A 115,343-nucleotide genomic window follows, 5' to 3' on the forward strand; every position below is an offset into this window, starting at 1 on the left:
AAGCCGCACCGCTCGCCGCAGGCGCAGGTGCGGCCCAGGGCGCGAACGCGCCGGCCGTCACGGCCGCCGGCGCGCGCGCCACGGCAACGCCGCAGCTGCTGGCGCAGGCTGCTGCGGCGTTGCAAGAGCTGGCCGCGGCGCTGCCGCACGCGGCCGAAACGGCGCTCCCCGCACGCGGGGGAGCGCCCGGGGGCGCGGCCGGCATGGCCGCCGCGCCTGATGCTGCTGCGCGCGCAGCGCAGCAGCCGGTATCGCCGCAGCCGCCGGCAGCGGCTGCGGAGCAACAGGCGGCGCCCGCACCGGCGCCGCAAGCTGCGGCGGCGACGAATACCGCCGCCGCGCAGCCCGATCAGGCTTCGCCATGGATCGGGCGCATGTTGAAGCTGCTCGGCGTCGAGCATGAGCAGCTCGCGTGGAAACAGATCGACGGCTCCGCATCGGAACCGTCGATTCAGCCGCAGCCGCAGGCGATGTCCCATACGCCTGCCGCCGCGGCGGCGCGCGAGTCCGCCGCTGAGCCGTTCAAGGCGGACGTGCAGACGCAAACGCCTCTTCCGAACATCAATGCTATGCCCACCGCCACAAGCGGCGCCGCCATTCATGATTCGCTGAAGAGCGTGCTGCTGCAACTGGCGCAAGCGGAGGATGCGCCCCCGGCGTTAAGGGAAACGGCACAGCAAATCGTCCAACAGATTACCGGCCAGCAGTTGCTGATGACAGGCGACCGAGCCGCTCATTTTGCGCATGTCAGCTTGTTCATCCCGTTTCAGGACGCCGATGGCGGGCAAACGGCAACCGTACATATTCAAGCGCGCACAAGCAAGCGCGGCGAACTGGACGCGAATAACTGCCGACTCTGGTTCGATTTGGACATGCATACGCTAGGCAGAACGATCGCCGACGTGCATGTCGTCGACAAAATCGTCAGCCTGAAACTGCATAACGACAACCCGTGGCTCGGACCATTGGTGGAAGAGCATCGGTTGGAAATGGCCCAATCGCTTGAAGGCGCCGGTTACCAGCTGCTCTCGCTCGCAACGGCTCCAATTCCGCACACTCCGCATGCGGAAGAGGCGCAAGCTGCCGATCCGCCGTTCGTCCTGCAGTCCAAGGCGGCCGCATACAGTCCGCCTTCTTATAAAGGGGTGGATGTCCGCGTATGAACCGGCTCAACCGAACGGGCGAAGAGAAAACGAACTACCGGCGAAAAGCAGTCGCGCTGAAGTACGAACCGGAGAAGGGCGAAGCCCCGACGGTCGTGGCCAAAGGGAGAGGGCTTGTCGCCCAAGCGATTCTGGACAAAGCGAAGGAGAGCGGCGTGCCGATCCAGGAAGACGCTTCGCTCGTCGAAGTACTCTCCAAAATCGATCTCGATCAACAAATTCCGCCTGAATTATACCAGCTCGTTGCGGAGATTCTCACCTTCATTTACCGATCGGACCGGCGGGCGAGAGGGATGACGGCGGATGAATAAAAAGGAACTGGGACTTGCCGCGGAAAGATTGGCGGAACAATACTTAACGGAAAAAGGATATCGCATCGTTCGCCGCAATTGGCGCTGCCGCAGCGGCGAGATCGATTTGATCGTTCTGGACGGAAACGCGCTAGTTTTCGTCGAGGTGCGAAGCCGCAGCGGCGTTACGCGCTTCGGAACAGCCGCGGAATCCGTCACCGAACGCAAGCAGAGGCAGGTTCGCGCAACGGCCGAAGTGTATTTGTACCGGGAGCGGCAAACGGAACGAACCGTTCGCTTCGACGTCGTCACCGTATTGTTTCAGCCAGGCGGTTCCGTTAAAGAAATCGTCCATTGGCCGAACGCGTTTTAACTGCAATACAACTGATAAATTTCCGTCGTCCGCATGTCGCCTCTAATTCGAAATGGCGAATCCAATAACCTCTAAGCGCGAAAAACTGCTATAATGTGGGGGAAACGGAGTTGATTTTATGGCCAAAAAAAGAAAACAGGAAGCGGCCGTCAAGCCGCAGGCGGCGGATAAACCGGCCACCCTTAAAGATCTTTTGAGCAGCGAGGTGCTGCATAAGCTGAAGCAGCAGTCGGAAGAACTAAAAGCCGAGCAGCGGATGCAAAAGGAGGCTGAACTGAAAAAAGAGGAGGAAGCGCGCAAAGCCGAGCAGAAACGCCGGGAGAACGATTTTTCCTATTTGCTTGAACATAGCGACACGGACTGGAAGAAATATAAATGACGGAGAGAAGAAGCTGCCAGCCAGGCGGCTTTTTGAATTTCCGGCGCATGCCGAGTTAGGACGTTCTCGAACAGAACGCTTTGTAAGCTGGTTGAAGGATTGTCATGGGGGAAGGATACGATCGTTTTTCCTTTCTTCTGTCGAAATCCCCTTCATTCAGGGAGCCGGTTCGGCCAATGGATTCGGATCCGTTAGCGCTTATGTCTCCTGCAGTCGCCGTCCCTTTTACTACACTAGAGGTCGTAGATACAGATGCTTTATAAGGCATCGCGAGAGGTGTCCCGTCTGAGCGAGCGGGATTCCGACAAAAGGAGAAAGACAAGAGAAGCCGGTATCTCAGAAAACGGAGATTTGACTTTGCGCTCTCCGATCTAGACCCGACAATTATTGTGAAAACAGGACAAGGATACGATTGTTTTCCTTTCTTCTGTCGGAATCCCCTTCATTCAGGGAGCCGGTTCGGCCAATGGATTCGGATCCGTTACCGCTAATATCTCCCGCAGTCGCCGTCCCTTTTACTGCACTAGAGGTCTTCGATACAGATGCCATAGCCATATAAGGCATCGCGAGAGGTGTCCCGCCTGAACGAACGGGATTCCGACAAAAGGCGAAAAAAGAAGAGAAGCCGGAACCCCGAAACGGCACTAGCGTTGCACCGAATGTTTTACTGCGTTTCAAGCCGATGATTGCGATAGGGATGAACAAGGTTAACGGATTTTGGAGGCCTTATTTGATCCAATAACGCAATTTTGGCGGAGTTAGCGGATTTTGAGGGCTCTATTTTTGTCGAAACTTCACAAAACCAAGGATTCTCAGTTGATCGCGACATGTTAACGGTTCGAAAATCCGTTAATTCCAAATATTCGACTGGAATTCAAAAAATAAGACCTCGGAAATCCGTTATATTTCCATGGTACCGCATCCCAGCTAGAGGATTTAATGCAACGCTAGTGCCGAAACGGAGATTTGACAGTGTTCTCTTCTATAGGAGTCCCGATGTGCCTCGCCTGAACGAGCGGGATTCCGACAAAAGGCGAAAAGGAAAGAAGCCGGAACCCCCGAACGTACTCCGGTCGCAATTTTTACCTGCCGCCCGAATCCTATCCGAGCAAGCCCTCCGTGCCCTCGTTCGTGGCGACGCGATCGAGTTGGCGGTATTGAATCGCTTCGGCAATATGGGCGATATCGATGCGTTCGGATTGCTCCAAATCTGCGATCGTGCGGGCAAGCTTCAAAATTCGGTCGTGAGCGCGCATGCTGAGCCCCAGCGTATTGTATGTTTGCTTCAGCATATCGTTGGCATCCCGATGGATCGATACAAATTTGCGCAACAATGCTCCGCTCAATTCGCTGTTCCAATCAATCGGCAAACTGCGGTAACGATCGCGCTGAATTTCATGCGCTTCCAGCACCTTCCGCCGCATTTCCGCGGAGGAGAGCGGGGCTGCTTCGCTTTCAGGCGCTCGTTCGCGCGACACCTCGACTTGCAAATCGATCCGGTCCAGCAGCGGTCCGGAAATGCGGGACCGGTATGCGGCGATTTTGGCGGAACTGCAGGTGCATCGCCGTTCGGGCGTCTCCGCCCCCAGAAATCCGCACTGACACGGATTCATCGACGCCGCCAGCATGAAATGAGCCGGAAACCGAAACACCGCGCGGGCGCGCCCGATCGTCACTTCCCGGTCTTCGATCGGCTGGCGGAGCACTTCAAGCACGTTGCGCGTAAATTCCGGCAGCTCGTCCAAAAATAAAATCCCCTTATGCGCCAGGCTCACTTCGCCGGGCTTCGGAATCGAGCCGCCGCCGATCAAGCCGCCCGCCGAGACGGTGTGATGCGGCGAGCGGAACGGGCGCTGGCGGAGGAGACCTTCGAACGGTCCGGCCAGTTTGCCGGACACGCTGTAAATTTTCGTGACTTCCATCGCTTCTTCGTTGCCGAGCGGAGGCAAAATCGTCGGCAGACGGCGCATCAGCATTGTCTTTCCCGTTCCCGGCGCCCCGATCAGCAGCACGTTATGCAGACCCGCAGCTGCGATCGTGAGCGCTCTTTTCGCTTGGCATTGTCCGATCACATCCTCATAATCCACCGCATACTCTTGCCCGGTGTCGGACGAATGGGCGGCCGGCGCGGCAAATCGCAACCGCTCCAGCCCCCGGTCCGGTTCGCCGCGCTCCGCCGCATCGCTCAATTCGCGCAAATGCCGAAGCGCGAATACGTTCATCCCTTGGATCATGGAAGCTTCGGCGGCGTTCGCGTGCGGCAGCAGCACATTCGTGTATCCGTTCTGTTTCGCATGATCGACCATTGCGAGCACGCCGGACACGGGGCGTACTTCGCCGCTGAGCGCCAATTCGCCGATAACGAGCAGGCGTTTCGCTTCCCGCAGCGCAAGTTGGCCGCTGGTCGTCAAAATGGCGATGGCAATCGCCAAATCGAAAGCCGAACCTTCCTTGCGCAAATCGGCGGGGGCCAAGTTGACGGTAATTCGGGCAAGCGGAAAAGTAAAGCCGCAATTTTTGACCGCCGCGCGCACCCGTTCCATCGATTCCCGGATCGCCAAATCTCCCAGGCCGATAATGGACGTTTGCGGCAAGCCGTTGCTGATGTCGACCTCTACTTGCACGATGCGCCCTTCGACACCCAGTACGCATGCGCTGATCAGTTTCCCGTACATAAGAAAAAGCACCTCTCTCTCGAAAATAAATAGCCGCCATGGCGGAACGTTTCGAGGATAAAGGTGCTTCCTTATATCCTGTTTTTGAACTTTTTGTTACATTTTCGAACCGATCAATGTATAAATTCACGTTGTCGGCGGCCCGGGTTTGACACCATTTTATTCGGAAAAACAAGCGCTGTCAACATTGTTCAAACCATAAAAACCCAAATGATCGCAAAAACAGATGATAATAATATCAAAAAAATTTGTATTGGGACTTTAAAATGTGAGGAAAGCGTTTTTACAATGTGATACAATTATGTGGGCTTGTATTATCTGCCAAATTGAACGACGGTTTATGATTTGCATATTTTGATAGGAGGATTCCACAATGAATATCCATGAGTATCAAGGAAAAGAAGTCCTGAAACAGTATGGAGTCGCCGTTCCGGAAGGGAAGGTCGCATTTACCGTTGACGAAGCGGTGGAAGCGGCGAAACAGCTCGGCACGCCTGTCGTCGTCGTTAAAGCGCAAATCCATGCGGGGGGACGCGGTAAGGCCGGCGGCGTAAAAGTCGCGAAAGGCTTGGACGAAGTACGGACGTATGCGGAGCAAATTCTCGGCAAAGTATTGGTGACGCATCAGACCGGTCCGGAAGGCAAAGAAGTGAAACGGCTTCTGATCGAGCAAGGCTGCGACATTAAAAAAGAATATTATGTTGGCGTCGTGGTAGACCGCGGAACGGGCCGCGTCGTCATGATGGCTTCGGAAGAGGGCGGCACGGAAATCGAGGAAGTGGCCGCGCATTCCCCTGAGAAAATTTTCAAAGAAGTGATCGATCCGGCCGTCGGCTTGCAAATGTTCCAAGCGCGCAAGCTGGCATATGCGATTCGCATCCCGGACGAACTTGTCAATAAAGCAGTTCAGTTCATGATGGCTTTATATACGGCGTTTGTCGATAAAGACTGCTCCATCGCAGAGATCAATCCGCTTGTTGTGACGGGCGACGGCAATGTCATGGCGCTTGACGCGAAGTTGAACTTCGATTCCAACGCGTTGTACCGCCATAAAGACATTCAGGCGCTGCGCGACTTGGACGAAGAGGACGAGAAGGAAATCGAAGCTTCCAAGTTCGATTTGAGCTACATCGCCCTGGACGGAAATATCGGTTGTATGGTAAATGGCGCCGGTCTGGCGATGGCTACGATGGACATTATTAAATATTACGGCGGCGATCCGGCAAACTTCCTGGACGTAGGAGGCGGCGCGACGACGGAGAAAGTTACCGAGGCGTTCAAAATCATATTGTCCGACGAGAAGGTAAAAGGAATTTTCGTTAACATTTTCGGCGGCATTATGCGCTGCGACGTTATTGCGAACGGCGTTGTCGAAGCGGCGAAACAAGTCGGGCTCGACCGTCCGTTAGTCGTGCGTCTGGAAGGAACGAATGTCGAAATCGGCAAGAAAATTTTGTCGGAATCCGGCTTGAATATCGTTGCCGCCGATTCGATGGCGGACGGAGCGCAAAAAATCGTTGAGCTTGTAAAATAATCGGATTAGTCAAGTAAGTTCAACCTCGATCAGAAAAATTGAAGGATGTGTGAACCAATGAGTATTTTAATCGATAAAAATACGAAAGTGATCACCCAGAACATATTGGGCGCTACCGGTTTGTTCCACGCGAAGGGCGCGCTCGAATACGGAACGCAAATGGTCGGCGGCACGAAGCCGGGCAAAGGCGGAACGAATGTCGATATTACATTGGACAACGGCACGGTCGTTTCCTTGCCGATCTTCAACACGGTCGCCGAAGCGGTGAAGGAAACGGGCGCTACGGCAAGCGTTATTTACGTACCGCCGGCATTCGCGGCCGATGCGATTATGGAAGCCGTCGATGCGGAATTGGATTTGGTCATTTGTATCACCGAAGGCATTCCGGTATTGGATATGGTGAACGTGGCGCGCTACATGGAAGGCAAGAAAACTCGCCTTATCGGACCGAACTGCCCGGGCGTCATTACGCCGGGACAATGCAAAATCGGCATTATGCCGGGGTATATCCATACGCCGGGCCGCGTCGGCGTCGTATCCCGCAGCGGAACGTTGACGTACGAAGCGGTGCATCAGCTGACAACCCGCGGCATCGGCCAATCTTCGGCCGTCGGCATCGGCGGAGACCCGGTCAAAGGATCGGAGTTCATCGATATTTTGCAGTTGTTTAACGAGGATCCGGATACGGAAGCTGTCATTATGATCGGCGAAATCGGCGGAACCGCGGAAGAAGAAGCGGCGGAATGGATCCAAGCGAATATGAAAAAGCCGGTTGTAGGCTTTATCGGCGGGGTGACGGCGCCTCCGGGCAAACGAATGGGCCATGCGGGCGCGATCATTTCCGGCGGCAAAGGTACGGCGGCCGAGAAAATCGCGAAGCTGGAATCTTGCGGCATTAAAGTGGCTCCGACGCCTTCCGAAATGGGCTCTACACTCGTTAGCGTCCTGGAAGAACGCGGACTGCTTGACAAATGCATCACCGTTAAACAATAATCTTCTTAGAGGTTATTCAAAAAGCCTCTTTTATGAACATATATTATAATGAAGCGGGATTATCCCGTCTTCGTTTCCATAACGTTGCATCATCGTAAAGGTAAGCAACCTTTCATTTCCTCCGCCGGAGATGAAAGGTTGCTTTTTTTATCTTAAAATGTGAAATCCTTTTCAAGATGGACTTGCATTCTTAATAAGAGTAACGCAAAATAAGAGAGGAGTTTTTCAAATGGACGATCGTCTCGTATTATTCGGATTGCATGAAATGGAAGGGATCGGCTGGGATACGATAAAACATATCGTGAATCGGCCTCAAGGCATGCAGACGTTGTTTGGCGCGAGCCGGCAAGATTTGGAGCGCTTCAGCGTAAGAACGGACCGGGCGGACTTCATTGTGCGGCAATTGACGCCTTCCTGGATCGAATCGCGGATGGAGCAATACGATCGGAAGGGGATCGGATTTGTTACGATTTGGGACGAGGAGTACCCGCCATTGCTCAGAGAGACCCCGGCCCCGCCATGGGTGCTGTATTACAGAGGGGATATCGGCCTGTCGCGGCGGCAGCCGCTTATCGCGATGGTCGGCACGCGCGTTCCCACCGCCTACGGCAAAAATGTTGCGCTTTCTTTTGCTTCCGATCTGGCTAAGGCCGGAGTAGTCGTCGTTAGCGGCATGGCGCGCGGCATCGATACGCGCTGCCACGAGGGAGCGTTGAGCGCCCAAGGGAAAACGATAGCGGTGCTAGGTTCGGGCATCGACGTCGTTTATCCGCGCGAGAATCGTTCGCTGTATGAACAAATATGCCGGGACGGATTGGTTCTCTCCGAATATCCCATGCAAACGCAGGCGCGGCCAGGATTATTTCCCAGACGCAACCGGATCATCGCCGGGCTGACGCTTGGCACGGTCGTCGTCGAGGCGGATGAGGACAGCGGGTCGCTCATTACGGCCGGGTACGCCGTGAACATGAACCGCGACGTATTTGCCATACCGGGCCCGATCCGCTCGCCGAAGAGCCAAGGCACGCTTAATTTGCTCAAGAAAGGCGAAGCCAAACTTACGACTGTTATGGAGGATATACTCGAAGAGTACGAATCATGGTTCGGTTTGCTGCGGCATACATACAATATTAAATCTTCGGCATCTCAGCAACGGACGCCCGAAGAAGACGAAATTTACCGTCTGATCGCGGAGAAACCGGTCACGTTTAACGAATTGCTCGCCAAAAGCAAATGCGAATTTGGACATTTGCATTCAGTTCTGTTATCTTTAACAATAAAAAAACAGATTGAACAACTTCCAGGTTCTACGTATATAATCATTTAAAATACAGTTTAGGAACGAACGGAGAGGAGGATGAACCTATGGCGGATTCACTCGTCATTGTGGAATCACCCGCGAAAGCGAAAACGATCGGCAAATATTTAGGCAGCAAATATATCGTGAAAGCGTCAATGGGTCATGTCCGCGATTTGCCGAAAAGCCAGATCGGCGTAGAAGTCGAAAACGATTTTAATCCGAAATATATTACAATCCGCGGCAAGGGTTCGGTCTTGAAAGAATTGAAAGACGCGAGCAAAAAAGTAAAAAAGGTTTATCTCGCAGCCGACCCGGATCGCGAAGGAGAAGCGATCGCATGGCATTTGGCGCATGTGCTCGATTTGAACGAATCGGACAACTGCCGCGTCGTCTTTAACGAAATTACGAAGCAAGCGGTGAAGGACGCCTTCAAGTCGCCGCGCAAAATTAATATGGATCTTGTCAAAGCGCAGCAAGCCCGCCGCATTCTGGATCGTCTCGTCGGCTACAAGATCAGTCCGCTGCTCTGGAAAAAGGTGAAAAAGGGTTTATCGGCGGGACGGGTGCAATCGGTTGCCGTGAAGATCATACTTGACCGCGAACATGAGATCGACGCTTTCGTGCCGGAAGAATATTGGTCGATCACTGCGCTGCTCTCGATCGGCAAATCCGAATTCGAAGCCAAATTCCATACGCTCGACGGCGAGAAGAAGGAGCTGAAGAGCGAGTCCGACGTGCAGCAGGTGCTTGCCGCGATCGATAAACAAACCTTTACGGTCGGCGAGGTGAAAGAACGGGAACGGCAGCGCCATCCTTCGCCGCCGTTTATTACCAGCTCGCTGCAGCAGGAAGCGGCCCGCAAGTTGAATTTCCGCGCCGCTAAAACGATGTCGGTCGCGCAGCAATTGTATGAGGGCGTCGACCTGGGCAAGGAGGGCACCGTCGGTTTAATCACGTATATGCGTACCGATTCGACGCGGATCGCCGCGACGGCGCAAGAAGAAGCGAAACAATATATCGTCGATAAGTTCGGAGCGGAGTACGCGCCCGAAACGCCAAGGCAATACTCCAAGAAAGGCGCGAACGCGCAAGATGCGCATGAAGCGATACGTCCGACGTCCGTACTGCGCGTGCCGGATGAGATTAAAGAGTACATGAGCAGAGACCAGTACCGCTTGTATAAGCTCATTTGGGAACGGTTCGTCGCCAGTCAAATGGCTTCCGCTTTGCTTGATACGCTCACGGTGGATATTGCCGCCGGACGCGCCGGATTTCGCGCGGTCGGTTCGAAAGTCCGTTTCAAAGGGTTTATGACAGTCTATATCGAGGGCAACGACGACGGCACGACCGATGACGATAAGCTGCTCCCGCCGCTTGCGAAGGGCGATAAGGTCGCTTCCAAACAAATCGAACCGAAGCAGCATTTCACGCAGCCGCCGCCGCGCTATACGGAAGCGCGCCTCGTCCGAACGCTGGAGGAACTCGGGATCGGGCGTCCAAGCACCTATGCGCCGACGCTGGAGACGATTCAAAAGCGCGGGTACGTTGCGGTGGAAGACAAAAAATTCGTCCCGACCGAATTGGGGGAACTGGTCATTCAACAAATGGAGCAGTTTTTCCCGGAAATATTGGACGTCGAGTTTACGGCGCATATGGAAGAAGACTTGGATCACGTGGAAGAAGGCGAAGGCGATTGGGTCAAGGTGCTGAGCCAATTTTACGATTCGTTTGAGAAACGTCTCGAAGTGGCGGAAGAAGAAATGAAGGAAATTGAAATCGAGGATGAAGTATCGGACGAAATATGCGAGAAATGCGGCAGGCATTTTGTATATAAAATGGGGCGCTTCGGCAAATTTCTCGCTTGCTCTGGCTTCCCGGACTGCCGGAATACGAAGCCGATCGTCAAAGATACGGGAGTCACTTGCCCGACATGCCATACCGGTGTCGTCGTCGAACGGCGAAGCAAGAAAGGGCGGATTTTCTACGGCTGCTCCCGCTATCCGGAATGCGATTTCGTCTCGTGGGATAAGCCGGTGGCGAAACCGTGCCCGAACTGCGGCGGCTTAATGGTAGAGAAACGAAGCAAGCAAGGAACGAAGCATCAATGCACGCAATGCGGCCATTCCGAGGAGTTGGCGGAAGACCAGCAATAGAATGCTACCGAACCGGTTTTCCTGCGTACTACTATAGAAGCGGCTTATCGTCCGCAGCGCGGATGGCCAAAGCCGCGAAAGCAATCAAGCTTCGCTAAACTTTAAGGGGGGGGGGACTACGGTGACAGACAACATGAAAGTAACGGTAATCGGGGCGGGCCTCGCCGGCAGCGAAGCCGCTTGGCAAATCGCTTCCTACGGCGTCCCCGTCGTATTATATGAAATGCGTCCCGTCCGGCAAACGCCCGCTCATCATACGGATAAATTCGCCGAGCTCGTATGCAGCAACAGTTTGCGGGCCAACGGCTTGACGAATGCGGTCGGCGTGTTGAAAGAAGAGATGCGCATATTGAATTCGCTCATCTTGAACAGCGCCGACCGGAACGCCGTTCCGGCGGGGGGCGCGCTTGCCGTCGACCGGGACGGTTTTTCCGAGGATGTGACGCGGACGCTCAGGGAGCATCCGCTCATCGAAGTTCGCAACGAGGAACTGACGGAATTGCCGCAGGAAGGCGTCGTCGTCGTGGCGACGGGCCCGCTCACTTCGCCCGCCCTGTCGGAACGGATCAAGCAGCTGATGGGCGAGGAATATTTTTATTTTTACGATGCGGCGGCGCCGATCGTCGAGAAAGATTCGATCGATATGAACAAAGTGTATTTGGCCTCCCGTTACGACAAAGGGGAAGCGGCTTATTTAAACTGCCCGATGAACGAGGAAGAGTTCAACGCGTTTTATGAAGCGCTCATAACGGCGGAAACGGCGGCTCTGAAGGAATTTGAAAAAGAAATTTACTTCGAAGGATGCATGCCGATCGAAGTAATGATGCAGCGCGGGAAACAGACGGCTTTATTCGGTCCGATGAAACCGGTCGGCCTCGTCAACCCGCATACGGGAGAGCTTCCTTACGCGGTCGTGCAGCTGCGCCAAGATAACGCGGCGGGCACATTATACAATATGGTAGGCTTTCAGACCCATTTGAAATGGGGAGAGCAGAAGCGGGTATTCTCCATGATCCCGGGGCTTGAAAATGCGGAATTCGTTCGTTACGGCGTTATGCATCGCAACACCTTTATCAATTCGCCCAAACTGATGCGTCCGACGTACCAATTCCGCGGCCGCGACACGCTTTTCTTTGCCGGACAAATGACCGGAGTCGAAGGATACGTCGAATCGGCGGCGTCCGGTTTAATCGCAGGTTTGAACGCCGCCCGTCTCGCGAAAGGGCAAGCGTGCTTGACCCTGCCTCAAGAAACGGCGTTAGGCAGCATGGCCGAATATATTACGACGACGGATTTCCGGAATTTTCAACCGATGAATGCCAATTTCGGTTTGTTCCCGCCGCTTGGCGAGCGGATCCGCAACAAAAAGGAAAAAAACGAGAAAATAGCACATCGTGCGCTGGAAACGTTGCGTCATTTCGCGACGCGGCATGCATTAAACTATAACAGCGCCGTTTCGGTGGAACAAGGATGACGACCCGAGCGTGCGGATGGAAGAAGCAGCTTTTTTGCGGCTGTTTTTTTCATTTGCCGATTCGGGAATGATTGAGGATTGAGAACGTTATACGTTAGGGGGAGTTAGGATGGAAACGACGTTTCACGCAACGACGATATGCGCGGTGCGCCATAACGGCAAAGGAGCGATCGCGGGCGACGGCCAGGTGACGTTCGGCAATGCGATGGTGATGAAACAGCATGCCAAGAAAGTCCGCAGATTGTACCGCGGGCAAGTCGTGGCCGGTTTCGCGGGCTCCGTTGCGGATGCCATTACTTTATTCGAGAAATTCGAAGCGAAATTGGAAGAACATCACGGCAATTTGCAAAGAGCGGCTGTCGAATTGGCCAAAGATTGGCGTTCGGACCGGGTGCTGCGCAAGCTGGAGGCGATGATGATCGTTATGGATCAGACGGGAATGCTGCTCTTGTCCGGCAACGGCGAAGTGATCGAGCCCGACGACGGCGTCATCGCGATCGGTTCGGGCGGTCCTTACGCCCTATCCGCCGCCCGCGCTTTGAAACGGCATTCGGCCGGAATGGAAGCGAAGGAGATGGCGGAAGCTTCGCTGCAAATCGCGTCCGAAATATGCGTATATACGAACGGCAATATCATCGTCGAAGAAGTATAACGGAGGGATGAACATTGAGAAACCAGACGTTAACGCCTCGTCAAATTGTATCGGAATTGGATAAGTACATTATCGGGCAAAAGACGGCCAAAAAATCGGTGGCGGTCGCATTGCGCAACCGCTACCGCCGCAGTTTGCTGGATGAGTCGATGCGAGAGGAAATTGTGCCGAAGAACATCTTGATGATCGGACCGACCGGGGTAGGCAAAACGGAAATTGCACGCCGTTTGGCGAAGCTCGTCGGCGCCCCGTTCGTGAAAGTGGAAGCGACGAAATTTACGGAGGTCGGTTACGTCGGTCGCGATGTGGAATCGATGGTGCGCGACTTGATCGAAACGTCGATCCGTATGGTCAAGCTGGAAAGAACGGAAAAAGTGAAAGATAAAGCTGAGGAACTCGCCAACGAGCGGATCGTTCACATTTTGGTTCCTTCCGGGGCCAAAAACAAAAATCAACGCAACCCGTTCGAGATGCTGTTCGGCAACAATGCCAATGCGCAACAGCCTCAAGAAGAGCAGGAGAACGATCCGAGTGTGGCCGAACGCCGCCGCCAAGTCCGATTCAACTTGCTTGCGGGCAAACTGGAGGACGACGCGATCGAGATCGACGTCGAAGATACGGCGCCTACGATGTTCGATATGCTGGCCGGACAAGGCAACGACCAGATGGGCATGAACATGCAGGAAATGCTGGGCAGCTTGATGCCGAAACGGACCAAAAAACGCAAACTGGCGATCAGGGAAGCGAGAAAAGTGCTTACCCAGGAGGAAGCCAATAAATTGATCGATATGGACGATTGCATCCAAGAATCGATCCAACGGGCCGAGCAGTCCGGAATCATTTTTATCGACGAAATCGATAAAATCGCGAGCAATTCGCGGAGCGGCTCCGGTCCCGACGTATCGCGCGAAGGGGTCCAACGCGATATTTTGCCGATCGTGGAAGGTTCGACCATCATGACCAAATATGGGCCGGTCAAAACGGACTATATTTTGTTCATCGCCGCCGGAGCGTTTCATATCGCCAAGCCGTCGGATTTAATTCCCGAATTGCAGGGTCGTTTTCCGATCCGGGTGGAGCTGAACAGCTTGAGCATGGACGATTTCGTTTCGATCCTGACGGAACCGGAAAATGCGTTGACCAAACAATATGTCGAATTGCTCAAAACCGAAGATATCGAAATCGAATTCTCCGCGGAAGCGATTCGCGAAATCGCCAATATTGCCGCCACGGTCAATCAAAATACCGAAAATATCGGAGCGCGCAGACTGCATACGATTCTTGAAAAATTGTTGGAGGATCTATCGTTCGAAGCGCCTGAATTGACGTTGTCGCATATGGTGATCACTCCGGAATATGTAAGGGAGAAGCTGGGCAATATTGCGCAAAACCGCGATTTAAGCCAATATATTTTATAAAGTAATTATCGATGCAGGGAGGCAAAGCAAAATGACATTGCTTTCCAAAACGCGCAGTTTAAACAGGCTGCTTCAGCAGGCGGCGGGCAAAGCCGTCAATTTTCAGGAAATGGCGGATGTATTGCGCGATACGATCGGCGCGGACGTATTCGTCGTCAGCCGTAGAGGCAAAGTGCTTGGCTTCGCTTTGACGGATGCCGCGAATCGGGATATGCTGCCGCATTCCGAGCCGGATCGGCTATATTTTGGAGAAGAGCATAATCATTTGCTTCTGCATATCCGGGAAACGGCGTCCAATTCGGATGCGGAACGGCTTTACCATACCGCCGCCGCACAGATCGCGGAGGCGGTCGGCCGCCGGATCGCGGCCGTCGTGCCGATTATCGGCGGCGGAGAGCGGATCGGAACGCTCGTTTTGTCGCGCGGGGAGAAGCCGTTTGCCGACGACGATTTCATTTTGGCGGAATACGGCTCGACCATTGTCGCCATGGAAATTTTGCGGATGCGGGCCGAAGAAAAGGAAACGGAAATTCGCAGCAAAACGGCGGTTCTCGTCGCCGTCAACTCGCTTTCTTTCAGCGAGCTTGAGGCGGTGGAGCAAATTTTCGAAGAAATGGGCGGCAACGAAGGATTGCTGGTCGCATCGAAAATCGCCGACAAAGCGGGAATCACTCGCTCGGTCGTTGTCAACGCGTTGCGCAAGCTTGAAAGCGCCGGCGTCGTTGAGACGCGTTCGCTGGGGATGAAAGGAACGTACATCAAAATATTAAACGAGCAATTGCCGCAACGATTCAAAAAATAATGAAAGTGATTGAAAATAATGAAAAGCATTCGACAAGTCCTACCTTTTGTCAAAAGATAGGGCTTTTTGCTTATTGTGAAAATGTGCAAACTATTTAAATATTAGTTTAGGACTTAATTCGTGCAAGAAACCGATAATTCGGGATGTTTTTTTGTGATTATGTCGAATAAAGAAGGAATTACAGAACTATTGTTGAATTAACAAAGTATTAAATTACCTCATGGAAGGTGGGAGATTTGTGAAATTGCTAGACGGTGCGAGCTTTAACCGGCTGCTAGGCGCGATCGACGCCGCAACGCTTCGCCATCAAGTAACCGCCAACAATATCGCCAATGAAGATACGCCCTATTTTAAAAGGTCTGAAGTCGCGTTCGAAACGTTGCTGCAAAATCAATTGAACGGCCAAATGCCTAGCTTGGAAGGGCGAAGAACGGACCCGCGTCATATTCCGATAGGAACAGCGGCATCCGTACCGCAGGCGCAAATTCATACGGAGCAACTGACGAACATGAATAATAATATGAACAATGTCGATATTGATCGAGAAATGTCGTTGCTTGCGGAAAACCAGTTGCGGTACAATACGATGATCCAACAAGTGAATCATGAAATTCGAATGATGCGAACTGCAATCGAAGGGAGAAGATAAAGTTGAAAATTAGCAACAGTTTCCAAATAAGTTCTTCTGCATTATCGGCCCAAAGATTACGCATGGATGTCATCTCGTCCAACATCGCCAATGCGGAAACGACCCGAGCGCAACTCGTGAATGGTAAATTCGTACCGTACAGACGCAAGATGGTTGTTATGGAGCCTTACCAAAACAACTTCGACCAAATGCTGCAATCCAAAATCGGAGGAGCGGCGGGAGAGCCGAATGCCGGCAGAGGCGTTAAGATTACGAAAATTGAAGAAGACCGGAGTCAGTTCAGGCAAGTATACAACCCGACGCATCCGGATGCGGACGAGAACGGCTATGTGCTGATGCCGAACGTCGATATGTTGAAGGAAATGGTAGACATGATCATGGCGACACGTTCGTATGAGGCGAACGTTACGGCATTGAACGCGTCGAAAGGGATGATTATGAAAGCTTTGGAGATCGGCAGATAGTCTAAACTGTCTCATCTTAATACCGTTTGGAGGGGTACATAATGATACATAACGTGATGTTTAATTCGATCGGAAGCCAGCAGAAGACGGTTGGAGCGGCGCAAGCGGACCGAACTCCTGCGCAAGCGACGAAACAATTCGGCGAATATTTGAAAAACGCAATCGATCAAGTGGAAGCCCAGGAACAAACGGTTCATGCCATGAACGACAAATTTCTGCTTGGGGAAGTGAATGTCGACGAACTCTTGATTACGTCCGAACAAGCGTTGCTCAGCCTTCAGCTAACGTCGCAAATCCGGAATAAAGTGATCGAGGCCTACCAGGAAATCATGCGAATTCAGTTGTAATCGAACTACTTTATCTCAAAGATTTACATAGCAAAGTTCGGGTGGGGTGACACTGTTGAATGAAAAAATCGGCCAATTTCGGGAAAGGGCCACTCAATACTGGAATCACTTCGGTAAAACGCAAAAAATCGCACTTTTATCCATTTTAGGCATTGTCCTTATCGTTATCGTTTTACTTACATATCAATTTACAAAAACCGAATACGAAGTCGCCTTTCAAGACTTGAACGCAGTGGATGCGGCGGCGATTATGAGCCAGCTGGACGCGAACAACATCAGCTATAAGCTGGGGGCGGACGGCAAATCGATCTCCGTGCCGAGCGCGCAAGCCGCGAAAGTGCGGGTCGATATCGGTTCCCAAGGGATCATTCAAAACGGTTCCCTCGGATTCGGAGCCTTTAGTGAAAGCTCCACCTTCGGAACGACAGACCGCGAATTCGACGTGAAGTACAACAACGCGTTGAATGGCGAGATACAGCAGCTCTTGAATCGAATGCAAGGCGTCAGCGATTCGAAAGTCGTCGTGACGTTGCCGAAAGAAAGCGTATTTGCCGGCTTGGAAGAAAATGAAAAAGCATTGGCGTCGGTATCGCTCAAATTCAAGCCGGGCTACCGGCCGAATCAAGAAGCCGTCGATTCCTATTTCAATTTGGTGAAGACGGCGGTTCCAAAGCTGGCGCTCGAAGATATTACGATTACGAGCGAAGAAGGCGAATTGATCTCATCCGTGCAAGGCGGCATGAGAGGCACGTTGTCGAGCGCAATCGAAGAACAAATGAAACTTCGCAAAAAATTCGAAAACGACATCCGCAACAGCGTCAAGCAATTTCTGGGCCGCTGGGTATCCCCGGACAAAATTGACGTCTTGGTAGCGGCGAGCATTAATTTCGATAAAAAGAATTCGGAGGAACGATTAGTCGAACCGGTAAATACCGTCGATACGAAAGGGATTGAAATTAGCGTACAGCAAATTCAAAAATCATTTAACGGCACGAACGGGCAAGCCGGCGGAATTGCCGGAATGGGACAACAGGAAGTTCCCGGTTATCCCGGCGCCGACAATAGCGGGACGACGAACTCGGAGGAAAACTCCAGTACGATTAATTACGAAGTGAATCGGATTACGAATCAAATCGTGTCAAGTCCCTATACGGTCAAAGATTTATCGATCAATGTCGCATTCGAGCCGCCCGGCGGCAATCCCGCCAACCTGGATGAAAGCACAAAGCTGGCCATTGAGACGGTTCTCGTCAATTATGTACGCGCATCGCTTGCAGATTCCGGTGTTACATATACAGACGAGGAATTGGCCAAAAAAGTTTCGGTCGTCGCGCAAAATTTTGGCGGAGCTGCCGAAACGACGGGAACAGGCGGAATCGCAACCGGATGGTGGATCGGAGGAGGCGTTCTGGCGCTCGCATTATTGGCGGGAACAGCCGTCCTGATTAGCCGCCGGCGCAAGCGGCAGGAGATGGAAGAAGAGGAAATTCCGCTGCCCGCAAAAGTCGAGTTTCCTTCGATTGACCTTGAGAATACGACAAACGAAAGCCAAGTCCGCAAACAATTGGAGACGCTCGCAAAGAAAAAGCCGGACGAGTTCGTCAATTTGCTACGCACCTGGCTCGTTGAAGAAACGAGGTGAATCATATGGCCAAATTGCAGTCTCAACAACAAAGTTTGACCGGCAGACAAAAAGCGGCGATCTTATTAATTACGTTAGGTCCCGAAGTGTCCTCGCAAATTTTTAAACATTTGCGCGAAGACGAAATCGAGCAATTGACATTGGAAATTGCCAACGTTCGCAGAGTGGACAGCGCCGAAAAAGAAACGATATTATCCGAGTTTCATCAAATCTGCATGGCGCAGGAATATATATCGCAGGGCGGCATTACGTATGCCAAAGAAATTTTGGAGAAGGCGCTCGGCTCGCAAAAGGCGATGGAGGTCATCAATCGCTTGACGGCGACATTGCAGGTTCGTCCATTCGATTTTGCGCGCAAAGCCGATCCGGCGCAAATTTTGAACTTCTTGCAGAACGAAAATGCGCAAACCATCGCGCTCGTGTTGTCGTACTTGCAGTTCGAACAGGCGGCGGTCATCCTGTCGTCCTTGCCGCAGGACAAGCAGGCGGAAGTGGCGCGGCGCATCGCGATTATGGACAGCACTTCCCCGGAAGTGATCAGCCAGGTCGAGCGCGTGCTCGAGCAGAAGCTGTCTTCGACGGTGACGCAAGACTATACGAATGCCGGCGGCATTGAATCGATCGTTCAAATCTTGAACGGCGTTGACCGCGGTACGGAACGAACCATTCTGGATTCTCTCGAAATCCAGGATCCGGAGCTCGCCGAAGAAATCAAGAAACGGATGTTTGTATTCGAAGATATCGTCAATGTGGATAACCGTTCGATTCAACGCATTATTCGCGATATCGAAAATTCCGATCTGCAGCTCGCTTTGAAGGTGGCCAGCGAAGAAGTGCGCGACGTCATTTTCCGCAATATGTCGAAACGGATGGCCGAAACGTTCAAGGAAGAGATGGAATATATGGGACCCGTTCGATTGCGTGACGTGGAAGAAGCGCAAACGCGCATCGTAGCGACGATCCGCAGGTTGGAGGAAGCAGGTGAGGTCATCATCGCCCGCGGCGGAGGAGATGATATCATTGTCTAATTTGCTTAAATCTTTTCAATATATTTCGGTAGAAGATTTGAAACTATTAGAACGAGTTCATCAAACCGCATCCGCGGAGCCGGAAGAGCATTCGGACGGCCATGAAGAAGAAGGAATTTTGTCTGAAAATGACGAACATGAATTGACGCGGAGACAAATATTGGAGGAAGCGGCGAGCGTGGCGGACGAAAGGTTGCGGGAAGCGGCCGAAGAGGCGGAAAGCATCGTCGCGGCCGCGAAAGCCGAAGCCGAGGCATGGTGGGAGCAGCGCAGGCAGGAAGACGAACAATGGATGGAAATGCATAAGCTGGAAGGGTTCGAACAAGGGTATCAGGACGGATTGCGGCAAGCCGAAGCGGCCATGAAGGAAAAGGCCGAGCAAATGATCGCCGAAGCTGGATCGATTCTCGAACAGGCCTACCGCGCCAAGGAGCAAATCATTCAAGACGCGGAACCGTTTCTGGTCGATCTAAGCGCCGCGATCGCCGAGAAAATCGTCGACAAGCAGTTGTCGATCGAACCGGAATATGCGATCGAGCTGATCAAAAAAACTCTTTCCCGCAAAAGGGAACAAGGCGTGATCACGTTATGCGTTTCGCCCGCCCATTTTGCGTTTGTGCAAGCGGCGAGGGACGAACTAGCGCTTGCGATCGATTCGCAAGCGGAGCTGCAAATATTGCCGGATTCGTCGGTCAAAGACCGCGGCTGCGTGATTCGCTCCGCTTACGGCAGCATCGACGCAACGATCGATACGCAATTGACGGAAATCAAGAAAGAACTTTATCAAATCGCCTTGCATGATGAGGAGCGGATGTCCGGCCATGAAAATGCTTAAGGCGGATCGTTACATAGAACATTTGAAGCATCTGGATCCGATTCGCGTCAACGGAAAAGTGACGCAAGTCATCGGACTTACGGTCGAATCGGAAGGGCCGGATGCCAGCATAGGAGATTTATGCTATATCTATCCTACGAAATCTTCGGCCCCGCTTAAAGCGGAAGTCGTCGGATTTCGGGACAACAAAGTCATTCTTATGCCGCTTGGAGAGCTGCACTCGATCGGCCCGGGCTGCGATGTCGTCGGAACGGGCAAGCCGCTGTCGGTCCAAGTCGGTTCGGAACTCCTTGGCAAAGTGTTGGACGGCCTTGGGCAACCGCTCGACGGATCGTTCATTCCGAGCCGGATGACGCATTATTCGACGTTCAACGTTCCTTCGAACCCGTTGTTGCGGCCTCGGGTCGCCGAACCGCTCGGAACCGGCGTACGGGCGATCGACGGCCTGCTTACGATGGGGAAAGGACAAAGGGTAGGCATTTTCGCGGGATCCGGCGTCGGAAAAAGTACGCTTCTTGGCATGGTCGCTCGCAATACGTCGGCTGACGTCAATGTCATTGCGTTAATCGGAGAACGCGGAAGAGAAGTGCTCGATTTCATCGAAAGCGATCTTGGGCCTGAAGGACTAGAAAGATCGGTCGTCGTTGTGGCGACATCCGATCAGCCTGCGCTCATACGGATCAAAGGGGCGCTAATCGCAACGACGATCGCCGAATATTTTCGGGACCGCGGATTAAACGTCATGTTGATGATGGACTCGGTTACGCGCTATGCGATGGCGATGCGCGAAGTAGGACTTGCGATCGGCGAACCGCCGGCTACGAGAGGATATACGCCGTCCGTCTTCGCCAGTTTGCCGAAGCTGTTGGAGCGGGCCGGAACGGGACCGAAAGGCTCGATCACCGCGTTTTATACCGTGCTCGTCGACGGGGATGACATGAACGAGCCGATTGCCGACGCGGTGCGCGGCATATTGGACGGCCATATCGTACTGAACCGGGGCATTGCGAACAAAGGGCATTTTCCGGCGATCGACGTCATGGCGAGCGTAAGCCGCGTCATGAAAGACATCGTTTCCCGGGAACAAACCGAGGCTGCCGAGAATATAAAGCGGCTGATGGCCGTTTATAAAAGTTCGGAAGATTTGATCAATATCGGCGCTTATCAACGAGGTTCGAACGCCGAGATCGACCTGTCGCTCCAGTACATACAGGCAATATGGGATTTTACGAAACAGAGGATAGACGAGAAGACGACCTTGGAGGAAACGCAGGCGCGGCTTATCGCCGAGTTCCACAACATCGGGTAGCGCGCGCATCGGATCGCAGTTATTAAGGAGTTGATCCTATTTGATAAAGTTTCATTATCCTTTCCAAAAAATATTGGATTTGAAAGGAAACGAGAAGACGCAAGCGGAATGGATGTTGTCGGCGGCCGTAGGAGCGCTGGAGGCGGAAGAGCAAGGATTGCGCCGGTTGGAAGCGGAGAAAAGCCGGACGCTGGAGGCGGTGCAGCGGCTTTCCGCGGAAAGCTCGTCGGTTGTGAAGCTGCAGGAAATGCAGGAGTACTTAAGTCATTTGAACCTGTGCATCGAGAAAAAGATCAAGGAGGTTCAATCCGCTCGTACGAATGTATCCAAGAAGCAGCAGCATTTAACGGAAAAAATGTTGGACGAAAAGGTATGGCTCAAGGCGAAGGAAAGAGCGCAAGAGCAATTTCGCGGCCAAATGCTTCGCGTCGAGCAGCATGAACTGGATGAAATCGCAACCGTCCGCTTTTCATTGACGAACCGATGACGTATGCGGAAGAAGAAGCGTCGCCCCAGCGCTTTTGGAAGGAGGAATCAGATTGGCGGAGGCAGATGTAGAGAAAAGTTCCTTCGGCGGGTTTGAACGGTTTTTGTTTTTTATAACGCCGATTATATTTACGATCGTATTGCTTGTCGTACTATTGACCTTGTTTAATTACCCTTTGCGCCATAACCTGCTGGAGTTTGCCAGCAAAATACCGATCGTGAATCAATGGGTTCCCGCTCCGGCGCAAGAAGCAGATCCGAAAGGAACGGAAGAATCCGAGATGCAAACCGCGGCGACGGAAGCGACGGTAAGGGAATTGAAGCAGCTTTTGGCCGCCAAAAACGCAGAACTGGAACAGGCGATCGCGGCAACCGCGACCAAAGAATCGGAAGCAGCGGAATTGCAAACGAAAATAGACGCATTGGAAAAACAGTTCGACCAGAAGAAGCAAACGGACGAACAATACGTTGAGCAGATCAATGCTCTCGCAGGCATGTACGCGAAAATTTCGCCGAGCAAAGCTGCGCCGATATTGGAAAATTTGACGATGGACGAGCTGGTTCTCGTGCTGCATGCCATGCGGACGGACGATCGCGTGAGAGTGCTCGAGAAAATGAATCCGAAGGTGGCTGCGGATGCCTCCATTCGTTTGAAAGATGTCGAACCGGCGGAAAATATGGCGATTGCCGCGCTGCAATCCCGCATTTCCCGGCTCGAAGCGGAGGCGAAAAAGCCTAGCAATACGCTGGACAGCGATCAATTGAGCAAAACGTTTATGGCGATGACGCCGAAAAGCGCGGCGACGTTGGTGCTCGATACGGCGAAGATTAGCCAAGACAAAGCGCTTTCGATTTTGAAGTCGGTTGACGACGCGACCCGTTCCCGCATCTTGGGAGCGATGTCCGAAGGAGATTCCTCGGATGAAGCCGCTAAATTGTTGGCAAAGCTGCTCCCAGCCAAGTAAACGGGGAAGGCGGATGACACGAAAGGAGGTGAAAACGATGAATGTGATGATTTCTAACGTATTATCGGGCAGTTCCGCGAGCGCCGTGACAGGCAAAGGCGGAGCGTCTTCGCCTAGTCAAGCCGCGGATCCGTTCGGTCAAATGCTCGTGCATGTCCTCGGCGGCAACATCGCCTCCGGCGATCAAGCGAGCGCGGCGAATCCGTTGAACGGAGCGGTCGGCTCGTTATTCTCTCTGACGGGCGGAAACGGCGAAGAGGACATGCAATGGCTCATTGCGCTAATCCTCGGCATGCTGCAGCAAACCGACGGCAAAGTGGAGCAGGATAAGGAATTGCTTCAACAATTGCAGCAATGGTTGGCTCAGGCGAACGAAGTATTGGCGGCAATGCTCGCGGCAGGCGGCCAGAACATCGCGGAAGCAGAGACGAGCGGAGGGGCAATCGAGCTCGACTTGGCAAGCCATCCTGAAACGTTGCGCTTTGCCGTACAGGACGCTCTCGTGCAATTGGCGGCCATAGCGCAGTCCGGGCAGCATACGGCAAGGCAAACCGCGGCGGAATCGAACGCTCCGGCAGCCGCAACGCAAGCGCAGCCGCATCAAGCGATATTGACGGCGGCAAGCGGCGAACAAGCGGCGCAATTGATCAAATCGCTGCAAACGCTGTTGAAAGCAGCTGGGATCGATGGCGCGGATCACTCGGCGTTTGTACGCCATATGATGGCGGCGAACACGGCTGCTTCGGGCCAAACGGCTCAACCGCTGCAAATGAATATGAGCTCTGCGGCTCAGCAGTCGCAAATCGCGGCGAACCAGGCTGCAGGCGAAACGTTGCGCGCGGACGTCCAGACCGTTCGTCCTTCCGGCGAATCGGCGGATACGGGCGGAGAAACCGTAACGGCGGGCCAGTTGTCGCTCCGTACGGGCGATCATGTGCAAGTGAAAGCGCCGGAGGCGGTCAACGCGAACAATGTGCCGCAAGATATGACCCGGTTTATCGTCAAGCAGATGAGCTTCGCCAAACTGCACGGCATGTCCGAAGCGAAAATATCGCTGTATCCGGAGCATTTAGGACAGGTGGACGTGAAAGTTACGCTTCAGAACGGGCAGTTGGTCGCTTCGTTCGTAACGGAACGGGCGGCGGCAAGAGAGCTGCTTGAGAACCAGATGGTACAATTGCGAGCTGCGCTCCAGGCGCAAGGATTGCAAGTGGAGAAGTTGGAAGTAACGCATAACGAGAACTTGTCTTCCCAATTGTTCCAGGAACAACGGCAGCAACACCGCGAGCAGCAAGCTTCCGAACAGCAGAACAAGAAGCGCGGAGCGAACGTAGAAGAAATCGAGTCCGGCTTCCGATTCGATATGGATGAACAAGCGGAGGCGGACAGAATTGGAGACGAAAGCTCGTTTACGGCCAGCGCCTAGATTGCGAAGGAGGTGATCGCGTTTGGCAAGCGACATCATTTCAACGAAAAATGTTTGGCCGAATTACAGCCCTGAAAATGTGGCGGCGGCAAGCAAGAAAGAACATAAGCAAACGCTGGGGAAAGACGATTTTTTCAAAATTTTGATTACCCAGCTGCAAAATCAAGACCCGACGCAACCGCTGCAAGACCGGGAGTTTATCGCCCAAATGGCCCAGTTCACTTCGGTTGAGCAGCTCATGAATATTTCGAAACAACTCGGCGTGATGCAGCAGTCGCTTGGAGCGTCTTCGGGACTGATCGGCAAAGTGGTCAGTTGGACGGTGCCAGGCGATCCTCCGGAGACGAAAAGCGGCGTCGTCGAATCGATCGTCATTAAAGAAGGTGTGCAATACGCCCAAGTAGGCGAGGAGCAAATCGAGCTGGACAAGATCGAGAAAATCGAAAACGACACCGGGATGATCGATGACGGCGAGAATGGCAACGATTCGGATGTTTCCGAACCTGACAACGCCGATGAGGAAGACGCATCGGATGGAACCGGAGAGAATGCGCTATGACGGATCGCTTGACGATAGGACAGTTATATCCGGGGAAAGTTCCTCCGGCGGCGGTGCGGAACAAGGCGTTAGTGCCGGCGTATCCACCGAACGGTCCAAGCTTTCAGCGGCTGCTCGAGAATGAGCTTGTCCGGTTTAGCCAGCATGCGGAGATGAGACTCGCCCAGCGCGGAATCGAGCTTCAGCCCGATCATTTGACGAAAATCGGATCGGCAATCGACAAAGCCGCATCCAAAGGGGCGAAAGATTCGCTGATCATTATGAGCGACATGGCTTTTATCGTCAATGTGAAAAACCGGACGGTCGTGACGGCGATGGACAGCGCATCGATGCAGGACAATGTGTTTACGCAAATTGACAGCGCAATTGTAGTTTCATAAGGGCCGGACCGAAAAGGGAGCCCGGCGGTCGCGGATCGACGGATGCGATCGCAAACTGCAATCATTACGTTAAGGAGGAATCACCATGTTAAGATCAATGTATTCCGGCGTTTCAGGCATGCGCGGTTTCCAAACGAAGCTTGACGTCATCGGCAACAATATCGCCAACGTGAATACGGCGGGCTTCAAAGCGGGACGCGTCATGTTCAAAGACATTATGAGCCAAACGGTCGCCGGCGTCACGGCGCCGAATGACGGCCGCGGCGGGGTGAATCCGCAGCAAGTCGGTCTCGGCGTAGCGGTCGCGGCGATCGATACGATCCATTTAGGCGGCAGCGCGATGACGACGAACAGCCCGCTCGACTTGCGGATCGACGGCGACGGTTTCTTCATCGTCAAGATGGGCGAGGATCAGGGAGTGCCCTACTTGACCCGCGCCGGCAATTTTACGGTGGACGCGGATCGCAATCTGGTGAATGCGGATGGTTTGAACGTCTGCGATACCGGCGGTACGCCGATTGTCATTGACGGAGATGCGGTCAGCTTCTCGATCGGTCAGGACGGTTACATTATGTTGACAACGGCCGACGGCGAGATCGAACAAGGGCCGCAGATCGGAATTGCCAAGGTTGTTAACCCGGCCGGTCTGGAGAAAATCGGCGGCAATTTGTACCGGATGACGGCCAACGCGAACCCGGGCGGCGCGCTGGGTGAATTTTTCGGGGGCAACGATGCGGAGAACGGAACCGGCGCCATTATTACCGGGCAGCTTGAAATGTCGAACGTCGACCTGACGAACGAATTTACGGAAATGATCGTGGCGCAGCGCGGATTCCAGGCGAACTCCAGAATTATTACGACTTCGGACGAAGTGCTTCAAGAAGTTGTGAACTTGAAACGATAATGCCCCAAATGTTGGACGTTGATTGACGGAATATGAAATAGCAGGAAATGGCATCGATTTGTTGTACGTTTGTTTACAACAGCCGGTTCGTCCCGGAAGAGCTCCGTCTCTTCCGGGGGAATCGCGAAGGAGGATATCTATGATTTCCGTGACGCGTTTGAACGGTTCTCAAGTGTGGGTCAACGCTTTGTTAATCGAGAGCATCGAGGAAACGCCGGATACATACATAACGTTAGTTACAGGCAAAAAAATGATCGTGTTGGAAAAGGCCGACGAAGTGATTCGACTGATGAAGGAATACGTTAGCAGTGTCGGCGTGCTCGGCGCGACCATCAAGTTCCAATCGACGGAGGGGTCATCATGAAGAAGATGTTGCCATGGCTCATTACCATATTACTGGCCATCACCTTGATCATACTTGCGGCTTTTTTGTTATATAGGACGTTTATCGCCGACACCGATAAAACGCCGGTGCAAAACGCCGTAGAGCAAGTGGAGGCAAAGAAATTGTCGGCGAACGAAATCGTGGAAGTGACATCGCAAATTAGTGAAATTAAAACGAATTTGGGGGATCCGGATTATATCGTAATGATCAGCTTCGCGTTTCAACTGGACAAGAAAAAAACGAAGGAAAATTTCGACAAAATTAAGGACATCAATATTAAGCCGATTATTATTAAAACGTTGGCGGACATGAAGCCTGAGGAGTTGACAGGCGCAAACGGCAAAGACCAATTAAGCGCCAAGCTTGTCAATTTGATCAACAAGACGCTGCCGGACGGCAAGCTGGTTAAAATCGACGTGACGGACTTCATTATGTCGAGCATCTAGCCGGTGCGCCGCAAGCGATGACGCTAAGGGGGTGAAACGATTGGTTGATGTTTTATCACAGAATGAGATCGATGCTTTACTTGCAGCTCTTTCTTCCGGCGAAATGGATGCGGAAGAATTGAAAAAAGAAGAATCGCAGAAAAAAATCCGTTCTTACGATTTTAAAAGAGCCGTCCGTTTCTCCAAAGATCATATTCGCAGTTTAACGCGGATTCATGAAAACTTTGCCCGTTATTTGACGACCTATTTTTCTGCGCAGCTTCGAACGTTTGTGCAAATCAACGTCGTTCAGGTGGAGCAGCTGCCTTACGACGAGTTTATTCGGTCCATCCCGAAAATGACGATATTGAACATTTTTGAGGCGGAGCCGCTCGAAGGAAGAATGGTGCTCGAAGTTCATCCCAACGTCGCTTATGCCATGTTGGATCGCTTATTGGGAGGCATCGGCACGGCGCCGTCCAAAATTACCGCATTGACGGAAATCGAGACGATCGTCATGGAGCGAATTTTCAGCAGAGCGTTCGAAAGCTTGCAGGAAGCGTGGAAAACGGTGATCGATATTACTCCGCGTCTCGAGGCGCTGGAAACGAACCCGCAATTTATGCAAATCGTATCGCCGAACGAGACGATCGCGCTCATCTCGCTTAGCACCAAAATCGGCGATACGACGGGGATGATTAACCTTTGCATTCCGCATGTGGTCATCGAGCCGATTATGCCGCGTTTATCGGTGCATCATTGGTTCGTATCGCAAAAAAAATCGCGGGCGCCGGAAGAAGTGGAGACGCTGCGCTTGCGCGTCAACAAAGCCAAACTGCCGCTCGTTGCGGAGCTTGGAAACTCGCAAATTACGATTCAGGAATTTTTATCTTTATCGGTAGGGGATGTAATTACGTTAAATAAGAAAGTAGAAGAAGGATTGTCGGTGAAAGTTGGCGAAAAATTAAAGTTTATCGGCAGTCCGGGCGTCGTAAAAGATCGAATGGCAGTCCAGATTGACGAAATTGTCAATGAAGGAGTTGAAGAACATGACGAGTAAAGATTATTTGTCGCAAGAAGAAATAGACGCTCTGTTAAACCAGTCGGCCGCAGGCTCCGCGGAATCTGCGGAAACATCGATCGGCGACTATTTGACTCATATCGAGCAAGACGCATTGGGCGAAATCGGAAACATTACATTCGGCAGCGCGGCTACCGCCTTATCGACGCTATTAGGCAAGAAGGTGGATATTACGACACCGCAAGTGTCGATGATTTCCCGTGAAGATTTCGACAGCGAGTTTCCGCGTCCGCATGTAGCGGTGCATGTGACGTATGTGGATGGATTCGAAGGCATCAACTCGCTCGTGATCCGGACGAAGGACGCGCAGGTCATCGCCAACTTAATGCTGGGCGGGGACGGTGTCGTCACCGAAGAAGAGGAATTGACGGAAATACATATTAGCGCCGTGCAAGAAGCGATGAATCAGATGATGGGATCTTCGGCTACTTCAATGTCAACGATCTTTAATCGCTTGGTCAATATTTCTCCGCCGGGCATCGATATTTTGAATATTGAAAGCGGCCGGGGGCTTACGAAATTGCCGGAAGACGACATTATGGTGAAGGTATCGTTCCGGCTGACGATCGGCGACCTGATCGATTCGACGATTATGCAGCTGTTGCCCGTGCCGTTTGCCAAAGAGTTGGTGCGCACCTTGATGGGCGGCGTGGAAGAAAGCGAGCCGGCGCCGGTTCCGGTCGAGGCGCCGTCTGTGCCGCAGCAAACGCCTCAAGCGAACGTTCCGCAGGCGCCGGCGCAAACGTATGCGAACGCGGTCGATCCGACCTACGCCAGCGCATATCAAGCTCCGCCGCAACCGGCTTCGTACGGAGCCGCGGCCAATCGCAACGTCCAGCAGGTGAAATTCGGCAACCTCCAATCGGGGCCTTATACGCAGGCGGACGAGACGAATCTAAATTTATTATTAGACATCCCGCTCAAGGTCACTGTAGAATTAGGAAGGACCCAGAAGCAGATTAAGGAAATATTGGAACTGTCCCAAGGTTCCATTATCGAGCTGGACAAATTGGCCGGCGAACCAGTCGATATACTCGTGAACAACAAATTGATCGCGAAAGGCGAAGTTGTGGTTATCGATGAAAACTTTGGTGTTCGTGTTACGGATATCGTGAGCCAATGGGATCGAATTCAAAAACTACAATAGTTCTAGGGAGGATTTTTACAAATGTCAAACCGTATTTTAATCGTAGATGACGCAGCTTTCATGAGAATGATGATCCGTGACATTTTGACCAAGAACGGGTATGAAGTCGTGGCGGAAGCGCAGGACGGATCCCAAGCGATCGAGAAATTCAAGGAGCATAAGCCCGATCTCGTTACGATGGATATTACGATGCCGGAAATGGACGGTATTACCGCTCTGAAAGAAATTAAAAAGACGGACCCTTCGGCCAAAGTCATCATGTGTTCCGCGATGGGGCAGCAAGCGATGGTTATCGATGCGATCCAAGCCGGGGCGAAAGATTTTATCGTGAAACCGTTCCAGGCGGACCGCGTAATCGAAGCGATTAAGAAAACGCTAGGTTCATAGAAAATGATTTCCCTGCTTTCGGTCGAACCAGAAATTCCGGGCCGATCTTACGACCCGATGAGCGCGGTATTAAACGTCGTATGGGTCATCGTCGCCATGATTATCGTCATTGCCTTGATCGTCGTTGTCGCCAAATTTTTAGGGCAAAAAAATCGGACCTGGCTGAAAAATCGATCCATACGCACATTAGGCGCCATAGGACTTGCGCAGAATAAATCGCTGCAAGTGCTTGAAATCGGAAATACGATTTACGTGATCGGCGTCGGGGACGATGTCCGGCTTGTGGACAAAGTTTCGGATCCGGATGAGGTGGCGGCGATCGTCGCCGCGTTCGAGTCGGAACTGGCGAACCGTACCGAATTCGGACCGCTTATAAACGGCATCCGGAGCAAATTCCGCAAACGGGAAGCGAAGACGGAACAATACGATCAAGAACAGGAAATGTCCTCCGTTTCCTTTCACGAAGTGTTTCAAACGAAGCTCAATCGAATGCCGAACCGCAAACAAAAAGTAGAGGAACTGCTGCAGGACGAAAATAATGCAGATCGGTTGATGGATAAATGAAAAGAAAAGTCGTTATAGCGATCATTCTGTTACAACTCTTTGCTTTATTGACGGTAGTACAAGCGTATGCGGAGCCGATTCCGAACATTAATATTCAAATCGGAGAATCGGATGGGCAACCGGGAACGAGCGCGTTATCGCTATTGTTAATCATCACCGTGCTCAGCGTCGCTCCGGCGATTTTGCTCCTGATGACAAGCTTTACCAGAATCGTCATCGTACTCGGCTTCGTCCGAACGTCATTAGGAACGCAGCAGATGCCGCCCAATCAAGTATTGATCGGGCTTGCGCTGTTCATGACGCTGTTCGTCATGTCGCCTACCATTTCCGATGTGAATCAGGTTGCGCTCCAGCCGTACCTGAAAGGGGAAATCAATCAGACGGCGGCGCTCGAGAAGGCTTCCGTTCCGTTGAAGAAATTTATGATCTCGCATACGCGCGAGAAAGATTTGCTCTTATTCATGAAATATACGAAAACGGAGAAACCGCAAAGTTTCGAAGATTTGCCGATTACCGTACTGGTGCCGGCTTATGCGATCAGCGAATTGAAGACGGCGTTGCAAATGGGATTTATGATATTCGTGCCGTTTCTCGTCATTGACATGGTAGTCGCCAGCGTTCTCATGTCGATGGGGATGATGATGCTTCCGCCGGTCATGATTTCGCTTCCGTTCAAAATATTGTTGTTTATTTTGGTGGACGGTTGGTATCTTGTCGTGCAATCGCTATTGGCCAGCTTTAATACGTGAAGATGAAACGGTTAGGAGTGACTGCATATGACCACGGAATTTATCATCGGATTGGCAGGTCAGGCGGTCTACACCGTATTGAAAGTGTCCGCGCCATTGCTTATTATGGCGTTGGCCGTCGGTCTGACCGTGAGCATACTGCAAGCGACGACGCAAATCCAGGAACAAACGCTCGCGTTCGTTCCGAAAATTATCGCCGTATTTGTCGCTTTGCTTCTTTTCGGCCCGTGGATCTTAACGACCATGGTCGACTTTACATATAGCATCTTGAATAATTTACATCAATATATCGGATAGGCTGTGAGCAGATGGAAGTCATAATGCAAGCCTTCCCTGTCTTTTTGCTTATTTTTTGTCGAATCACATCGTTTTTTGTTGTCGCCCCTGTCTTTTCGACGCGAAACGTCCCGGCGCCGTTCAAAATCGGACTTTCTTTTTTCGTCGCGTTGATTATTTTCTTGACATACGGCATAACGAAAAGCGTACCGACCGATACCTTTTACATCGTTTCGATCTTGCGCGAGATTATTGTCGGCCTGTTAATGGGATTTACGGCCTACGTCTTTTTTTCCGCGATTCATACGGCAGGCGGATTCATCGATATGCAAATCGGGTTCGGGATTGCGAACGTCATCGACCCGGTTTCGGGTTTGAACTCGCCGATTATGGGCGGTTTTAAATATTTGGTGGCCACGCTGCTGTTCTTAACGATGAACGGCCATCATTATTTATTGAATGCGCTCATTCGCAGTTATGAAGTGGTGCCTTTGACGAATGAATTGTTTGGGCGGATTGCGGAAGGACGCATTTCGGAGTTTTTGGTGCTTACTTTCGCTCACGCTTTCGTGCTCGCGTTTCAACTCGCGGCTCCGCTTGTCGTCGCGTTGTTTCTGACGGACGTCGGACTCGGTTTTCTGGCGCGGACGGCGCCTCAATTCAATGTGTTCGTCATCGGGATCCCGTTGAAAATTATTGTCGGTTTGTTGATGCTGTTCTTTGTCATGTCCGGACTGGCGGTCATTTTCCAACAATTGTTCGCCCGCATGTTCGAATCGCTCGATCAATTGCTCTATTTAATGAACGCGATTTGAGTTTTGTTTTGAATTCCAGTTCAAAAAGGGGGGGCATTCGTGCAATTGCGCTATAGCCTTGACCTTCAGCTTTTTTCACAAGAGAAGACGGAAAAAGCGACGCCAAAAAAACGCAAGGAGGCGCGGCAAAAAGGTCAAGTTGCAAAAAGTGCGGAAATACCCGGTTCTGCCATTCTATTGGGAGCGTTTTTATGCTTGCTCATGTTCAGCGGTTTTTTTAAGGACCATCTGCTCCGGTTGTTTCGCGAACCGCTGGCGAACCGGTTGAATGAAACGATTACCGAGCAAAATGTGATGACGTTATTCGCCGATTTCACCTTGCAAATGCTCATTTTTCTTGCGCCTATTTTCGTCATGGCTATCGTCGTCGCGATCTTGGCCAATTATATGCAGATCGGCTTTTTGCTCACGGGCGAGCCGCTGAAAATGAAATTGAGCAAGCTTGATCCGATCAAAGGTTTCAAAAATATTTTCTCGATGCGCTCCGTCGTCGAATTTTTCAAGTCAATGCTGAAATTGGCGGTGATCGGGCTTCTCGTCTATACGTCGCTTTGGGGCGAACGGGAACATTTGCTCATGCTGTCCCATCTGTCGGTGGAGCAAATCTTTCAATTCGCGGCGAAATTAACATTGTCGCTCGGCTTGAAAATCGCGGCTTTGCTGCTGGTGCTCGCCTTTTTCGACTATATGTACCAGCGTTATTCGCATGAGAAGAGCTTGCGAATGTCCAAGCAGGACATTAAAGACGAGTTCAAGAAGATGGAGGGCGATCCGCTGATCAAAGGAAAGATTCGCGAACGCCAGCGCCGTATGGCGCTGCGGCGAATGATGCAGGATGTTCCGAAAGCGGATGTCATCATTACGAACCCGACTCACTTTGCCGTCGCTCTAAAGTACGATTCGGGCGAAATGGAAGCTCCGCAAATTATTGCGAAAGGCCAGGATTATGTGGCGCTGAAAATTAAAGAAATCGCCAAAGAGCATGGAATCGTGACGATGGAAAATAAACCTTTGGCCAGAGCGCTGTTCGAACGGACGGAAATCGGAGATTCCATTCCGGCGGATTTGTTCCAGGCGGTAGCCGAAGTTCTGGCCTATGTGTACAAGCTCAAAGGAAAATCGAAATAAAGCAGGGGATTGGAGGTGGCAAACTTGAAGGCTAAAGATTTAACCGTTCTTCTCGGAATCATCGGTATCGTTCTTATGATGGTTTTGCCGATCCCGACTTGGCTTTTGGATATTTTATTGATTATTAACATATCGCTTGCACTCATGGTTTTGCTAATCGCCATGAATACGAAAGAAGCGCTGCAGTTCTCCATTTTTCCGGCGCTGCTGCTGATTACGACATTATTTCGGCTGGCGCTTAACATTTCGACGACAAAGCTTATCTTGGGCCAGGCCAATGCGGGACATGTCGTAGCCACCTTCGGCGGTTGGGTAGCGCAGGGAGAACCGGCTGTCGGATTTATCGTCTTTCTCATTCTGGTCGTCGTACAGTTTATCGTCATTACGAAAGGTTCGGAACGCGTCGCCGAGGTTGCCGCCCGCTTTACGCTCGACGCGATGCCCGGGAAGCAGATGAGCATCGACGCCGATTTGAACGCAGGCCTGATCAACGAACAGCAAGCGCGGGAACGCCGGGCCAAAATCGAGAAGGAAGCCGACTTTTACGGTGCGATGGACGGGGCGAGCAAGTTCGTCAAGGGGGATGCGATCGCATCCATCATCATCTTGCTCATTAACTTGATCGGCGGTTTTATTATCGGGATTGCCATTCACGGAATGCAGTTCGGAGAAGCGCTCGGCACTTACTCCATCTTAACGATCGGCGACGGGCTGGTCAGCCAAATTCCTGCGCTGCTCATCTCGACGGCGGCCGGTCTCATCGTGACGAGAGCCGCTTCCGACGGCAATTTGGCCGACGATTTAAGCGGACAAGTATTTACATATCCGAAATTGATATATATTGTGGCAGGCACGATTACGGTACTAGGACTTTTTACCCCTATCGGCATCATGGCTACCTTGCCGTTTGCGGCGCTGCTGCTGTTTGCCGCGAGAAGAATGCAGAAGACGCTTGCCAAACGGCAAATCGAAGAGGAACAGCAAGAAGAAGAGCAGCAAATCGAAGAGGTGCGCAGTCCGGAAAGCGTCATAAGCTTGCTTCAGGTCGATCCGATCGAATTCGAATTCGGCTATGGGTTAATTCCGCTTGCCGATACGCAGCAGGGCGGGGATTTGCTTGACCGGATCATTATGATCCGGCGGCAATGCGCCCTGGAATTGGGACTTGTCGTACCTGTAATCCGAATTCGCGACAATATTCAACTTAAACCGAACGAATACGTCATCAAAATTAAAGGAAATACGGTAGCCCGCGGTGAATTATTACTTAATCACTATTTGGCTATGAGTCCCGGGTATGAGGACAATTCGATCAACGGCATCGAAACGACGGAACCCGCATTCGGCTTGCCCGCTTTGTGGATTGACGAAGCGACGAAGGAACGCGCGGAACTGGCGGGTTATACGGTCGTCGATCCGCCGTCCGTCGTTGCGACGCATTTGACGGAAATCATCAAGAAACATGCGCATGAATTGATCGGACGCCAGGAGACAAAGGCGCTGGTGGAGAACGTCAAGGAAACGTATCCCGCGCTCGTCGACGATCTCATTCCGTCCGTGCTGACGATCGGGGAAGTTCAGAAGGTGCTCGCCAAGCTGTTGCGCGAGAAAATTTCGATCCGCGACTTAGTGACCATTTTCGAAACGTTGGCGGACTACGGCACCTATTCGAAAGACCCGGACGTTCTGACCGAATATGTGCGGCAAGCGCTGTCGAGGCAAATTACGCAGCAATATACGTCGCAAGGAGAAACGTTGCGGGTCATTACCGTCGGACCTTCGCTGGAGAAAAAAATTGCGGAAAGCGTCCATACCTCCGATCAAGGAAGCTATTTGGCGCTCGATCCTTCGGCAACGCAGCAAATTTTCCAGAAGCTGACCGAACAAGTGCAGCGTCTCCTCCAATCCGGCCAGCAGCCGATCATTTTGACGTCGCCGACGATCCGGATGTATTTGCGGCAAGTGATCGAACGGACGATGCAGGATGTGCCTGTCATTTCGTACAGCGAGCTTGAGCCTAACGTAGAAATACAAAGTGTCGGGGTGGTGAACTTATGAGGGTCAAACGATATATCGTAGAGACGATGCCGACGGCGATGAAGCAAATTCGGGAAGAACTCGGGCATGACGCGGTCATTCTGAGCACGAAAGATATGTACATCGGCGGTTTTCTCGGCATGTTCCGCAAAAAAAGAATCGAAGTGATCGCAGCCGTGGACAAAACGGCAACCGCAGGCGGCGGCAAATCGTCCCTGCCCCGGCAGGCGGCACCCCCCGCGCCTGCGGCTCAGTTTGCGGCCGCCGTCGCGGCGCTGCAAAAAGAAGAAACGGCGGCCGCATCCCCTTCTTCGGCGGAAGCGCAGCCGCGGCCGCACCGGGTTGCGGCTGTTGCACAATTGACGGAAGAGCGGCATGCGCCAATTGAACTCCGGGAATCCAATCCGGAGATTTCGGCGTTGCCCGGCCCTTCGAACGGCTCGACGCGCGACGAGCTCCTGCTGCAAGAGATCAGGCAGATGAAGGAAACGCTGTCCCGTTTGACCCGGCAATCTTCGTTGGGATCGCAGCTGCCGGAGCCGCTGCAGCAACTCGAACGATTATTGGCAGAGCATGAAGTCGATCCGGAATTGACGGCGCAATGGATCGAGTCGCTTCACGAAGAAGCGGAGGAGCGGGGGTTGGACATCGACGAAGCGTTCGTCCGGGACGGCATAAGGCGCTACCTGAGTAATATCGTCGGTCCGGCGCTTACCGGCGGCATCGCGCCAGAAACGCGTATCGTGTATGTGGCGGGCCCGACCGGCGTCGGCAAAACGACGACCATCGCCAAGCTTGCGGCGGAGCAGCTGTTCCGAAACAACCGGAAAGTCGGCTTGATTACTTCGGATACGTACCGGATCGCCGCGGTGGAACAGCTGCGCACTTATGCGACGATTTTGAACATACCGCTCGAAGTTGTCAACTCGCCCAAAGATTTTATGCGGGCCATGGGCAATTTGGAAGCCTGCGATCTCATCCTGATGGATACGGCAGGCAGAAACTTCCGCAACGAAATGCTCGTTTCCGAACTGAACAGTTTGTTTAGGCCGTTGGACCATAGCGAGATGTATTTAGTCCTAAGCCTTACTTCGAAGTATCGGGACATGAAGACGATCGTAGACCATTTTACGAAGTTTAAGCTAGACAAGGTCATTTTTACGAAAATGGACGAAACGAAATGTTATGGGCCGATTTTGAATTTTGTTCATGATTACGACGTCAAGCTTTCCTATGTGACGAACGGCCAAAATGTGCCGGAAGATATCGAAATCCTTCAAGAAGAAGCGCTGATAAATCTCATCTTAGGAGAATAGGCCCATGTTTGATCAAGCACAAGCTTTAAGAAATCTTGTCCGCAACCGGGAAAGCCTGCGTCAAGGCGAGAGACGGACGAAAATCGTTACGATAACGAGCGGAAAAGGCGGGGTCGGCAAGTCGAATTTCACGTTGAACTTCGCTTTGTCGCTGCAATCGCTGGGCCAGAAGGCATTAGTATTCGATGCGGATATCGGAATGGCCAATATCGACGTATTAATGGGCGTGCAAGCAAGATATCATTTATACCATTTATTGAAACGGGAAAAGACGATTTGGGAAATTATACATACCGGACCGAAGGAATTGCAATTTATCGCGGGGGGATCCGGATTTCAGGATTTGCTGTCCCTGCCGGAAGAAGATTTGAATTATTTTACGGAACAAGTCGATCAGTTGACCGGCTCCGTCGATTACATATTGTTCGATACCGGAGCGGGCCTCAGCAAGGAAACGTTGAAATTTATCGTAGCGGCCGACGAAACGATCGTCGTGACGACGCCGGAGCCGACTTCGATAACCGACGCATACGCATTGATCAAAGTAGTGCACCGCATGCGCCCGGACGTCTCATTTCAACTTGTTGTCAATCGAGTGGCCGACGTATCCGAAGGCCGGCAAACGGCGGATAAAATCAAATTGGTGGCAGAGCAATTTCTCGAATTGGATATACCGACGCTCGGCTATATATCCGACGATTCGAACGTATCCAAGGCGGTGAAGAAGCAGGTGCCGTTTACGATCGCTTTTCCGAACAGCATCGCTTCCAAGGAAATTGCGCAAATGTCGACCAGATTTATAACAGGTCAACGTTATACCGAACCCGTCCCAGGCGGTGTCAAAGGTTTTTTCAACAAGATGTTACGACTTCAAAGGAAGTGATGCCGATATGCGTACCACAAAAGTATTGGTAGTAGACGACTCCGCTTTTATGCGTAAATATATATCCGATTTAATTAACGCAGACCCGGCTTTAACCGTTGTCGGAACTGCGAAAAACGGGGAGGACGGGGTCGAACAAGTCAAACGGATTCAGCCGGATGTCGTGACGATGGATATCGAGATGCCGGTCATGAACGGGCTGCAGGCGCTGGAGAAAATAATGAGCGAATGCCCCGTTCCCGTCATAATGCTGTCCAGCTTGACGGATCAAGGCACAAAAGAAACGATTATGGCTTTGGAATACGGAGCGTTCGACTTTATCAAAAAACCTTCCGGCTCGATCTCGTTCGACATCCATAAAGTCGGCGGATTGCTTAGGGAAAAGTTGAAAGCGGCGGCCGTTTCGAGAACGGTCCGAACGAAGCCCAAGGCGGGGCCGCCGCCCGGTTTGCCGCCGGTTCAAGCGCAGTCCGCTCCTATTACCGCAGCGAAACCGCGGGAGAAGATGAGACCGCGCGCGTTCGAACCGCAAGCGGAAGAAATCGCCCATGCCCCTTCCGCGCCGTTCGTTAGCCGCAACAAGTCGGCATTTCAAAGTTTGGTGGCGGTCGGAACGTCTACCGGAGGGCCGCGAGCATTGAAGGAATTGCTGTCCGCATTGCCGGAACACTTTCCGGCTCCGATCGTCATTGTGCAGCATATGCCTGCCAATTTCACCAAATCGCTCGCCGCCCGGCTCGACTCGTTGTGCAGAATTCGCGTGGTCGAAGCCGCAAACGGGCAGACGCTGGAAGCGGGTACGGCTTATATCGCGCCCGGCGGATTCCACATGACGGTTGCAAAGGATCGGAACGGCGCCTATCAAGCGCTTCTGAACCGTTCCGAGCTGCGCGGCGGCCATCGGCCTTCCGTCGACACGCTGTTCGAATCGTTGCTGCCATGGAAGGAACTGCGCCGCCACATCGTTCTATTGACAGGCATGGGCAGCGACGGGGCCAAATCGATGAAGGCGTTATACGATGACGGGGTCAAATCGACTTTCGCCGAGAGCGAGGAGACGTGCGTCGTCTATGGAATGCCGCGTTCGGCAATCGAGTTGAATTGCGTATCTTATACTTTGCCTTTGCAAGACATAGCTCCACAGTTGCTTCATGTTGTCAAATAGCGGAATGGATTTCATTGAGGAGGTGCTTGGATCATGGAAATGAATCAATATTTATCCATGTTTATTGACGAATCGACGGAACACTTGCAATCATTGAACGAAAATATGCTGCAATTGGAAAACAGCCCCGAGGACCTGGGCATCGTGCAAATTATTTTTCGCTCGGCCCACACGTTAAAAGGAATGTCTGCCACGATGGGCTTTGAAGATTTAGCGTCTTTGACCCATCAAATGGAGAACGTATTGGATTTGGTCCGCAACGGCCAATTGAAAATGAACAGCCATATTTTCGATACGTTATTTAAAAGTCTGGACGCATTGGAATCGATGGTACAGGATATTACGCAAGGCGGGGAAGGGAAGGCGGACGTCTCCCATATCGTTGCCCAATTACGCGCGATAGAAAGCGGTGATTTCGAAGATTCCGCGGCAAGCTCAAACTCCGGAAACCACAATGCCTCGCCGGAAGGCGTTCAATTGGACCAATACCAGTTCTCGGTGCTGGACCAGTCGATCGCGGCGGGGAACACCGTTTTTTACATCGAAGTGACCGTACGGGAAGATTGCGTGCTGAAAGGCGCGCGCGCCTATATGGTGTTCGACTGCTTGGAACGCAACGGGGAAGTCGTGAAATCGAATCCTTCCGTGCAAGATTTGGAGCAGGAAAAATTCGATCGAAGCTTCTCGGTATACTTTATCTCCCAAGTGGGGCAAGAGCAGTTGCAGCAATCGATTTCACAAATTTCCGAAATCGAGCAAGTACATATCGTCTCTGTCGATCATGAGACATTGAATCATTTGAACCGGCAGCAAGAGCAGAAGGCGGAACTCGCAAGCGCGAAACGGGAGGCGGCGGCGACCAGCGTCAAGGCTTCGGAAAGCGCGCCTGCCAGAACAGCGGGAACGGCTGCGGCGACGCGCACCATTCGCGTCGACATCGAACGCCTGGACGTCCTGATGAATTTATTCAGCGAATTGCTGATCGACCGCGTTCGCTTGGAGCAATTGGCAAGCGAAATCAAACGGACGGATTTGACGGAGACGGTCGAACATATGACCCGCGTCAGCGGCGATTTGCAAAATATTGTGCTGAAGCTGCGCATGGTACCGGTCGATACGGTATTTAACCGCTTTCCGCGCATGGTTCGCGATCTGGCCAAATCGCTGGACAAAAAAGTCGATCTGGTCATTACGGGAGCGGATACGGAACTCGACCGTACCGTTATCGAAGAGATCGGCGATCCGCTCGTTCATTTGCTGCGCAATTCGATCGATCATGGCGTCGAAGCGATCTCAGGCCGGCTGGCGGCCGGGAAGCCGGAAACGGGCACGATCCAATTGCGGGCGTTCCATAGCGGCAATCACGTCTTTATCGAAATCGAGGATGACGGTCAAGGCATTAACCGCGACAAAGTGTTGCAAACGGCGTTGAAAAACGGAGTCATCGGCGCCGACGAGGCGAAATCGATGACCGACGAGCAAGTATACAACCTGCTGTTCGCTTCCGGTTTCAGCACGGCCGATAAAGTGTCGGATATATCCGGCCGAGGCGTAGGACTTGACGTCGTGAAATCGAAGATCGCCTCGCTCGGAGGGAATGTGTCGGTCGAATCGACGCCGGGACAAGGCTCCAAATTTTCCGTCCAGCTTCCGCTTACGCTTTCGATTATTTCGGCCATGCTGGTCGGACTCGGATCCGAGAAATATGCGATACCGCTCTCGTCGATTGTCGAGACGATGGTGATCGATCATAAACAAATTCGCACCGTTCACGGCAATCAAATGATCGATTACCGTCAATCGATCATCCCGGTCATTTCGCTGGCTCAAGTATTCGACTGTCCGGACTCGGCCGTCGATAGCGAGGAAGAATCCGAGGTGATCGTCATTAGAAAAGGAGACCGATTGGCAGCGTTTATGGTGGACGAGTTTATCGGCCAAAGCGAAATTGTCATCAAAACGATGGGGAAATATTTAACGAATATATATGGCATTTCCGGCGCGACGATATTGGGCGACGGACAAGTAGCGCTCATCATCGACCCGAACGCGTTGGTGAAATAAATAGCACACAAAACTTTGAGGAGGGTTCATGGTATGGGAGAAGAAATGAAAGTGATCGTGTTCGCGTTAGGAAATGAAGAATATGGCATCGAAGTCGATCAAGTTCGCACGATCGAGCGAATGCTGCCGATTACCCGCGTACCGAAAACATACGCTTTTGTGAAAGGTGTCATTAATTTGCGCGGCGTCGTCGTGCCGATCATCGATTTGCGGGGACGGTTCGGACTGCCGGAGACGGAATATACGGAACATACCCGTATCGTGATCGTCGCGGTCGCGGATATGGAAGTCGGCTTTATCGTCGATGCCGCTAGCGACGTCATCGACTTGAACAGCGATCAAATCGAGTCTCCTCCGGAAGTCGTCGGCGGCATTAAAGCGAAATATTTGCGCGGTGTCGCCAAAATCGGCGAGGACCGGTTGCTCATTATGCTCAATTTGCCGGAAGTGCTGAACAAGAGCGAAATTATCCAACTGGAAAGTTTAGAGGAGTAGCGCGTGGGAATGTTCAAGCATATGGCGGAGCTTAACTTCGATGTGCTGAAGGAGGTCGGCAACATCGGGGCCGGTCATGCGGCTACCGCTTTGTCGCGCTTGCTGAATAAGCCGATCGACATGGCCGTTCCGTCCGTTCGACTTCTTTCGTTCGACGAGATTGCGGAACAGGTAGGAGGAGCGGAACAGGTTGTCATCGCCATATTTTTACGCGTCGAGGGCGAAGCGCCCGGAAACCTCTTTTTTATTATGAAGCCTAATGCCGCCAAAAAATTGCTTCGCAATTTGGCGGGCATCGAAGTGGAATCGGAACATTTTTATTCGGAGATGGAACAGTCGGCACTCTGTGAAATAGGCAATATTTTGGCGGGATCCTACTTGACCTCGTTAGCCGATTTTACCCGGTTGTCCATGTTCCCGACCGTACCTGCGCTTGCCATCGATATGGCGGGAGCGATTCTAAGCTACGGCTTGCTGCAATTCGGTCAGATGGGCGACGACGCCCTGCTGATCGATACGACGTTTCTGGAAGGGGAAGAGGAAGTCGAAGGCCAATTTTTTCTTATCCCGGATCCCGAGTCCTTCGCCAAAATATTCGGAGCATTGGGAGTGCCGTACGAATGATCGATGACCGGCTGTTAGTGAAGGTGGGAATGGCCGATCTCAACCTTGTGAAGGGTTCCGGCATCATTCGAACGACCGGGCTCGGTTCATGCGTCGGGCTCACGTTATACGATCCGGCAGCTTACATTGCCGGGATGGCGCATATTATGCTTCCGTCCTCCGATACGGCGCGCGAAGGGAAGATGAACGTCGCGAAGTATGCCGATACGGCCATCCCCGAATTGCTGCGCTTGATGGAGCAGGCCGGCGCGGTTCGTTCGCGGCTTGCGGCGAAAATGGCGGGCGGCGCGCAAATGTTCGCTTTTCAATCGATGAGCGAAACGATGCGCATCGGCCCGAGAAATGCGGAGACGTGCAAGAGCGTATTGCAGCAGCTTGCGATTCCGCTTCTGGCGGAGGATACCGGAGGCAATTACGGCAGGACGATCGAGATGGATTGCGAAACCGGAATATTACATATACGGAGTGTACAATTTGGCGAGAAGGAAATATGACTATGACAAAAACAATTCGATGGAATGCAGTTTTCGGGGCGGTCGGTTTCTTTATCACGTTTTTGATTTCCCTGAATAGCAATCTGTTTATGACCAGTTTCATTCGCGGCATTTATGCTTTTGTAATATGGTTTGCGCTTGCTTTTGTCGTACGTTTTGCTTTACAGCTTCTGGCGAGCGGAGGGAATGCGGAGAGCGCGGCAAAGCATGCCCTTGCCGCCGAAGACGACCGGAGGGGGGCGCAGTTGGATGTAGTCACGCCGGACGAGACGGAGGATTTGCATCGATTGCTGAAACAACAGCCGGACGAGCAAGCGGGAGAAGCCGAATTTACGCCGTTGCAACCGCCCAAGCTTGTGAAAAAAGCCGAAGAAAACCCCGAACAGATCGTTCGGGCAATCCGTCACCTGACAGAAGAATAAGGAGGGTGAAGCGATATGATCGAGCAAAAAAATCCGCACTTAACCAACTTCGATCTGTGGGAAAAGTGGAAACTGGACGGAGATATCGAAGCGAAGAGAAGGTTGATCGAGCAATATTTGCCCATCGTCGAATTTGTCACCAATCGATTAGCGATTGGGCTTCCCAAAAATGTGTCCAAAGACGATTTGGCAAGCAACGGGGTTATGGGATTGATCGATGCGATTGAGAAGTTCGATTATATGCGGGGTTTGCAATTTGAAACGTACGCTTCGTGGCGCGTGCGCGGCGCCATATTGGACGGGCTGCGGCAAGGCGATTGGGTGCCGCGCTCGGTGCGCGAAAAAGCGAAAAAAATTGAGGACGCTTATCAAAAACTGGAGCAGCAATATTTGCGTTCCGTAACGGATCAGGAAATGAGCGAATATTTGCAAATCTCGGAGAAAGAGTTCCAAACGATGCTGCAAGAAGTTGCGGTGATGAGCATTTGTTCCTTGGAAGATCCGATTCGCGAGGAAGAATCCGAAACCCGGCTGTCTTTATTAGTGGATGAGAAGGCGAAAAATCCGGAATATACGGTAAACGAGTTTTATTTGAAAGAATCGTTAGTGAAAGGGATCGAAAGACTGACGGAAAAAGAACGGACAGTAATCTCGCTATTTTATTACGATGATTTATCGCTCAGCGAAATTGCCGAAGTGATGTCGCTCTCGCCTTCGCGTATTTCCCAACTGCATTCCAAAGCGATATTACGATTGAGAGGCGCGCTCGAAAAAAGCAGGACGCAGCTTCTGCAAAACTAATAGTTTGGAAAGGAGGGGATGATATTATGACACAGCGGTTCGATCCGGAGCAATATTTGGACGTATCCATAACGGACGATAAGATGGAAGCGCATCTGTTTTTCAAAAAAATTGCGGAGGATTTCGAATGTTCGGCCGAGCAATTGAAATCTTTCTGTAAAAGTCATAATATCGTGTACGGCGTGAAATACGAGGAGTTGAATCGTATCGCCAGCAACCCGAAAGCATTTTTCGCAGGAAAAACGTTGATCGCGATGGGGAAACATCCAACGGACGGCAAGGACGGACGAATCCAGACGAACGTTAATTTCGACGACAGCGACAAGAGGCCGAAAGAACTGGCGGACGGTTCGGTCGATTATAAAGACGTTATCCAGTTGAACAACGCCCGCAAAGGGCAATTGATCGCGCAGCGAATTCCGCCCACCGACGGAATTCCGGGCATGACGGTTACCGGCGAAGAAGTTCCGGGCAAGAAAGGCAAAGACGTACGCTTCAAGGTCGGGAAAAATGTCGTCGTCGATCCGGAGCAGCGGGCGATGTATGCGGCGATCGACGGCCTTGTCACCCAAACCGATAAGGATAAAATCAACGTCTTTCCGGTATATGAAGTAAACGGCGACGTCGATTACAATACCGGCAATATCGATTTTGTCGGAACGGTTGTCGTGCGAGGCAATGTTCTGACCGGATTCCGCATTAAAGCGTCCGGCGACATCCGGGTGGTCGGCGGCGTCGAAGGCGCCGAGCTGGAAGCGGAAGGTTCGATCGAAATTACGAGCGGCATTATTGCGGGCAACAAAGGGTATGTTCGGGCCGGGCAAAATGTGAAGAGCTCTTTTATTCAGGACGGGAACGTATTCGCCGGAAACGATGTCATCGTATCGCAAAGCATTATGCATTCGAATATCCGCGCGGGCAAAAGCGTCGTCTGCACCGGCACGAAAGGGCTGATCGTCGGAGGCATGCTGCAAGCCGGCGAGCGCGTGACCGCGAGAACGATCGGCAATTCGATGTCGACCGCTACCGTCATCGAAGTCGGCGTGCTGCCCGATCTGCGCAACGAGCTGACGGAGCTTCGCAGCAAGCTGCGGGCGAGCGCGGATAATATGGACAAAACGGATAAAGCTCTGGCCATGCTGGATCAATTGGCGGCGGCGGGACAATTGTCGCCGGATCGGCTTGCGATGCGCATCAAGCTGAACGCGACGAAGAAACAGGCGCTGCAGGAGCAGGACGAAATGCGGGAGAGAATTCTAGAGCTCGAAAAGATGTTGGAAGAGACGCACACGGCGAAAGTGGAAGTAACCAAAACGATATACGGCGGAGCCAAAATCGTGATCGGCCGCTATACCCGTTTCATTAAAGATCCGACGGATCATGTATCCTTTCGTTTGAGCGAAGGGGAAGTCACGATGATTCCTTACGTATAATCGCATGTATTGCTAGGGCAAAAGATTACATGTTGCTGAGGTGATCGTAATGAGTTTGAAAGCGGTCGAAATGCAAATCGCCATACCGCGAACGAACGACGCCGGTATCATGCAGGCCCAGTCTCAACATAAGGCGGTGGCGGATCAAGCGCAACTGGCGGGCCAAGCCGAGAAAACGACGGAAGAGATGCGGCAAAAGAACGCGAAGGTCGATGAAACGGCCCATCTGCCGATACGCGACGGCGAACGCCGGCAGAACGCTTACTACCGCCGAACCAAACGCAAGCAGGAGGACGACGGCGGCGGGCAACAGGACGAACCCAAGCATCCGTACAAAGGACATCATATCGACTTGTCGTTGTAAACAACTGGATTTTAGCAGTTAGAACGCGGCGAACTGCTTTGGGAACGCGGCTATTCTTTAACAATATGGTAGGTGATCGAAGTGGGATTTCAGCCATGGATTTATCTTGTCATCCTCGGGGCGATTGCCATCGTATATGCGCTCATGCTGCCAAAGCCGCAATCGAAAACGGCGAATCACGAGGAAGTCGTCCAAGAAATCGAAGGGACGCTGGATCATTTTATGCAGGAAATCGCGGCCGAGAATGAACAGCTCGTCCAATTAGTCGGCCAAATGAAACAAGATTTCATCGTAAAGCAAACGATTTTGCAAGAGAAAAACGAGCGGTTGGAACAGCGATTGGAGCAGTTGGAGCTTCGCTGCAGCCAGTTGGAAGCGTTGAGGGAGCAAACGGCTTCCCAGCAAGCCGTTATGCAGGCGGAGGCGCTCCGGACCGCCGAGCCGCAGCCTGAAGCGACCGGAGAGGCGGAGAGCGTGTCTTCCGCCGATCAAGCGCAGGAAGCGGAAGAGCAATCGATTAAATCCCGATACGCGGAATTGTTTGCTTTGCATGAGCAAGGGAAATCGATTGATCATATATCGAAACGAACGGGAATGAACCGCGGGGAAATCGGGCTCATATTGCAGCTTGCCAAACAGGAGGAGCGCCGTGTTTAGAAATCGCACTTTTTTATTCGGACTCGGCACGGGGGTTATCGTCGCAGCCGTCGCTTTGCAGGTTATGCTGATCGGGAAGGCGCAGACGGATGCCGCGGTCCGGCCCGCGCTTACGAAAGAACAATTGGAGTTGGAAGCGTCAAAGCTCGGCTTGAAAGTGTATGCGGCGGAAGAAGTACTATATACCGAACAGGAACTGGAGCGGAAACTGCAAGAGAGGTCGCAGCTTGAGCCGCCAAAAGAGGGCGATGCGGGCGCGGTTCAGGATGCGAAGCCGCAAGTTTCCGACGCCGAAGGGCAAGCCCAATCCGACGGAGCGCAGCGCGCCGAAGCCGGGGATTTGAACGGAAACACCGCGGAGGCTGCGGACGGTACGCCGCCGAAAACGGTTAAACAGGAGATACCGAAGAAACCGGCCAAGGAAGCGAAAAACGTCAAAGTAACGATCAAGCCCGGCATGTCGCTGCGCATGGTAGCCGCCGCTTTGGAGAAGGCGGGAGTCGTGAAAGACGCGGATACGTTTATCGATTACGGCGTGCAAGCGGAAATCAATTCCATCATTCAGCCGGGAACGTATGAATTCGGGCCGAATACGGACATGGATGCAATTGCCGGCAAAATTACGAAAAAGAAATAAAACAGATCGCGAACGTTGCCATCAAAATCGGAAGCGGCCCGATGAGAGATACTCATCAATATGGTTGCATCCGATTTTTAATTATGGTATATTAACTGATGGTGTTAAAAACACACGCCGGTTAATTTTGCCAAGGGTGCTTTTCGGAAAACGGAAAGTTTTGGTCGAAAGATGAGATCGGCGGAGGATCAAGAAAACCAATAAGGAGGTGTGCAAGATATGGCAGTCATTTCCATGAAACAGCTATTGGAAGCTGGGGTGCACTTCGGTCATCAGACTCGTCGCTGGAACCCGAAAATGGATCGTTATATCTTCACAGAAAGAAACGGTATTTATATCATCGATTTGCAAAAAACGGTGAAAAAAGTTGAGGAAGCTTATAATTTCGTGAAATCGATCGCTGAAGAAGGCGGCACGATGCTGTTCGTCGGCACGAAGAAGCAAGCTCAAGATTCGGTGAAAGAAGAAGCCGAACGTTGCGGCATGTTCTACATCAACCAACGTTGGTTGGGCGGTACGCTGACGAATTTTCAAACGATTCAAAAACGGATCGACCGTTTGAAAGAACTCGAGAGATGGGAAGAAGACGGCACGTTTGAAGTTCTTCCGAAGAAAGAAGTTATCTTGCTTCGCAAAGAAAAAGCCCGTCTCGAAAAATTCCTCGGCGGAATCAAAAACATGAAAGGCTTGCCTAGCGCTCTGTTCGTTATCGACCCGCGCAAAGAGCGCATCGCCGTTGCGGAAGCGCGCAAACTCGGCATCCCGATCGTAGGTATCGTCGATACGAACTGCGATCCGGACGAAATCGATTATGTCATTCCGGGTAACGATGACGCGATTCGTGCGGTGAAATTGCTGACAGGCAAAATTGCCGATGCGGTAATCGAAGCCAATCAAGGCGAGCAAATGTCAGTTTAATTGAACGCAATTAAATGAAAAGGGTGGTTGGTAGGTGTGGAACCTCCCGCCGCCCTTTTTTTGAAACGAAAAACCAATTTCTGTGGAGGGAATATATTATGGCAGTTACTGCTAGCATGGTAAAAGAATTGCGCGAAAAAACAGGAGCGGGAATGTTGGATTGCAAAAAGGCGCTTGAGGAAGCGAACGGCGACTTGACGAAAGCGGCTGAAGTGCTGCGCGAAAAAGGTTTGGCCGCTGCGGCGAACAAAGCGGGCCGCATTGCGACGGAAGGCGTTGTAGAATCGTACATTCATGCAGGCGGACGGATCGGCGTGCTGGTCGAAATCAACTGCGAAACAGACTTTGTTGCGAAAACGGATCAATTTAAGGAATTCGCGCGCGATATCGCGATGCATATCGCTGCAACCAACCCTCGTTACGTGCGCCGCGAAGAAGTTCCGGCCGATGAAATCGAGAAGGAAAAAGAAATCTTGAAATCGCAAGCGCTGAATGAAGGCAAACCTGAGAAAATTGTCGAGAAAATGGTGGAAGGACGCATCGGCAAATTTTTCGAAGAGCATTGCTTAATGGAACAAGCCTTCGTTAAAGATCCGGACAAATCGATCGAAACGTTGCTGAAAGAGAAAATTAGCGCAATCGGAGAAAATATTTCGATCCGTCGTTTCGCTCGCTACGAGCTTGGCGAAGGTCTTGAGAAGAAGCAAGAAAACTTCGCGGAAGAAGTTATGGCGCAAGCGAATCTGTAAACTTTCATAAAGAAGGCTTATATTATATAATGGGATTGACGATAGAACGATAAAAGGCGGAACACTATGTGTTCCTTCTTTTTTAAGGTTTGGAACGGATTACGGATGGAATGAACATCGAAAGGTATACCGGCCAAAGAAACATCCGAAACTGGAGGGTAATCATTTGGAACAGCCTGTTTATAAACGAGTGGTGTTGAAAGTAAGCGGTGAATCGCTTTCCGGTCAAACCGGCTATGGAATCGAAGCGGACATGATCAATTCGATCGCCGAGCAGGTGAAGGAAGTTGTCGAACTTGGCGTCGAAGTCGCAATCGTATGCGGCGGCGGCAACATATGGAGAGGCATCTCCGGCAGCGCGAAAGGGATCGACCGTGCAACCGCCGACTACATGGGGATGCTCGCCACGGTGATGAACTCCTTGGCTCTTCAAGACGCGCTGGAGCAGATCGGCGTACCGACGCGGGTGCAGACTTCGATCGCGATGCAGCAAATTGCGGAACCGTACATACGGCGCCGCGCCATCCGTCATCTGGAGAAAGGGCGCGTCGTTATATTCGCGGCGGGAACGGGCAATCCGTTCTTCTCGACCGATACGACGGCCGCATTAAGAGCGGCGGAAATCGAGGCTGAAGTCATTCTGATGGCCAAAAATAAAGTCGACGGCGTATATTCCGCCGATCCGTTTAAAGACGCCAATGCGGAAAAATTCGAGCAATTAACGTATCTGGAAGTGCTCAACCGCAATTTGGGCGTTATGGATTCGACCGCATCGTCGCTATGTATGGATAACAATATTCCGCTAATCGTATTTGCAATTACGGAAAAAGGAAACATCAAACGTGTTGTGCTTGGCGATAAAATCGGAACGATGGTAAAAGGGAGTGTTGATTAGTGCCACAAGGAGTTAAGAAAAATGCCGAAGAACGTATGGAGAAAGCGATCGGAGCTTTAAAGCGCGATTTGGCGACATTGCGCGCCGGACGCGCGTCCGCAGCATTGCTCGACCGGATTCAGGCGGAATACTATGGAGCGATGACGCCGATCAATCAATTGGCGAACATTAATACGCCGGATTCCCGCACTTTGATTATTCAGCCATGGGATAAGTCGTCGCTGGCGGACATCGAGCGCGCAATTTTGAAATCCGATCTTGGCTTGACGCCGGCTAACGACGGAAGCCAGATCCGTCTTGCGATTCCTCCGCTTACGGAAGAACGGCGGATCGAGTTGGTCAAGTCTACGAAAAAATTCGGCGAAGAAGCGAAAGTGGCGATTCGGAACATTCGCCGCGACGCGAACGACGAGATCAAAAAAATGGAGAAAACGGACATTTCCGAAGACGAATCGCGCAGACATCAGGACGAGATTCAGAAAACGACGGATAAATTTATCGCTGAAGTCGATAAAATATTATCGGCGAAAGAAAAAGAAATTATGGAAGTATAACATTTTTCGCCCCTCCAAAACGGTGGGGTTTGTTGTCTTTTCATCACCGGGGTTGGGGGAAACGCGATGATCGAACGATTCCAAAAATGGATGCGAAACAAAGGAGTACCGACACTGTCTGACGATAACATTCCGCGGCATATCGCCGTCATTATGGACGGCAACGGACGGTGGGCCAACCGAAAAGGGCTGCCGCGCTTTGCGGGACACCATTCCGGAATGAAGGCGGTCAAACGGATTACGATCGCCGCGGACGCGATGGGCGTGAAATATTTGACAATGTATGCATTCTCGACCGAAAATTGGAAGAGACCGAAGGAAGAAGTGGATTTTCTGATGAAGCTGCCCCAGGAGTTTTTGGCGATCGAGCTGCAAGAATTGATCGACAAAAACGTTCAAGTCCGAATGATGGGGTATAAGGAAGATCTGCCCGAACATACGCTGCGCGCCATCGAGGAAGCGGAGAGTAAGACGAAGAACAATACCGGTCTTGTGCTCAACTTCGCGTTGAATTACGGAAGCCGCAGGGAGCTTGCCGAGACGGTGAAAGAAATCGCGAAGCGGATCGAATCCGGAGAACTATCGGCGGAACAGATTACGGAAGAGCAGATTGAGCGGCAGTTGCTGTCTTCGCATTTGCCCGATCCGGACTTGCTGATTCGCACGAGCGGCGAACTGCGGTTAAGCAATTTTATGTTATGGCAGCTTGCGTACAGCGAACTATGGTTTACGGACGTATATTGGCCGGAATTTACCGAAGCGCATCTGTATGAAGCGATTGCCGAATATCAACGAAGAACTAGGAGATACGGCGGACTATCATAGCTCGATAGGGGATGTCTATATTGAAACAACGGGTCATTACCGGATTCATTGCCGGTACTGGATTCATTCTATGCTGCATATTGGGCGAACCTTGGTATAACGGACTAATGATCTTATTATCCCTAGTCGGTTATTATGAATTTATTCGTATGAACGGCTTGAAGCCATGGAATATCACCTCATTGCTCGGCTTTCTCGGCGTGTTGTATTTCGTGTTTCCTTGGAGTAAATTTCCGCTGTCGGACATCAATCCTTCGATGTTCATCTGGCTGATGCTCTTTTTATTTTTGACGGCTACTGTTATTACGAAAAACAAGATCGATATCGATAAAGCGGCGAACATGCTGCTTGGCGTCCTTTATATCGGCATCGGTTTTCAATATATGATCGAAACCCGCTCGGCGCCCGACGGCAACGGTTTATTCTGGTCGCTGCTGCTGTTCGCGGCGATCTGGTCATCCGATGCGGGAGCTTATTTTACCGGCAGAAGGTTCGGCAAGACGAAATTATGGCCTGACATCAGCCCGAACAAAACGGTTGAAGGGGCGATCGGGGGCATAGTTGTCGCCGCGGCCGTTTCCGCTTTATTCGTTTTGTTCGCTCCGGAATTGTTGCCGATCGGTCGGGCGATATGGATCGGCCTCGCCGCCTCGGTCATCGGACAAATCGGCGATTTGATCCAGTCCGCATATAAGCGGGTGAGAGGCGTGAAAGATACCGGCTCCATTCTGCCGGGGCATGGCGGCATATTGGATCGCGTCGACAGTTGGCTGATCGTGTTTCCGTTTATCCATTTGTTGTCATTGTTGCCATACCAATAGTAGAGAAGGTGCGTTTATGAAGAAAATAACCGTTTTAGGCTCGACGGGATCGATCGGTACGCAAACGTTGGACGTCATTAAGCATCACCCGGAACAATTCCAAATCGAAGCTTTGGCAGCAGGCACGAATGCTGCTTTATTTATAGAACAAATACATACGTTCCGTCCGAAGAAGGTTTCTATTGCGACCAAAGAGCTCGCGGAACGATTGGCAACGCAAATACCCGACGGCATCGAAGTGTTATACGGGGAAGAAGGATTGAATGAAGTAGCGGCGAACACGGATGCGGATTTCGTCGTGTCGGCGCTGCTGGGCAGCCTCGGCTTATCGTCGACGCTTGCCGCGATTTCCGCCGGCAAAGATATCGGCCTGGCGAATAAGGAGTCGCTCGTTACGGCAGGCCATTTGGTAACCGAAGCCGTGAAGAAGCGCGGCGTGCGAATGCTGCCGATCGACAGCGAGCATTCGGCGATATTTCAATGCTTGAACGGCGAATCGCCGGAGGAGATCCGCAAAATTACGGTGACCGCTTCCGGAGGATCGTTCCGCGATCGGACCAGAGAGCAATTGAAGGGAGTTACCGTCGAAGAAGCGCTGAAACATCCGAACTGGTCGATGGGCGCCAAAATTACGATCGATTCGGCGACGATGATGAACAAAGGGTTTGAAGTCATCGAAGCGCATTGGTTTTTCGGGTTGCCTTACGAACGAATCGACGTTTTGCTTCATCCCGAAAGCGTGGTGCATTCTTTCGTCGAGTTTATCGACCGCAGTGTCATTGCGCAAATGGGGAATCCTGACATGCGAGTTCCGATTCAATACGCGCTCACCTACCCGCAGCGGCTGCAAACCCCGACCGAACCGCTCGATTTGGCGCAAATCGGAAAGCTTCATTTCAGTGAGATGGATTACGAACGCTTCCCATGTTTAAGAATGGCATATGAATGTGGTACAATAGGAGGCACGGCGCCAACCGTATTGAATGCGGCCAATGAAGTGGCTGTCGCCCGCTTTTTACGGGGAGAAATCGAATTTTTGCAAATTGAAAACGTGTTGGAGGCGGCTTTGGAATGGCACCGTGTGCTGCAAGCGCCCGATTTGGACGAGATCGCGGAAGCGGATCGCGCTGCGCGCGAATTCGCGGCCCGGTTTTGACCGCTTCGAATGCGATAACGATTCTCCGATGAAATTGCGGGAGAAGGATTCTTATGTTCGGCATCGGAGAATAATATGAAGTGTAGGAAACGATTGGACATGGCATCGTTTCGCTTCGAAAAGGCAGATAAAGGGGGTTTGCGTAACCTGTGGAAATGGTTCAAGTCATCTTTTTGACCATACTTGTGTTTTTTGTCATCGTTACGGTACATGAATGGGGACATTTTTATTTTGCGAAACGCGCCGGCATTCTTGTGCGGGAGTTTGCGATCGGCTTTGGTCCAAAGCTGTTTTCTTATACGAAGAATGAAACCCGTTATACGCTCAGATTGCTGCCGATCGGCGGTTATGTGCGAATGGCGGGCGAAGACCCGGAAATCGTGCAAATCCAGCCCGGACAAACGATTGCCGTGCGGCTGGCCGATGAAGCGGTAACGTATTTGTATCTCGATCAATTGGACAGCCGTAAAAATGTGATCCGCGGCGAAGTCGAAGAAATCGATATCGAAAACGAATTGTTCGTGAAGCTGAATGTGGACGGCGACGTCCACCGCTACGCGGTTCATCCGCAAGCGATGATGGTGACAAAAGGCCAGGAAACGCAAATTGCGCCGAAAAACCGCCAATTCGGAAGCAAAACCGTCGGACAAAGGGCAATGTCTATTTTCGCCGGGCCAATGATGAACTTTATTCTTGCTTTTGTGCTATTCGGCGTCTATATTCAAATGATGGGCATTCCCGTGGAAAACCCGACCTATGTGAAAGTCGGCGAGATTACAGCAGGCATGCCGGCTTCCAAAGTTGATTTGAAGCCCGGCGATATCATCGAAACGGTGAATGGGGTAAGCATTGGAGCCGATTCTGAGAAAATGATCGCGCTCATTCTGGATTCGGCCGACAAACCGATGAAATGGACCGTGCTTCGCGGCGATCGCCGATTCGAAATCGAGATTACGCCCGTTCGCGTCGAAGGCGCGGAAGGGGGCAAAGTCGGGATTGTGCCGGAATTGCCGACCCGCACCGCATCGATCGGCGAAACGCTGCGATATTCGGGCAAAGCGATGGTAAGCTCGACAAAAACGATTTTCGAAGGATTCCGCAAACTTATTTTCGGCGAATTCAAGCTTGACGATTTGGGAGGTCCGGTTCGCACCTTCGAAGTAACCGGCAAAATCGCGAAACAGGGCATTGAGAAATTAACGTTCTGGGCGGCGATATTAAGCTTGTATCTGGGGATATTCAATCTGTTGCCGATTCCGGCGCTCGACGGCAGCCGCCTCGTTTTTCTGGGCTTTGAAGCCGTGCGGGGGCGGCCGGTGGATCCGAACCGCGAAAGCATCGTGCATTTTATCGGCTTTGCCATGTTGATGCTGCTCATGCTGGCGGTGACATACAACGATATTTTGCGTTTGGTGAAAGGATAATCGGCATCGTTTGTCGAATTTACTCAAACAGGGGACTTTGGGAACAACCTCGTACCGAGGTTTATCGTTATGGGAGGCAGTTGGAATCGTATGTCAAAAGAGAAACAATTCGTTACAGAAATTACGCCGCAGCACGAAGATTTTTCGCGCTGGTACATCGATGTCATCAAAAAGGCGGATTTAATGGATTATTCGCCCGTGCGCGGATGCATCGTCTTCCGTCCGGACGGGTATGAAATTTGGGAACATATTCAAGGCGAGTTGGATAGACGTTTCAAAGAAACGGGCCATCGCAACGCCTATTTCCCGATTTTCATTCCGGAAAGCTTTTTCCAGAAGGAAAAAGAGCATGTGGAAGGTTTTAACCCGGAATTGCCGTGGGTAACGGAAGCGGGCGGCGAGAAATTGGAGGAACGCCTTGCGATTCGTCCGACATCGGAAACGATGATCGGTCATATGTACGCCAAATGGATTCAATCGTACCGCGATTTGCCGGTGCTCATCAATCAATGGGCCAATGTGGTGCGCTGGGAAAAACGGACGCTTCCGTTCCTGCGGACAAGCGAATTTCTATGGCAGGAAGGCCATACGGCGCATGAAACGGAAGAAGAAGCGCGCCAAGAAACGATGCAAATGTTGGAAATTTATCGCGATTTTGTGGAAAATTTCCTGGCGATCCCGGTCATTTCCGGCCAGAAGACGCCTTCCGAGAAATTCGCCGGCGCGATCGACACTTATTCGATCGAGGCGATGATGAAAGACGGGCGGGCCGTTCAAGCGGGCACTTCCCATTACATGGGCACGAACTTTGCGGTCGCGTTCGACATTCAATATTTAAGCCGGGACAATCATCTCGAGTACGTCCATACGACTTCCTGGGGCGTCAGCACGCGCCTCATCGGTTCGCTCATTATGGTGCACGGGGACGACCGCGGTCTTGCGCTCCCGCCGAAAGTGGCGCCGACGCAAGTGATCATGATTCCGATCGGGCCGCCGAAAGCGCGCGAGCAAGTGCTTGCCAGAACGGACGAGCTATATGCGGAATTGAAAGCTGCGGGAATTCGCGTTCGCGTGGACGACCGGGCGGACGTAAGCCCGGGATGGAAATTTAACGAATATGAAATGCGCGGCGTTCCGCTCCGTCTGGAGCTCGGGCCTCGCGATTTGGACAACGGCGTGGCGGTGCTCGTGTCCCGGATTTCCGGCGAGAAGCGCGTCGTGCCGCAACATAATCTGGTCGCGGAAGTGCAAAATATGCTGGACCAAATTCACGGGGAAATGTACGAGCGGGCCAAACAGTTCCGCGACGACAATTTCTCGTCCGTCGATTCGTTGGATGAGATGAAGACGCTGATGGAAAATAAGCGCGGATTCGTGCTCGCCGGCTGGTGCGGTTCGGCCGCCTGCGAAAAGCAAGTGAAAGAAGAGACGGGGGCGACGAGCCGCAACATTCCGTTCGAACCCGCCGAACGAAAGGCAAGTTGCCTCGTATGCGGCGATGCGGCGCAGCATACGGTTGTTTTTGCCCGTGCATATTAGAAGAGGCGGATAACGCAATTTTTCCGGAAAGCTTCTCACGAAGAAAACTCGATGACGAATCGATTGATTCTTTTGCGGAAGCTTTTCTTTTTTTCGCAGCATGCAGCATGTGGGGAAACGGGGGGAGATGTTATGAGCAATATCGGGGATAAAAGGAAGCGGTTCGAAATTTTGATGCAGCAAGCGCAAATTCCGGCGCAGATGATCGAGGCTTGTTTTACGGACGGGCACATCGAGCGCGTCGAATGCAGCGAAACGAACCGGGAATGGACGATATACATAAGCAAGGAGACGGTTGTTCCGGCGGAAGCGTATCGCGCCTTTTGCCTGCAAATTCAAGAGCGCCTTGCTCATATCGCGAAGATTAAGCTGATTTTCCAATATTCGGAGCATGTGCCGGTTGCCGACGTGGTTCAAACTTACTGGGGCTTGTTTATCGAATGGGTGCAGCGGGAAATCGCTTCGGTCAACGGATGGATGGCTCGCGCGAAGCTGGAAGTGGATGGACGAGCGGTCGTGGTTACGATGCTCGATTCCACAACGCTGGAGTTGGCCCGCAAAAAACAGATCGATACGGCGATCGTCCGTTTTTTCGAAACTTATTTTCAAACTTCGCTGCACGTCAAGCTGCAGGCAGGTCAGTTCGATCAAGAGGCTTACGAACAGTTCCAGCAGAAAATCGTCGAAGAAGAGCGCGAAGTGGTGCAGCAGATCGTGACGAGCATCGAAGCGGAGACCGAAACGATCTCGAGCGATGAGGAACTGACGCTGAAGATCGGGTACGACATTAAGGATCAGCCTGTTTCGCTGCAGGATATCCAAGAAGAAGAAAGCAAAATCACGGTACAAGGATCCGTATTCGGTTTGGATATGCGCGAATTGCGCAACGGCAGTCATTTATATATGTTTAATGTGACCGATTTTACCGATTCGATCCAGATGAAAATGTTCGTCAAAAACAAAGACGACATGAAAGCGCTCAGCCTGCTGTCGAACGGGAAATGGATCAAGGCGCGCGGCCGCGTGGAAATGGACCGGTTCAATCCGCAGCCGGAGCTTGTCATGATCCCTTCGGATTTGCATGAGATTAAAGCGCCCCCCGAACGGCAAGACAAGGCGGAGCAGAAACGGGTCGAATTCCATTTGCATACGACGATGAGCACGATGGACGCGGTAACTCCGATCGACGCTTATATTAAAACGGCGGCGAAATGGGGGCATAAAGCGATCGCGGTGACCGATCACGGCGGCGTGCAATGTTACCCGGAAGCGGATAAGGCGGCGAGAAAAAACGGCATCAAAATGATATACGGCGTCGAGGCCAATGTCGTCAATGACGGCGTGGCCGTCGTGATGAACCCGCAGCCGATCGAACTGAAAACGGCCACTTATGTCGTATTCGATATTGAGACGACCGGATTGTCCGTCGTCAACAATAAAATTATCGAGATCGCCGGCGTTAAAATGAGCGAAGGCAAGGAAATCGACCGGTTCGCGAAATTTGTCAATCCGCATGAACGGATTCCGTACAATATTCAGCAATTGACAAATATTACGGACGAGATGGTCAAGGACGCGCCGGAGCTCGAACCGGTCATGCGGGAATTCGTCGAATTTGTCGGCGATTCGGTGCTTGTCGCCCATAACGCGCGCTTCGATATCGGCTTTATTCAAGCGGCATGCAAGCAGATCGGATTGCCCGAGCTGACGAACCCGGTGCTCGATACGCTCGAACTGGCGCGACTGCTTCATCCCTCGATGAAAAACCACCGCTTGAATACGCTCGCGGACAAATATAAAGTTTCGCTCGAGAATCATCACCGCGCCATCGACGATTCGATCGCATTGGGCGGCGTGATGTTCGGCCTGCTGCAGGATGCGGCGCAAATGCGGAATATGACGATGCTTGACCGGCTGAACGATTATGTCGGCAGCGATCTATCCAATGCGAGACCGTTCCATTGCAACATTTACGCTTTGAATGCGACCGGGAAGAAAAATTTGTTCAAGTTGATTTCTATGTCTCATACCGAATATTTTAAACGGGTGCCATGCATTCCGAAAAGCAAACTCTCGGAAATGCGCGAAGGCTTGTTGATCGTCTCCGGCTGCGAAAAAGGGGAGATGTTCGAAACGGTTCTCAATAAATCGCCGGAAGAAGCCGAGCAAGTGGCGGAATTTTACGACGTGCTGGAAATACAGCCTTTATGCATGTATGCCCATTTGGCGGATAAAGGGCTTGTCGGCAGCATGGCCGATATCGAGAACGCTTTGAAGCGCATTTGCGACATCGGCGCCAAACAGAACAAACCGGTCATTGCGACGGGAAATGTGCATTATTTGCATCCGCGCGATAAATTGTTCCGGGATATTACGATACACGGCATTACCGGCTTTAGCCCGCTCAAGGACATTCGGAAACCGGACGCCCATTTTCGTACGACGGATGAGATGCTCCGCGAATTTTCGTTCCTCGGCGAGGATAAGGCATATGAGGTCGTCGTAACGAATACGAATGAACTGGCCGGACGCTTCGAAGAAATTGAAATGTTTCCGAAAAAACTGTTCACCCCGAATATCGAGGGGGCGGATGATGAAATCCGCAATACATGCTACGACACCGCGAGGCGGATTTACGGCGAGCCGTTGCCGGACGTGGTCGTACAGCGATTGGAGAAGGAGCTCGTTCCGATTATCAAATACGGTTTCTCGGCGAACTACCTCATTTCCGAACGGCTCGTCAAAAAATCGAATCAGGACGGATATTTGGTTGGCTCGCGGGGTTCGGTCGGGTCGTCCGTCGTCGCGACGTTTCTCGGCATTTCCGAGGTAAATCCGCTGCCGGCGCATTATCTCTGCAAAAATCCGGCCTGCAAGCATAGCGAATGGTTTCTCGACGGCAGCGTGCCGAGCGGATTCGACTTGCCGGACAAGCCTTGCCCGAAATGCGGCGAAATGTTGAAGGGCGAAGGCCAGGATATTCCGTTTGAGACGTTCCTCGGTTTTAAAGGCGACAAAGTTCCCGATATCGACTTGAACTTTTCCGGGGAATATCAGCCGCACGCGCATAATTATACGAAAGTGCTGTTCGGGGAGAAGAACGTATTTCGCGCCGGAACGATCGGCACCGTCGCCGAGAAGACGGCGTTCGGTTTTACGAAAAAATATGAAGAAGACCATCACAAGAAATGGCGCAACGCCGAGCTTGCCCGGCTCGCAAGCGGCTGTACGGGCGTGAAGCGCAGCACGGGCCAGCATCCCGGCGGCATCGTCGTCGTGCCGGACTATATCGAAGTGGAAGATATTACGCCGGTGCAATACCCGGCCGACGATACGAGCGCGGAATGGAAGACGACTCATTTCGATTATCACGCGTTCGACGCCAATTTGCTCAAGCTCGACATTCTCGGGCACGACGATCCGACGATGATGCGGATGCTGCAAGATTTGACGGGCGTAGATCCGACGACGATTCCGATGAACGATCCGAAAGTGATGAGCATGTTCAATTCGACGGAAGCGCTTGGAGTGACGCCGGAGCAGATCCGTTCTCCCGTCGCGACGTTCGGCGTGCCGGAGATGGGCACGAAGTTCGTGCGGCAAATGTTGGAGGAATCGCAGCCCTCTTCGTTCGCCGACTTGCTGCAAATATCCGGCTTGTCGCACGGAACGGGCGTATGGCTCGGCAACGCGCAAGAATTGATTAAGAACGGAACATGCAACATCAAGACCGTAATCGGCTGCCGCGACGATATTATGCTCTATTTGATCTATAAGGCGGGAATGGATGCCTCTCTTGCGTTTACCATTACGGAAAGCGTCCGGAAAGGGAAAGGACTGACGCCGGAATGGATCGAAGAGATGAAACGTTGCAAGGTGCCGCAATGGTATATCGATTCTTGCTTGAAAATCCAGTACATGTTCCCGAAGGCGCACGCGGCCGCTTATGTTATATCCGCCGTTCGGACCGCCTACTTCAAGCTTTATTATCCGATCGCTTATTATGCGACTTATTTTTCCGTACGGGCGGAAGATTTCGATATCGAGCTTTGCTGCCAAGGGTATGACGCGATTAACCGCAAAATCGATGAAATCGAGCAAAAAGGGTTTCAAGCGACGACGAAAGAAAAAAATATGATTTCCATTCTTGAAATGGCGCTCGAAATGACGGCGCGCGGTTTTTCGTTCAAAGGAATCGATCTGTACCGCTCGGATGCGACCCGGTTTGTCATCGACGGCGATTCGCTCATTCCGCCGTTCTCGGCGATTCAAGGGATCGGGGAGAACGCGGCGCGCAATATCGCCGCATCCCGCGAAGGCGGCGAATTCCTGTCGATCGAAGATTTCCAGGCGAAATCGAAAGCGAGCAAAACCATCGTGGAGACGCTGACGCAAATGGGCTGTTTCCGCGGTTTGCCGGAAAGCAATCAGCTCTCGTTGTTCTAATGCCTTCCTTGCCGTGCGAGCGAGAGCAACCCATTTTGCCGTGCAAGAACCTCTACTTGTCAAGAAAGCCAACCTATGGTATAATTTTTAACATTGATCGAGATAAAACGCTAGTGACGAAGAGTGGGGAAACCCACTCTTTACTCGTTGGTATACAGATAAAACTTTTAGGAGGGTAATCGCTTGAGCGCACCGAAGATTAAATCGGTAGTAGAAGAAATGGTTCAACCGTTTTTGGACGAAAACGGATTTGAGTTGGTTGATGTCGAATATGTAAAGGAAGGAAGCAGTTGGTTTTTGCGCGTATTTGTCGATAAGGAAGGCGGCATCGATATCGAAGACTGCGGCCGGATCAGCGAGTATTTAAGCGCAAAGCTGGATGAGCAGGATCCGATTCCCGACGCGTATTTCCTCGAGGTTTCTTCGCCTGGCGCGGAACGTCCGCTCAAAAAGGCGGAAGATGTTCGCAAGGCGGTCGGAAAAAACGTATTTGTCACTACATACGAGCCGATCGGCGGGGCCAAAGAATTCGAAGGAGAACTGCTTTCGTTTGACGGGGAGCAGCTTGTCGTCGATACCGGCAACGCGCCTGTCGCCATTCCGTATGCGAAAGTCGCCAGCGCCAGATTGGCTATTTTATTTTAACCATTAGCGGACCGAATGAAAGGGGGAGCCAATCCATCATGAGCATGGATTTCATTGAAGCATTGAATGAGATTGAAAAGGAGAAGGGAATCAGCAAAGATATTTTGCTCGAAGCGATTGAAGCGGCGCTGATCTCAAGTTACAAACGAAACTTTAATACGGCGCAAAACGTGCGCGTGGATATGAATCGCTATAACGGCGTCATCAAAGTATTCGCGCGCAAAACGGTCGTCGAAGAAGTTCTCGATCCGCGCCTGGAAATTTCCGTGGAAGCCGCGCGCGAGATCAACCCGAACTTCCAGTTGGACGACATCGCGGAGATCGAAGTCACGCCGCGCGATTTCGGGCGTATTGCGGCGCAAACGGCGAAACAGGTCGTCACGCAGCGGATACGCGAAGCGGAACGCGGACTGATCTACAACGCCTTCATCGAGAAAGAGGAAGATATCGTCACAGGCATCGTGCAGCGTCAGGATTTGCGCAACATATACGTCGATCTGGGCAAAATCGAGGCGCTGCTTCCGCTGAACGAATTAATGCCGAACGAAAAGTTCAAACAAGGCGACCGCATCAAAGCATATATTACAAAGGTGGAGAATACGACCAAAGGACCGCAAATTTTGCTGTCCCGAACTCATCCCGGATTGTTGAAGAGGTTATTCGAACTGGAAGTGCCTGAAATTTTCGACGGCGTCGTTGAAATTCGTTCGGTTGCCAGAGAGGCGGGATTCCGTTCGAAAATTGCGGTGTACTCCCGAAATCCCGAAGTGGATCCGGTCGGTTCCTGCGTCGGGCCGAAAGGGATGCGCGTTCAGACGATCGTGAACGAACTCAAGGGCGAGAAAATCGATATCGTTAGCTGGTCGGAATCGGTAGAAGAGTATGTCGCGAATGCGCTCAGCCCTTCCAAAGTGCTGGAGGTGCAAGTATTCGAACAGGACAAAATGGCGCGTGTTATCGTGCCGGATTACCAGCTCTCGCTCGCGATCGGCATTAAAGGGCAAAATGCGCGTCTCGCCGCCAAATTGACCGGCTGGAAAATCGACATCAAGAGCGAAACGCAAGCGGAGCAAGAGTACGGCAGACCGAAAACGCCGACGGAAGAAATGCCGCAAGATTCCGCTTCGTTCGAATAATCCGGGAAAGGCGGGGGAAGGCAATGAGACCGAGAAAGATACCGCTGCGCAAATGCGTTGCATGCCAGCAGATGATGGCGAAAAAGGAATTGATCCGGGTTGTCAAGACGCCGCAGGACGAAGTGCTGATCGATCTTACCGGGAAAAAGGCGGGCCGCGGCGCTTACTTGTGCGGCAAGCTGTCTTGCTTTAAACTGGCCCACAAAAACAGGGCGCTCGATCGCGCGCTTAAGCATCAGGTGCAACCGGAAATTTACACGCAGCTCGAGCAGGACTTTATCCGCGTGGAAGATGAATTTATCGCGGGCAAGGAGCGGGCGGAACAGGATACATGACCAAATTATTATCTTATCTAGGGCTTGCAATGCGGGCAGGCAAGCTGGTAACAGGGGATGAAATCGTTCATAAGGCGCTTCGTTCCGGCGATCTGCAGCTGGTGATCGTTGCGGGCGACGCTTCTGAAAATACGAAGAAGAAATTTCGTGACAAATGCCATACGTATCGGGTTCCGCTCTTGATCGGCCTGGATCGCTTCGCGATCGGCGCAAGCATCGGGAAAGCGGACCGGGTCGTTGTCGGCGTGTCGGATTCGGGTTTTGCCCGAATGATGCGCGAGCAATTGGCGATTATGTCGGAGGTGGAGTATATTGAGTAAACAAGACAACAAAGATAATAAAGATAAGTTGAGGGTTTATGAATACGCGAAATCGCTCAATATGAGCAGCAAAGAGATCATTACGATCCTGAAGCGGTTGAATATTCCGGTAAACAATCATATGAGCGTGATGGAGAACGATGCCGTAGCGAGGGTGGAGCAATTTTTCCGCGACATTAAGGCGAACGCGGCGGCCAAACGCGCGGCGCAAGAAAGCGGGGCTCAGACCGCCCAAGTATCCGCGGCGGCCAAACCGGGCGCGGCTTCTTCGAATGCGGCCGGTACGGCTGCGGCAGCGAAGCCGAATCATCAACCTCAGCAAGAGAAGCAAGCTTCGGCGAGAAAAGAAGGCGGAGCGGGCCAAGGACAAGGAAGATCGCAACAGCACAGCCGCGACGGACACCGGGAGCAACAACAAAATCGACAACGTGAAAAGCAGGTAGGTATGAATACACAACGGACACAGGAACAGCGGAAACAACAAGGAAATGCAGGACAAGGCCAAGGAAGACAACAAGGCCAAAACAACGGAAATCAGGGCAATAACCAACATGGCGGCAATCAGCGTCAAGGCAGACCGGCATTCCAGCAGCAGCAAAGCCGTCCCGAATCGGGCAGACCGCAGGGCGGACAGCAGCCGAACCGCAATCAACCGAAGGTTCAAGGGAACGATAGCCACGATTCGACACCGGCATTCAACAAATCGAAGAAGACGAAATCGAATCCAAGACGGTTTGACGATAATAAAGCAAGCAATTATAAAGGAAATCAGAACAACAAGGGCGGCCGCAACAAATTCGGCAAAGGCCAGCAGCAAGCGCAAGAAAAACGCGAAAAAATCGACAATACGCCGAAAAAGATTATCGTGCGCGGCGCGATGACGGTAGGCGAAACGGCGAAGCTGCTGCATAAGGACGCCTCGGAAGTGATCAAAAAACTCATGTTCCTCGGCGTCATGGCGACGATTAACCAGGAGCTTGATCTGGATACGATCCAACTGCTCGCTTCCGATTTCAATGTCGAAGTGGAATTGAAAATTCCGGTCGAGGAAGACCGGTTTGAAACGATTGAAGAAAACGACGACGAAGCGGATCTGATTGAACGTCCTCCGGTCGTCACGATTATGGGACATGTCGATCACGGGAAAACGACGCTGCTCGACGCCATCCGCTCTACGAACGTAAGCAGCAGCGAAGCCGGCGGCATTACGCAGCATATCGGCGCGTATCAGGTGGAAATTAACAAGAAGAAAATTACATTCCTCGATACGCCGGGCCACGAAGCGTTTACGACGATGCGCGCCCGCGGAGCGCAAGTTACCGATATTACGATTATCGTCGTTGCCGCAGACGACGGTGTGATGCCGCAAACGGTAGAGGCGATCAGCCATGCCAAAGCGGCGAACGTGCCGATTATCGTGGCGGTGAACAAAATCGACAAGCCGACTGCGAATCCGGACAAAGTGAAGCAGGAATTGACGGAATACGAACTGGTGCCGGAAGAGTGGGGCGGAGACACGATCTTTGTCAACGTATCCGCGAAGCAACGGATGGGACTGGAAAGCTTGCTCGAAATGATTCTGCTCGTAGCCGAAGTGAACGAATTCAAGGCTAACCCGAACAAGCGCGCGCGCGGTACCGTGATCGAAGCGGAGTTGGACAAAGGCCGCGGACCGGTGGCCCGCATTCTCGTTCAGCACGGTACGCTGAAAGTCGGCGACGCATTCGTGGCGGGCAACTGCTTCGGCCGCGTTCGGGCGATGGTGAATGATAAAGGCAGACGCCTGAAGGAAGCGGGACCGTCCACGCCGATTGAAATTACCGGATTGACGGAAGTTCCGCAAGCCGGCGATCCGTTCATGGCGTTCGAGGACGAGCGGAAAGCGCGGTCTATCGCGGAAAAACGCGCGATCACGCAGCGCCAGAGCGAATTGAACGTCAGTACGCGCGTCACGCTTGACGATTTGTTCAAGCATATTAAAGAAGGCGAGATTAAAGACTTGAACGTCATCATTAAAGGGGACGTGCAAGGTTCTGTCGAGGCGCTGAAAGGTTCGCTCGAGAAAATCGAAGTGGAAGGCGTCCGCGTGAAAATCATTCATAGCGGTGCGGGTGCGATTACCGAATCCGATGTCATTTTGGCTGCCGCTTCCAATGCGATCGTGATCGGCTTCAACGTCCGTCCGGAGCCGCAGGCGAAAATTACGGCCGAGCAGGAGAAGGTGGACGTGCGGCTGCATCGCGTCATCTATAACGTCATCGAAGAGATCGAACAGGCGATGAAAGGGATGCTCGATCCGGTTTATAGAGAGAGCGTTATCGGACATGCGGAAGTGCGGAATACGTTTAAAATTAGCAAAATCGGTACGATTGCGGGCTGCATGGTAACGTCCGGCAAAATTACCCGCAATGCGGAAGCTCGTTTGATCCGCGACGGCATCGTCATTTTTGAAGGGAAAATCGATTCGCTTAAACGTTTTAAAGATGACGCGAAAGAAGTGGCGCAAGGCTACGAATGCGGCATCACATTAGAACGGTTCAACGATGTGAAAGAAGGAGACATTGTTGAAGCCTTTGTCATGGAAACGGTAGAGCGGTAATAAAGAGGTGAATGACCATGGCTAAAATTCGGGTCGGACGGGTCGGCGAACAGCTCAAAAAGGAGCTTAGCGGACTGATTCAAACCGAATTGAAAGATCCCCGCGTCGGCTTCGTGACGGTGACGGGCGTTGAAGTAACGAATGATTTGTCGCAAGCGAAAGTATATTTAAGCGTGCTCGGAGACGAACAGCAAAAAGAGGATACGCTTAAGGCGTTAATGAAAGCAAACGGTTTTTTGCGGTCCGAACTGGGCAAACGAATCCGGCTTCGCCATACGCCGGAGCTCGTATTTAAGTTCGATACGTCGATCGAATACGGCAGCCGAATCGAGAAGCTGTTGGACGAAATTAAACATGAGGAATGAAACGCCGATGAACGATCCGATTAGCTTGGAGCATTATGAGCGGCAGTTAGAAGAAGCGCGTCAATATATCGCGGCCCGCGACGATTTTCTGGTGGTGTCCCACGTTCAACCGGACGGCGACGCCGCCAGTTCGACCGTAGCGGTCGGATGGCTGCTCGCGCAGCTCGGCAAAACGTTTTGCATGATTAACGAAGGTTCCGTTCCGCAAAGATTGAGTTATCTATGGTCGTACGACCGGATCGTCAATTATGCGGAACAGCCGCCCCAGCGTCAATTTCAAAACGTCATTTGCGTCGATTGCGCCGATTTCGCGCGCGTCGGCAAAGTCGGCCAGTTGTTTGCCGAAGGCGCGGATGTGCTTAATATCGATCACCACCCGACGAATGACAGCTACGGGTCGGTCAATCTCATTAAAGCCGATGCCGCGGCGACGGCGGAAATTTTGTTCGATTTGTTGAAGCGGTTCGAAATCGAGTGGAGCCTCGACATTGCGGAAGCCATTTACACCGGCTTATTAACGGATACGGGAGGGTTCCGCTACTCCAATACGACGCCAAAAGTGATGGCCGCGGCCTCCGAACTGCTGCAGTATGGGGTCAAAGGACATCAACTCGCCGATCATTTGCTCGAACAGTTGACGATGCCGCATGTTTTGCTGCTGACAAAGGCGTTGTCCCGCTTGTCGTTTGCCGCGAATAACAAAATCGGATGGATATACGTCACGCCGGAAGATATGCGGGAGACCGGCGCGGTGAACGACGATCTGGAAGGTCTCGTCAACTACCCGCGCAACATTGAAGGCGTCGAGGTCGGCATCTTGTTCAAGCAAATCGACAACGAGGCGGTTAAGGTCAGCATGCGTTCCGGACCTGGGGCCAACGTTGCGGAAATTGCGCATTCTCTTGGCGGAGGCGGTCATGTCAGAGCGGCCGGCTGCAAAGTATACGGCGCTTTGGACGATGTGATCAAACAAGTGATTGAGCGGGTGAAGCAAGCTTTATGAGTGAAACAGATTTTCAATCCCCAAATCATAGAATATTACAAAGCTTTCAGGCAGACGGGATATTGCCCGTATGGAAACCGGCCGGTTGGACTTCTCACGATGTCGTCGCCAAAGCGCGGCGCCTGCTGCGCATGAAGCGGATTGGGCATACCGGCACGTTGGATCCTATGGTTACGGGAGTGCTCCCGCTATGTCTCGGCAGAGCGACGCGATTAGTGGAATATTTGCAGGAACTGCCGAAGGAATATGAGGCGGTAATGCGTTTAGGCATCGCAACGGATACGGAAGATATGTCGGGGCAAACGATCGAACGGCAGGAGCGCGTCGATGTCACGGAAGAGCAGGTCCGGGCGGCGCTCGCCCTGTTTGTCGGGACGAACGAGCAAGTGCCTCCGATGTACTCCGCCGTCAAAGTCGACGGCAAACGGCTTTACGAATTGGCGAGAGAAGGACGGGAAGTGGAGCGCAACCCGCGGAAAGTGACAATACATGCGTTGGAACTGCTGCGTTGCGAGTTGAACGGTCCGGAGCCGGAAATCCATTTCCGCGTCGTCTGTTCCAAAGGGACTTATATCCGTACATTATGCGTCGATATCGGGAAAGCGCTCGGCCTGCCGGCAACGATGGCTTCGCTAGTTCGAACGATGTCCGCTCATATTCGATCCGAGTCATGTTTGACGTTGGAACAGATCGAATCCGCCGTAGAGGCGGGGAAACTGCACGAATTGTTGATTCCGATGGACCGCGCCGTCCGCCATTTGCCGGCGCATACGGTCGCCGCCGAGAAGGCCGAGCAAGCGTTGCAAGGTCAAAAGTTATCCGTAAGGGCGGTATCGCCAGCGGTGGAAGCGCCTGGCCTCATCCGTTTATATTCGCCCGACGGGCAATTTTTCGGCATTTACGAACGGGAAGAACATAAAGGTTATATTCGGCCGGTGAAAGTATTTCTTCCGCATCTCTAACTTGGATGAAAGGAATTGCAGGTGACATAATGTGAAAAAAATAACAATATCATATCCGTTAAATTCAGATGAAATCAAACAATGGGGTCATCCCCAAGCGATGGCGATCGGTTTCTTTGACGGCGTTCACCTCGGCCATCAAAACTTGATTCGTCGTGCCGTGGACTATGCGCAAAAAGCGGGAATACCGGCGACGGTCATGACCTTTCATCCTCATCCGAAGGAAGTGCTGGGCAAACCGCCGACCCGGGCCCAATACGTTACGCCGCTTGACGACAAAATTGAAAAAATGGTGCGCTTAGGCGTGGATCGGGTCTATGTCGTCCGGTTCGACGAAGCGTTCGCCGGCGTATCGGCCGAATCGTTCGTGCACAATATGCTCTTCGCATTGCAGGTCGAGCATGCGGTCGTCGGCTTCGATTTTACATTCGGACATCAAGCCGCCGGCGATGTCGACGCATTGCGCCGGCTCGGGGAAGGACGGATGACCGTCGACGTTGTCCCATCATTCCCGCTTGACGACAAAAAAATTAGCAGTTCTTCGATTCGCGCGTTTTTGCAGGAAGGTAAAATTCACGAAGTCAACCGGTTGCTCGGCTGCAGCTATCGAATGACCGGAACGGTTGTGCCGGGGGAGCAGCGGGGCAGAAAGCTCGGATTTCCGACGGCCAATCTCGATTTGACGGCCCCTTATATCGTGCCGCGCAACGGCATTTACGCCGTACGGGTGCAACGGCTCGAAACATGGTATAACGGCGTGATGAGCATCGGTCTTAAGCCGACATTCCATGACAGTATGGCCGTTCCCGCCGTCGAAGTGCATATTTTCGATTTCGACGAAATGATTTACGGCGAACAGCTCCGCGTCGAAGTGGTGGAATATATTCGCTCCGAGCGGCGTTTCCCGTCTGTGGACGCCCTGATTGCGGAAATTGCGCGGGATTCGGAGAAATCGAAAATCATTTTGCGGCATTGGCAAAAATAAGGTCGATTATGATTTTACTTTTCCTTTGGCAAGTGGTATAGTATATAATGTTGCGGCAAGGCGAGCAACGATTAACCTTGGCTTGGTCAGCCGCTCTCACCGGCGCTGACGAGGCTAACGGCGATTATAATAAAGGAGGTGAATAGGATGGCACTTACACAAGAGCGTAAAACCCAATTGATCGAAGAGCACAAAACTCATGCGTCCGATACCGGAAGCCCTGAGGTGCAAATTGCTATCCTAACGGAAAACATCGTTAACTTGACAAACCATTTGCGCACGCACAAGAAAGACCATCATTCGCGTCGCGGCCTTTTGAAAATGGTCGGCCAACGCCGTAAGCTTTTGGCTTATTTGAAAAATAAAGATGTTAACCGTTACAGCGCTTTAATCGAAAAGCTCGGATTGCGTAGATAATGTAACGTACAAAAGCAGCCTGGTTGTTGCCGCATAGCTTCGCTGAAGCTACGCGGATGCAGCCGGGTTGCTTTTTATGCAGGCGTTGCCGGACGGATTCGCATGCTTGTTTTCAATAAAAGCAGGAAATAATGATACATATGCAGAAATGATAATGGTGTTACTTGAGGAGGGATTCAATGGAAAAGCATATTGAAATGCAGCTTGGCGGAAGACCGCTGCGACTTGAGACGGGCCGTTTGGCGAAGCAAGCCAACGCGGCGGTTACCGTACGCTATGGCGAAACGGTTGTATTGTGTACGGTGACGGCTTCGTCCGAACCGAAAGATTTGGATTTTTTCCCATTGACGGTTAATTATGAAGAACGGTTATACTCTGTGGGCAAAATTCCGGGAGGGTTCATTAAACGCGAAGGCAGACCGAGCGAAAAGGCGATCTTGGCGAGCCGTTTGACGGACCGCCCGATTCGGCCGCTCTTTCCCGAAGGTTTCCGGAACGATGTGCAAATCGTTAATTTAGTAATGAGCGTAGACCAGGATTGCACGCCTGAAATCGCCGCGATGATCGGCACTTCGGCTGCGCTCAGCATCTCCGACGTACCGTTCAACGGTCCGATCGGCGGGGTGGCCGTCGGCCGAGTCGACGGTAAATTCGTCATCAATCCGACGGTGACGGAAGAGGAACAAAGCGACATGTATCTGGTCGTGGCGGGGACGAAAGACGCCATCATGATGGTCGAGGCCGAAGCGAATGAAGTGCCGGAAGAAACGATGCTGGAAGCGATCATGTTCGGGCACGAGGAAATTAAAAAGATCGTAGCCGTACAAGAACAGTTTGTGGAAATGGCCGGCAAACCGAAAATGGAAGTCGTTCTGCACGCGGTCGACGAGAACGTAAATCGGGATGTCCGCGCATTCGCGCAGGAGCGGCTGGTTGAAGCGGTGAAAATCGCCGAAAAGCATGCCCGCCAAGAAGCGATCGATGCGATCAACGATGAAGCGACGGCTCATTTTGAGCAGCAGTACATAGACACGCCTGAACTGATGAAAGATGTGAAGGAAGTTTTGTACGACATCGTGAAAGAAGAAGTCCGCCGCTTGATCACGCACGATAAGGTTAGACCGGACGGGCGCCGTTTGGACGAAATCCGCCCGATCGAATGCGATATCAGCTTGCTGCCGCGAACGCACGGTTCCGGACTGTTTACGCGCGGGCAAACGCAAGCTTTGAGCGTATGTACGCTTGGCGCATTAGGCGATGTGCAAATTTTGGACGGACTCGATTTGGAAGAATCGAAACGCTTTATGCATCATTACAATTTCCCGCCGTTCAGCGTCGGCGAAGCGAGACCGCTGCGCGCTCCGGGCCGCCGCGAAATCGGGCACGGCGCATTGGGCGAACGGGCGCTGATGAAAGTAATTCCGTCCGAAGCGGAATTCCCGTATACGATCCGGCTCGTATCCGAAGTGCTGGAATCGAACGGCTCCACGTCGCAAGCGAGCATTTGCGCAAGCACGCTTGCCATGATGGATGCCGGCGTGCCGATTAAAGCGCCGGTAGCGGGCATTGCGATGGGGCTGATCAAAGACGGCGAGCATGTATCGATCTTGACCGATATTCAGGGGATGGAAGACCATCTCGGCGATATGGACTTCAAAGTGGCCGGTACTTCCGAGGGCGTTACGGCGATTCAAATGGATATCAAAATTGACGGCATCGACCGCCAAATTTTAGCCGATGCCTTGCGTCAAGCGAAAGAAGGACGTATCTTCATCTTGTCGAAAATGCTGGAACGGATTCAGAAGCCGAAGCCGAATTTGTCTCCGTATGCGCCTAAAATCGTTACGATGCAAATCAATCCGGATAAAATCCGCGACGTCATCGGAGCGGGCGGAAAGATCATCAATAAAATTATTGAAGAAACCGGCGTAAAAATCGATATCGAACAAGACGGACGCGTATACATCGCCTCGGCAAACGAAGAGATGAACGAGAAGGCGCGCTCGATTATCGAAGGAATCGTTCGGGAAGTCGTCGTTGGCGAAATTTACGTCGGCACGGTGAAGCGTATCGAGAAATTCGGAGCATTCGTTGAAATATTGCCGGGCAAAGAAGGGCTCGTCCATATTTCCCAGCTTTCCACCGAACGGGTCGGCAAAGTCGAAGACGTCGTCGCCATCGGCGACAGCGTCACGGTGAAAGTGACGGAAATCGATCAGCAAGGACGCATCAATTTATCGCGCAAAGCGGTACTGACGGCGCAAGTGCCCGCGCAATCCTAAGCGGGGGTATCATAAGCGGGAGAAACAGAACCATTCTGTTTCTTTTTTTTCGCATTAGAATCAGCATAATCCTGTCCGACCGGACATATGAATAGGACAAAACTATGCGTGCTTGCAAGGCTGGTTTTCGTCCTATTCTCGTTCAGGAAGGAGTATTTCGGATGGCTGGAAAGAAACTGGTCATGATATTCGGCTGTATGATCGGGTTGCTCGTGCTGGCGCGAGTGAGCGGAATAAGCCTGTTTATTCATCAAAATAAAGATCGGGCTTACATTCAAAATGCGTTCGAAATGTTTCGCGATGCGGAGGCCACCGAAAAAGATCCCGTTATGCGGCGGATCGAAGAGGAAGCGGCCAAACGGAGAATCGAACCGGTCGATGCGATTGTCGACCGCGTGTGGAAGCTGATTCCGGGTTATAACGGGATCGAAGTCGATATCGATAAAACGTATCAATTGACGAGATCGAAGAACGGCGAAGGGGAAATCCGCTTTGTCTATCGGGCAATTCCGCCGAAGATCAAGACCGATTCTTTACTCCCCAATCCGATATACAAAGGAAATCCGAACAAACCGATGGTTTCGCTCATGGTCAACGTGGCATGGGGCAATGAGTATATCGAACCGATACTGCGGATTATGGATGACGAAAACGTGAAAGCTACGTTCTTTTTCGACGGCTCATGGTTGAAGAAAAACATCGATACCGCCAAAATGATTCAAGAACGCGGACATGAGTTGGAAAACCACGCTTATTCCCATAAAGATATGAGCAAATTAAGCCGCGAGCAGGCCGTTCAAGAGATTGTCAAAACGAAAAAACTGCTCGAAGAGGAGTTAAACGTCCAAAATCGTTGGTTTGCGCCGCCTTCCGGAGATTTTGACATGGAAACGGTGCAAATCGCTCACGAGTTAGGGTTAAAGACGGTGCTATGGACGCTCGATACGGTAGATTGGAACAATCCGAGCCCGGAATCGGTCGTCCAAAAAATTAGCAGGCATGTCGAACCGGGATCGCTAATATTGATGCATCCCACAAAATCGTCCAGCCAGGCGCTGCTCGGCATGATTCGCGAAATTAAGCGGAAAGGTTATTCGCTTGGCACGGTGAGCCAGACGTTATCAGAGGAAAGAACGCCCCCGGATACGTTGCCGCCTAACTTGTTCCCGATGGTCAGTTCGCCGAATGCGGGTTGAGACGGCCTTGTTTTTTTGATAGGATTAGATTGCATTGTTTAGCGCATGCGAAGCTTCACAAAATGATTAGGAGGGCCTTCCGTGATCAAAACACAACTTAAAAACGGTTTGCGCGTCGTGCTCGAGAAAATTCCGACTTGCCGTTCCGTCTCGTTCGGCATATGGGTCAAAACCGGTTCGCGCAACGAGCAAGCGTCGAATAACGGAATATCCCATTTTATCGAACATATGCTTTTCAAAGGCTCGGAGCGTTATTCGGCTCAAGACATCGCGGAATCGTTCGATGCGATCGGAGGCTACGTCAACGCCTTTACATCGAAAGAATATACTTGCTATTATGCGAAAGTGTTGGATGAACATTTGCCGATCGCGATGGATGTGCTTGCCGACATGTTCTTCACGTCCCGCTTCGATCAAGACGACTTGGAGAAAGAGAAAAACGTCATTATCGAAGAGATCGCCATGTATGAGGATACGCCCGACGATACGGTGCATGACGATGTTTCCCGCGCCGCGTACGGCGACCATCCGTTGGCGTATTCCATTCTCGGCACGGAGGAACGGCTGCAGGCGATGAGCGCTTCCGATCTGCGCCGGTACATGGGCGAGCATTACACCGTTGCCGATACGGTCATTAGCATTGCCGGCAATATCGACGACGGCGTGATCGATTTGCTGGAGAAGCATTTCGGCCATTTTCAATCCGAAGGAAACAAACATTCGCTGAAGGCGCCGGTCTTTCAGGGAGAAGTATTGTTCCGCGAGAAGAAGACGGAACAAAATCATATTTGCATTTCTTTCCCAGGGTGCTCGATATCCGACCCGCGCTTGTATGCGATGATCTTGTTAAACAATGTTGTCGGCGGCGGCATGAGCTCCCGCCTGTTTCAAGAAATTCGCGAAAAAAGAGGATTGGCGTATTCGGTCTTCTCCTATCATAGTTCCTACGCGGACAGCGGCTTGTTTACGGTATATGCCGGGACGGCTCCGAAACAATCGAAAGAAGTTCTCGATCTGACGATCGAGGTGATGGAGAACTTGAAGGCCAAAGGGTTGACGGAATCGGAGCTGCATAAAGGGAAAGAACAGCTTAAAGGCAGTCTTATTCTAAGTTTGGAGAGCACATCGAGCCGCATGAACCGGCTCGGCAAAAACGAGCTGATGCTGTGCAGGCATTACACGCTTGACGAAGTGATCGCACGCATTGAAGCGGTGTCGATGGAAGACGTCGATTTTTTGCTGAATCGCATGTTCGAATCTCCGTTCGCGCTGGCGATGGTGGGTGGAAGCGACCAGGCGATCGGCGGTTTGAAACGAACGATAAATTAATGTTATCTATGCCGCACTAATATTCGAATCTATTGATGGAGGAATGGATCATGTCCTATACCGTTCAACTCAAACGTTTACCAGGCAACGAAGATGTCCAGTTGCCGCAGAGAATGTCCGAGCTTGCCGCCGGATTCGATCTGTACGCCGCCGTTTCCGAGCCGGTAACCTTGCGGCCGGGCGAGCGCGCGTTGATTCCGACCGGCTTTGCGATCGCCATGCCGCCGGAGCTGGAGGCGCAAATCCGGCCTCGCAGCGGGCTCGCTTACAAGCATGGGATTACATGCTTGAATTCGCCGGGAACGATCGACGCGGATTACCGCGGGGAAGTGAAAGTGCTCTTGGCAAATTTGGGACAAGAGCCGTTCGCCGTTACGCGCAACGAGCGTATCGCGCAAATGGTGTTTCAAGTCGTGCCGCAAGTTAAGCTCGAGCAAGTCGAAGAACTGACCGAAACGGCGCGCGGCGCCGGCGGATTCGGCCATACCGGGACGAAATGATATATTCTTTATTCCATAAACGGCTTTTATCGTTCGAGACGAGCGATAAGAGCCGTTTTTTGTTGGGGGATAACCAGTTTTGCGCACCCCTTCATAGGCGCAGGCATAATATGATTTATACGTCATGACTTATGACGTCAGCATGACCCGAAAGGAGTGATAGATCCTGATGCTTACAGGAGTCCATGTCGTTTTTTTGGGAGGAGACGCCAGACAGCTTGAAATTATTCGCAAAATGACGGAACTGGACGCGACCGTTACGATCGTGGGATTCGATCAACTGCAAAATCCGCTGCAGGGGGCCTACCGGTCGGACTTGAAAAACGAGCTGTTGGAAAAAGCGGATGCGCTCATTATGCCGGCCGTCGGCACGGACGACGAAGGGGCGATCAGCGCCATCTTCGCCTCGAGCGAACTGAAACTGACCGACGAACATATCGCCGTCCTCCCGAAACATTGCAAAATCTATACGGGAATGGCGAAACCTTATTTGCGCAAGTTGAGCTTGAAACATAAGATCGATCTGGTTGAATTGTTCGACAGGGACGACGTTGCGATCTACAACTCGATTCCGACGGCCGAAGGAGCCTTGATGATGGCGATCCAGAACACGGACATTACGATTCACGGATCGAAGTCCATGGTGCTTGGCATGGGAAGAACCGGACTGACGATGGCGAGAACGCTGCAAGCTTTAGGGGCCAAAGTGAAGGTGGGAGTACGGCGCGAAGAACATTTCGCACGGGCGACGGAACACTGTTTTGAGCCGTTTTATATAAAAGATTTATCGTCTCATGTGAGCGATATTGACTTGCTTTTTAATACGATTCCGACTATGATAGTCACAGCACAAATAATAGCGAATATCCCGAATCGGGCGGTTATTATCGACCTGGCTTCAAGTCCCGGAGGAACCGATTTCCGGTTCGCGGATAAGCGGGGAATCAAAGCTTTGCTCGCTCCCGGTTTACCTGGCATCGTCGCTCCCAAAACAGCTGGACGCATCATGGCGGATTGTTTAAGTCAGTTGATTTTGGCGGATACGCGCGAACGGGGGAATCGGGTATGAAATGGGAAGGCAAAACGGTCGGTTACGCATTGAGCGGATCGCATTGCACCTTTGCGGAAGTGATGCCGCAAATTCAAAAATTTGTGGACAGCGGAGCGAAAGTGATCCCGATCGTCACGAATACGATTATGACGACGGACACGCGATTCGGCACGTCGGAAAGTTGGCAAAAACAGTTGAAAGAAATTACGGGGAATGATATTATTTCTTCAATCGTTGAAGCGGAACCGCTCGGACCGTCCAAGTTGTTGGACGTTATGGTTATCGCGCCTTGCACGGGCAATACGACCAGCAAATTGGCGAACGCCATGACGGATAGCGCCGTTCTGATGGCGGCGAAAGCGCAAATGCGGAATCAGCGCCCGCTCGTATTGGCCATCTCTACCAATGACGGGTTAGGATTGAACGCGGCCAATATCGCCAAATTGCTTATTACGAAACATATTTATTTCGTGCCTTTCGGCCAAGACGCTCCGCATAACAAGCCGAACTCGCTTGTGGCGAGAATGGATTTGATTCACGATACTTGCGCGGCCGCATTGGAGGGCAAGCAATTGCAGCCGATGCTGATCGAAAGGTTTCAATATACGTAATTTATAGAGGGGAGAAACGCCAGATGTCTAATCAGAAATTGTATAACGTTGCCGTTGTCGGGGCAACAGGTGCCGTAGGAGAACAAATACTAGGATTGCTAGAGAAGAGAAACTTCCCGATCAATGAACTGAAGTGCTTGTCGTCCGCCCGTTCGGCGGGCAAAAAGATCGTCTTTAAAGGCCGGGAGATTACGATAGAGGAAGCGAAGCCCGAAAGTTTCAAAGGGATCGATATCGCTTTGTTCAGCGCGGGCGGAGACGTCAGCAAAGCTTTGGCGCCGCATGCCGTCGAACATGGCGCCGTTTGTATCGACAACACGAACGCTTACCGGATGGACCCGAATACGCCGCTTGTCGTTCCTGAAGTGAACCTTGAGGCTGCGGACGGACATCAAGGGATTATCGCGAACCCGAACTGTTCGACGATTCAAATGGTAGCGGCGTTAAAGCCGCTTTACGACCGCTTTGGCATCTCGAAAATTATCGTTTCCACTTATCAGGCCGTTTCCGGCGCGGGCAGCAGCGCTATTGACGAAATGCTGCGCCAATCGAAAGAAGTGTTGGCGGGCAACGAAGTAGAACCGCAAATATTGCCGGTCGGTTCCTTGCCGGTCAAACATCAAATCGCCTTCAACGCGATTCCGCAAATCGATAAATTCCAAGACAACGGCTATACGTTGGAAGAGATGAAAATGGTGCGGGAAACGAAAAAAATTCTCGCCGACGAATCGATCGACGTTACGGCGACTTGCGTTCGGATTCCGGTCGTATACGGTCATTCGGAATCGGTATACGTCGAATTGAAGAACGATTACGAATTGGAGGACGTCAGATCGTTGCTTGCGAACGCTCCCGGCATCACGGTAGTTGACGATCCGGCCGGCCAGCAATATCCGCTCGCTACCGAAGCGGCGGGCAAACCAGACGTATTCGTCGGCCGCCTGCGCCGCGATTTGGGCGAAGCGCGCGGATTAAACATGTGGATCGTATCCGACAACTTGCTCAAAGGCGCAGCTTGGAACGCAGTGCAAATTGCCGAATATATTGCTAATGGGAAATAATCGGTAAATCCTGAAATCGGTTTTGGCATAAACCTGGGGGGAAATGCAATGCGCATCTTGGTTCAAAAGTTCGGAGGCACTTCCTTATCTACGCCCCAAGCCCGAGAGCATGTCGTTCAACATATTCGCCGCGAGCTTTCTAACGGGTACCAACTCGTCATCGTTGTCTCGGCCATGGGCAGAAAAGGAGATCCGTACGCGACCGATACATTGCTCGAGTGGATCGGTCAAAACGGCAACCGCCTGCCCGCTCGCGAGCAAGATTTATTGCTTTGCTGCGGTGAAGTCATTGCCGCAGCAACGCTATGCAGCATACTTAACGAGCAACTTATTCCGGCCGTTGTTCTCACGGGAGCGCAGGCCGGCTTCATTACGAACGACCAATACGGAGATGCGCGCATCGTGGAGGTTCGCCCGACTCGCGTATTGGAATATTTGCAAGAGAACAAAGTCGTTATCGTCACGGGATTTCAAGGCCAGACGGAGAACGGCGATATAACGACGCTCGGCCGCGGCGGAAGCGATACGTCCGCGACGGCGTTAGGAGCGGCGCTGCAGGCTGAAACGGTCGATATTTATACGGACGTCAACGGCATTTTGACGGCGGATCCGCGAATCGTCGAAGACGCCAAGCCGCTGTCCGTCGTCAGTTATGTCGAAATTTGCAATATGGCGCATCACGGCGCCAAAGTGATACATCCGCGCGCGGTGGAAATTGCGATGCAAGCCCAAATTCCGGTGCGGGTCCGTTCGACGTTTTCCGAAGACGAAGGGACGCTCGTCACCCGACTGGAGGGAGTGACGGATCGCAAATTCGGCATCGTCGATCGTTATGTGACTGGGATTGCGTATGTAAACAATGTGACGCAAATTACGGTTGACGCACATGAAGGCGCGGAAGATTTGCAGCTTCGCGTCTTTAAAGCGATGGCGCAGCACCAAATTAGCGTCGATTTTATTAATGTTACCCCTTCCGGGGCGGTTTATACCGTATTCGACAACGATGCGGAACGCGCGGTTACGATTTTGGAACGTTTGGGATACCGTCCGAAGGTATTGTTCGGTTGCGCGAAAGTTTCCGTCATCGGCGGCGGCATGAACGGAGTGCCAGGCATTATGGCGAGAATTGTCGAGGCGTTAACGGAACGGGAAATACAAATTTTGCAATCGGCCGATTCGAATACGACGATTTGGGTTTTGGTCCGTCAGTATGATATGATCGAGGCGCTGCGCGCCCTTCACGCGAAATTCGAGCTTCACAAGGAAGTGTACGACACGAACGCCGTCATACGCCAATAGGGGGGATTTTTAATGGATTTCGGAAGAGTCATTACGGCAATGGTTACCCCGTTTGACGACCAATTGCAGATCGATTGGGAACGAACGGGCCAATTAATCGATTATTTGATCGAAGAACAATGCAGCGACAGTTTGGTCGTCTGCGGCACAACCGGCGAATCGCCGACGCTTACCGACGAAGAGAAGCTGGCGATGTTCCGGTTTGCGGTCAATCATGTTAACGGCCGCTGCAAAGTCATTGCCGGTACAGGCAGCAACAATACCGCGCATTCGATCCATTTGACGAAAGAGGCGGAGAAATTAGGAGTCGACGCCATTCTGGCAGTCGTGCCTTATTATAATAAACCGAATCAAGAAGGTTTATATCGGCATTTCAAAGCGATTGCGGAATCGACGACATTGCCGGTGATGCTCTACAACGTTCCCGGCAGAACCGTCGCCAATTTAGCCGCGCAAACGACATTGCGTCTGGCGGAAATCGACAATATCGTCGCCATTAAAGAATGTGCCTCCGCCGACCAGATGACGGAGATTTTATCGGCATGTCCGAATAACTTTACATTGTATTCCGGGGACGACTCGGCGACGCTGCAAACGCTCGCACTCGGCGGGCACGGCATCGTCAGCGTGGCCAGCCATGTGATCGGCCGCAAAATGAAAGCGATGGTTGAAGCATATGTCAACGGGGATGTACAACAAGCAAGCGTATTGCATCGGGAATGCTATCCCGTGTTCAAAGGATTGTTTGAATGCCCCCATCCGGTTCCGAATCCGGTGGCCGTCAAATACGCACTAGGGTTGCGCGGCATACCGGTTGGCGGGGTGAGGCTGCCGCTCGTCGAGCCGTCGGAATCCGAAGCGGCTTTTATTCGAAATTTGATGCAATAACGGATTCTTGTTTTTGCGTATACGACCGGTGCTACTTGTAAGGCATCGGTTTTTTTGTTTCGGGCAACGATAAGTTTACGGAGGGCGACTTGTGTTTTCGTAAATTAATCATGTATAATGGGTTAAAGTGACTGGGTGCGGTATAATTTAGTAAAAAACAATATAAGAGCGACGTCCATAATATTTAGGAGGGTTAGATCCACTTGTCGAAGAAAAACAACAATGATAAATTGACGATTTTTGCTCTTGGCGGCGTCGGTGAAATCGGGAAAAACATGTACGTCATTCAATATGCAAACGATATTGTCGTGGTCGATTCCGGATTGAAATTTCCGGAAGAAGATATGCTTGGCATTGATATCGTTATCCCTGATATTACGTATTTGACCGAGAATCGCGATAAAGTAAGAGGAATATTGTTAACGCACGGCCATGAGGACCATATCGGCGGATTGCCTTATGTGCTGAAACATTTGAACGTACCGGTATACGGTACCAAATTAACGCTCGGACTAGTCGAGAGCAAATTAAGAGAAAACAACCTGCTTGGAGAAACGAAACGCATACTGATCAACGCAGACTCTGAGGTTCAACTCGGAACGATTCGCGCAACTTTCTTCAAAACGAATCACAGCATACCGGATTCGGTAGGCATTTGTTTGGAAACGCCGGAAGGTGTCGTCGTACATACGGGCGACTTTAAGTTTGATCATACCCCAGTCAATGATCAATATGCGGATTTGCAGCGTATGGCGGAAATCGGGAAGAAAGGGGTGCTCGCCCTTCTGTCGGACAGCACCAACGCGGAGCGTCCGGGATTTACGCCTTCTGAAAGCAGCGTAGGCGAGAATCTGGTAGACATTTTCCGCAGAGCCGAGCAAAGAGTCGTTGTCGCTACATTCGCGTCGAATATTCACCGGATTCAACAAGTGATCGACGCCGCGGAGGCAACAAGACGCAAACTGACGGTCATTGGACGCAGTATGGTCAATGTCGTTACCATCGCTTCGGAATTAGGTTATTTGCATATTCCGGACGGAATGCTGATCGAGCCGGAGGAAGTCAACAAAATGTCGGCCGACCGCGTCGTCATTCTATCGACGGGCAGCCAAGGCGAACCGATGTCCGCGTTAACGCGCATGGCTCGTTCGACGCATCGCAAAGTCGACATTTTGCCTGGCGATACCGTCATTATCGCGGCAACGCCGATTCCCGGAAATGAAAAGTATGTCGGCCGCACGGTGGACGAATTGTTCCGCCTCGGCGCCAATGTCATCTACGGCGGATCGATTACCGGCGTTCATGTGTCGGGTCACGGAAGCCAGGAAGAATTGAAATTGATGCTTAACTTGATGCGCCCGAAATATTTCATTCCGATTCACGGAGAATACCGGATGCTTCATCATCACGCTATGCTGGGCGAAGCCGTCGGGATCGACCGCGACAATATTTTTATGATCGATATCGGCGATATCGTTGAAATCCAAGGCGGCGCGGCTCGCAAATCCGGCAAAGTGCCTTCGGGCAATATTCTGATCGACGGACTTGGAGTAGGCGATGTAGGCAATATCGTGCTTCGCGACCGTAAATTATTGTCTCAAGACGGCATTCTGGTCGTTGTCGTCACACTCAGCAAGCAAGACGGCACGATCATGTCGGGGCCGGATATTATATCGCGCGGTTTCGTATACGTACGCGAGTCCGAAGGCTTGTTGGACGAAGCGAACCGGATCGTTACAAGCACGCTTCACAAATTGATGAGTGAAAACGTTAACGAATGGGCATCGCTCAAAACGAACGTGAAAGATGCCCTAGGCCGTTTCCTATACGAGCAAACGCGGCGCAGACCGATGATTCTTCCGATTATTATGGAAGTATAGATGAAGCCGCATAAGCTGTCCTTAAGGTCCGATAACGGGCCGGGGACGGCTTTTTTTTCGTATAAAAACGGCTGACTAATCCATACTATGACGGAGTTGAAAGTATACGAAAAGCGGAGGAATCGACATGCCATTTCCATATCAAGCGGAAGATTTTTTGCTGTACAATCAGGCGGAACAGCCGGCGCCGGGCGAAGGCGGGGACAAAAAAGCGCCTCCCGCGGTTCAAACGGTGCAAGAGCTTGGACAAACGACGGTTCCGGTTAGCGAGACGAACATCTTCTGCATGTCTATCATCGGGCAAATAGAAGGCCATCTGGTTTTGCCGCCGCAAAATAAAACGACGAAATACGAACATGTCATTCCACAGCTTGTAGCCGCGGAACAAAATAAAGCGATCGAAGGCATCTTGATCGTATTGAATACGGTCGGCGGCGATGTCGAGGCGGGACTTGCGATCGCGGAAATGATATCGTCGCTCTCCAAACCGACCGCAACCGTCGTGCTGGGAGGCGGACATAGCATAGGCGTACCGATCGCGGTATCGTCCGATTATTCTTTGATCGCCGAAACGGCTACAATGACGATTCATCCGATTCGGCTAACCGGACTTGTCATCGGCGTGCCGCAAACGTTCGAATATTTGGATAAAATGCAGGAGCGAGTCGTCAGATTCGTCACATCGCATTCGAATATAAGCGAGGAGAAATTCAAAGAGCTGATGTTCAAGACCGGAGAGCTGACGCGCGATATCGGAACGTCCGTCGTCGGGCCTGACGCCGTCAAATACGGCTTGATCGATGCGATCGGCGGCATCGGCGACGCCTTGCGCGTATTGAATCAAATGATCGACCGCAAACGGAGCGGGCAGCCGGCGGGACTCACGCAATAACGAAACGAAAATCGAGGTGCTTTCATGACATTATATACGACGATGCCGCTGGAAGTAGTGCTTGACGGCATCAACCAGGAACGGGAAGCGGATCTTGAAGTCGAGATTAACGGAATATTGATGCAGGTGGCGCCGGTTGACGCTTCGTCCGCGCGGATCGTTCGCCTGTTGCGCTGTTCGTTGAACGATTATTTGGATCCGGCTTACGCGCCGGGCCAAATCATCCATTATAAGCCTGCGCTCATGACAGAACGAAAATAACCGCTCATGCTTAACGAATTCCGGGCGGCGGCGCGCATCGGGAACTACGGATAGGAACATCCCCGGTTCTGTGTTATAATAGAGCATTGGGGGGTGATCGTTTGGCGCGGAAAAAAAGAAGAAAGTCCTCTTTCAGCACCAGTCTGAAGTACGAAATATACGGGATCATATGGATCACCTTATCCGTCATTGCGATGTCGGGCGAGGCGACGGTCGGTCGTTCGCTCTCCAAATTGTTCGGAGCGCTGCTCGGGAAGTTTTATTTCGTCATTCCGCTGATCGGCATTTACGTCGGCTTGTACGTCATGATCAAACGAAAATGGCCGAAAGGATGGTCTGCCCGCAAATCCGGCTTGGTCATCATCGTTGTCGCTTTGACGCTAATGAGCACCATCTGGACGATCGATCAAAAATTGATGCCAACGGTTGAAGTAACGGCGGGTAGAATTGTGCAGCAAATACATAACGATATTAAATTGGAATTATTTACGAATGCTTCACCCGAAAATTATTCAATCACGCAGAAGCAAATTAGCGGAGGCTACACGGGAGCGGTAGTGTATTCCGTTTTATACTTTTTATTCGGCGCGGCCATCTCCAAATTGGTCATGATCGTATTGCTGGGCATCGGCTTTATGTTGACGACGAATTTGTCTTATGTAGAGCTGCTGCGCTTCGTGCGAAGCCGTATAGCCCGCTTCCGCGATCTGCTGCGGAAGAAACTGAACGCGAGCGAACAAATGAAACGTTCCGGACGCGCGGCCGGCAGCGCCGCGATCGATAAAGCGCCGCTCATTCCGCTCGATGAAGACGACGAAGAGACGGGCGATTTGGAAGACGAGACGGAAGCGGCTGCGCCGAAACGCCGCAAGGTGCCGGTGTTCTTCCAATTGTTCGGCGCCAAAGACGAGCGGGCGAAAAAGGACACAAGCCCCGCGAACGAGGACGAAGACGATTACGGACAAGATGTGCTGGTTGGTTCGCGGGATTATGCGGCCCGTTTGGACGAGCCTGAAGAGGAAGCCGATTCGACGCTGATCATTCGCGACTTTCAGCAGATCCAATCGGCCGAACAAAGCGGCGAAGAGGCCGAAGAAGAGTTGTTGCATGCAACCCGAGACGCGTCCGCGCTTGACGCGGTAAGTTACCAGGAGGAGGAGGCCGGCAATGAGACGGAATCTCCTCCGTTTGAGGCCGATGCGGAGAACGCCAATTTAGACGGCGAAGCCGTTCCTTTCGGCGCGGAAGAAGACGGGCATGAGACGCAAGGGACGGATGCGCCGCAGGCCGCACCGCCGTCCAAGCCATACCAACTCCCTTCGTTCCGCTTGTTATCGAAGCCGCAAGGAAGCGGGAAAGCGGGGGAAGGCCCCGATTTCATGCAAACGGCACGCAAGCTGGAAGCGACGCTGGAAAGCTTCGGCGTCCGCGCCAAAGTGCTTGAAGTCGTACGCGGCCCGGCGGTGACCCGATACGAAATTCAGCCGGATATCGGCGTGAAGGTAAGCCGGATCGTCAGTTTGACCGACGATATCGCGCTCGCGCTTGCGGCGAAAGATATTCGCATGGAGGCGCCGATTCCGGGCAAATCGGCTATCGGCATCGAAGTGCCGAATACCGAAGTGTCGATCGTCACGATGCGGGAAGTGATGGAGACGCCGACGTTCCAAGAGTCGACCTCCAAGCTGTCCATCGCTTTCGGGCGCGATATTTCGGGACAGACGATCGTAGGCAATTTGGCCCGGATGCCTCACTTGCTCGTAGCCGGCGCGACGGGATCCGGCAAATCGGTCTGCATCAACGGGATCATTACAAGCATTCTGTACAAAGCCAAACCCGATGAGGTCAAGTTTCTGATGATCGACCCGAAGATGGTCGAGCTTAACGTATACAACGGCATACCGCATCTGTTGGCGCCTGTCGTGACCGATCCGCGGCGAGCTTCGCTAGCCTTGAAAAAAATTGTCGTGGAGATGGAAAAACGGTACGAACTGTTCTCGAAATCGGGCACAAGAAATATTGAAGGATACAACAAGCTGATGGCAGACAATCCGGCAGCCGTATTGCCGTTTATCGTCGTCATTGTGGACGAGCTTGCCGACTTGATGATGGTTGCGGCGAACGATGTCGAGGATGCGATTACCCGGCTTGCGCAAATGGCACGTGCGGCGGGCATTCATTTGATTATCGCAACGCAGCGCCCTTCCGTCGATGTCATTACGGGAGTGATCAAAGCCAACATTCCTTCCCGGATCGCGTTCGGCGTTTCTTCGCAGGTCGATTCCCGCACCATTCTCGACATGGGCGGCGCGGAGAAGCTGCTCGGGCGCGGGGATATGCTCTTCTTGCCGATGGGCTCTTCCAAGCCGATCCGCGTTCAAGGAGCGTTCCTGTCCGATCAGGAAGTCGAATCGGTCGTTCATTTCGTACGCGAACAAGAGCAAGCCGAATACAATGAGGATTTGGTTCCGGAAATCGACGACAGCGCGCAACAATCGGAAGAAGCGGTGGACGAGCTGTTCGATCAGGCGGTGCAAATCGTACTAGAAGCGAAGCAAGCCTCCGTCTCCCTGTTGCAGCGGCGCATGCGCATCGGGTATACGCGCGCGGCGCGCCTCATCGATTCGATGGAAGCGCGCGGCGTCGTCGGTCCTTATGAAGGCAGCAAGCCGCGCGAAGTGTTGATTACGCCGGATCAATTCCAGCAAAGCCGCGTCAGTTCCTAATGAGAATAAGGGTTTTTCCCGCAGTTACATGCCGGGAGGAACCCTTATTTTTCTTGAACCGGAAACTTTCATGATCCCTTTCGCATAATTACATCCTTCTCATCCCATAATAAGCTTACCATTGCTGCAAAACTAACAGAAGAAAGGTAGAGCGAAGGCGATGAGAAAAACAGTCATCAACAAGCGTTTAATATGGATTACGTTAAGTATCGTACTCGTTTTGTTCGGTACATACCATTTGAAAACGTCGATGTCCAGCAAACAGACATTTGGGGACGCGGTGCTGACGGTCGGATTTTCGGGCAAAGACGTATATGAGCTGCAGGGCAGATTGAAATTTCTCGGCTTCTATCACGGCAAAGTGGATGGATATTTTGGAGAAAAGACGTTAGGCTCGGTCAAATGGTTTCAGTCCGAGTTCGGATTGAAGGTGGACGGTTTTGTGGGCGGGAAAACGAAATTGAAACTTTGGGAAGCTACAAAGCATTGGAGGCCTACCGCCGAGGAAACCGGCCAAGCGCCGGCGGAAGAGGCCGCTCCGAGCCCGGGAGCCGGCGTGGAACCGGATACGTCGGAAGAATGGACGTCGAACAACAATCGCGGATATTCCGAGAACGATCTGAAACTGATGGCTAACGCCGTTTACGGCGAATCGCGCGGCGAGCCGTTCGAAGGACAAGTGGCGGTGGCCGCCGTCATCTTGAACCGCGTGAAATCTCCGAGTTTTCCGAATTCGGTTTCCGGCGTCATTTTCCAGCCGGGCGCATTTACCGCCGTAGACGACGGCCAAATCTGGCTGACGCCAAATGAAAATGCGCGCAAAGCGGTGGAACAAGCGATCAACGGTTGGGATCCGACCGGCGGATGCTTATATTATTTCAATCCGGTGACGGCAACGTCCAAATGGATTTGGTCTAGACCGCAGGTGAAAACGATCGGCAAACATATCTTCTGCATGTAATGCGCGCGTAATGACCGGCGTCTTTCGCTTGCATGAACGAATACCGTCGTATAAAGAAGTAACCTTGGAATGTCCCGAGGTTGCTTCTTCACTTTGGATTGGTATAGAATGGGTAAGAATCGAATAAATTGACTTCACACGGGGGAAAATCGGGCAATACGGCCGCCTCCGAATAAACGATGCGAACGGAAGGAGATTTGTTATTGAGTACTTCAACGTTTGAACAAGGAAAAGTAAATCAAATGCGCATTCACGTCCTTCCTACGAAACGATTTAAAACATATGCAATCTCGTTATATATTGGATTTCCTTTGTCGGAGCGCCATGTGACATCGGTCGCGCTTACTCCGTTTGTACTGCGGCGCGGCACCGCGGCGTACCCGGAAACGATTCGCTTTCGCGAGAGGCTCGACGAATTGTACGGCACAGGGTTCGGGTTCGACGTATATAAGCGCGGCGATTATCAAATCGTACAATTCCGCATGGATGTCATTAACGACCGATTCGTACATACGAAAGAATCGCTGCTAGCCGAGTCCTTCTCGTTTCTGGGCGAGGCGATTACGAAGCCTGCATTGGAAAACGGCGTTTTCCGCGCCAAATACGTCGACGGGGAGAAAGAAACGCTTCGCAAACGGCTGGAAGCGATCGTGAACGATAAAATCCGCTATGCCGCCGAACGATGTATCGAAGAAATGTGCAAGAACGAACCGTACCGGCTGCATCCGCTTGGCAACCGCGCCGACATTGCGCCGATTACGGCGGAGTCCTTGCATTCGTCCTATACGCAATGGCTTCAGTCGGCTTGTATGGATTTGTACGTTGTAGGCGATACGTCGCTGCAGGAAGTGGAATCATTGGTCGAACGGCATTTCGGGCTTCGGCGCGATCAAGACGCAACCTATGCGATGCGCCCGGGCAACATCGAAGTTCGGGACGTGAATACGGTTGTCGAACGGATGGAAGTGGGGCAAGGAAAGTTGAACATGGGCTTGCGCACTTCCGTCACTTACGGCGACGACGATTATGCGGCGGCCTTGATGTATAACGGCATTTTGGGAGGATACCCTCATTCGAAGCTGTTTGCCAACGTACGTGAGAAAGCGAGTCTCGCTTATTACGCCTCCTCCCGTTATGACGGCCATAAAGGCATATGCGCGATCCAGTCCGGCATTGAAATCGGAAATTATGAAAGGGCCGTCCAAATCATACGCGAGCAGCTCGCCAGCATGCAAGCGGGCCAAATCAGCGAATTGGAGCTGTCGCAGACGAAAGCGATGATCGCCAATACGTTGCGCGAAATCGGCGATTCGGCATTCGAGACGATCGCCTATTATTTCAACCGGGAATTGTCCGGCAAGGAACGGACAACGGCGCAATTGCTGGAGCAGGTGGAGCGCGTGACGGCGGAAGATATTCAGCGCGTGGCGCAAACGTTTCAATTAGATACGATTTATTTTCTACGCGACAAGGGGGAATAAAGGATGGAAACGATCCATCATCCTAGACTGCAGGAAACGTTGTATTACGAGCGGATGCCGAACGGACTTGACGTTTACGTCCTCCCCAAAGAAGGATTCCAGAAAACGTATGCGACTTTTTCCACAAGGTACGGCTCGATCGACAATCACTTCCGGGTCGGTTCCGGAGAGCCGATCGAAGTTCCCGACGGGATCGCCCACTTTTTGGAGCATAAAATGTTTGAAGAGCCGACGGGAGACATTTTCGCGACATTCGCGGCGCAAGGGGCGTCCGCCAACGCGTTTACGAGCTTTGACCGTACCGTCTATTTATTTTCCGCGACCGAGCAAATTCCCGCCAATCTGGAAACGTTGATCAATTTTGTTCAGCATCCGTATTTTACCGATGAAAATGTGGAAAAGGAAAAAGGGATTATCGGACAGGAAATTAAAATGTATCAGGATAATCCGGACTGGCGGGTTTATTTCGGCTTGATCGAAGCGATGTACCGGACGCATCCCGTACATATCGATATCGCCGGCACGGTCGAATCGATCGGAACGATTACGAAGGAAACCTTGTATACGTGTTACCGCACGTTTTATCATCCGTCCAACATGCTGCTGTTCGTCGTAGGCGGCGTCCGCGCGGAAGAAGTGTTCGAGTTGGTTCGACGCAATCAAGCGGGCAAAACCTACGAACCGCAGGGCGAAATCGAACGCATTTTTCCGGCGGAGCCGAATGAGGTCCGGCAGGCGCGGAAAGTGGCCAAATTGCCTGTCTCGCTGCCGAAGTGCATGTTCGGGCTGAAAGAACCGCATGTTCGCCGCAGCTGCGAACAACTGCTCCGGCATGAATTGACGACGAAGCTTATGCTCGACATGCTGTTTGCTTCCAGTTCGCCGTTATATCAGCAGCTATACGACGAAGACTTGATATCCGACGGGTTCGGCTTCGAATTTAACAGCAGTCCGCACTACGCATTTTCGGTCGTCGGCGGAGAGACGCGCGATCCCGATCAATTGCTTGCGCGCGTTCGCGAGCAAGTCGATCAAGTCGTTCAGACCGGATTCGAAGCGCAACATTTCGAACGGACCCGCAACAAAAAAATGGGCGCGTACTTGCGCATGCTCAATTCGCCGGAAGCGGTCGCGAGCGAATTTACAAATTATAAGTTCCGCAACAGCGATTTGTTTGCTATACTTCCAGTATATGAGTCGATCGGACTTGCCGATGTGAATGCGCGCTTGCGCGAACATTTCGACTGGGAGCAGCTTGCCGTTTCCATCGTCGAAAGTCCGTAATCATGAGTCGAGAGTGAGAGGGTCATGAAATCGTTTGGGGAAACGACCGTTTTAATTACGGGGGCGAGCCGGGGAATAGGCGCAGCCATTGCCGAGCGCTTCGCGTCGGTAGGAATGAACGTGGTCATTCATTATTTGCATTCGCATGAATCCGCGAACGAGGTGGCCCGCAAATGCATGAGCTACGGCAGCAAAGTGTTGACGGTAACGGCCGACTTGCGTTCGAAGGAGCAGATTATGCGGATGCGCGAGAAGCTGGAGCATCACGGATTTATGCCAGACATCCTCGTCAACAACGCAGGCATCGCGCATTACGGCTTGCTGTCCGACGTGTCGGAAGAAGAGTGGGACGACGTGATGGCCGTCAACTTGAAAGGGATGTTCTTATGCACGCAAACGTTCATGCAGCGGATGATATCCCAGAAATACGGCCGCATCATTAACGTTTCCTCGATTTGGGGACTGTCGGGAGCGTCCTGCGAAGTCGTGTACTCCACGACCAAAGGCGGATTAAACGCCTTTACGAAAGCGCTGGCGAAAGAGTTGGCGCCTTCGGGAGTAACGGTCAACGCGGTAGCGCCCGGAGCCGTCGATACGGTTATGTTAAACCATTTGAACAGCGAGGAAAAAACCGGCCTGGAGCGGGAAATTCCGGCGGGTCGCCTGGCGCAGCCCGAGGAAATCGCATCGCTTGTCTATTTTATCGCATTGCCGGAATCCGGGTATATAACCGGGCAAATTATAAGCCCGAACGGAGGCTGGCTGACATAATTATCGATCCGTTATTTTCCTTTCGTACGTATAAAAGACAAAGTTTCGGAGCATATTACGACTGTTGAGCACAATAATGTAGGAGGTTTATCAACATGTCGGTTCTGGAAAATTTCGATACGTGGAAAAATTTTTTGGGAGAACGGGTCAAACAAGCGAGAAATATGGGCATGAACGAGGAAACGATCTCGAAATTAGCTTACGAAATCGGCGATTTTCTGGAAGAGAAGATCGAGCCGGAGAACGGGCCCGAACGGACGCTCAAAGCGCTTTGGGACGTAGGCTCCGAGGAAGAGCGCAAGACGATTGCCCGTTTAATGATCAAGCTGGTTGAAAAAGCTTAACATCCGATTTAAGCTGTAAATAGGACATTTGAAGGAAAGCTCTCGCGCTTGGGAGCTTTCTTTTGATGTTTTTGCTCACATTGAACTTGTCTTTGATTTTATTTTTTTATATGATTATGTGTAAGATTCAATAGCTCAAATGTAATATTTTATTACATATTTCGTGAATGTGCAGGAATTTTAGCTGAAATTGTTGAAATAAGTCGATAGGTCTTAACGCCTAATTCATGCAATAATAGAATGAAAGAAATGCATTTGCAGTTGAACGGCGAACGTTGAACGTGATAAATACAAGATTATATGCGGAGGTGATGGTGTGTCGAATCTAGGTCAACTGCTGAAAAAAGCCCGGGTCGAAAAAGGGATGACTTTAGATGACGTGCAAGAATTGACGAAAATTCGCAAACGGTACTTGGAGGCCATTGAGGATGGTGACTACAAAGTTTTGCCGGGGCCTTTTTATGTCCGCGCCTTCGTGAAAACGTATGCGGAAACGGTCGGATTAAACGCGGACGAACTGCTTGAATTATACCGTGGCGATATGCCGGAATCACAGACGGATACGATCGAACCTATTATTCAGAGCCGCCGCAGAACGCGGTCGACAGGCCGGACGGGGAAATGGGTTTCTTCGATTTTAATGTGGTCCTTTCTTATCCTCATCGTCATTGTCGTCTATTTGTTTTATATTAAAGGCGCCGAGCCGAAGGACGATCAGGTAGCCGACGGAACGAAGATAACCGACGATATGCAGCAGCCGCAACCGCCTTCCGAAGGCGGAACGACGCCGGATGAGGAGGCAACGCCTCCTGCGGATGAAACGGAGGTCACCCCTCCTGAGCCGGCCCCGCCGGAGATCGTGTCGAAAGGAAGATCCGGCAAAGCGTACTGGTATGCGGTAAAAACGCCGGAGCCTTCGGTAAAGGTGGAAATTTCGGCTTCCGGCGGAGACAGTTGGATTACGGTATATAAGAAGAAATACGACGGCGAGAAGTTATATAACGAGACGTTGAAAGACGGCGTAACGGAGACGTTCGATCTGGTCGACGGATTGTATATTAGCGTAACGAGACCGGATTTCGCCGAAGTAAAAGTAGGCGGAATCCCTCTGGAAGACGGAGATAGCGCCGTCCGCCGGCGTTTCTTGTTGCATTTGGAATCGACGGCCGATTCCGCTGCGGAATAATGAATACCATTCAATAATCGCAATGATGAAAGGACGTGACCTTATGGCTTCCGAAAGCTCATTCGATATCGTGTCGAAAATGGATTTGCAGGAAATGAACAACGCCATAAATCAAACGGAGAAAGAGATCGGCAACCGGTTTGATTTTAAGGGCACCAAAAGCAGCTTGAATCTGGAGAAAGACGAGCTCGTTATTATTTCGGACGATGAATTGAAGTTGAAAAACGTGATCGATATTTTGCAATCCAAAATGGTCAAACGCGGGCTGGCGCTCAAAAACCTGGAATACGGGAAAGTCGAACCGGCTGCGTCGGGCACCGTCAGACAACGGATTAAATTGAAGCAAGGGATCGATCAAGACAATGCCAAAAAAATTAATATTTTGATTAGGGATTCGAAATTAAAAGTAAAAAGCCAAATTCAAGGGGATCAGATCCGGGTGACCGGCAAGAGCAAGGACGATTTGCAAAACGTTATTCAAATGCTGCGCAAAGCGGATCTCTCCCTTGAATTGCAATTTGTAAATTTTAAATAACGAAGATGGCGGAAAAACCTTGAATCGTGTGTTTCCTATCATACGACTAAGGTTTTTCAACGTTTTGACACTAAAAACGGCATGTATTATACTTTATTAGATAGATATGCACATCGCTTTGGAGGCAGGAACGGGGGACGTCAGGCGTGACAGAAAAAATAAAAATCGTTACATTAGGCTGTGAGAAAAACTTAGTTGATTCCGAAATCATGTCCGGATTAATCCATGAGCGGGGATACTCGCTTGTCGATAATAAAGAGGAAGCGACGGTTATCATTGTTAATACGTGCGGTTTTATCGATGCGGCCAAGGAAGAATCCGTCAATACGATTCTTGACTTGGCTGAGTTGAAGCAAACGGGAAATTTAAAGGCGCTGGTCGTTTCCGGCTGTTTGACGCAACGGTATAAGGAAGCGCTGTTGGAGGAAATGCCCGAGATCGACGGCATCGTCGGCACGGGGGATTTCCATAACATTAACGATATCGTGGACGAGGCGCTGCGCGGGAAGAAACCGGTGCGTGTGGGGAATCCAGTCTTTAATTACGAGCAAATACTGCCTCGCAAAGTATCGACGCCTCGGTATACGACCTATGTGAAAATAGCGGAAGGCTGCGATAACAACTGCACGTTCTGCAGCATTCCGATTATGCGCGGCAAATTCCGCAGCCGCTCGATCGAGTCGATCGTCGCCGAAGTGGAGCAGTTGGCGCAGCAGGGAGTGAAAGAAGTTAGCTTGATCGCGCAAGATTCGACCAATTACGGTACGGACTTGTACGATCAGTTTATGTTGCCGACGCTGCTGAACCGTGTCAGCGAAGTGCCGGGCATCGAATGGGTTCGTCTGCATTACGCTTATCCCGGTTTTTTCACCGACGAATTGATCGATGTGATGGCTTCCAATCCGAAAATTTGCAAATATATCGATATGCCGCTGCAGCATAGCGAGGACACGATTCTGAAACGGATGCGCAGACCGGGCAGACAGCGCGACGCGCGGGAATTGATTGCGAAAATCCGCGCCAAAATTCCGAACGTTGCGCTGCGGACGTCCATTATTGTCGGTTTTCCGGGTGAAACGGAAGAAGACTTTACCAATTTAAGCGCCTTTATTCGCGAAATGAAATTTGACAGACTCGGCGTGTTTACATATTCGTTTGAAGAAGGTACGCCGGCGACGCGCTTGCCGGATCAAGTGCCGGACGATGTGAAGGAATGGCGCGCGAATACGCTTATGGAAATCCAGCGCGAGGTATCGAAGCATCATAGCGCCAAACATATCGGCCAAGTATTGGATGTGCTTGTGGAGCGCTACGACGGACGCAACGACGTATATATCGGACGGTCGCAATACGACGCGCCGGAAATCGACGGAGAGGTGTTTATTTCCAATTGCAAGGCCAACATCGGAGAAATCGCCAAAGTACGTATTACCCATGCGTTTGAGTTCGACTTGTCCGGGGAGGGTGTATCGTGAATCTGGCCAATAAAATTACGCTGGCCCGTATCTTTTTAGTACCGATTATGATGTTTTTTTTGCTGGTGAATTTCGATTTTTTTCCGGCAATCAACATTGAATCCTTCCATATCACGTACAACCAGATCATTGCGGCGTTAATTTTCATTGTGGCCGCAAGCACGGACGGGTTGGACGGGTATATCGCGCGCAAGGGGAAGATGGTTACGAATTTGGGCAAGCTGCTCGATCCGCTCGCCGACAAACTGCTCATCGCCGCAGTGCTCATATCGCTCGTTGAAATGGGCAAATGCGACGCATGGATCGCGATCGTGATCATTAGCCGCGAATTTGCGATCACCGGCCTGCGCCAGGTGGCGCTGCTCGAAGGCAAAGTCGTTGCGGCCAGCAAATGGGGCAAATGGAAAACCGGGGTGCAGATTACGGCGATTATCGCCATGCTGCTCAACAATTTTCCGTTTACGTTTATCGGTTTCCGTTTCGACTTGGTAGCGATTTGGGCCGCGGCGATCATCACGGTATATTCCGGGATCGATTATTTCGTGAAAAATAAAAATGTGATCAATTACTCTCAATGAGATGAGCGACATTGGCTGCTTTATTCGGATTTTCGTCCTTTCGGGGATAGGATCTGAATGAGGCGGCTCTTTTTTGCCATGATGGAGCGTCGAAAACGATATTTGAAGGGGGAAACGGCCATGAAAGCCGAAATTGTTGCGGTAGGAACCGAACTGCTGCTCGGACAAATCGTCAATACGAACGCGCAATTTTTATCGCGGGAACTGGCGGCGCTAGGAATCGACGTATATTACCAGACGGTGGTGGGCGATAATCTGCAGAGACTGCGGCAGGCGATTGAAATAGCGCGGGAGCGTGCCGATCTCGTATTGTTTACCGGGGGGATCGGCCCAACGCAAGACGATTTGACCAAGGATGCGCTGGCTTCATATTTGGGGCGAACGCTGCATATTCACGCCCCTTCGATGGACAAAATCGAGCGGATGTTCCTCTCGCGCGGCGCGCATATGGTGGAAAGCAACCGCAGGCAGGCGCTCATGATCGACGGCAGCGATCCGCTGCCCAACGAAACCGGTCTCGCCGTCGGCAATGCGCTGATCCATGACGGAACGGCTTATATGCTGCTGCCGGGACCGCCGAAGGAAATGAAGCCGATGTTTGAGCATGAGGGCAAGCGCTGGCTGCAACAACGGTTGTTGACGAATGAAATGCCGTTGTTCTCGCGCATGCTGAAATTTGCCGGCATCGGCGAATCGTCCTTGGAAGCGAAGCTGATCGATTTGATCGAAGGGCAGTCGGATACGACGATCGCCCCGTACGCCCAGGAAGGCGAAGTGACGATACGTCTGTCGACGAAAGCCCGGACCGAAGAGGAGGCATCGGCGAAGCTGGACGTATTGGAGACGGAAATTCGCGGGCGGCTGGGAGCGCATCTGTATGCCGCCGAGAACGTCGCGATCGAGCAAGTGATCGTCGAGCGCATGAGCGCCAAAGGCTGGACGCTGTCGGCGGCGGAAAGCTGCACCGGCGGATTGCTGTCCGAGATGATTACGGCTATACCGGGAAGCTCGCGCATGTTTGCCGGCGGCATTGTTTGCTATTCCAATGCGCTGAAGGAGCAGCTTCTGAACGTGCCGCATGCGATGCTCGAAGGCGAGACGGCGCCGGGAGCGGTGAGCGCCGAAACGGCGCAAACGATGGCCGAGCAGATGCGGACGATTGCGGATACCGATCTCGCCGTTGCCATTACGGGCGTCGCCGGCCCCGGCGCTTCCGAGCGGAAACCGGTCGGTCTCGTCTACATCGCTATCGCGCAGAAGGGGGAGCCGACGCAAGTCGAGAAGCTGCAGCTTTCCGGCGGGCGCGAAATGATCCGGCTGCGCACGGTGAAGACGGTGCTGTACCATCTGTGGCGCCGGTTGAATTGAAGCTGCTTATCGGGTTCGCGCTATGTGTTAGCTTAGCGCACCTCGTTGGATTTTATCCAATAGATTGCGATCTGTTGAAGGGGAAACGAGTCGGCTGCTGGAATTAATCCAATATTTTCGGAGGAAATCGGCAATATTTCACGTTTTGCTTTGAAATGGCTGGATGTTTTCCAATAGAGATGGATAAGAAACGGGATATGGCCTTGTTCTATTGCATAAAATCCAATGGGGTTTGTTAGCGGCAACGCTTTGAAATGGGAATGTCGGTTAAGAAGAAGCATGCTTGCGGTATCTGGTTCGTTCTAGTGTCATGTACTGCGGCAAGAACTGTGTTATTCAGCAGTGCGATCACGCCACTTTGGCGAAACGGCGGCCTGCATGAGCGCTATACTGGCTATTGCCATATCGGGCCGGTTAAAGTATAATATAGACAAGTTAACGGAAGAACCGTAGCGAGGACCCATCCTTTGCTGCGGTTTTTTTGCGGCCAATGAACGCGCATGTCGAGAAAAAAACGAATGTATGTTCGAAAAAATACTTGGCAAAGGGTGAAAAACAAGGTATCATAAAACTATAAATCAAGAAGGAAGTGAGTTCATTGTCAGATCGTCGCGCTGCACTTGAAATGGCATTACGTAATATCGAGAAACAATTCGGAAAAGGCTCGATCATGAAGCTGGGCGAATCCACACATATGCAGGTTGAAATCGTGCCGAGCGGATCGCTCGCGCTGGATATCGCGCTAGGAATCGGCGGATTGCCGCGGGGACGGATCGTCGAAGTGTACGGACCGGAATCGTCCGGTAAAACGACCGTCGCGCTGCATGCGATCGCCGAAGTGCAAAAGATCGGCGGACAAGCCGCCTTTATCGATGCGGAGCACGCGCTCGACCCGTTATACGCCAGCAAACTCGGCGTCAACATCGACGAATTGCTGCTATCCCAACCGGATACGGGAGAGCAAGCTTTGGAAATTGCGGAGGCGTTAGTGCGCAGCGGGGCGGTTGACATTATCGTCATCGACTCGGTTGCGGCATTGGTGCCGAAAGCGGAAATCGAAGGAGAGATGGGCGATTCGCATGTCGGATTGCAGGCAAGGCTCATGTCGCAGGCGCTGCGCAAGCTGTCCGGCGCGATCAGCAAATCGAAGACGATCGCGATCTTCATTAACCAACTTCGCGAGAAGGTAGGCGTCATGTTCGGCAATCCGGAGACGACGCCGGGCGGACGAGCTTTGAAATTTTATTCGACGGTTCGTTTGGACGTCAGACGCGTCGAGACGATCAAGCAAGGCAACGACATGGTCGGCAACCGTACCCGCATTAAGGTCGTCAAGAATAAAGTCGCGCCGCCGTTCAAACAGGCGGATATCGATATTATGTACGGCGAAGGGATATCCAAGGAAGGCAGCATTATCGATATCGGAACGGAGATGGATATCGTCAACAAGAGCGGCGCATGGTATTCGTACGAGAACGAGCGGCTTGGGCAAGGCCGGGAGAATGCGAAGCAATTTCTGAAAGATCATCCGGAAATCGCGCTCGTCATCGAGAACAAAATCCGCGAAGCGAGCAATTTGGCGGCCGCTGCCGTGTCAAGCGCGCCGGCTTCGTTGGATGACGAAGAGGAAGAATTTGAATTGGAAGCGGAATAACCATTGCGGAAAAGCCTTTACATGCGAATAAAGCGGTAAAGGTTTTTCTTTTTTAGGCGGTCTATAGGAGGGAGAACGATTGGAACAAAACGAACGGCCAGAGGCCGCATCGAACGGACCGGACCGGGAAAGAACGATTACGGCGGTGGAACGGGACGCAAAGCAATCCCGCCGTTATATTATATATGCGGACGGAGAGCCTATACTCAACGTGCATGAAGATATTATGGTCAAGTACAGGCTGTTAAAAGGCGCCGTATTGTTCGAGGAAGACATTCGCGCCATCGTGCGCGCCGACGAATTGCAGCAGGCATATGTGCAGGCGCTCCGTTACCTGGAGCGGAAACCTCGGACGAGCAAAGAGATTGCGGTCAGGCTGACGCAAAAAGGGTTTGAAGCAGAGTTGATCGAGCAAGTCATCCGCCGCTTGGAGGACGAACGTTTCGTGGACGATGCGCTCTATGCCGAGCAATGGACGAAGCAGCGCGTTTACGGGCATAAGAAAGGGCGGATTTGGGTAAAACATGAATTGCAGCAGAAGGGCGTTTCCAAGGAAGAAATCGCGCAAGCGATCGAACAACTCGAGCCGGAGCGCGAGTTGGAGAGCGCCATTCAGGCCGGGCTGAAGAAATGGCGCCAAACGAAAGGGAGCGTGAAGGAACGCAAGCAGAAAACGGCTGCGTATTTACTGCGCCGCGGTTATCCCGGAGAACTGGCGTATCGCGCGATACGGACGATTGCCTGGCAGGAGCCGGCCGATCCGGAGGGCGTTGTCGGGGATGAAGGGGACGACGATGATATCCCGTTTGGCGATTAAATTATTTAATAATTAACGACATGAAATAAATGAATCCCGAATTCGTCCGCGGTCGAAGAGAACGATTGCACGCCCGGGCGATAAACTGATTCAATTGCTTGACAATTTCTTTTTATAAATAATACAATGAGAATGTATAATTTTAATCAGGGTCAGTTTTTCCTTCCAAAAAATTGATTCCATTTGATTTATTTCGCCAATCATTGACTTGCTTGATCTCACCTTTGTGGGATTCGCGCGAGAAGCGCTGACAGCGCGATCTAGTGTGCATCTTAAACGATGAATATGTAAGTGAAACGGATGAAAACCGAAAATAGCCCAAGCAATGCCTTGGAGAATCAACGAGGAGGTGAACAAGATGGAAAACATCTGGATCTCGATCGTTCTCGTTGTAGCCGCATTAATCTTTGGGTTTGGGATTGGTTATTTTATTCGCAAGTCTCTTGCTGAAGCTAAAATTTCTAGTGCAGAACACGCCGCCGCGCAAATCGTGGAAAACTCCAAGAAAGAAGCGGAAGCACTGAAGAAAGAAACGGTCCTGGAAGCAAAAGACGAAGTTCATAAGCTACGGGCCGAAGCTGAAAAAGACATTCGTGAGCGTCGAAATGAAATTCAACGTCAAGAAAGACGATTGTTGCAAAAAGAGGAATCGCTGGATAAAAAAATAGAATCGCTGGAACGTAAAGAAGAACAAGTGGCGAACAAGGAGAAGCGTATCGAGGAAACGCAAGAACAGATAGATTTGCTCTATAAAAATCAAATTGCCGAGTTGGAGCGCATATCCAATTTATCGATGGAAGACGCGCGTACGATCATATTAACGAACGTCGAGCAGGAAGTCAGACACGAAACGGCACAGATGATTAAAGAAATCGAGCAGCAAGCGAAGGAAGAAGCGGACAAAAAGTCGCGCGAAATCATTACGCTTGCGATCCAACGTTGTGCGGCGGATCATGTGGCGGAAACGACCGTCTCGGTCGTTACGCTGCCGAACGAGGAAATGAAAGGCCGCATTATCGGACGCGAAGGACGCAACATCCGCGCGCTCGAAACGTTGACCGGCATCGATTTAATTATCGACGATACGCCGGAAGCGGTTATTTTATCCGGCTTCGACCCGATTCGTCGGGAAATTGCGCGCACATCGCTCGAGAAATTGGTAGCGGACGGAAGAATTCATCCCGCCCGTATCGAGGAAATGGTCGAGAAGTCGCGTAAAGAAGTGGATGAACGCATTCGTGAATACGGAGAACAGGCGACGTTCGAGGTTGGCGTGCATGGTCTGCATCCCGATTTGATTAAAATTCTCGGCCGATTGAAATTTCGGACGAGCTATGGTCAGAATGTTCTTAAGCACTCCATGGAGGTCGCGTATCTTGCAGGGTTGATGGCCGGAGAACTTGGCGAAGATGTTACATTGGCGAGACGTGCCGGGCTTTTGCACGACATCGGTAAAGCGCTGGATCATGAAGTGGAAGGGTCTCATGTCGAAATCGGCGTAGAGTTAGCGAAGAAATATAAGGAACATCCGGTCGTTATTAACAGTATCGCTTCCCATCATGGGGACTGCGAAGCGACTTCCGTCATTGCGATGCTCGTCGGCGCGGCGGACGCCTTATCGGCAGCCAGACCGGGAGCGCGCAGAGAAACGCTGGAAACGTATATTAAACGTCTGGAGAAGTTGGAGGAAATTTCCGAATCTTTCGAAGGCGTCGAGAAATCGTATGCAATTCAAGCGGGGCGCGAAGTGCGCGTCATGGTACAGCCCGATAAGATCGACGATACCGAAGCGTTCCGTCTGGCTCGCGATATTACGAAAACGATCGAGAACGAGCTGGATTATCCGGGACATATTAAAGTCACGGTTATCCGCGAAACGCGCGCGGTTGAATACGCTAAATAATGAACACAATGAAAAGTGGCTCCCGTTTTCGGGCCACTTTTCACTTGTATAGCAACGGTTTTGGAAGCGAGTTGTAAGGAGGAGAATCCCATTAAGATTTTATTCATCGGAGATATCGTCGGCAATATAGGAAGAAAAGCGTTGAAGCAGACGCTGCCGATGCTGAAGGAAAAGCACCAGCCGCACTTCATTATCGCAAACGGCGAAAATGCGGCCGGAGGTAAAGGGTTGACGGCCGCGGTCGCGAAAGAGTTTTTCGAACAAGGAGTTCATGGGCTGACGATGGGCAATCACACCTGGGCGAATAAAGAAATATTCGATTTTATCGACGACGAGCCGCGCATCGTAAGACCCGCCAATTTCCCGCCCGGCACGCCGGGGCAAGGAGTTACGGTCGTGAAAGGGAACGGGGCGGAACTGCTTCTCGTCAATTTGCAAGGCAGAACGTTCATGTCGTCGATCGATTGCCCGTTTCGCAAAGCAGATGACATATTGAATCAATACGGCAAAAAACATAAATTTATATTTGTCGATTTCCATGCGGAAGCGACTTCCGAGAAAATTGCCATGGGATGGCATTTGGACGGTCGGGTCTCGGTTGTCGTCGGAACGCATACGCATGTTCAGACGAACGACGAGACGATATTGCCCGAGCAAACGGCTTATATAACCGATGTAGGCATGGTCGGCCCGAAAGAAGGGGTGCTCGGAACCGATCGGGAAGCCGTACTGCGGAAGTTCAAAACGCAACTTCCCGTCCGCTTTAGCGTCGCGGAAGGAAAATGGCATTTCCACGCCGTTATCGTGGAATTGGACGATCATACGGGCAAGGCGAAGCGTATTGACAAAATACGGATCGTTGAGGACGAATGGATCATGAGCTAATATATAAGCGAAAAAGAAGGAATTTTTTTGCCTCTCTCGAATATGTTTTAATAGTGGAATCAATCCATCATTCCCGAGGAGGTTCTTTTCATGGAAGTATTAAAAGTTTCAGCAAAATCCAATCCAAACTCCGTTGCCGGTGCGCTGGCAGGTGTGTTACGCGAACGTGGAGCCGCTGAATTGCAAGCGATCGGCGCCGGCGCATTGAATCAAGCGATTAAAGCAGTAGCGATTGCCAGAGGATTCGTAGCGCCGAGTGGAGTTGATTTGATTTGCATTCCTGCTTTTACGGATATTGTGATTGATGGGGAAGATCGTACCGCTATTAAATTAATCGTAGAACCTAGATAATGATTCATGGATTGATATCCGCCTGTTTACCGCGTCATGACGATGTGTAGACAGGTTTTTTTGCGTGGACAATAAGAAATGGGACGAGGTGTGACGGATGGATAAAGGCGTCATCGATTTTCACTGCGACGTACTGAGCAAAATGCTGTTCGATCCGGCGATCCGCTTTGAAGAAGATGAGAAGCTGGATGTATCGCTGGCCAAACTGATACAGGGCGGCGTCGGAGCGCAATGCTTTGCTGTCTATTTATCGGAGCGGCTCGGCCCGCCGCGGTTCGATGATATACTCCGCAGCATCGATCTGTTTCGCCGCCGAATTGTCGCTAACCCGGCCATGAAATGGATCCGTTCGCAAGAGGATTGGATCGAATGGGAACAAGAGGCCTCTAGCGGCAATAAGCGTATCGGGGCGCTGCTCTCGCTTGAGGGGGCGGACGGGCTCGAGGCGGATCTGACGAAGCTGCGAATATGCAGCTATTTAGGCGTGCGCTTCCTCGGGATTACATGGAACTACGCCAACTGGGCCGCGGACGGAGTGCAGGAAGCGCGCAAGGGCGGATTCACGGCAAAAGGGAGACGGCTAGTTCAGGAATGCAACCGTTTAGGCATGCTGATGGACGTATCGCATTTGACGGAACGCGGTTTTTGGCAACTGGCCGAATGGGCGGAAAAACCGTTCATCGCTTCGCATTCCAACGCCTATGCCGTATGCCCTCATCCCCGCAATTTGCGTGACGAGCAAATTAAGCATATCATTGGGATGGACGGAAGAATCGGCATTACGTTCGTTCCCTCCTTCGTTGCCGCGGGCAAGCGGGCGGCCGTCGACGATATTTTGCGTCATATCGACCATGTGTGCGCGCTCGGCGGCGAACGTCATATCATGTTCGGCTCCGACTTTGACGGTATCGAGGAATGGGTGGAAGGGTTGGAACATGCTGGCAAATACGCACAATTAAGAGATTCACTCTCGCGGCATTACCGTCAGGAACTGGTCGAACGGTTTTTGCACGGCAATGCTTCCGCATATCTGAAAGCGTATCTACCAAGCCGGAACGAAGATTGAAAGATTCGATCTCAAGTTGATATCAATTCAATCGAAAAGTGCTATCTTTATTTCCAGAGAAAACGCTTGCTTTTTCCATCCCTTAGTCATAAAATTTATTTGACTCACTGAAAAGATTTTTTTAATGTATAATCTTATCATTTTTTGACGCTTTTCAACATGACGTTAGTCACATTTAAAGGAGATGGGCAATCTTGGTTAATCAATTGTCATGGAAGATCGGGGGACAACAAGGGGAAGGCGTAGAAAGTACGGACCGTATTTTCTCCACCGCGTTAAACCGTCTAGGTTATTATCTTTACGGATACCGTCATTTCTCTTCCCGGATTAAAGGCGGACATACGAACAATAAAATCAGAATCAGCACGAAACCGATTCGTGCCATTTCGGACGATTTGGATATATTGGTCGCATTCGACCAAGAGAGCATCGATTTGAACGCGCATGAATTGCGCAGCGGCGGCGTTGTCGTTGCCGATGCCAAATTCGGACCGACGCTTCCGGAAGGGATCGACGCCAAGTTGTTCGCGGTTCCGATTACGGCGATCGCCGATGAGCTTGGAACGTCGTTGATGAAAAACATGGTCGCGTCCGGCGCATCCTGGGCGTTGCTCGGATTGCCGCTAGACGTTTTCAATAAAGCCGTATCCGAAGAATTCGGACGGAAAGGCGCAGCTGTCGTTGAAAAAAATATCGAAGCGGTAAAGCGGGGCGCAGAGTACGTATTGGAACTTGCTGGCGGTCCGCTGGAGGACTTGCGTTTGGAAGAAGCCGACGGCAGGCAGAAATTGTTTATGATCGGAAACGACGCGATCGGCCTCGGCGCGCTTGCCGCAGGCTGTCGATTTATGTCCGCGTATCCGATTACGCCGGCTTCGGAAATTATGGAATATTTAATTAAGCAATTGCCGAAATTCGGCGGTACGGTCATCCAAACGGAAGACGAAATCGCGGCGGTTACGATGGCGATCGGAGCCAACTACGGCGGAGCCAGAACGATGACGGCTTCGGCAGGACCCGGACTTTCGCTGATGATGGAAGCGATCGGCCTGGCGGGCATGACGGAAACGCCGGTCGTTATCGTCGATACGCAGCGCGGAGGTCCGAGCACGGGCTTGCCGACGAAACAGGAACAAAGCGATATTAACGCCATGATCTACGGCACGCACGGAGAAATTCCGAAAATCGTGCTCGCGCCGAGTTCCATTGAAGAATGCTTCTACGACATGATCGAAGCGTTCAATCTGGCAGAAATTTATCAATGTCCGGTTATCGTCCTGACAGACTTGCAATTGTCATTGGGCAAGCAGTCTTGCGAACAGTTGGATTACAATAGAATTACGATTGACCGCGGCAATCTGGTTCGCGATTTGCCGGAGCTCGAAGCGAATCAGTTGTTCAAACGCTACGAGTTTACGGAAAGCGGCATTTCGCCTCGCGTCCTTCCGGGCGACAAAAACGGCCTTCACCACGTAACGGGCGTCGAACACGACGAAACGGGCCGTCCGTCGGAAAATGCGGTGAACCGCAAGAAAATGATGGATAAGAGATTGCGCAAAATTAAGGACATCAAGGTAAGCAATCCGATTCATGCGGATGCGCCGCACGAAGAGGCCGATCTGTTGATCGTCAGCATGAGTTCGACGGGCGGCACGGTTGACGAAGCGAGAAAACGTCTTGAGGCCGACGGCATCAAGACGAATCACGTAACGGTTCGCTTGCTCTATCCGTTCCCGACAGAATTGTTCGCGCCGTACGCCGAGAAAGCGAAACGAGTCGTCGTATTGGAGAATAACGCGACAGGCCAACTTGCTTCCCAAATTAAACTGAACGTAGGCTATGCCGATAAAATTCGCAATATTTTGAAATACGACGGCAATCCTTTCTTGCCTTCGGAAGTATACAAAGCGTGTAAGGAGTTGAACTAGAAATGGCTACTTTTAAAGAGTTCCGCAACAATGTGAAGCCAAACTGGTGTCCGGGATGCGGAGATTTCTCCGTACAAGCGTCGATTCAAAGAGCGGCTGCCAATGTCGGCTTGGAACCGGAACAACTCGCAATCGTATCCGGTATCGGATGCTCGGGCCGTATTTCGGGATATATCAATGCGTACGGCTTGCACGGCATTCACGGACGCGCTTTGCCGATCGCGCAAGGACTCAAAATTGCGAATCGGGATCTTACGGTTATCGCTTCCGGCGGTGACGGCGACGGGTTCGCAATCGGGATGGGCCATACCGTTCATGCGATTCGCCGTAATATTAACATTACGTACATCGTCATGGACAACCAAATTTACGGTTTGACCAAAGGGCAAACTTCGCCGCGCAGCGCAACGGGCTTCAAAACGAAAAGCACGCCGGAAGGCTCGATCGAGACGACGTTGTCGCCGCTTGAGATCGCATTGTCCGCAGGCGCTACTTTCGTCGCTCAATCGTTCTCCAGCGATTTGAAGCAATTGACTTCGTTGATCGAAGAGGGCATCAAGCATGAAGGCTTCTCGCTCATCAATGTATTCAGCCCTTGCGTCACATTTAATAAAATCAACACATACGACTGGTTCAAAGAAAACATCATCAACTTGGAGACGATGCCGGATTACGATCCGACGAACCGGGGTCAAGCGATGACGAAAATTATGGAAACCGGCGGCATGTTGACCGGATTGATCTACCAAGACAAAACGAAAAAATCGTATGAAGACTTGATCCCTGGCTTTAAACAAGAAGGCTTGGCGAACCAAGACATTAAGTTAACGGAAGAACAATTTGACAAACTTGTTGCAGAATTTAAATAACTATGCAAAAAGACGTGCGAATGTATCGTACGTCTTTTGCATTTTTGCCGTAAAGTAGTATAATAATGGTTGTTTGACCGGATAGAGAGAATTTTAAAAAACGAGAGGTGGAGAGGAAATGCGTAAAACAGTACCTGTCGGCGTTTCCGCACGTCATATTCATGTCACGCAAGAACATATCGAAATATTGTTCGGCAAAGGATATCAGCTTACGGAGTTGAAGCCGCTGTCCCAACCGGGCCAATTTGCGGCAAATGAAACGGTTGAAGTGATCGGACCGAAAGGATCGTTCGGCAAAGTTCGAATATTGGGACCTGCGCGTCCGGCAACGCAATTGGAAATATCCCGTACGGACGCGTTCGCGCTCGGCATTCCGGCGCCGGTGCGCGAGTCGGGCAATATTGCAGGCACACCGGGAATGAAAATTAAGGGGCCTGCCGGCGAAGTGGAGACGGATCAAGGCGTTATCGTTGCGGCGCGCCATATCCATTTCCATACGTCCGATGCGGAGAAATGGGGCATTAAAGATAAACAAATGCTCAAAGTACGGCTTGGCGGCGAACGCGGTCTTGTATTGGAAAACGTCATCGCGCGCGTATCCGATCAATTTGCGTTGGACATGCATATCGATACGGACGAAGCGAACGCGGCCGGCGCGAAAACCGGCGATACGGCCGAAATTATCGATTAAACGAATAGGGTTCGATTAGCGATCGATGGGAAAGCAGAGGAACGGTTATCGAGTGATCCGGATTCCTCTGCTTTTCTTGTTTAGGCCGAGAAAAAATGTTATAATTTGATGTAATGCTTTTTTTCAAATATTATTCATTTCATATACGAGTAACGCATCGGTTAGAAAGGAAGTGAACCGTTTATGGCGAAGGAAACGAAAGATTATGCCAAATACTTTGATTTTTCGAACGCCAAAGTGTTATCTGAGGATGAAAACGGCAAAAAAATTCGCATTAACGGTCGGGAAATTCAGATCAAAAGTGAGCCGAACCAAAGGCAAGGGAAGCAGCGCGGTAAGGAAGACATTCAAGTGCACTACGATACGGCCGTACCGGACGAGCTTCGGACCCTCGGCAACGGCAAATATTATTTGATTTATACGTACGGCTGCCAGATGAACGAGCATGATACGGAGACGATGAAAGGCATGCTCGAGCAGATGGGGTATCAAAGTACGGAAGACCGCAAACAAGCGGATATTATTTTGCTCAATACTTGCGCGATTCGCGAGAACGCCGAAGATAAAGTGTTTGGCGAATTGGGCCATTTAAAAGGGCTCAAGACGGAAAAACCCGATTTGATTCTCGGGGTATGCGGATGCATGTCGCAGGAGGAAGCGGTCGTGAACCGCATATTGTCCAAGCACGGATTCGTCGACATGATCTTCGGAACCCATAACATCCACCGCTTGCCGCATCTGGTGAAAGAAGCGCTGTTCAGCAAAGAGATGGTCGTGGAAGTTTGGTCCAAAGAAGGGGACATCATTGAGAACTTGCCCAAGAAACGCGAAGGAATGCGCGCTTGGGTCAACATTATGTACGGATGCGACAAATTTTGCACATATTGCATCGTTCCTTACACGCGAGGCAAGGAAAGAAGCCGCCGTCCCGAAGACGTGATTGCGGAAGTACGGGAACTCGCCAGACAAGGCTTTAAAGAAATTACGCTGCTCGGCCAGAACGTGAACGCCTACGGCAAAGATTTCACCGATATCGAATACCGCTTCGGCGATTTGATGGACGATATCCGTAAAATCGATATTCCGCGCGTCCGCTTTACGACATCGCATCCGCGCGATTTCGACGATCATCTGATCGAAGTGCTGGCCAAGCGCGGCAATCTGGTAGAGCATATCCATTTGCCGGTGCAATCGGGAAATTCGCAAGTTTTGAAAAAAATGAGCCGCAAATATTCGCGCGAACATTATTTGGAGCTTGTCCGCAAAATTAAAACGGCGATTCCCGACGTCGTATTAACGACAGACATCATCGTCGGCTTCCCGGGAGAAACGGACGAGCAGTTCGAAGATACGTTGTCGCTCGTTCGCGAAGTCGGATACGATTCGGCCTTTACGTTCATCTATTCGCCGCGCGCGGGTACGCCTGCGGCTGTCATGGAAGATAACGTACCGATGGAAGTCAAGAAAGAACGGCTGCAGCGTTTGAATGAAGCGATTAACGAGTACAGCCGCCAAAGCAATGAGAAATTGCGCGGGCAAATCGTCGAAGTGCTGGTCGAAGGCGAAAGCAAAAATAACGCAAACATGCTGTCAGGCCGCACACGTACGAATAAACTCGTTCATTTTGCCGGTTCCAAAGATTTGATCGGATCGTTCGTGCATGTGAAAATAACCGATCCGTACACATGGTTTACGAAAGGCGAGCTGGTCGCCGAACCGGCCGCAGCTCAAGCATAATCAAGATTCGTACATCCTATTAAGATAGAAAAAATGACTTGAAATGGGGGAGTTTGGGAATGGAGCAGCACGAACACAATCACGACCACGGACACAGCAACATACCGAAATTCAATTCGCGCGATCTGATCGTACGTGAAGATATTATGGCCAAAGCGAAAGAATTGGCGGAATTGATCTACACTTCCGAAGAAGTGCAGCATTATCAAAAAGCGGAACAGAAGATCAGCAACAACGAACGCATTCAAACGTTGATCGCGTCGATGAAGAAAAAGCAAAAAGAAATCGTCGCGTTCGAAAAGTTCCAAAATGCAAGCATGGTTGCGAAAATCGAGAAGGAAATCGAGCAATTGCAAGACGAATTGGACGGTATTCCGATTGTGGCCGAGTTCCAACAAAGCCAAAGCGATATCAACTATTTGCTCCAATTGATCGTATCCGTCATTAGCGATACCGTTTCCGCGAAAATCAACGTTGAATCGGGTGCCGTTGCGGCATCGTCCGATTGCAGCGATTAATTTACGGATCCATACCCTGCGCCCAAGGCGACAGGGTATTTTTTTGTCAATTTTGGACGAACGATACTTTTTCCAATGATTTCCGTATATATTAATATATCTCGAGAGAGGGGGTAAAAGAGACCGAATGGAACTTTGGGTAGTTTGGCTCATTGTCGCGGGCATCTTATTCGTCTTCGAAATGATGACGTTGACGTTTTACCTGCTTTGGTTAGGGATAGGAGCGCTCGCGGCGCTGGCAGTCGCTTTGGTCGCGCCGGAGGACATATTGCTGCAAGTCGTCGCGGGTTGTTTGGTCGCGCTTGTGCTGACGGTTTTTTCGAAAGCGATTACGAAGAGAGTGAGATCGTCGAAAGGGTTCAAGGACGCCGTGGATGAAATGGTCGGCAAACAAGGCATCGTTATGGAGAACATCGATCCCGGTCAATATGGAATCGTTAAGGTCGGCGGGGATACGTGGAGCGCGACGTCGAAGCAAACGCTGAAGACCGGCGATCGCGTCTTTGTCGTGAAACGAGGCAATGCCATTTTGGAAGTTGAGAAACAGGGAGGCGATTGATATGCATTGGGCGATTATCGTTATTATTTTGCTTGTGGTCATCGTATTTGTTGCGCTCACGATCAAAATCGTGCCGCAACAACGGGTCGGAGTCGTCGAACGATTGGGCAAATATCATAGGCTGTTGACTCCGGGGTTGAATATTCTGATTCCGATCATCGATCAAGTGCGCGTCTATCACGACTTGCGCATTCAGCAGGCGAACGTGCCGCCGCAAACCGTCATTACGAAGGATAACGTTCAAGTGCAAATCGATACGATCATTTTCTATCAAGTGATCGGGCCGGAGCAAGCGACGTACGGCATATCCGATTACGTATATGGCGTGCGCAACATTACGACGGCGACGATGCGGCAAATTATCGGCAAATTGGAATTGGACGAAACATTGTCCGGCCGCGAGAAAATATCGACGGAAATTCGCATCGCGCTCGACGAAGCGACGGAAAAATGGGGAGTCCGTATCGAACGGGTGGAAGTCATCGATATTAAACCGCCGCTCGATATTCAGGAAGCGATGGATAAACAGATGAAAGCGGAACGGAACAAGCGCGCGATCGTGCTGGAGGCCGAGGCGGCGAAGCAAGATATGATTTTGCGGGCGGAAGGGGACAAACAGAGCAAGATTTTGAAGGCCGAAGGGGATAAAGAGGCGCGCATCCGCGAAGCGGAAGGTTTGCGCCAGGCTCAGGAATTGGAAGCGCTCGGGGAGGCGAAAGCGATTCAAGCGATTGCGGAAGCCGAGAAAAATCGGATCGAGCTGCTGCGCGCGGCCGGGCTGGACGAGAACGTGTTGGCGTACCGGTCGTTCGAGGCGTTGACGGAAATAGCGAAAGGGCCGGCGAATAAAGTGTTTATTCCCGCCAATACCGTGGAAACGCTTGGCAGCATCGGCGCAATCGGGGAATTGTTCAAAGCGGCCAAGGCGGAACCGTAAGGCGCGGTTGTTACCGCTTTGGAAGCGGTCTGGCGGTTAAAAAGATCATGTTGATTTCGTGGCAGGTGCGTTGGTTTCATTCCCTTTTGTCGATATCCCCTTCGTTCAGTTGAGCCGGTTTCTTGCTAACGGTGCGATCCTTAGCGAGCGGGATATCGACAAAGGGCGGGGAAAAGAGAATACCGCTGTATGCCTATGTGATTCAATTCACGAATTTCGGCATCGTTTCATATGCTATAGGAGACTTGGTTGGATTTTGTCTAAGTTTGTGATAAACTTCACTTAATATAGCTTGTCCGCTTGCAGGGGAAACGAGTTTCGTTCGATTCAGCACGTGATGCATCATAGCTTGCATTAACTTTGAAGGAGGGCGATCCGATGACGATGAAGACGCGATTTGAACAATTATTCGATCAACATGCGCTTGGACTTGCCGATATGGGGAAGATGAACGACGTATTTACGCTTGCCTCGCAGGAGAGGTTGCGGCCAGCCGCTGAGGATGAGCGGCGGATTTTGTTCGTTGCGATCGATATGCAGAACGATTTTATGGAGAACGGCGCGCTGCCGGTGCCGGGTTCGTTTCAAGACGCGGCGAACGCGGCTCGTTTTATATACCGCCATATGGATAAAATAACGAATATTGCAATTTCTTTGGATACCCATCAGCCGCAGCAAATTTTCCATCCGTGTTGGTGGACGGACGAGAGCGGCAATCATCCGGAGCCGTATACGATCATTAAGGCGGCCGATGTTGCGGGCGGCAAATGGATTGCGGCGGCGCATCCCGGCGAAAGCTTGGAGTATGTAACGGAACTGGAGGCGCGCAGCCGGAAAGATTTATGCATTTGGCCTTATCATTGTTTGGAGGGAACCGCCGGGGCGGCATTGGAAACCCAATTTGCCAAAGTCGTCTATTTTCATTCGATCGCCAGACGCTCGGAGACGCAGCGTATCGTCAAAGGATTGGATCCGTTAAGCGAAATGTACGGCATCATCAAGCCTGAATACGACCGGAAGGGCTCGTACAATAAAACATTTCTGGATCGCTTGCCGTCGTATGACAAAGTGATTGTCGCCGGCGAAGCGAAATCGCATTGCGTATTGGAGTCGGTACGTCAAATATTGGAGCATTACGGCGATCGGCGGGATGTAACGTCCAAAATCGTGTTGCTTGCGGATTGCATGAGTCCCATCCCGGGATTTGAACAAGCGACGGACGAGACATTTGCCTATTTTCAAGAAAAGTATGGAATTTATATTGTGAGCTCGACGGAATTAGAGTTATAAGTTAGCGGACAGGAATATGGAAGACACCAGGGAGATGTGAACATGAATACGGAATCGATGGCATTGCATACCGATAAATACCAGTTGAATATGATGTACGCTCATTGGATCAGCGGTACGCACAACGAGAGGGCGGTGTTCGAGGCTTATTTCCGCAAGCTGCCTTTCGGCAACGGTTATGCGGTGTTTGCAGGTTTGGAACGAATTATTCATTATATACGGGAATTGCGGTTTACCGAAGAAGATATCGCATATTTGGCCGAGCAAGAAGAACAGTACGATGCGGCGTTTCTCGAGGAATTGCGGCGCTTCCGTTTCACGGGGACGATTCATGCGGTGAAAGAAGGAACGCTCGTTTTTCCGAACGAGCCTTTGATTCGCGTGGAAGCTCGTATTTTCGAGGCGCAGTTGATCGAAACGGCACTCCTTAACTTTATGAATTTTCAGACGTTGATCGCCACGAAGGCGTCGCGTATTAAGCAGGTCGCAGGGAAGGATACGCTGCTCGAATTCGGGACGAGACGGGCGCAAGAAGCCGATGCGGCGGTATGGGGAGCCAGGGCGGCATATATCGCCGGATTCGATGCGACGTCCAATCTGCTTGCGGGACAGCGTTTCGGCATTCCAACGAAAGGAACGCATGCCCATTCGTGGGTGCAGAGCTTCGACAGCGAGCAGCAGGCATTCGAAATGTACGCCAAAGCGCTGCCGGATCTGGTCACGCTGCTGGTCGACACCTACGATACGTTGAAGAGCGGCGTACCGCACGCAATCGAGGTCGGGAAGCGGATGGAACGGTACGGCAAGCGAATGCAGGCCATCCGCTTGGACAGCGGAGACATTGCCTACTTATCGCAAAAATCGCGGGAAATGCTGGACGAAGCGGGCTTGACGTACGTCAAAATCGTAGCGACCAACGATTTGGACGAGCACACCATATTCAACTTAAAAGCGCAAGGCGCCAAAGTGGATACTTGGGGCGTCGGGACGCAGCTTATTACGGCTGCGGATCAGCCGGCTTTGGGCGGGGTATACAAAATCGTCGCCCGTATGGAGAACGGATCTTATTTGCCGACGATTAAAATTTCCGCCAACCCGGAAAAAGTGACGACCCCGGGCAAAAAAGACGTGTACCGGATCGTCGACGCGCAGCGGCACAAAGCGATTGCAGATTACGTCTGTTTGTCGGAGGAGGATGAAGTTCGCCGCGGGGCGAGAATTAAATTATTCGACCCCGTCCATCCGTTTCTATATCGTTATGCGGAAGAATATGACGCTATGCCATTGCTTACGCCGATCTTCGAGGAAGGCGAGCAAGTATACAAGTTGCCGTCGCTTGACGAAATTCGGCGCTACCATCAAACGCAGCTGGCGATGTTCTGGCCGGAATATTTGCGCAAGTTAAATCCGCATAAATACGCCGTCGATTTCAGCCAAAAGGCGTGGAATATGAAAATGGAATTAATCGAACAGTTTGTCGGAAAATAAGCGATTCCATTGCCAAGCGGAAAAGTAGTATGGTATTCTTCTCCTAGTGAAGGAGGGAATGGTAGTTTCAATGTCATATGCGAACGAATTGAGCAAGTTTTTCCGGGAACAAACGTTTATGCAACTGGTTACGAGAGGCGAAAACTTGCAGCCGGATACGGATGTCGCGATCGGGGGATACGTTTCCGCAAACGGGGAACGGGTGACCGTATATATCGACGCCGGCCGGTCTGAGGAAGTGCTCTCCAATTTGAACCGCAACGGGAAGGCTTCGCTGTTGCTCGCTCATGCCGGAACGCGTGAAACGGCGCAGGCGAACATTTTATATATTTCTTCGCGCCGATGCGCGGAATCGGATGTTATAACTCAATCAGACTATATCAAACGTATGAAGCCGTATTGGAGAGCTTATGAAAGACCGGGGGCGGGCGAACCGCTCGCGACGGTGGCCGTTACTTTTAAACCGGAGCAAATTTCCGGATTATCGAGCCGCTTATACGGCGCAATTTCCGCCAGCGCAGCCCGGAAGCTCGCCAAAACGGAAGTTCAATAAAAAAATTTCTTGCAAATGTTTCACATGGTGTGTTATGGTAATATTACTTTAATCAAAGGAGGTGCAGGCAGGATGTTGAACGTGAATGTTACTGATTTTTACAATCAAGCTCGCGTAATCATGCGTGGAATCGCATATGGTTTCCCTATGGACGCTACAGGTGTGCCTATTTTTGACTATACGTTTTTACACGCGAAAAGACTCCTGCCTCAGCCTTAACGGATCGATTGTTAGGTAAAGGGCCGCGGGATTTTCCCGCGGCTCTTTTTTTTGGTCTGAAAAGGATGCAGGGCGGGAAGCACTCATGCATAGAAATTGGAGGACCGAGACGATGATTGTAAATATTCAGCATGTGCAAAAGTATTTTGGCGCCGAAATGGTGCTTTCGGATATAACGTTTCAAATCGGCGAAGGGGAAAGAATCGGTATCATCGGACGAAACGGATCGGGAAAATCGACCGTCTTGAAACTCATTGCGGGCAATATAGCACCGGATCAAGGAGAAATATCCATACGAAAAGGAACGAAAATCGGCTATCTTTCGCAAACGAAAGAGGCTTTCCCCGGAGCAACCGTTTATGACGTGTTGTTGCAAGGATATAGTGAGCTCATGGAATGGCAGGCGAGAATGACAACGCTGGAAGCGATGATGGCCACTCAGCAATCTGCGGCGATGATGGAGAAATACTTGGAGGAGTATTCGGAACTGCAAGAGAAGTTCGACCGGCAGGGCGGCTATGAAATGGATGCCCGTATTCATCAAATCGCCAACGGCGTAGGCATACCCGACGAGCATTTCGCCAGATGCTACGCGACATTGTCGGGAGGAGAGAAAACGAAAATCGACTTGGCGTCGCTGCTGCTGGAACGGCCCGACTTGCTGCTGCTCGACGAACCGACGAATCATCTCGACCTGGCGGCGACGGAATGGCTGGAAGATCATCTCCGCAGTTATAAAGGGACTTCGGTTATCGTGTCTCACGACCGTTATTTTCTCGATCGGATTGTCGATAAGATCGTAGAAGTCGAGGACGGCGAGGCGATGACATACCATACCGATTATTCCGGTTATCAGCGGGAAAAACAGGAGATGCTGCTTCGGCAATTCCAAGAGTATAAGGATCAGCAGAAGCAAATCAAGCAGATGAAGGAAGCGATTCGCCGATACACGGAATGGGGCAACATCGGCGGCAATGAGAAGTTTTTCCGGCGCGCCGCGGCGATTCAGAAAGCGCTGGACCGGATGGATAAAGTGAAGCGGCCCGTCCTGGAGCGGAAAGCCGCCGATTTTGCGGCAGGCGCCACGCAACGATCGGGGAACGACGTCATCGTCCTTGACCATATCGGCAAATCGTTTGGCGAAACGGTATTGTTCCAAGGCGTGTCCGGGTTGATCGAATACGGAGACAAAGTCGCGCTGATCGGCGGCAACGGTACGGGGAAGAGTACGCTATTCCGCCTATTGCTCGGCGACGACCGTCCGGATGCAGGGGAGATCAAGCTGGGTACGAGGGTGAAGCCGGGCTATCTGGCTCAGGATGCCGCACCCGCGAGCGGAACGACGGTGCTGCAATATTTCCGCGATCAAATCGGGGTTGAGGAAGGAGAAGCGCGGCATTTGTTGGCCAAATATTTATTTTACGGCGCGGACGTATTCAAATCCGTCGCCGGATTGTCGGGAGGCGAGTGGACCCGGCTGCGGCTAGCCGTCGTCATGCATCACGCGCCGAATTTGCTGCTGCTCGACGAGCCGACGAATCATCTCGATATTCCTTCGCGCGAAGCGCTGGAAGACATGCTCGAGGAATTTTCCGGCACGTTGCTCGCCATCTCGCATGACCGTTATTTTATCAATCGGTTGGCTGGGAAAACATGGGAATTGCGCGATCGCCAATTGTTTCACTACGAAGGCAATTTTGAAGCCTATAAAGAAGAGACAGCGAAACGGCAAAGGAAAGAGGCGGAGACGAAAGGAGCGGCGGCGAAAAAAACGGCTTCCCGATCTAAACCGATCGATGCGCAGCGCCATCAAGCGCGCCTGCAAGAACGTGCGGAAGAGCGGATAGAACGATTGGAATCCCGGTCGCGCGAACTGGACGCGCTGCTGATGGACGAAAAAATCGGGACGGATTCGGAACGATTAACGGAACTGCTGGCGGAACGGGAACAGGTGCAGAGAGAGCTTGAAACGCTTTACGAGCAATGGTTTCAACTGCAAGCAACGGAAAAGGAGTAGAGATAAACATGTTTTCCATCTTATTTAAATTGAAATGGTTTTTCAAAGAAAACCGTTTAAGGTATACGGTGGCCGTCGTTTTATTGATTGCCGTCGGGGCGCTGGAAATGATTCCTCCCAAAATGTTGGGGACGGCGGTCGACCAAATCCAGCAAGGGACGTTTACCGAATTCGGGTTGACGCAATTTTTAATACTGTTCCTCGGCGTTATCGTTTTGATTTACGTTTTCGGATATATTTGGCATTATTTGCTGTTCGGCGGAGCGAATTTGGTTGAACGCATACTGCGTTCCCATTTTATGAGCCATTTGCTGAAGATGACGCCGACGTTCTACGAAAAAAATCGTACCGGCGACTTGATGGCCCGGGCGACGAACGATTTACGGGCCGTATCGTTGACGGCGGGTTTCGGGATATTGACGTTGGTCGATTCCAGCATCTATATGCTTACCATCTTGCTTACGATGGGATTTATGATCAGTTGGAAGCTGACGCTGGCGGCATTGCTGCCACTGCCCCTGATCGCGGTCGCCATGAAATATTACGGCAGGGTCATACACGAACGGTTCACGGTCGCTCAAGACGCCTTCGGCGATTTGAACGATCATGTGCTTGAGGCGATCTCGGGCGTGCGCGTCATCCGCGCTTACGTTCAGGAGGAAGCGGATCAGTCGCGGTTTCGGCGGCTGACGAACGACGTATTTCGCAAAAATATCGATGTAGCCAAGATCGATGCGCTGTTCGAACCGACGATCAAAATTTTGGTCGGCATCAGCTACATGATCGGACTCGGATATGGCGCATATCTTGTGTTTCAGACCAATATCACGCTCGGAGAGCTGATCACTTTCAACGTTTACCTGGGAATGCTCATTTGGCCGATGTTCGCCATCGGCGAATTGATCAATATTATGCAGCGCGGCAACGCGTCGCTCGATCGGGTCAATGAGACGTTGTCCTACGAACCCGACGTCAAGGACCATCCGCGGCCGCAAGCGGCGGCATCGCCGGAATCGATCCGCTTCCGCGATGTGACGTTCCGTTATCCTTCTTCGCAAACCGACAATTTGCGCAATGTTTCGATCACGATCCGGCGCGGGCAGACGCTTGGCATTGTCGGCAAAACCGGAAGCGGCAAAACGACGCTGATCAAACAGCTTCTGCGCGAATATCCGCTCGGTTCCGGAGAAATTGCCGTCGCCGGCATCCCGCTTGAACAAATCGCGGTTGAAGACGTCCATCGCTGGATCGGTTATGTG

111 protein-coding genes and 1 pseudogene (1 of these 112 running past the window's edge) are annotated in these 115,343 nt (G+C 51.7%); 111 read left to right on the forward strand and 1 reads right to left on the reverse strand.

Features of this window, described 5'->3' with window-relative positions:
* The 4 genes and pseudogenes from LQ229_RS11250 to LQ229_RS11265 all read left to right on the forward strand — a co-directional run.
* Positions 1–1,163: pseudogene (locus tag LQ229_RS11250) on the forward strand (DNA ligase); the annotation flags it as partial.
* Positions 1,160–1,474 carry an EscU/YscU/HrcU family type III secretion system export apparatus switch protein gene (locus LQ229_RS11255; protein ID WP_230191760.1) on the forward strand — a complete coding sequence of 105 codons (315 nt, stop codon included), beginning with the start codon at positions 1,160–1,162 and terminating at the stop codon, positions 1,472–1,474. The pseudogene LQ229_RS11250 and the gene LQ229_RS11255, both read left to right, overlap by 4 nt.
* Positions 1,467–1,826: a YraN family protein gene (locus LQ229_RS11260; RefSeq protein ID WP_216537491.1), complete on the forward strand. Its 360-nt coding sequence runs from the start codon at positions 1,467–1,469 to the stop codon at positions 1,824–1,826. The genes LQ229_RS11255 and LQ229_RS11260 overlap by 8 nt, the downstream gene beginning before the upstream one ends.
* A 118-nt stretch (positions 1,827–1,944) precedes the next feature.
* Entirely contained in the window at positions 1,945–2,205 is a 261-nt protein-coding gene (locus LQ229_RS11265; RefSeq protein WP_216537492.1) for a YqkE family protein, read from the forward strand.
* Positions 2,206–3,305: 1,100 nt separating this feature from the next.
* Here LQ229_RS11265 and LQ229_RS11270 read toward each other — a convergent pair.
* Positions 3,306–4,880 (reverse strand): YifB family Mg chelatase-like AAA ATPase, encoded by a 1,575-nt coding sequence (locus LQ229_RS11270; protein ID WP_230191761.1) that lies wholly within the window; start codon positions 4,878–4,880, stop codon positions 3,306–3,308.
* A 373-nt stretch (positions 4,881–5,253) separates the two neighbouring features.
* Here LQ229_RS11270 and sucC point away from each other — a divergent pair, with 373 nt between their 5' ends.
* The 107 genes from sucC to LQ229_RS11805 all read left to right on the forward strand — a co-directional run.
* Positions 5,254–6,414, forward strand: a complete 1,161-nt coding sequence (gene sucC / locus LQ229_RS11275) for an ADP-forming succinate--CoA ligase subunit beta (RefSeq protein WP_216537494.1) — start codon at positions 5,254–5,256, stop codon at positions 6,412–6,414.
* Positions 6,415–6,471: 57 nt separating this feature from the next.
* Positions 6,472–7,407, forward strand: coding sequence for a succinate--CoA ligase subunit alpha (gene sucD, locus LQ229_RS11280; RefSeq protein ID WP_216537495.1), 936 nt, complete (start codon positions 6,472–6,474; stop codon positions 7,405–7,407).
* A 229-nt stretch (positions 7,408–7,636) separates the two neighbouring features.
* The gene (dprA, locus tag LQ229_RS11285; RefSeq protein ID WP_230191762.1) at positions 7,637–8,734 is read left to right on the forward strand and encodes a DNA-processing protein DprA; all 1,098 of its coding nucleotides are present in this window, start codon (positions 7,637–7,639) and stop codon (positions 8,732–8,734) included.
* Positions 8,735–8,772: 38 nt separating this feature from the next.
* Positions 8,773–10,860, forward strand: coding sequence for a type I DNA topoisomerase (gene topA, locus LQ229_RS11290; protein ID WP_230191763.1), 2,088 nt, complete (start codon positions 8,773–8,775; stop codon positions 10,858–10,860).
* Between the two features lie 121 nt (positions 10,861–10,981).
* Complete coding sequence (gene trmFO / locus LQ229_RS11295) at positions 10,982–12,334, forward strand: FADH(2)-oxidizing methylenetetrahydrofolate--tRNA-(uracil(54)-C(5))-methyltransferase TrmFO (RefSeq protein ID WP_230191764.1); 1,353 nt, start codon at positions 10,982–10,984, stop codon at positions 12,332–12,334.
* 109 nt (positions 12,335–12,443) lie between these two features.
* A complete protein-coding gene (hslV, locus tag LQ229_RS11300) occupies positions 12,444–12,986 on the forward strand; it encodes an ATP-dependent protease subunit HslV (RefSeq protein ID WP_216537499.1) in 543 nt (180 codons plus the stop codon).
* 14 nt (positions 12,987–13,000) lie between these two features.
* Positions 13,001–14,404, forward strand: coding sequence for an ATP-dependent protease ATPase subunit HslU (gene hslU / locus LQ229_RS11305; RefSeq protein WP_230191765.1), 1,404 nt, complete (start codon positions 13,001–13,003; stop codon positions 14,402–14,404).
* Between the two features lie 31 nt (positions 14,405–14,435).
* Entirely contained in the window at positions 14,436–15,206 is a 771-nt protein-coding gene (codY, locus tag LQ229_RS11310) for a GTP-sensing pleiotropic transcriptional regulator CodY (protein ID WP_216537501.1), read from the forward strand.
* 238 nt (positions 15,207–15,444) lie between these two features.
* A complete protein-coding gene (flgB, locus tag LQ229_RS11315; protein WP_216537502.1) occupies positions 15,445–15,855 on the forward strand; it encodes a flagellar basal body rod protein FlgB in 411 nt (136 codons plus the stop codon).
* A 2-nt stretch (positions 15,856–15,857) separates the two neighbouring features.
* Positions 15,858–16,319, forward strand: a complete 462-nt coding sequence (gene flgC, locus LQ229_RS11320; RefSeq protein WP_216537503.1) for a flagellar basal body rod protein FlgC — start codon at positions 15,858–15,860, stop codon at positions 16,317–16,319.
* 41 nt (positions 16,320–16,360) lie between these two features.
* The gene (fliE, locus tag LQ229_RS11325; RefSeq protein ID WP_216537504.1) at positions 16,361–16,666 is read left to right on the forward strand and encodes a flagellar hook-basal body complex protein FliE; all 306 of its coding nucleotides are present in this window, start codon (positions 16,361–16,363) and stop codon (positions 16,664–16,666) included.
* A 55-nt stretch (positions 16,667–16,721) separates the two neighbouring features.
* On the forward strand, positions 16,722–18,308 hold the full coding sequence (gene fliF / locus LQ229_RS11330) for a flagellar basal-body MS-ring/collar protein FliF (protein WP_216537505.1): 1,587 nt from the start codon (positions 16,722–16,724) through the stop codon (positions 18,306–18,308).
* Positions 18,309–18,313: 5 nt separating this feature from the next.
* Positions 18,314–19,336 carry a flagellar motor switch protein FliG gene (gene fliG / locus LQ229_RS11335; RefSeq protein ID WP_216537506.1) on the forward strand — a complete coding sequence of 341 codons (1,023 nt, stop codon included), beginning with the start codon at positions 18,314–18,316 and terminating at the stop codon, positions 19,334–19,336.
* Positions 19,329–20,171 carry a FliH/SctL family protein gene (locus LQ229_RS11340; protein ID WP_230191766.1) on the forward strand — a complete coding sequence of 281 codons (843 nt, stop codon included), beginning with the start codon at positions 19,329–19,331 and terminating at the stop codon, positions 20,169–20,171. Before fliG ends, LQ229_RS11340 begins: the two co-directional genes overlap by 8 nt.
* Entirely contained in the window at positions 20,158–21,480 is a 1,323-nt protein-coding gene (gene fliI, locus LQ229_RS11345; RefSeq protein WP_216537508.1) for a flagellar protein export ATPase FliI, read from the forward strand. The genes LQ229_RS11340 and fliI overlap by 14 nt, the downstream gene beginning before the upstream one ends.
* 43 nt (positions 21,481–21,523) lie before the next feature.
* On the forward strand, positions 21,524–21,967 hold the full coding sequence (gene fliJ, locus LQ229_RS11350; protein ID WP_216537591.1) for a flagellar export protein FliJ: 444 nt from the start codon (positions 21,524–21,526) through the stop codon (positions 21,965–21,967).
* Between the two features lie 52 nt (positions 21,968–22,019).
* A complete protein-coding gene (locus LQ229_RS11355; protein ID WP_230191767.1) occupies positions 22,020–22,931 on the forward strand; it encodes a primosomal protein in 912 nt (303 codons plus the stop codon).
* A gap of 37 nt (positions 22,932–22,968) precedes the next feature.
* Entirely contained in the window at positions 22,969–24,357 is a 1,389-nt protein-coding gene (locus LQ229_RS11360) for a flagellar hook-length control protein FliK (protein ID WP_230191768.1), read from the forward strand.
* 22 nt (positions 24,358–24,379) lie between these two features.
* Positions 24,380–24,916, forward strand: coding sequence for a flagellar hook capping FlgD N-terminal domain-containing protein (locus LQ229_RS11365; protein WP_230191769.1), 537 nt, complete (start codon positions 24,380–24,382; stop codon positions 24,914–24,916).
* Positions 24,913–25,296 (forward strand): TIGR02530 family flagellar biosynthesis protein, encoded by a 384-nt coding sequence (locus LQ229_RS11370; protein WP_230191770.1) that lies wholly within the window; start codon positions 24,913–24,915, stop codon positions 25,294–25,296. Before LQ229_RS11365 ends, LQ229_RS11370 begins: the two co-directional genes overlap by 4 nt.
* Positions 25,297–25,381: 85 nt before the next feature.
* Positions 25,382–26,200, forward strand: a complete 819-nt coding sequence (gene flgG, locus LQ229_RS11375) for a flagellar basal body rod protein FlgG (protein WP_216537512.1) — start codon at positions 25,382–25,384, stop codon at positions 26,198–26,200.
* A gap of 139 nt (positions 26,201–26,339) precedes the next feature.
* Positions 26,340–26,564, forward strand: coding sequence for a flagellar FlbD family protein (locus LQ229_RS11380; protein WP_216537513.1), 225 nt, complete (start codon positions 26,340–26,342; stop codon positions 26,562–26,564).
* On the forward strand, positions 26,561–27,031 hold the full coding sequence (locus LQ229_RS11385) for a flagellar basal body-associated FliL family protein (protein ID WP_216537514.1): 471 nt from the start codon (positions 26,561–26,563) through the stop codon (positions 27,029–27,031). Before LQ229_RS11380 ends, LQ229_RS11385 begins: the two co-directional genes overlap by 4 nt.
* A 40-nt stretch (positions 27,032–27,071) precedes the next feature.
* A complete protein-coding gene (gene fliM / locus LQ229_RS11390; protein ID WP_216537515.1) occupies positions 27,072–28,070 on the forward strand; it encodes a flagellar motor switch protein FliM in 999 nt (332 codons plus the stop codon).
* Positions 28,060–29,238 (forward strand): flagellar motor switch phosphatase FliY, encoded by a 1,179-nt coding sequence (gene fliY / locus LQ229_RS11395; protein ID WP_216537516.1) that lies wholly within the window; start codon positions 28,060–28,062, stop codon positions 29,236–29,238. Before fliM ends, fliY begins: the two co-directional genes overlap by 11 nt.
* Positions 29,239–29,259: 21 nt before the next feature.
* Entirely contained in the window at positions 29,260–29,625 is a 366-nt protein-coding gene (locus LQ229_RS11400) for a response regulator (RefSeq protein ID WP_216537517.1), read from the forward strand.
* Positions 29,626–29,682: 57 nt separating this feature from the next.
* Positions 29,683–30,189, forward strand: a complete 507-nt coding sequence (locus LQ229_RS11405; RefSeq protein WP_230191771.1) for a flagellar biosynthetic protein FliO — start codon at positions 29,683–29,685, stop codon at positions 30,187–30,189.
* Positions 30,186–30,938 carry a flagellar type III secretion system pore protein FliP gene (fliP, locus tag LQ229_RS11410; protein ID WP_216537519.1) on the forward strand — a complete coding sequence of 251 codons (753 nt, stop codon included), beginning with the start codon at positions 30,186–30,188 and terminating at the stop codon, positions 30,936–30,938. The genes LQ229_RS11405 and fliP overlap by 4 nt, the downstream gene beginning before the upstream one ends.
* A gap of 27 nt (positions 30,939–30,965) precedes the next feature.
* Positions 30,966–31,235 carry a flagellar biosynthesis protein FliQ gene (gene fliQ / locus LQ229_RS11415; protein WP_216537520.1) on the forward strand — a complete coding sequence of 90 codons (270 nt, stop codon included), beginning with the start codon at positions 30,966–30,968 and terminating at the stop codon, positions 31,233–31,235.
* Positions 31,236–31,246: 11 nt separating this feature from the next.
* Positions 31,247–32,029 carry a flagellar biosynthetic protein FliR gene (fliR, locus tag LQ229_RS11420; RefSeq protein ID WP_216537521.1) on the forward strand — a complete coding sequence of 261 codons (783 nt, stop codon included), beginning with the start codon at positions 31,247–31,249 and terminating at the stop codon, positions 32,027–32,029.
* A 39-nt stretch (positions 32,030–32,068) separates the two neighbouring features.
* Positions 32,069–33,157 carry a flagellar biosynthesis protein FlhB gene (flhB, locus tag LQ229_RS11425; protein ID WP_216537522.1) on the forward strand — a complete coding sequence of 363 codons (1,089 nt, stop codon included), beginning with the start codon at positions 32,069–32,071 and terminating at the stop codon, positions 33,155–33,157.
* A 24-nt stretch (positions 33,158–33,181) separates the two neighbouring features.
* Complete coding sequence (gene flhA / locus LQ229_RS11430; RefSeq protein ID WP_230191772.1) at positions 33,182–35,215, forward strand: flagellar biosynthesis protein FlhA; 2,034 nt, start codon at positions 33,182–33,184, stop codon at positions 35,213–35,215.
* Positions 35,212–36,510, forward strand: coding sequence for a flagellar biosynthesis protein FlhF (gene flhF, locus LQ229_RS11435; RefSeq protein WP_216537524.1), 1,299 nt, complete (start codon positions 35,212–35,214; stop codon positions 36,508–36,510). The genes flhA and flhF overlap by 4 nt, the downstream gene beginning before the upstream one ends.
* Before the next feature lie 4 nt (positions 36,511–36,514).
* Positions 36,515–37,393: a MinD/ParA family protein gene (locus LQ229_RS11440; protein WP_216537525.1), complete on the forward strand. Its 879-nt coding sequence runs from the start codon at positions 36,515–36,517 to the stop codon at positions 37,391–37,393.
* Between the two features lie 7 nt (positions 37,394–37,400).
* A complete protein-coding gene (locus tag LQ229_RS11445; protein ID WP_230191773.1) occupies positions 37,401–38,558 on the forward strand; it encodes a chemotaxis response regulator protein-glutamate methylesterase in 1,158 nt (385 codons plus the stop codon).
* 33 nt (positions 38,559–38,591) lie between these two features.
* Complete coding sequence (locus tag LQ229_RS11450) at positions 38,592–40,622, forward strand: chemotaxis protein CheA (protein ID WP_230191774.1); 2,031 nt, start codon at positions 38,592–38,594, stop codon at positions 40,620–40,622.
* A gap of 33 nt (positions 40,623–40,655) precedes the next feature.
* Positions 40,656–41,117 (forward strand): chemotaxis protein CheW, encoded by a 462-nt coding sequence (locus LQ229_RS11455; RefSeq protein ID WP_216537528.1) that lies wholly within the window; start codon positions 40,656–40,658, stop codon positions 41,115–41,117.
* 9 nt (positions 41,118–41,126) lie between these two features.
* Positions 41,127–41,741, forward strand: a complete 615-nt coding sequence (locus LQ229_RS11460; protein WP_216537529.1) for a chemotaxis protein CheC — start codon at positions 41,127–41,129, stop codon at positions 41,739–41,741.
* A complete protein-coding gene (locus LQ229_RS11465) occupies positions 41,738–42,235 on the forward strand; it encodes a chemotaxis protein CheD (protein ID WP_230191775.1) in 498 nt (165 codons plus the stop codon). Before LQ229_RS11460 ends, LQ229_RS11465 begins: the two co-directional genes overlap by 4 nt.
* A 2-nt stretch (positions 42,236–42,237) precedes the next feature.
* A complete protein-coding gene (locus LQ229_RS11470; RefSeq protein WP_216537531.1) occupies positions 42,238–42,657 on the forward strand; it encodes a hypothetical protein in 420 nt (139 codons plus the stop codon).
* Positions 42,658–42,672: 15 nt separating this feature from the next.
* The gene (locus LQ229_RS11475) at positions 42,673–43,458 is read left to right on the forward strand and encodes a FliA/WhiG family RNA polymerase sigma factor (protein ID WP_216537532.1); all 786 of its coding nucleotides are present in this window, start codon (positions 42,673–42,675) and stop codon (positions 43,456–43,458) included.
* Positions 43,459–43,484: 26 nt separating this feature from the next.
* Positions 43,485–44,891: a FapA family protein gene (locus LQ229_RS11480; protein ID WP_216537533.1), complete on the forward strand. Its 1,407-nt coding sequence runs from the start codon at positions 43,485–43,487 to the stop codon at positions 44,889–44,891.
* Positions 44,892–44,940: 49 nt separating this feature from the next.
* Positions 44,941–45,255, forward strand: a complete 315-nt coding sequence (locus tag LQ229_RS11485) for a hypothetical protein (RefSeq protein ID WP_216537534.1) — start codon at positions 44,941–44,943, stop codon at positions 45,253–45,255.
* 72 nt (positions 45,256–45,327) lie between these two features.
* The gene (locus tag LQ229_RS11490; protein ID WP_230191776.1) at positions 45,328–45,912 is read left to right on the forward strand and encodes a hypothetical protein; all 585 of its coding nucleotides are present in this window, start codon (positions 45,328–45,330) and stop codon (positions 45,910–45,912) included.
* Positions 45,905–46,549, forward strand: a complete 645-nt coding sequence (locus LQ229_RS11495) for an endolytic transglycosylase MltG (RefSeq protein WP_216537536.1) — start codon at positions 45,905–45,907, stop codon at positions 46,547–46,549. Before LQ229_RS11490 ends, LQ229_RS11495 begins: the two co-directional genes overlap by 8 nt.
* Before the next feature lie 219 nt (positions 46,550–46,768).
* Positions 46,769–47,467 carry a 30S ribosomal protein S2 gene (gene rpsB, locus LQ229_RS11500; RefSeq protein WP_216537537.1) on the forward strand — a complete coding sequence of 233 codons (699 nt, stop codon included), beginning with the start codon at positions 46,769–46,771 and terminating at the stop codon, positions 47,465–47,467.
* Positions 47,468–47,565: 98 nt separating this feature from the next.
* Positions 47,566–48,216: a translation elongation factor Ts gene (tsf, locus tag LQ229_RS11505; protein ID WP_216537538.1), complete on the forward strand. Its 651-nt coding sequence runs from the start codon at positions 47,566–47,568 to the stop codon at positions 48,214–48,216.
* Between the two features lie 166 nt (positions 48,217–48,382).
* Complete coding sequence (pyrH, locus tag LQ229_RS11510) at positions 48,383–49,111, forward strand: UMP kinase (RefSeq protein ID WP_216537539.1); 729 nt, start codon at positions 48,383–48,385, stop codon at positions 49,109–49,111.
* Positions 49,111–49,665 carry a ribosome recycling factor gene (frr, locus tag LQ229_RS11515; protein WP_216537540.1) on the forward strand — a complete coding sequence of 185 codons (555 nt, stop codon included), beginning with the start codon at positions 49,111–49,113 and terminating at the stop codon, positions 49,663–49,665. The genes pyrH and frr overlap by 1 nt, the downstream gene beginning before the upstream one ends.
* A 66-nt stretch (positions 49,666–49,731) precedes the next feature.
* Complete coding sequence (locus tag LQ229_RS11520) at positions 49,732–50,490, forward strand: isoprenyl transferase (protein ID WP_290370026.1); 759 nt, start codon at positions 49,732–49,734, stop codon at positions 50,488–50,490.
* Positions 50,491–50,510: 20 nt separating this feature from the next.
* Positions 50,511–51,311 carry a phosphatidate cytidylyltransferase gene (locus LQ229_RS11525; RefSeq protein ID WP_230191810.1) on the forward strand — a complete coding sequence of 267 codons (801 nt, stop codon included), beginning with the start codon at positions 50,511–50,513 and terminating at the stop codon, positions 51,309–51,311.
* Between the two features lie 16 nt (positions 51,312–51,327).
* The gene (locus LQ229_RS11530; protein ID WP_230191777.1) at positions 51,328–52,467 is read left to right on the forward strand and encodes a 1-deoxy-D-xylulose-5-phosphate reductoisomerase; all 1,140 of its coding nucleotides are present in this window, start codon (positions 51,328–51,330) and stop codon (positions 52,465–52,467) included.
* A gap of 149 nt (positions 52,468–52,616) precedes the next feature.
* The gene (rseP, locus tag LQ229_RS11535; protein WP_230191778.1) at positions 52,617–53,891 is read left to right on the forward strand and encodes an RIP metalloprotease RseP; all 1,275 of its coding nucleotides are present in this window, start codon (positions 52,617–52,619) and stop codon (positions 53,889–53,891) included.
* A gap of 90 nt (positions 53,892–53,981) precedes the next feature.
* The gene (proS, locus tag LQ229_RS11540) at positions 53,982–55,430 is read left to right on the forward strand and encodes a proline--tRNA ligase (RefSeq protein ID WP_230191779.1); all 1,449 of its coding nucleotides are present in this window, start codon (positions 53,982–53,984) and stop codon (positions 55,428–55,430) included.
* 132 nt (positions 55,431–55,562) lie between these two features.
* The gene (locus tag LQ229_RS11545; protein ID WP_230191780.1) at positions 55,563–59,876 is read left to right on the forward strand and encodes a PolC-type DNA polymerase III; all 4,314 of its coding nucleotides are present in this window, start codon (positions 55,563–55,565) and stop codon (positions 59,874–59,876) included.
* 183 nt (positions 59,877–60,059) lie between these two features.
* Positions 60,060–60,521, forward strand: a complete 462-nt coding sequence (gene rimP, locus LQ229_RS11550) for a ribosome maturation factor RimP (protein WP_216537547.1) — start codon at positions 60,060–60,062, stop codon at positions 60,519–60,521.
* A gap of 38 nt (positions 60,522–60,559) precedes the next feature.
* Positions 60,560–61,657, forward strand: a complete 1,098-nt coding sequence (nusA, locus tag LQ229_RS11555) for a transcription termination factor NusA (protein ID WP_230191781.1) — start codon at positions 60,560–60,562, stop codon at positions 61,655–61,657.
* Between the two features lie 23 nt (positions 61,658–61,680).
* The gene (locus LQ229_RS11560; protein WP_216537549.1) at positions 61,681–61,992 is read left to right on the forward strand and encodes a YlxR family protein; all 312 of its coding nucleotides are present in this window, start codon (positions 61,681–61,683) and stop codon (positions 61,990–61,992) included.
* Positions 61,989–62,312, forward strand: a complete 324-nt coding sequence (locus LQ229_RS11565; protein ID WP_230191782.1) for a ribosomal L7Ae/L30e/S12e/Gadd45 family protein — start codon at positions 61,989–61,991, stop codon at positions 62,310–62,312. Before LQ229_RS11560 ends, LQ229_RS11565 begins: the two co-directional genes overlap by 4 nt.
* Positions 62,305–64,911, forward strand: coding sequence for a translation initiation factor IF-2 (gene infB, locus LQ229_RS11570; RefSeq protein WP_230191783.1), 2,607 nt, complete (start codon positions 62,305–62,307; stop codon positions 64,909–64,911). Before LQ229_RS11565 ends, infB begins: the two co-directional genes overlap by 8 nt.
* A 17-nt stretch (positions 64,912–64,928) precedes the next feature.
* Complete coding sequence (gene rbfA, locus LQ229_RS11575) at positions 64,929–65,276, forward strand: 30S ribosome-binding factor RbfA (RefSeq protein WP_216537552.1); 348 nt, start codon at positions 64,929–64,931, stop codon at positions 65,274–65,276.
* A 25-nt stretch (positions 65,277–65,301) separates the two neighbouring features.
* The gene (locus tag LQ229_RS11580) at positions 65,302–66,279 is read left to right on the forward strand and encodes a bifunctional oligoribonuclease/PAP phosphatase NrnA (protein ID WP_230191811.1); all 978 of its coding nucleotides are present in this window, start codon (positions 65,302–65,304) and stop codon (positions 66,277–66,279) included.
* Positions 66,276–67,241, forward strand: a complete 966-nt coding sequence (gene truB / locus LQ229_RS11585; protein ID WP_230191784.1) for a tRNA pseudouridine(55) synthase TruB — start codon at positions 66,276–66,278, stop codon at positions 67,239–67,241. Before LQ229_RS11580 ends, truB begins: the two co-directional genes overlap by 4 nt.
* Positions 67,242–67,272: 31 nt before the next feature.
* A complete protein-coding gene (locus LQ229_RS11590; protein WP_290370027.1) occupies positions 67,273–68,226 on the forward strand; it encodes a bifunctional riboflavin kinase/FAD synthetase in 954 nt (317 codons plus the stop codon).
* A 147-nt stretch (positions 68,227–68,373) separates the two neighbouring features.
* Positions 68,374–68,643 (forward strand): 30S ribosomal protein S15, encoded by a 270-nt coding sequence (rpsO, locus tag LQ229_RS11595; RefSeq protein WP_216537555.1) that lies wholly within the window; start codon positions 68,374–68,376, stop codon positions 68,641–68,643.
* 179 nt (positions 68,644–68,822) lie between these two features.
* Positions 68,823–70,925 (forward strand): polyribonucleotide nucleotidyltransferase, encoded by a 2,103-nt coding sequence (gene pnp / locus LQ229_RS11600; protein WP_216537556.1) that lies wholly within the window; start codon positions 68,823–68,825, stop codon positions 70,923–70,925.
* Positions 70,926–71,086: 161 nt separating this feature from the next.
* A complete protein-coding gene (locus tag LQ229_RS11605; protein WP_230191786.1) occupies positions 71,087–72,121 on the forward strand; it encodes a polysaccharide deacetylase family protein in 1,035 nt (344 codons plus the stop codon).
* An 81-nt stretch (positions 72,122–72,202) separates the two neighbouring features.
* Positions 72,203–73,450 carry a pitrilysin family protein gene (locus LQ229_RS11610; protein ID WP_230191787.1) on the forward strand — a complete coding sequence of 416 codons (1,248 nt, stop codon included), beginning with the start codon at positions 72,203–72,205 and terminating at the stop codon, positions 73,448–73,450.
* Positions 73,451–73,500: 50 nt separating this feature from the next.
* Positions 73,501–73,950 carry a dUTP diphosphatase gene (gene dut, locus LQ229_RS11615; protein ID WP_216537558.1) on the forward strand — a complete coding sequence of 150 codons (450 nt, stop codon included), beginning with the start codon at positions 73,501–73,503 and terminating at the stop codon, positions 73,948–73,950.
* A 169-nt stretch (positions 73,951–74,119) separates the two neighbouring features.
* Positions 74,120–75,019 carry a dipicolinate synthase subunit DpsA gene (gene dpsA, locus LQ229_RS11620; protein WP_216537559.1) on the forward strand — a complete coding sequence of 300 codons (900 nt, stop codon included), beginning with the start codon at positions 74,120–74,122 and terminating at the stop codon, positions 75,017–75,019.
* Positions 75,016–75,612: a dipicolinate synthase subunit B gene (locus LQ229_RS11625; protein ID WP_216537560.1), complete on the forward strand. Its 597-nt coding sequence runs from the start codon at positions 75,016–75,018 to the stop codon at positions 75,610–75,612. Before dpsA ends, LQ229_RS11625 begins: the two co-directional genes overlap by 4 nt.
* A 23-nt stretch (positions 75,613–75,635) precedes the next feature.
* On the forward strand, positions 75,636–76,673 hold the full coding sequence (locus tag LQ229_RS11630; RefSeq protein ID WP_230191788.1) for an aspartate-semialdehyde dehydrogenase: 1,038 nt from the start codon (positions 75,636–75,638) through the stop codon (positions 76,671–76,673).
* Between the two features lie 48 nt (positions 76,674–76,721).
* Complete coding sequence (gene dapG, locus LQ229_RS11635; protein ID WP_230191789.1) at positions 76,722–77,972, forward strand: aspartate kinase; 1,251 nt, start codon at positions 76,722–76,724, stop codon at positions 77,970–77,972.
* A gap of 12 nt (positions 77,973–77,984) precedes the next feature.
* Positions 77,985–78,860, forward strand: a complete 876-nt coding sequence (gene dapA, locus LQ229_RS11640; RefSeq protein ID WP_216537563.1) for a 4-hydroxy-tetrahydrodipicolinate synthase — start codon at positions 77,985–77,987, stop codon at positions 78,858–78,860.
* Between the two features lie 203 nt (positions 78,861–79,063).
* Positions 79,064–80,740, forward strand: coding sequence for a ribonuclease J (locus LQ229_RS11645; protein WP_216537564.1), 1,677 nt, complete (start codon positions 79,064–79,066; stop codon positions 80,738–80,740).
* Positions 80,741–80,867: 127 nt separating this feature from the next.
* A complete protein-coding gene (locus LQ229_RS11650) occupies positions 80,868–81,632 on the forward strand; it encodes a ClpP family protease (RefSeq protein ID WP_216537565.1) in 765 nt (254 codons plus the stop codon).
* 24 nt (positions 81,633–81,656) lie between these two features.
* Positions 81,657–81,893, forward strand: a complete 237-nt coding sequence (locus LQ229_RS11655; RefSeq protein ID WP_216537566.1) for a YlzJ-like family protein — start codon at positions 81,657–81,659, stop codon at positions 81,891–81,893.
* 101 nt (positions 81,894–81,994) lie between these two features.
* Positions 81,995–84,619 (forward strand): DNA translocase FtsK, encoded by a 2,625-nt coding sequence (locus tag LQ229_RS11660; protein ID WP_230191790.1) that lies wholly within the window; start codon positions 81,995–81,997, stop codon positions 84,617–84,619.
* A 175-nt stretch (positions 84,620–84,794) separates the two neighbouring features.
* The gene (gene sleB / locus LQ229_RS11665) at positions 84,795–85,580 is read left to right on the forward strand and encodes a spore cortex-lytic enzyme (protein WP_216537596.1); all 786 of its coding nucleotides are present in this window, start codon (positions 84,795–84,797) and stop codon (positions 85,578–85,580) included.
* 203 nt (positions 85,581–85,783) lie between these two features.
* Positions 85,784–87,061, forward strand: a complete 1,278-nt coding sequence (locus LQ229_RS11670) for a pitrilysin family protein (RefSeq protein ID WP_230191791.1) — start codon at positions 85,784–85,786, stop codon at positions 87,059–87,061.
* A 3-nt stretch (positions 87,062–87,064) separates the two neighbouring features.
* Positions 87,065–88,345 (forward strand): pitrilysin family protein, encoded by a 1,281-nt coding sequence (locus LQ229_RS11675; RefSeq protein WP_230191792.1) that lies wholly within the window; start codon positions 87,065–87,067, stop codon positions 88,343–88,345.
* 24 nt (positions 88,346–88,369) lie between these two features.
* The gene (gene fabG, locus LQ229_RS11680) at positions 88,370–89,116 is read left to right on the forward strand and encodes a 3-oxoacyl-ACP reductase FabG (RefSeq protein WP_216537569.1); all 747 of its coding nucleotides are present in this window, start codon (positions 88,370–88,372) and stop codon (positions 89,114–89,116) included.
* Positions 89,117–89,211: 95 nt separating this feature from the next.
* Positions 89,212–89,460 (forward strand): DUF3243 domain-containing protein, encoded by a 249-nt coding sequence (locus LQ229_RS11685; RefSeq protein WP_216537570.1) that lies wholly within the window; start codon positions 89,212–89,214, stop codon positions 89,458–89,460.
* 316 nt (positions 89,461–89,776) lie between these two features.
* Positions 89,777–90,646: a helix-turn-helix domain-containing protein gene (locus LQ229_RS11690; RefSeq protein WP_216537571.1), complete on the forward strand. Its 870-nt coding sequence runs from the start codon at positions 89,777–89,779 to the stop codon at positions 90,644–90,646.
* Positions 90,647–90,689: 43 nt separating this feature from the next.
* Entirely contained in the window at positions 90,690–91,181 is a 492-nt protein-coding gene (locus tag LQ229_RS11695) for a YajQ family cyclic di-GMP-binding protein (protein WP_216537572.1), read from the forward strand.
* 146 nt (positions 91,182–91,327) lie between these two features.
* Positions 91,328–92,656 carry a 30S ribosomal protein S12 methylthiotransferase RimO gene (rimO, locus tag LQ229_RS11700; protein ID WP_216537573.1) on the forward strand — a complete coding sequence of 443 codons (1,329 nt, stop codon included), beginning with the start codon at positions 91,328–91,330 and terminating at the stop codon, positions 92,654–92,656.
* The gene (pgsA, locus tag LQ229_RS11705; protein WP_216537574.1) at positions 92,653–93,234 is read left to right on the forward strand and encodes a CDP-diacylglycerol--glycerol-3-phosphate 3-phosphatidyltransferase; all 582 of its coding nucleotides are present in this window, start codon (positions 92,653–92,655) and stop codon (positions 93,232–93,234) included. Before rimO ends, pgsA begins: the two co-directional genes overlap by 4 nt.
* 120 nt (positions 93,235–93,354) lie before the next feature.
* Positions 93,355–94,602 (forward strand): competence/damage-inducible protein A, encoded by a 1,248-nt coding sequence (locus tag LQ229_RS11710; protein WP_230191793.1) that lies wholly within the window; start codon positions 93,355–93,357, stop codon positions 94,600–94,602.
* Between the two features lie 598 nt (positions 94,603–95,200).
* A complete protein-coding gene (gene recA, locus LQ229_RS11715; protein WP_216537576.1) occupies positions 95,201–96,256 on the forward strand; it encodes a recombinase RecA in 1,056 nt (351 codons plus the stop codon).
* A gap of 79 nt (positions 96,257–96,335) precedes the next feature.
* Positions 96,336–97,073, forward strand: coding sequence for a RecX family transcriptional regulator (locus LQ229_RS11720; protein WP_230191795.1), 738 nt, complete (start codon positions 96,336–96,338; stop codon positions 97,071–97,073).
* 358 nt (positions 97,074–97,431) lie between these two features.
* A complete protein-coding gene (rny, locus tag LQ229_RS11725) occupies positions 97,432–98,976 on the forward strand; it encodes a ribonuclease Y (RefSeq protein WP_216537578.1) in 1,545 nt (514 codons plus the stop codon).
* A gap of 90 nt (positions 98,977–99,066) precedes the next feature.
* Complete coding sequence (locus LQ229_RS11730) at positions 99,067–99,861, forward strand: TIGR00282 family metallophosphoesterase (protein ID WP_216537597.1); 795 nt, start codon at positions 99,067–99,069, stop codon at positions 99,859–99,861.
* Between the two features lie 90 nt (positions 99,862–99,951).
* Complete coding sequence (locus LQ229_RS11735; protein ID WP_006286829.1) at positions 99,952–100,212, forward strand: stage V sporulation protein S; 261 nt, start codon at positions 99,952–99,954, stop codon at positions 100,210–100,212.
* A gap of 97 nt (positions 100,213–100,309) precedes the next feature.
* Entirely contained in the window at positions 100,310–101,278 is a 969-nt protein-coding gene (locus LQ229_RS11740; protein ID WP_230191796.1) for a dipeptidase, read from the forward strand.
* Between the two features lie 194 nt (positions 101,279–101,472).
* Entirely contained in the window at positions 101,473–103,206 is a 1,734-nt protein-coding gene (locus LQ229_RS11745; protein WP_216537580.1) for a 2-oxoacid:acceptor oxidoreductase subunit alpha, read from the forward strand.
* A gap of 2 nt (positions 103,207–103,208) precedes the next feature.
* Complete coding sequence (locus LQ229_RS11750) at positions 103,209–104,075, forward strand: 2-oxoacid:ferredoxin oxidoreductase subunit beta (protein WP_230191797.1); 867 nt, start codon at positions 103,209–103,211, stop codon at positions 104,073–104,075.
* A 118-nt stretch (positions 104,076–104,193) separates the two neighbouring features.
* Positions 104,194–104,766, forward strand: coding sequence for a phosphate propanoyltransferase (locus LQ229_RS11755; protein ID WP_216537582.1), 573 nt, complete (start codon positions 104,194–104,196; stop codon positions 104,764–104,766).
* Positions 104,767–104,949: 183 nt separating this feature from the next.
* Positions 104,950–106,503 carry a tRNA (N6-isopentenyl adenosine(37)-C2)-methylthiotransferase MiaB gene (gene miaB, locus LQ229_RS11760; RefSeq protein WP_216537583.1) on the forward strand — a complete coding sequence of 518 codons (1,554 nt, stop codon included), beginning with the start codon at positions 104,950–104,952 and terminating at the stop codon, positions 106,501–106,503.
* Between the two features lie 59 nt (positions 106,504–106,562).
* Positions 106,563–107,021, forward strand: a complete 459-nt coding sequence (locus LQ229_RS11765; protein WP_216537584.1) for a YlbF family regulator — start codon at positions 106,563–106,565, stop codon at positions 107,019–107,021.
* 127 nt (positions 107,022–107,148) lie between these two features.
* On the forward strand, positions 107,149–107,580 hold the full coding sequence (locus LQ229_RS11770; protein WP_216537585.1) for an NfeD family protein: 432 nt from the start codon (positions 107,149–107,151) through the stop codon (positions 107,578–107,580).
* A gap of 1 nt (position 107,581) precedes the next feature.
* Complete coding sequence (locus LQ229_RS11775) at positions 107,582–108,517, forward strand: SPFH domain-containing protein (RefSeq protein ID WP_230191798.1); 936 nt, start codon at positions 107,582–107,584, stop codon at positions 108,515–108,517.
* A 378-nt stretch (positions 108,518–108,895) separates the two neighbouring features.
* Complete coding sequence (locus LQ229_RS11780) at positions 108,896–109,807, forward strand: hypothetical protein (RefSeq protein WP_230191799.1); 912 nt, start codon at positions 108,896–108,898, stop codon at positions 109,805–109,807.
* Between the two features lie 42 nt (positions 109,808–109,849).
* On the forward strand, positions 109,850–111,295 hold the full coding sequence (locus LQ229_RS11785) for a nicotinate phosphoribosyltransferase (protein ID WP_230191800.1): 1,446 nt from the start codon (positions 109,850–109,852) through the stop codon (positions 111,293–111,295).
* Between the two features lie 70 nt (positions 111,296–111,365).
* Complete coding sequence (locus LQ229_RS11790) at positions 111,366–111,848, forward strand: pyridoxamine 5'-phosphate oxidase family protein (RefSeq protein WP_216537588.1); 483 nt, start codon at positions 111,366–111,368, stop codon at positions 111,846–111,848.
* 15 nt (positions 111,849–111,863) lie between these two features.
* Positions 111,864–112,067 (forward strand): hypothetical protein, encoded by a 204-nt coding sequence (locus tag LQ229_RS11795; RefSeq protein WP_230191801.1) that lies wholly within the window; start codon positions 111,864–111,866, stop codon positions 112,065–112,067.
* Positions 112,068–112,179: 112 nt separating this feature from the next.
* Complete coding sequence (abc-f, locus tag LQ229_RS11800) at positions 112,180–114,084, forward strand: ribosomal protection-like ABC-F family protein (protein ID WP_230191802.1); 1,905 nt, start codon at positions 112,180–112,182, stop codon at positions 114,082–114,084.
* 8 nt (positions 114,085–114,092) lie between these two features.
* A protein-coding gene (locus tag LQ229_RS11805; protein ID WP_230191803.1) for an ABC transporter transmembrane domain-containing protein crosses the window boundary here: on the forward strand, positions 114,093–115,343 show its 5' portion. The gene runs 501 nt beyond the window's last position; only the first 1,251 of its 1,752 coding nucleotides appear in the window; the start codon lies at positions 114,093–114,095; the stop codon falls past the right edge of the window.

This window comes from Paenibacillus sp. CECT 9249, assembly GCF_918697855.1.
Lineage (GTDB): Bacteria > Bacillota > Bacilli > Paenibacillales > Paenibacillaceae > MSJ-34.

Coding starts and splice junctions, on each gene's coding strand:
- LQ229_RS11255 (WP_230191760.1), top strand. CDS start 1,160: ATGAACCGGCTCAACCGAACGGGCGAAGAGAAAACGAACTACCGGCGA.
- LQ229_RS11260 (WP_216537491.1), top strand. CDS start 1,467: ATGAATAAAAAGGAACTGGGACTTGCCGCGGAAAGATTGGCGGAACAA.
- LQ229_RS11265 (WP_216537492.1), top strand. CDS start 1,945: ATGGCCAAAAAAAGAAAACAGGAAGCGGCCGTCAAGCCGCAGGCGGCG.
- LQ229_RS11270 (WP_230191761.1), bottom strand. CDS start 4,880: ATGTACGGGAAACTGATCAGCGCATGCGTACTGGGTGTCGAAGGGCGC.
- sucC (WP_216537494.1), top strand. CDS start 5,254: ATGAATATCCATGAGTATCAAGGAAAAGAAGTCCTGAAACAGTATGGA.
- sucD (WP_216537495.1), top strand. CDS start 6,472: ATGAGTATTTTAATCGATAAAAATACGAAAGTGATCACCCAGAACATA.
- dprA (WP_230191762.1), top strand. CDS start 7,637: ATGGACGATCGTCTCGTATTATTCGGATTGCATGAAATGGAAGGGATC.
- topA (WP_230191763.1), top strand. CDS start 8,773: ATGGCGGATTCACTCGTCATTGTGGAATCACCCGCGAAAGCGAAAACG.
- hslV (WP_216537499.1), top strand. CDS start 12,444: ATGGAAACGACGTTTCACGCAACGACGATATGCGCGGTGCGCCATAAC.
- codY (WP_216537501.1), top strand. CDS start 14,436: ATGACATTGCTTTCCAAAACGCGCAGTTTAAACAGGCTGCTTCAGCAG.
- fliE (WP_216537504.1), top strand. CDS start 16,361: ATGATACATAACGTGATGTTTAATTCGATCGGAAGCCAGCAGAAGACG.
- fliG (WP_216537506.1), top strand. CDS start 18,314: ATGGCCAAATTGCAGTCTCAACAACAAAGTTTGACCGGCAGACAAAAA.
- fliI (WP_216537508.1), top strand. CDS start 20,158: ATGAAAATGCTTAAGGCGGATCGTTACATAGAACATTTGAAGCATCTG.
- LQ229_RS11360 (WP_230191768.1), top strand. CDS start 22,969: ATGAATGTGATGATTTCTAACGTATTATCGGGCAGTTCCGCGAGCGCC.
- LQ229_RS11370 (WP_230191770.1), top strand. CDS start 24,913: ATGACGGATCGCTTGACGATAGGACAGTTATATCCGGGGAAAGTTCCT.
- flgG (WP_216537512.1), top strand. CDS start 25,382: ATGTTAAGATCAATGTATTCCGGCGTTTCAGGCATGCGCGGTTTCCAA.
- LQ229_RS11380 (WP_216537513.1), top strand. CDS start 26,340: ATGATTTCCGTGACGCGTTTGAACGGTTCTCAAGTGTGGGTCAACGCT.
- LQ229_RS11385 (WP_216537514.1), top strand. CDS start 26,561: ATGAAGAAGATGTTGCCATGGCTCATTACCATATTACTGGCCATCACC.
- fliY (WP_216537516.1), top strand. CDS start 28,060: ATGACGAGTAAAGATTATTTGTCGCAAGAAGAAATAGACGCTCTGTTA.
- LQ229_RS11400 (WP_216537517.1), top strand. CDS start 29,260: ATGTCAAACCGTATTTTAATCGTAGATGACGCAGCTTTCATGAGAATG.
- LQ229_RS11405 (WP_230191771.1), top strand. CDS start 29,683: ATGAGCGCGGTATTAAACGTCGTATGGGTCATCGTCGCCATGATTATC.
- fliP (WP_216537519.1), top strand. CDS start 30,186: ATGAAAAGAAAAGTCGTTATAGCGATCATTCTGTTACAACTCTTTGCT.
- fliQ (WP_216537520.1), top strand. CDS start 30,966: ATGACCACGGAATTTATCATCGGATTGGCAGGTCAGGCGGTCTACACC.
- fliR (WP_216537521.1), top strand. CDS start 31,247: ATGGAAGTCATAATGCAAGCCTTCCCTGTCTTTTTGCTTATTTTTTGT.
- flhF (WP_216537524.1), top strand. CDS start 35,212: ATGAGGGTCAAACGATATATCGTAGAGACGATGCCGACGGCGATGAAG.
- LQ229_RS11440 (WP_216537525.1), top strand. CDS start 36,515: ATGTTTGATCAAGCACAAGCTTTAAGAAATCTTGTCCGCAACCGGGAA.
- LQ229_RS11445 (WP_230191773.1), top strand. CDS start 37,401: ATGCGTACCACAAAAGTATTGGTAGTAGACGACTCCGCTTTTATGCGT.
- LQ229_RS11450 (WP_230191774.1), top strand. CDS start 38,592: ATGGAAATGAATCAATATTTATCCATGTTTATTGACGAATCGACGGAA.
- LQ229_RS11455 (WP_216537528.1), top strand. CDS start 40,656: ATGGGAGAAGAAATGAAAGTGATCGTGTTCGCGTTAGGAAATGAAGAA.
- LQ229_RS11460 (WP_216537529.1), top strand. CDS start 41,127: ATGTTCAAGCATATGGCGGAGCTTAACTTCGATGTGCTGAAGGAGGTC.
- LQ229_RS11465 (WP_230191775.1), top strand. CDS start 41,738: ATGATCGATGACCGGCTGTTAGTGAAGGTGGGAATGGCCGATCTCAAC.
- LQ229_RS11470 (WP_216537531.1), top strand. CDS start 42,238: ATGACAAAAACAATTCGATGGAATGCAGTTTTCGGGGCGGTCGGTTTC.
- LQ229_RS11475 (WP_216537532.1), top strand. CDS start 42,673: ATGATCGAGCAAAAAAATCCGCACTTAACCAACTTCGATCTGTGGGAA.
- LQ229_RS11480 (WP_216537533.1), top strand. CDS start 43,485: ATGACACAGCGGTTCGATCCGGAGCAATATTTGGACGTATCCATAACG.
- LQ229_RS11485 (WP_216537534.1), top strand. CDS start 44,941: ATGAGTTTGAAAGCGGTCGAAATGCAAATCGCCATACCGCGAACGAAC.
- rpsB (WP_216537537.1), top strand. CDS start 46,769: ATGGCAGTCATTTCCATGAAACAGCTATTGGAAGCTGGGGTGCACTTC.
- tsf (WP_216537538.1), top strand. CDS start 47,566: ATGGCAGTTACTGCTAGCATGGTAAAAGAATTGCGCGAAAAAACAGGA.
- LQ229_RS11520 (WP_290370026.1), top strand. CDS start 49,732: ATGATCGAACGATTCCAAAAATGGATGCGAAACAAAGGAGTACCGACA.
- LQ229_RS11530 (WP_230191777.1), top strand. CDS start 51,328: ATGAAGAAAATAACCGTTTTAGGCTCGACGGGATCGATCGGTACGCAA.
- proS (WP_230191779.1), top strand. CDS start 53,982: ATGTCAAAAGAGAAACAATTCGTTACAGAAATTACGCCGCAGCACGAA.
- LQ229_RS11545 (WP_230191780.1), top strand. CDS start 55,563: ATGAGCAATATCGGGGATAAAAGGAAGCGGTTCGAAATTTTGATGCAG.
- nusA (WP_230191781.1), top strand. CDS start 60,560: ATGAGCATGGATTTCATTGAAGCATTGAATGAGATTGAAAAGGAGAAG.
- LQ229_RS11560 (WP_216537549.1), top strand. CDS start 61,681: ATGAGACCGAGAAAGATACCGCTGCGCAAATGCGTTGCATGCCAGCAG.
- LQ229_RS11565 (WP_230191782.1), top strand. CDS start 61,989: ATGACCAAATTATTATCTTATCTAGGGCTTGCAATGCGGGCAGGCAAG.
- rbfA (WP_216537552.1), top strand. CDS start 64,929: ATGGCTAAAATTCGGGTCGGACGGGTCGGCGAACAGCTCAAAAAGGAG.
- truB (WP_230191784.1), top strand. CDS start 66,276: ATGAGTGAAACAGATTTTCAATCCCCAAATCATAGAATATTACAAAGC.
- rpsO (WP_216537555.1), top strand. CDS start 68,374: ATGGCACTTACACAAGAGCGTAAAACCCAATTGATCGAAGAGCACAAA.
- pnp (WP_216537556.1), top strand. CDS start 68,823: ATGGAAAAGCATATTGAAATGCAGCTTGGCGGAAGACCGCTGCGACTT.
- LQ229_RS11605 (WP_230191786.1), top strand. CDS start 71,087: ATGGCTGGAAAGAAACTGGTCATGATATTCGGCTGTATGATCGGGTTG.
- dut (WP_216537558.1), top strand. CDS start 73,501: ATGTCCTATACCGTTCAACTCAAACGTTTACCAGGCAACGAAGATGTC.
- dpsA (WP_216537559.1), top strand. CDS start 74,120: ATGCTTACAGGAGTCCATGTCGTTTTTTTGGGAGGAGACGCCAGACAG.
- LQ229_RS11625 (WP_216537560.1), top strand. CDS start 75,016: ATGAAATGGGAAGGCAAAACGGTCGGTTACGCATTGAGCGGATCGCAT.
- LQ229_RS11630 (WP_230191788.1), top strand. CDS start 75,636: ATGTCTAATCAGAAATTGTATAACGTTGCCGTTGTCGGGGCAACAGGT.
- dapG (WP_230191789.1), top strand. CDS start 76,722: ATGCGCATCTTGGTTCAAAAGTTCGGAGGCACTTCCTTATCTACGCCC.
- dapA (WP_216537563.1), top strand. CDS start 77,985: ATGGATTTCGGAAGAGTCATTACGGCAATGGTTACCCCGTTTGACGAC.
- LQ229_RS11650 (WP_216537565.1), top strand. CDS start 80,868: ATGCCATTTCCATATCAAGCGGAAGATTTTTTGCTGTACAATCAGGCG.
- LQ229_RS11655 (WP_216537566.1), top strand. CDS start 81,657: ATGACATTATATACGACGATGCCGCTGGAAGTAGTGCTTGACGGCATC.
- LQ229_RS11675 (WP_230191792.1), top strand. CDS start 87,065: ATGGAAACGATCCATCATCCTAGACTGCAGGAAACGTTGTATTACGAG.
- fabG (WP_216537569.1), top strand. CDS start 88,370: ATGAAATCGTTTGGGGAAACGACCGTTTTAATTACGGGGGCGAGCCGG.
- LQ229_RS11685 (WP_216537570.1), top strand. CDS start 89,212: ATGTCGGTTCTGGAAAATTTCGATACGTGGAAAAATTTTTTGGGAGAA.
- LQ229_RS11695 (WP_216537572.1), top strand. CDS start 90,690: ATGGCTTCCGAAAGCTCATTCGATATCGTGTCGAAAATGGATTTGCAG.
- LQ229_RS11710 (WP_230191793.1), top strand. CDS start 93,355: ATGAAAGCCGAAATTGTTGCGGTAGGAACCGAACTGCTGCTCGGACAA.
- rny (WP_216537578.1), top strand. CDS start 97,432: ATGGAAAACATCTGGATCTCGATCGTTCTCGTTGTAGCCGCATTAATC.
- LQ229_RS11735 (WP_006286829.1), top strand. CDS start 99,952: ATGGAAGTATTAAAAGTTTCAGCAAAATCCAATCCAAACTCCGTTGCC.
- LQ229_RS11740 (WP_230191796.1), top strand. CDS start 100,310: ATGGATAAAGGCGTCATCGATTTTCACTGCGACGTACTGAGCAAAATG.
- LQ229_RS11750 (WP_230191797.1), top strand. CDS start 103,209: ATGGCTACTTTTAAAGAGTTCCGCAACAATGTGAAGCCAAACTGGTGT.
- LQ229_RS11755 (WP_216537582.1), top strand. CDS start 104,194: ATGCGTAAAACAGTACCTGTCGGCGTTTCCGCACGTCATATTCATGTC.
- miaB (WP_216537583.1), top strand. CDS start 104,950: ATGGCGAAGGAAACGAAAGATTATGCCAAATACTTTGATTTTTCGAAC.
- LQ229_RS11765 (WP_216537584.1), top strand. CDS start 106,563: ATGGAGCAGCACGAACACAATCACGACCACGGACACAGCAACATACCG.
- LQ229_RS11770 (WP_216537585.1), top strand. CDS start 107,149: ATGGAACTTTGGGTAGTTTGGCTCATTGTCGCGGGCATCTTATTCGTC.
- LQ229_RS11775 (WP_230191798.1), top strand. CDS start 107,582: ATGCATTGGGCGATTATCGTTATTATTTTGCTTGTGGTCATCGTATTT.
- LQ229_RS11780 (WP_230191799.1), top strand. CDS start 108,896: ATGACGATGAAGACGCGATTTGAACAATTATTCGATCAACATGCGCTT.
- LQ229_RS11785 (WP_230191800.1), top strand. CDS start 109,850: ATGAATACGGAATCGATGGCATTGCATACCGATAAATACCAGTTGAAT.
- LQ229_RS11790 (WP_216537588.1), top strand. CDS start 111,366: ATGTCATATGCGAACGAATTGAGCAAGTTTTTCCGGGAACAAACGTTT.
- LQ229_RS11795 (WP_230191801.1), top strand. CDS start 111,864: ATGTTTCACATGGTGTGTTATGGTAATATTACTTTAATCAAAGGAGGT.
- abc-f (WP_230191802.1), top strand. CDS start 112,180: ATGATTGTAAATATTCAGCATGTGCAAAAGTATTTTGGCGCCGAAATG.